Annotated in this window: 86 protein-coding genes, 10 tRNA genes, 2 rRNA genes, 1 CRISPR repeat array and 2 riboswitches (1 of these 101 only partly in view); of the genes, 81 read left to right on the forward strand and 17 right to left on the reverse strand. The window is 47.2% G+C overall.

Translation table 11 applies throughout. The features are described 5' to 3' along the window. The 12 genes from SK066_RS06075 to SK066_RS06130 all read left to right on the forward strand — a co-directional run. Positions 1 to 2,066, forward strand: a 23S ribosomal RNA gene (locus SK066_RS06075); it begins 857 nt to the left of the window's first position. A 66-nt stretch (positions 2,067 to 2,132) separates the two neighbouring features. Beyond that, positions 2,133 to 2,249 (forward strand): 5S ribosomal RNA (rrf, locus tag SK066_RS06080). A 38-nt stretch (positions 2,250 to 2,287) separates the two neighbouring features. Beyond that, positions 2,288 to 2,363, forward strand: a tRNA-Asn gene (locus SK066_RS06085). Between the two features lie 3 nt (positions 2,364 to 2,366). Next, positions 2,367 to 2,458 (forward strand) — tRNA-Ser (locus SK066_RS06090). 91 nt (positions 2,459 to 2,549) lie between these two features. Continuing rightward, positions 2,550 to 2,621, forward strand: a tRNA-Glu gene (locus tag SK066_RS06095). 6 nt (positions 2,622 to 2,627) lie between these two features. Beyond that, positions 2,628 to 2,703 (forward strand) — tRNA-Val (locus SK066_RS06100). Between the two features lie 19 nt (positions 2,704 to 2,722). Next, positions 2,723 to 2,796 (forward strand) — tRNA-Met (locus SK066_RS06105). Positions 2,797 to 2,803: 7 nt separating this feature from the next. Then, positions 2,804 to 2,879 (forward strand) — tRNA-Asp (locus SK066_RS06110). A gap of 56 nt (positions 2,880 to 2,935) precedes the next feature. Next, positions 2,936 to 3,010 (forward strand) — tRNA-Gly (locus tag SK066_RS06115). A gap of 3 nt (positions 3,011 to 3,013) precedes the next feature. After that, positions 3,014 to 3,090: transfer RNA gene (locus tag SK066_RS06120), tRNA-Arg, on the forward strand. 24 nt (positions 3,091 to 3,114) lie between these two features. Then, a tRNA-Leu gene (locus SK066_RS06125) sits at positions 3,115 to 3,194 on the forward strand. A 7-nt stretch (positions 3,195 to 3,201) separates the two neighbouring features. Then, positions 3,202 to 3,275: transfer RNA gene (locus tag SK066_RS06130), tRNA-Pro, on the forward strand. Positions 3,276 to 3,627: 352 nt separating this feature from the next. Here SK066_RS06130 and SK066_RS06135 read toward each other — a convergent pair. Further along, positions 3,628 to 4,866: a cellulase-like family protein gene (locus SK066_RS06135; RefSeq protein ID WP_320544818.1), complete on the reverse strand. Its 1,239-nt coding sequence runs from the start codon at positions 4,864 to 4,866 to the stop codon at positions 3,628 to 3,630. A 988-nt stretch (positions 4,867 to 5,854) separates the two neighbouring features. On the opposite strand from SK066_RS06135, the gene ruvC reads away from it, so the two are divergent. From ruvC to SK066_RS06220, 17 genes are all read left to right on the forward strand, one after another. Next, entirely contained in the window at positions 5,855 to 6,358 is a 504-nt protein-coding gene (gene ruvC, locus SK066_RS06140) for a crossover junction endodeoxyribonuclease RuvC (RefSeq protein ID WP_188776098.1), read from the forward strand. Continuing rightward, positions 6,355 to 6,975 (forward strand): Holliday junction branch migration protein RuvA, encoded by a 621-nt coding sequence (gene ruvA / locus SK066_RS06145; protein WP_320544024.1) that lies wholly within the window; start codon positions 6,355 to 6,357, stop codon positions 6,973 to 6,975. The genes ruvC and ruvA overlap by 4 nt, the downstream gene beginning before the upstream one ends. Positions 6,976 to 7,404: 429 nt before the next feature. Continuing rightward, the gene (gene ruvB / locus SK066_RS06150) at positions 7,405 to 8,421 is read left to right on the forward strand and encodes a Holliday junction branch migration DNA helicase RuvB (RefSeq protein WP_188776100.1); all 1,017 of its coding nucleotides are present in this window, start codon (positions 7,405 to 7,407) and stop codon (positions 8,419 to 8,421) included. A 483-nt stretch (positions 8,422 to 8,904) separates the two neighbouring features. Continuing rightward, positions 8,905 to 9,651: a SurA N-terminal domain-containing protein gene (locus tag SK066_RS06155; protein WP_320544025.1), complete on the forward strand. Its 747-nt coding sequence runs from the start codon at positions 8,905 to 8,907 to the stop codon at positions 9,649 to 9,651. 253 nt (positions 9,652 to 9,904) lie between these two features. Next, the gene (locus SK066_RS06160) at positions 9,905 to 11,974 is read left to right on the forward strand and encodes a SpoIID/LytB domain-containing protein (RefSeq protein ID WP_320544026.1); all 2,070 of its coding nucleotides are present in this window, start codon (positions 9,905 to 9,907) and stop codon (positions 11,972 to 11,974) included. 6 nt (positions 11,975 to 11,980) lie between these two features. After that, entirely contained in the window at positions 11,981 to 13,009 is a 1,029-nt protein-coding gene (queA, locus tag SK066_RS06165) for a tRNA preQ1(34) S-adenosylmethionine ribosyltransferase-isomerase QueA (RefSeq protein WP_320544027.1), read from the forward strand. 243 nt (positions 13,010 to 13,252) lie between these two features. Then, positions 13,253 to 14,392 (forward strand): tRNA guanosine(34) transglycosylase Tgt, encoded by a 1,140-nt coding sequence (gene tgt / locus SK066_RS06170; RefSeq protein WP_320544028.1) that lies wholly within the window; start codon positions 13,253 to 13,255, stop codon positions 14,390 to 14,392. A gap of 94 nt (positions 14,393 to 14,486) precedes the next feature. Beyond that, positions 14,487 to 14,804 carry a preprotein translocase subunit YajC gene (yajC, locus tag SK066_RS06175; protein WP_320544029.1) on the forward strand — a complete coding sequence of 106 codons (318 nt, stop codon included), beginning with the start codon at positions 14,487 to 14,489 and terminating at the stop codon, positions 14,802 to 14,804. 193 nt (positions 14,805 to 14,997) lie between these two features. After that, positions 14,998 to 16,338, forward strand: coding sequence for an ArsB/NhaD family transporter (locus SK066_RS06180; RefSeq protein WP_320544030.1), 1,341 nt, complete (start codon positions 14,998 to 15,000; stop codon positions 16,336 to 16,338). Positions 16,339 to 16,493: 155 nt separating this feature from the next. Next, a complete protein-coding gene (locus SK066_RS06185) occupies positions 16,494 to 16,745 on the forward strand; it encodes a post-transcriptional regulator (RefSeq protein ID WP_320544819.1) in 252 nt (83 codons plus the stop codon). Positions 16,746 to 16,982: 237 nt separating this feature from the next. Then, positions 16,983 to 18,476, forward strand: coding sequence for a protein translocase subunit SecD (secD, locus tag SK066_RS06190; protein WP_320544031.1), 1,494 nt, complete (start codon positions 16,983 to 16,985; stop codon positions 18,474 to 18,476). Beyond that, on the forward strand, positions 18,466 to 19,377 hold the full coding sequence (gene secF / locus SK066_RS06195) for a protein translocase subunit SecF (RefSeq protein ID WP_188776109.1): 912 nt from the start codon (positions 18,466 to 18,468) through the stop codon (positions 19,375 to 19,377). The genes secD and secF overlap by 11 nt, the downstream gene beginning before the upstream one ends. Before the next feature lie 72 nt (positions 19,378 to 19,449). Continuing rightward, on the forward strand, positions 19,450 to 20,427 hold the full coding sequence (locus SK066_RS06200) for a cation diffusion facilitator family transporter (protein ID WP_320544032.1): 978 nt from the start codon (positions 19,450 to 19,452) through the stop codon (positions 20,425 to 20,427). Positions 20,428 to 20,444: 17 nt separating this feature from the next. Continuing rightward, positions 20,445 to 22,853: a single-stranded-DNA-specific exonuclease RecJ gene (gene recJ / locus SK066_RS06205; RefSeq protein ID WP_320544033.1), complete on the forward strand. Its 2,409-nt coding sequence runs from the start codon at positions 20,445 to 20,447 to the stop codon at positions 22,851 to 22,853. Between the two features lie 26 nt (positions 22,854 to 22,879). Further along, entirely contained in the window at positions 22,880 to 23,398 is a 519-nt protein-coding gene (locus SK066_RS06210) for an adenine phosphoribosyltransferase (RefSeq protein WP_188776112.1), read from the forward strand. Positions 23,399 to 23,706: 308 nt separating this feature from the next. Further along, a complete protein-coding gene (locus SK066_RS06215; RefSeq protein ID WP_188776436.1) occupies positions 23,707 to 24,201 on the forward strand; it encodes a cation:proton antiporter regulatory subunit in 495 nt (164 codons plus the stop codon). Further along, complete coding sequence (locus SK066_RS06220; RefSeq protein WP_320544034.1) at positions 24,201 to 25,409, forward strand: cation:proton antiporter; 1,209 nt, start codon at positions 24,201 to 24,203, stop codon at positions 25,407 to 25,409. The genes SK066_RS06215 and SK066_RS06220 overlap by 1 nt, the downstream gene beginning before the upstream one ends. Positions 25,410 to 25,705: 296 nt before the next feature. On the opposite strand, the gene uraA is transcribed toward SK066_RS06220, so the two are convergent. Continuing rightward, complete coding sequence (uraA, locus tag SK066_RS06225; protein ID WP_320544035.1) at positions 25,706 to 27,025, reverse strand: uracil permease; 1,320 nt, start codon at positions 27,023 to 27,025, stop codon at positions 25,706 to 25,708. 355 nt (positions 27,026 to 27,380) lie between these two features. On the opposite strand from uraA, the gene SK066_RS06230 reads away from it, so the two are divergent. From SK066_RS06230 to SK066_RS06280, 11 genes are all read left to right on the forward strand, one after another. Then, positions 27,381 to 29,561 (forward strand): RelA/SpoT family protein, encoded by a 2,181-nt coding sequence (locus tag SK066_RS06230; RefSeq protein ID WP_188776115.1) that lies wholly within the window; start codon positions 27,381 to 27,383, stop codon positions 29,559 to 29,561. Between the two features lie 209 nt (positions 29,562 to 29,770). Beyond that, positions 29,771 to 30,238 (forward strand): D-aminoacyl-tRNA deacylase, encoded by a 468-nt coding sequence (gene dtd / locus SK066_RS06235; RefSeq protein ID WP_320544036.1) that lies wholly within the window; start codon positions 29,771 to 29,773, stop codon positions 30,236 to 30,238. Between the two features lie 136 nt (positions 30,239 to 30,374). Further along, a CRISPR array of direct repeats spans positions 30,375 to 31,080; the repeat unit is 32 nt; unit sequence GTCACTCCTTGTACAGGAGTGTGGATTGAAAT. A 581-nt stretch (positions 31,081 to 31,661) separates the two neighbouring features. Further along, on the forward strand, positions 31,662 to 32,168 hold the full coding sequence (locus SK066_RS06240) for a type 1 glutamine amidotransferase domain-containing protein (protein ID WP_320544037.1): 507 nt from the start codon (positions 31,662 to 31,664) through the stop codon (positions 32,166 to 32,168). 90 nt (positions 32,169 to 32,258) lie between these two features. Continuing rightward, positions 32,259 to 32,714 (forward strand): hypothetical protein, encoded by a 456-nt coding sequence (locus SK066_RS06245; RefSeq protein ID WP_188776118.1) that lies wholly within the window; start codon positions 32,259 to 32,261, stop codon positions 32,712 to 32,714. Positions 32,715 to 33,340: 626 nt separating this feature from the next. Continuing rightward, positions 33,341 to 34,000 (forward strand): SUKH-4 family immunity protein, encoded by a 660-nt coding sequence (locus tag SK066_RS06250; protein ID WP_320544038.1) that lies wholly within the window; start codon positions 33,341 to 33,343, stop codon positions 33,998 to 34,000. A 679-nt stretch (positions 34,001 to 34,679) separates the two neighbouring features. Further along, positions 34,680 to 35,924 carry a histidine--tRNA ligase gene (hisS, locus tag SK066_RS06255; protein WP_188776120.1) on the forward strand — a complete coding sequence of 415 codons (1,245 nt, stop codon included), beginning with the start codon at positions 34,680 to 34,682 and terminating at the stop codon, positions 35,922 to 35,924. A gap of 53 nt (positions 35,925 to 35,977) precedes the next feature. Next, positions 35,978 to 37,759, forward strand: coding sequence for an aspartate--tRNA ligase (gene aspS / locus SK066_RS06260; protein ID WP_188776121.1), 1,782 nt, complete (start codon positions 35,978 to 35,980; stop codon positions 37,757 to 37,759). Between the two features lie 297 nt (positions 37,760 to 38,056). Further along, positions 38,057 to 38,812: a tRNA threonylcarbamoyladenosine dehydratase gene (locus SK066_RS06265; RefSeq protein WP_188776122.1), complete on the forward strand. Its 756-nt coding sequence runs from the start codon at positions 38,057 to 38,059 to the stop codon at positions 38,810 to 38,812. Positions 38,813 to 39,074: 262 nt separating this feature from the next. Beyond that, positions 39,075 to 39,668 carry a hypothetical protein gene (locus SK066_RS06270; RefSeq protein ID WP_320544039.1) on the forward strand — a complete coding sequence of 198 codons (594 nt, stop codon included), beginning with the start codon at positions 39,075 to 39,077 and terminating at the stop codon, positions 39,666 to 39,668. A 363-nt stretch (positions 39,669 to 40,031) separates the two neighbouring features. Beyond that, positions 40,032 to 42,188 (forward strand): HelD family protein, encoded by a 2,157-nt coding sequence (locus tag SK066_RS06275; protein WP_320544040.1) that lies wholly within the window; start codon positions 40,032 to 40,034, stop codon positions 42,186 to 42,188. A gap of 420 nt (positions 42,189 to 42,608) precedes the next feature. Continuing rightward, entirely contained in the window at positions 42,609 to 43,928 is a 1,320-nt protein-coding gene (locus tag SK066_RS06280) for a replication-associated recombination protein A (protein ID WP_320544041.1), read from the forward strand. A gap of 311 nt (positions 43,929 to 44,239) precedes the next feature. Here SK066_RS06280 and SK066_RS06285 read toward each other — a convergent pair whose 3' ends face one another. Together SK066_RS06285 and SK066_RS06290 are read right to left on the reverse strand one after the other, a co-directional pair. After that, positions 44,240 to 45,151 carry a tetratricopeptide repeat protein gene (locus tag SK066_RS06285; RefSeq protein WP_320544042.1) on the reverse strand — a complete coding sequence of 304 codons (912 nt, stop codon included), beginning with the start codon at positions 45,149 to 45,151 and terminating at the stop codon, positions 44,240 to 44,242. A gap of 75 nt (positions 45,152 to 45,226) precedes the next feature. Next, complete coding sequence (locus SK066_RS06290; protein ID WP_250344664.1) at positions 45,227 to 46,174, reverse strand: ATP-binding protein; 948 nt, start codon at positions 46,172 to 46,174, stop codon at positions 45,227 to 45,229. A gap of 204 nt (positions 46,175 to 46,378) precedes the next feature. After that, positions 46,379 to 46,441, forward strand: a riboswitch (Fluoride riboswitch). A gap of 138 nt (positions 46,442 to 46,579) precedes the next feature. On the opposite strand from SK066_RS06290, the gene crcB (SK066_RS06295) reads away from it, so the two are divergent. Further along, complete coding sequence (gene crcB, locus SK066_RS06295) at positions 46,580 to 46,975, forward strand: fluoride efflux transporter CrcB (protein ID WP_320544043.1); 396 nt, start codon at positions 46,580 to 46,582, stop codon at positions 46,973 to 46,975. Then, positions 46,965 to 47,339 (forward strand): fluoride efflux transporter CrcB, encoded by a 375-nt coding sequence (gene crcB / locus SK066_RS06300; RefSeq protein ID WP_320544044.1) that lies wholly within the window; start codon positions 46,965 to 46,967, stop codon positions 47,337 to 47,339. Before crcB (SK066_RS06295) ends, crcB (SK066_RS06300) begins: the two co-directional genes overlap by 11 nt. Before the next feature lie 324 nt (positions 47,340 to 47,663). Here the strand turns inward: crcB (SK066_RS06300) and SK066_RS06305 are convergent, their stop codons facing one another. Both SK066_RS06305 and SK066_RS06310 read right to left on the reverse strand, forming a co-directional pair. Next, complete coding sequence (locus SK066_RS06305; protein ID WP_320544045.1) at positions 47,664 to 49,169, reverse strand: glycoside hydrolase family 32 protein; 1,506 nt, start codon at positions 49,167 to 49,169, stop codon at positions 47,664 to 47,666. 217 nt (positions 49,170 to 49,386) lie between these two features. Next, on the reverse strand, positions 49,387 to 50,631 hold the full coding sequence (locus tag SK066_RS06310; protein ID WP_320544046.1) for an MFS transporter: 1,245 nt from the start codon (positions 50,629 to 50,631) through the stop codon (positions 49,387 to 49,389). Between the two features lie 456 nt (positions 50,632 to 51,087). Between SK066_RS06310 and SK066_RS23145 the strand changes: the two genes are divergently transcribed. Further along, the gene (locus SK066_RS23145; protein WP_407673810.1) at positions 51,088 to 51,276 is read left to right on the forward strand and encodes a hypothetical protein; all 189 of its coding nucleotides are present in this window, start codon (positions 51,088 to 51,090) and stop codon (positions 51,274 to 51,276) included. A 142-nt stretch (positions 51,277 to 51,418) separates the two neighbouring features. On the opposite strand, the gene SK066_RS06320 is transcribed toward SK066_RS23145, so the two are convergent. Beyond that, a complete protein-coding gene (locus tag SK066_RS06320) occupies positions 51,419 to 52,402 on the reverse strand; it encodes a LacI family DNA-binding transcriptional regulator (protein ID WP_320544048.1) in 984 nt (327 codons plus the stop codon). A 365-nt stretch (positions 52,403 to 52,767) separates the two neighbouring features. Continuing rightward, on the reverse strand, positions 52,768 to 53,892 hold the full coding sequence (gene mnmA / locus SK066_RS06325) for a tRNA 2-thiouridine(34) synthase MnmA (RefSeq protein WP_320544049.1): 1,125 nt from the start codon (positions 53,890 to 53,892) through the stop codon (positions 52,768 to 52,770). A gap of 362 nt (positions 53,893 to 54,254) precedes the next feature. Here mnmA and cymR point away from each other — a divergent pair, with 362 nt between their 5' ends. The 13 genes from cymR to SK066_RS06390 all read left to right on the forward strand — a co-directional run bounded on the left by cymR (position 54,255) and on the right by SK066_RS06390 (position 68,907). After that, entirely contained in the window at positions 54,255 to 54,674 is a 420-nt protein-coding gene (gene cymR, locus SK066_RS06330; RefSeq protein ID WP_188776133.1) for a cysteine metabolism transcriptional regulator CymR, read from the forward strand. Positions 54,675 to 55,008: 334 nt separating this feature from the next. Beyond that, positions 55,009 to 56,154 (forward strand): cysteine desulfurase family protein, encoded by a 1,146-nt coding sequence (locus SK066_RS06335; protein WP_320544050.1) that lies wholly within the window; start codon positions 55,009 to 55,011, stop codon positions 56,152 to 56,154. 120 nt (positions 56,155 to 56,274) lie between these two features. Further along, positions 56,275 to 56,781 (forward strand): PRC-barrel domain-containing protein, encoded by a 507-nt coding sequence (locus SK066_RS06340; RefSeq protein ID WP_188776438.1) that lies wholly within the window; start codon positions 56,275 to 56,277, stop codon positions 56,779 to 56,781. 170 nt (positions 56,782 to 56,951) lie between these two features. Next, positions 56,952 to 57,155, forward strand: coding sequence for a hypothetical protein (locus SK066_RS06345; RefSeq protein WP_188776135.1), 204 nt, complete (start codon positions 56,952 to 56,954; stop codon positions 57,153 to 57,155). A gap of 802 nt (positions 57,156 to 57,957) precedes the next feature. After that, positions 57,958 to 60,585, forward strand: coding sequence for an alanine--tRNA ligase (alaS, locus tag SK066_RS06350; protein WP_320544051.1), 2,628 nt, complete (start codon positions 57,958 to 57,960; stop codon positions 60,583 to 60,585). A 275-nt stretch (positions 60,586 to 60,860) separates the two neighbouring features. Next, the gene (locus SK066_RS06355; RefSeq protein WP_188776137.1) at positions 60,861 to 61,121 is read left to right on the forward strand and encodes an IreB family regulatory phosphoprotein; all 261 of its coding nucleotides are present in this window, start codon (positions 60,861 to 60,863) and stop codon (positions 61,119 to 61,121) included. Between the two features lie 20 nt (positions 61,122 to 61,141). Then, complete coding sequence (gene ruvX / locus SK066_RS06360) at positions 61,142 to 61,558, forward strand: Holliday junction resolvase RuvX (protein WP_188776138.1); 417 nt, start codon at positions 61,142 to 61,144, stop codon at positions 61,556 to 61,558. Between the two features lie 11 nt (positions 61,559 to 61,569). Further along, a complete protein-coding gene (locus SK066_RS06365; protein WP_188776139.1) occupies positions 61,570 to 61,866 on the forward strand; it encodes a DUF1292 domain-containing protein in 297 nt (98 codons plus the stop codon). Between the two features lie 4 nt (positions 61,867 to 61,870). Beyond that, a complete protein-coding gene (locus SK066_RS06370) occupies positions 61,871 to 62,179 on the forward strand; it encodes a DUF1292 domain-containing protein (RefSeq protein ID WP_188776140.1) in 309 nt (102 codons plus the stop codon). Positions 62,180 to 62,320: 141 nt separating this feature from the next. Then, complete coding sequence (gene mltG, locus SK066_RS06375) at positions 62,321 to 63,373, forward strand: endolytic transglycosylase MltG (RefSeq protein ID WP_320544052.1); 1,053 nt, start codon at positions 62,321 to 62,323, stop codon at positions 63,371 to 63,373. 148 nt (positions 63,374 to 63,521) lie between these two features. Then, positions 63,522 to 64,451: a peptidase U32 family protein gene (locus SK066_RS06380; protein ID WP_320544053.1), complete on the forward strand. Its 930-nt coding sequence runs from the start codon at positions 63,522 to 63,524 to the stop codon at positions 64,449 to 64,451. Positions 64,452 to 64,487: 36 nt separating this feature from the next. Beyond that, complete coding sequence (locus SK066_RS06385; RefSeq protein WP_320544054.1) at positions 64,488 to 65,849, forward strand: peptidase U32 family protein; 1,362 nt, start codon at positions 64,488 to 64,490, stop codon at positions 65,847 to 65,849. 484 nt (positions 65,850 to 66,333) lie between these two features. Then, the gene (locus SK066_RS06390) at positions 66,334 to 68,907 is read left to right on the forward strand and encodes a methyl-accepting chemotaxis protein (RefSeq protein ID WP_320544055.1); all 2,574 of its coding nucleotides are present in this window, start codon (positions 66,334 to 66,336) and stop codon (positions 68,905 to 68,907) included. 435 nt (positions 68,908 to 69,342) lie between these two features. Here the strand turns inward: SK066_RS06390 and SK066_RS06395 are convergent, their stop codons facing one another. Then, on the reverse strand, positions 69,343 to 70,503 hold the full coding sequence (locus SK066_RS06395) for an AI-2E family transporter (protein WP_320544056.1): 1,161 nt from the start codon (positions 70,501 to 70,503) through the stop codon (positions 69,343 to 69,345). A 256-nt stretch (positions 70,504 to 70,759) separates the two neighbouring features. Here SK066_RS06395 and SK066_RS06400 point away from each other — a divergent pair, with 256 nt between their 5' ends. Next, entirely contained in the window at positions 70,760 to 72,241 is a 1,482-nt protein-coding gene (locus SK066_RS06400; RefSeq protein WP_456094091.1) for a polysaccharide deacetylase family protein, read from the forward strand. Positions 72,242 to 72,634: 393 nt separating this feature from the next. On the opposite strand, the gene ilvD is transcribed toward SK066_RS06400, so the two are convergent. The 3 genes from ilvD to SK066_RS06415 all read right to left on the reverse strand — a co-directional run bounded on the left by ilvD (position 72,635) and on the right by SK066_RS06415 (position 76,129). Continuing rightward, positions 72,635 to 74,308 (reverse strand): dihydroxy-acid dehydratase, encoded by a 1,674-nt coding sequence (gene ilvD, locus SK066_RS06405; protein WP_188776439.1) that lies wholly within the window; start codon positions 74,306 to 74,308, stop codon positions 72,635 to 72,637. 378 nt (positions 74,309 to 74,686) lie between these two features. Next, the gene (locus SK066_RS06410; RefSeq protein ID WP_188776147.1) at positions 74,687 to 74,935 is read right to left on the reverse strand and encodes a KGG domain-containing protein; all 249 of its coding nucleotides are present in this window, start codon (positions 74,933 to 74,935) and stop codon (positions 74,687 to 74,689) included. A gap of 123 nt (positions 74,936 to 75,058) precedes the next feature. Then, complete coding sequence (locus SK066_RS06415; protein ID WP_320544058.1) at positions 75,059 to 76,129, reverse strand: acyltransferase family protein; 1,071 nt, start codon at positions 76,127 to 76,129, stop codon at positions 75,059 to 75,061. A 219-nt stretch (positions 76,130 to 76,348) separates the two neighbouring features. Between SK066_RS06415 and SK066_RS06420 the strand changes: the two genes are divergently transcribed. The 6 genes from SK066_RS06420 to SK066_RS06445 all read left to right on the forward strand — a co-directional run bounded on the left by SK066_RS06420 (position 76,349) and on the right by SK066_RS06445 (position 82,871). Next, on the forward strand, positions 76,349 to 77,311 hold the full coding sequence (locus tag SK066_RS06420; RefSeq protein ID WP_320544059.1) for a sugar kinase: 963 nt from the start codon (positions 76,349 to 76,351) through the stop codon (positions 77,309 to 77,311). Between the two features lie 81 nt (positions 77,312 to 77,392). Next, positions 77,393 to 78,058, forward strand: a complete 666-nt coding sequence (locus SK066_RS06425) for a bifunctional 2-keto-4-hydroxyglutarate aldolase/2-keto-3-deoxy-6-phosphogluconate aldolase (RefSeq protein WP_188776150.1) — start codon at positions 77,393 to 77,395, stop codon at positions 78,056 to 78,058. Between the two features lie 438 nt (positions 78,059 to 78,496). Next, positions 78,497 to 79,315, forward strand: a complete 819-nt coding sequence (locus tag SK066_RS06430; RefSeq protein ID WP_320544060.1) for an alpha/beta fold hydrolase — start codon at positions 78,497 to 78,499, stop codon at positions 79,313 to 79,315. 168 nt (positions 79,316 to 79,483) lie between these two features. Further along, positions 79,484 to 80,227, forward strand: coding sequence for an NAD-dependent protein deacylase (locus tag SK066_RS06435; RefSeq protein ID WP_320544061.1), 744 nt, complete (start codon positions 79,484 to 79,486; stop codon positions 80,225 to 80,227). A 200-nt stretch (positions 80,228 to 80,427) separates the two neighbouring features. Further along, positions 80,428 to 81,435, forward strand: coding sequence for an L-glyceraldehyde 3-phosphate reductase (gene mgrA / locus SK066_RS06440; RefSeq protein ID WP_250344647.1), 1,008 nt, complete (start codon positions 80,428 to 80,430; stop codon positions 81,433 to 81,435). A 365-nt stretch (positions 81,436 to 81,800) separates the two neighbouring features. Next, positions 81,801 to 82,871, forward strand: coding sequence for an ankyrin repeat domain-containing protein (locus SK066_RS06445; RefSeq protein ID WP_320544062.1), 1,071 nt, complete (start codon positions 81,801 to 81,803; stop codon positions 82,869 to 82,871). A 121-nt stretch (positions 82,872 to 82,992) separates the two neighbouring features. Here the strand turns inward: SK066_RS06445 and SK066_RS06450 are convergent, their stop codons facing one another. Next, the gene (locus tag SK066_RS06450) at positions 82,993 to 83,859 is read right to left on the reverse strand and encodes an AraC family transcriptional regulator (protein WP_320544063.1); all 867 of its coding nucleotides are present in this window, start codon (positions 83,857 to 83,859) and stop codon (positions 82,993 to 82,995) included. Between the two features lie 223 nt (positions 83,860 to 84,082). Here SK066_RS06450 and SK066_RS06455 point away from each other — a divergent pair, with 223 nt between their 5' ends. From SK066_RS06455 to SK066_RS06505, 11 genes are all read left to right on the forward strand, one after another. Beyond that, positions 84,083 to 85,252, forward strand: coding sequence for a galactokinase (locus tag SK066_RS06455; RefSeq protein WP_320544064.1), 1,170 nt, complete (start codon positions 84,083 to 84,085; stop codon positions 85,250 to 85,252). 189 nt (positions 85,253 to 85,441) lie between these two features. Beyond that, complete coding sequence (galE, locus tag SK066_RS06460) at positions 85,442 to 86,434, forward strand: UDP-glucose 4-epimerase GalE (RefSeq protein ID WP_188776157.1); 993 nt, start codon at positions 85,442 to 85,444, stop codon at positions 86,432 to 86,434. Next, the gene (locus SK066_RS06465) at positions 86,427 to 88,037 is read left to right on the forward strand and encodes a UDP-glucose--hexose-1-phosphate uridylyltransferase (protein WP_320544065.1); all 1,611 of its coding nucleotides are present in this window, start codon (positions 86,427 to 86,429) and stop codon (positions 88,035 to 88,037) included. Before galE ends, SK066_RS06465 begins: the two co-directional genes overlap by 8 nt. A gap of 834 nt (positions 88,038 to 88,871) precedes the next feature. After that, positions 88,872 to 90,038, forward strand: coding sequence for an iron-containing alcohol dehydrogenase (locus SK066_RS06470; protein ID WP_320544066.1), 1,167 nt, complete (start codon positions 88,872 to 88,874; stop codon positions 90,036 to 90,038). Positions 90,039 to 90,494: 456 nt separating this feature from the next. Then, positions 90,495 to 91,049, forward strand: a complete 555-nt coding sequence (locus tag SK066_RS06475) for an NfeD family membrane protein (RefSeq protein WP_320544067.1) — start codon at positions 90,495 to 90,497, stop codon at positions 91,047 to 91,049. A 195-nt stretch (positions 91,050 to 91,244) separates the two neighbouring features. After that, positions 91,245 to 92,900 carry a flotillin lipid rafts scaffold protein FloT gene (locus SK066_RS06480; RefSeq protein ID WP_320544068.1) on the forward strand — a complete coding sequence of 552 codons (1,656 nt, stop codon included), beginning with the start codon at positions 91,245 to 91,247 and terminating at the stop codon, positions 92,898 to 92,900. A 357-nt stretch (positions 92,901 to 93,257) separates the two neighbouring features. Further along, the gene (gene glcT, locus SK066_RS06485) at positions 93,258 to 94,100 is read left to right on the forward strand and encodes a glucose PTS transporter transcription antiterminator GlcT (protein WP_188776162.1); all 843 of its coding nucleotides are present in this window, start codon (positions 93,258 to 93,260) and stop codon (positions 94,098 to 94,100) included. Positions 94,101 to 94,397: 297 nt separating this feature from the next. After that, positions 94,398 to 96,452: a glucose-specific PTS transporter subunit IIBC gene (gene ptsG / locus SK066_RS06490; protein ID WP_250344640.1), complete on the forward strand. Its 2,055-nt coding sequence runs from the start codon at positions 94,398 to 94,400 to the stop codon at positions 96,450 to 96,452. 413 nt (positions 96,453 to 96,865) lie between these two features. Further along, positions 96,866 to 97,141, forward strand: a complete 276-nt coding sequence (locus SK066_RS06495; RefSeq protein ID WP_188776164.1) for an HPr family phosphocarrier protein — start codon at positions 96,866 to 96,868, stop codon at positions 97,139 to 97,141. Continuing rightward, complete coding sequence (ptsP, locus tag SK066_RS06500) at positions 97,134 to 98,846, forward strand: phosphoenolpyruvate--protein phosphotransferase (protein WP_320544069.1); 1,713 nt, start codon at positions 97,134 to 97,136, stop codon at positions 98,844 to 98,846. The genes SK066_RS06495 and ptsP overlap by 8 nt, the downstream gene beginning before the upstream one ends. 506 nt (positions 98,847 to 99,352) lie before the next feature. Beyond that, positions 99,353 to 99,799 carry a GNAT family N-acetyltransferase gene (locus tag SK066_RS06505; RefSeq protein WP_188776166.1) on the forward strand — a complete coding sequence of 149 codons (447 nt, stop codon included), beginning with the start codon at positions 99,353 to 99,355 and terminating at the stop codon, positions 99,797 to 99,799. Positions 99,800 to 100,112: 313 nt separating this feature from the next. Here SK066_RS06505 and gcvPB read toward each other — a convergent pair whose 3' ends face one another. The 3 genes from gcvPB to gcvT all read right to left on the reverse strand — a co-directional run bounded on the left by gcvPB (position 100,113) and on the right by gcvT (position 104,245). Next, complete coding sequence (gcvPB, locus tag SK066_RS06510) at positions 100,113 to 101,639, reverse strand: aminomethyl-transferring glycine dehydrogenase subunit GcvPB (RefSeq protein ID WP_320544070.1); 1,527 nt, start codon at positions 101,637 to 101,639, stop codon at positions 100,113 to 100,115. Beyond that, positions 101,636 to 102,991, reverse strand: coding sequence for an aminomethyl-transferring glycine dehydrogenase subunit GcvPA (gcvPA, locus tag SK066_RS06515; protein WP_320544071.1), 1,356 nt, complete (start codon positions 102,989 to 102,991; stop codon positions 101,636 to 101,638). Before gcvPA ends, gcvPB begins: the two co-directional genes overlap by 4 nt. A 138-nt stretch (positions 102,992 to 103,129) precedes the next feature. Continuing rightward, positions 103,130 to 104,245, reverse strand: coding sequence for a glycine cleavage system aminomethyltransferase GcvT (gene gcvT, locus SK066_RS06520; protein WP_320544072.1), 1,116 nt, complete (start codon positions 104,243 to 104,245; stop codon positions 103,130 to 103,132). A gap of 386 nt (positions 104,246 to 104,631) precedes the next feature. After that, a riboswitch (glycine riboswitch) is annotated at positions 104,632 to 104,728 on the reverse strand. Positions 104,729 to 104,910: 182 nt separating this feature from the next. On the opposite strand from gcvT, the gene gcvH reads away from it, so the two are divergent. The 4 genes from gcvH (at position 104,911) to SK066_RS06540 (ending at position 108,355) form a co-directional block, all read left to right on the forward strand. Next, a complete protein-coding gene (gene gcvH, locus SK066_RS06525) occupies positions 104,911 to 105,303 on the forward strand; it encodes a glycine cleavage system protein GcvH (protein WP_188776169.1) in 393 nt (130 codons plus the stop codon). Positions 105,304 to 106,071: 768 nt separating this feature from the next. After that, a complete protein-coding gene (locus SK066_RS06530) occupies positions 106,072 to 106,935 on the forward strand; it encodes an SDR family oxidoreductase (RefSeq protein WP_320544073.1) in 864 nt (287 codons plus the stop codon). Positions 106,936 to 107,186: 251 nt separating this feature from the next. After that, the gene (locus SK066_RS06535) at positions 107,187 to 107,735 is read left to right on the forward strand and encodes a DUF2569 family protein (protein ID WP_320544074.1); all 549 of its coding nucleotides are present in this window, start codon (positions 107,187 to 107,189) and stop codon (positions 107,733 to 107,735) included. A 107-nt stretch (positions 107,736 to 107,842) separates the two neighbouring features. Beyond that, positions 107,843 to 108,355 carry a GNAT family N-acetyltransferase gene (locus SK066_RS06540; RefSeq protein WP_188776172.1) on the forward strand — a complete coding sequence of 171 codons (513 nt, stop codon included), beginning with the start codon at positions 107,843 to 107,845 and terminating at the stop codon, positions 108,353 to 108,355. Between the two features lie 413 nt (positions 108,356 to 108,768). On the opposite strand, the gene SK066_RS06545 is transcribed toward SK066_RS06540, so the two are convergent. Beyond that, positions 108,769 to 108,939: a hypothetical protein gene (locus SK066_RS06545; protein ID WP_188776173.1), complete on the reverse strand. Its 171-nt coding sequence runs from the start codon at positions 108,937 to 108,939 to the stop codon at positions 108,769 to 108,771. A 279-nt stretch (positions 108,940 to 109,218) separates the two neighbouring features. Between SK066_RS06545 and map the strand changes: the two genes are divergently transcribed. The 3 genes from map (at position 109,219) to SK066_RS06560 (ending at position 114,597) form a co-directional block, all read left to right on the forward strand. Continuing rightward, positions 109,219 to 109,965, forward strand: coding sequence for a type I methionyl aminopeptidase (gene map, locus SK066_RS06550; RefSeq protein ID WP_188776174.1), 747 nt, complete (start codon positions 109,219 to 109,221; stop codon positions 109,963 to 109,965). Positions 109,966 to 110,529: 564 nt separating this feature from the next. Next, the gene (gene pulA / locus SK066_RS06555; RefSeq protein WP_320544075.1) at positions 110,530 to 113,424 is read left to right on the forward strand and encodes a type I pullulanase; all 2,895 of its coding nucleotides are present in this window, start codon (positions 110,530 to 110,532) and stop codon (positions 113,422 to 113,424) included. Positions 113,425 to 113,628: 204 nt separating this feature from the next. Continuing rightward, positions 113,629 to 114,597, forward strand: a complete 969-nt coding sequence (locus tag SK066_RS06560) for a Ppx/GppA phosphatase family protein (protein ID WP_320544076.1) — start codon at positions 113,629 to 113,631, stop codon at positions 114,595 to 114,597. The last annotated feature ends 746 nt before the right edge of the window (positions 114,598 to 115,343 follow it).

The raw sequence follows: 115,343 nt of genomic DNA on the forward strand, positions 1-115,343 counted from the left end.
GTTCTCCCCGAAATAGCTTTAGGGCTAGCCTCGGAAGATGAGTCGCGGAGGTAGAGCACTGATTGGGTGCGGGGCCCGCAAGGGTTACCAAGCTCAGTCAAACTCCGAATGCCGCAGACTTTATTCCGGGAGTCAGACAGTGGGTGCTAAGGTCCATTGTCAAAAGGGAAACAGCCCAGACCATCAGCTAAGGTCCCCAAGTGTGTGTTAAGTGGGAAAGGATGTGAAGTTGCACAGACAACCAGGATGTTGGCTTAGAAGCAGCCACCATTTAAAGAGTGCGTAATAGCTCACTGGTCGAGTGACTTTGCGCCGAAAATGTAACGGGGCTAAACACACCACCGAAGCTATGGCTTGATGCTTGCATCAGGGGTAGGGGAGCGTTGAATTGAGGTTGAAGGTATACCGTAAGGAGTGCTGGACACAATTCAAGTGAGAATGCCGGTATGAGTAACGAAAAGATCAGTGAGAATCTGATCCGCCGAAAACCTAAGGGTTCCTGAGGAAGGCTCGTCCTCTCAGGGTAAGTCGGGACCTAAGGCGAGGCCGAAAGGCGTAGTCGACGGACAACAGGTTGAAATTCCTGTACCACCGAGAGCCGCTATGAGCAACGGGGTGACGCAGGAGGGTAGTGACGCAGGCTGATGGATGCCTGTCTAAGCAGTGAGACTTGTGTGTAGGTAAATCCGCACACTTTAAGGTCAGGCTGTGATGGGGAGCGAAAATTACAGTAGCGAAGGTCATGATCTCACACTGCCAAGAAAAGCCTCTAGCCAGGAAGCAGGTGCCCGTACCGTAAACCGACACAGGTAGGTGAGAAGAGAATTCTAAGGCGCGCGGAAGAACTCTCGTTAAGGAACTCGGCAAAATGACCCCGTAACTTCGGGAGAAGGGGTGCCCCGGTAGTGTGAATAGCACGAGGGGGCCGCAGTGAAAAGGCCCAAGCGACTGTTTAGCAAAAACACAGGTCTGTGCGAAGCCGCAAGGCGAAGTATACGGGCTGACGCCTGCCCGGTGCTGGAAGGTTAAGGGGAGTGGTTAGCGCAAGCGAAGCTATGAACCGAAGCCCCAGTAAACGGCGGCCGTAACTATAACGGTCCTAAGGTAGCGAAATTCCTTGTCAGGTAAATTCTGACCCGCACGAATGGCGTAACGATTTGGGCGCTGTCTCAACGAGAGATCCGGTGAAATTTTAATACCTGTGAAGATGCAGGTTACCCGCGACAAGACGGAAAGACCCCATGGAGCTTTACTGCAGCTTGATATTGAACTGGGGTGCGATTTGTACAGGATAGGTGGGAGCCTACGAAGAGGGAGCGCAAGCTTCCTTGGAGGCGCCGTTGGGATACCACCCTGATCGCATCTGAGTTCTAACCTAGTACCGTGATCCGGTACGGGGACCGTGTCAGGTGGGCAGTTTGACTGGGGCGGTCGCCTCCTAAAATGTAACGGAGGCGCCCTAAGGTTCCCTCAGAATGGTTGGAAATCATTCGAAGAGTGCAAAGGCAAAAGGGAGCTTGACTGCGAGACCTACAAGTCGAGCAGGGACGAAAGTCGGGCTTAGTGATCCGGTGGTACCGCATGGAAGGGCCATCGCTCAACGGATAAAAGCTACCCTGGGGATAACAGGCTTATCTCCCCCAAGAGTCCACATCGACGGGGAGGTTTGGCACCTCGATGTCGGCTCATCGCATCCTGGGGCTGAAGTAGGTCCCAAGGGTTGGGCTGTTCGCCCATTAAAGCGGTACGCGAGCTGGGTTCAGAACGTCGTGAGACAGTTCGGTCCCTATCTGTCGTGGGCGTAGGAAATTTGAGAGGAGCTGTCCTTAGTACGAGAGGACCGGGATGGACGCACCGCTGGTGTACCAGTTGTTCCGCCAGGAGCATCGCTGGGTAGCTACGTGCGGAAGGGATAAGCGCTGAAAGCATCTAAGCGTGAAGCCCCCCTCAAGATGAGATTTCCCAATTAGTAAGACCCCTTGAAGACGACGAGGTAGATAGGTTGGAGGTGGAAGTGCAGCAATGCATGGAGCTGACCAATACTAATCGGTCGAGGGCTTATCCTATCTTTCTAAATACGCGATGATTCGTTTCGGATTCAGTTTTCAGGTGATCAACCTGTAGCAAGAACGTTTGGTGATGATGGCGGAGGGGTTCCACACGTACCCATCCCGAACACGACCGTTAAGCCCTCCAGCGCCAATGGTACTTGGACCGCAGGGTCCTGGGAGAGTAGGACGTCGCCAAGCGAAGAGTAAGACCTTCCGCTCTGTAGAGCGGACAATATTCCCTGATAGCTCAGTTGGTAGAGCACTCGACTGTTAATCGAGTTGTCACAGGTTCGAGTCCTGTTCGGGGAGCCATATGGAGAGGTGTCCGAGTTGGCCGAAGGAGCACGATTGGAAATCGTGTAGGCGTCACAAGCGTCTCGAGGGTTCGAATCCCTCTCTCTCCGCCAGAAGCCCGTTAGTGATTAACTAATGAAATGTAAAATAAGGCTTGCAATTATGTAAGAATTGTGTTAAGATAATAAAGGTTGTTTTGAGTAAGGCCCGTTGGTCAAGGGGTTAAGACACCTCCCTTTCACGGAGGTAACAGGGGTTCGAATCCCCTACGGGTCATAATATGGAGACTTAGCTCAGCTGGGAGAGCATCTGCCTTACAAGCAGAGGGTCGGCGGTTCGATCCCGTCAGTCTCCACCATATAGACTTTATTTGACGACGCGGGGTGGAGCAGTCCGGTAGCTCGTCGGGCTCATAACCCGAAGGTCACAGGTTCAAATCCTGTCCCCGCAATTAAAGTGGAACCGTGGTGTAGGGGTTAACATGCCTGCCTGTCACGCAGGAGATCGCGGGTTCAAATCCCGTCGGTTCCGCCATTTATAATTTAGAAGTTTTAGTTATAATGAGGATTACAAAGAAACACATGCAGTATGCGGACGTGGCTCAGCGGTAGAGCATCGCCTTGCCAAGGCGAGGGTCGCGGGTTCGATTCCCGTCGTCCGCTCCATACGCGCCCTTAGCTCAGCTGGATAGAGCGTTTGACTACGAATCAAAAGGTCAGGAGTTCGAATCTCTTAGGGCGCGCCATTTATTTTTAAGTTTTTCACACTTGCCGGTGTGGCGGAATTGGCAGACGCGCGCGACTCAAAATCGTGAGGGAAACCGTGGGGGTTCGAGTCCCTTCACCGGCACTTATATCGGGATGTAGCTCAGCTTGGTAGAGCACCTGGTTTGGGACCAGGGGGTCGCATGTTCAAATCGTGTCATCCCGATACAGAAAAGCCATCATTCTTAATGAATGATGGCTTTTTATTTTATATAAGAGTTTATTTGTATATAAGAGAATGGGTTGGTTAGTTTTTGAATGTACATTGTTGAATATACACTATATAAAATGTATATGTATTTGATTGGTTTGTACGTATCATGGACATAGGTACTTCTTATATGAGAAAGATACGTATATAGGTAGAATACGTATACTGAGCGAATATACTTGATAATTATTGAGCGTACTTATATAAAAGCGAGCATGCTTATATAGAAGCCCATTTTGCATAGAAATTACATGAAAATTTTAAGTTGTGCATATGCATCGCTGCATATATACATCAAAGTATTGATTTAACTTGTTAAAATGTACTGGTTCCATTTTTGTTGCCAGTGGATGTCTTGCCAGAATGGGTGATGAGGTGCACAATTAGAGCATAGTGTCATGCCCCAGAAGTTCATTTTCATACCAAGCTGAATAGCATATTCGGCGATAAACTTTCCTACAGGACCTTCTTCAAAGCTTGCATATAGTGGTGTATAACCGATATAGCCTTCGCCTACAACGACAGGGATATGCTGCTCCTCTGCCCATGCGTGAATCTCCGTTAGACGTTCTTCTGCTTTGTTTAGCATCGCTTGTTTATGTTCTCCATAGTGATCGTATAAGTATACATCCCAGCGATCGGGATCAGCCCAATCATGTACGTATAGCATTTTGGCACCTACAGGATTACCGTCTAATCTCCACGCTTGCTCTGATGGTAGCTGCCATTGTTGAATCGAAGGAGCATTTTCACGTAATAGACTTTGTACGAATGGATTAGGAAAAGGAGCATGCTGTTCATCCAGATCCATGGCATCCATTAACTGTTGAAGCACACCTTTCAAATAGAGATGGAAATGAGCGACCTGAAAGTTACGAGGTAGAATCTTTTTATCATAGGGCTCATTGGCAGTATAGCAGCCTGTCATCAGTATATCTGGATGACGATCACGCAGTAACTGAACGGCTTCTTCTACATAAGGGGTAAGGTGACGAATCTGTTCACCGATTGGATGTGCAGGAATACCTGCTTCATCGGCAAGGGCAGTGAGTTGTCCAAATTCGATCTCGTTATGTAGCTCAGTGTAAGCGATCTGCTGCTGAAAGCCAGCTTGTTTTAGAAAGTCGAGCAAGCTGTTCATCGAATGTGCAATTGTGAGGAAACGCTCGGCTGGTGGTATCTGTCTTAGTTCTTGCCACAGCTCGGGCGATTCAAGAAAGCTGGGGCTTTGCTGATATTCCCAGGATGATAGGATAATGTAGCAATTATGAAGCCGGGCTTGCTGAAACAGCTCTAGTATATGCTGATGCCCGTCTAGCTCGGCGCCACCCGCACAATTGTACCAGCGACTCCGCTGACCAAGCTGTCCCAAATTACTGAATCGCAGCTTTCCTGAACGTGGCCCTTGCGATGTAAATAATAGAAAAGGCATTGCACAAATCCGAATCGTATTGTAGCCGCGCTCTACAGCTTCTGTAAAACGTGCCTGCAAGTCATGATAAGGCTCTCCGGGCATGGTCATTGTATACCAGGAAAAATCCCACATTGTAATAGTAAGACGCTGAGGTAGATGGTTCGGTATGATCAAGGGAATAGGCACTCCTTTGTGAATGAAATGAACTACATTTTGTTATATAGCTAGTGATGCTTTCTCTATAGATAACTGTGTCAGCGATAAGTGCGTAGTAGCAGGATAGGTATAGAGAAGATAGCGCATATGGTTAGAAAAAATAAAAGATAAAAATGGAGAATGAGAAATGAACAATGAAATAGAAAAGACAGAAATTTAGAAAAGATATAATCATCTTATGTGCGTATTCATAGCTATTTGAATTCGGTAGTCATGAAGTTGGTTCGATTGTTGAGTTTCGATTGCTAATTATATAAAAAGAATTATGACTGCGCTGGAATTGATTTAAACAGGTAGATGTAAGAATGAGAGAGGCTCTTGTGGATCAAGATTTCCTTACTATCAAGCTAACGTGAAATGGAATGGATGACAATGTAATAAACCGTGCGAAATGTTTGAATAATAGTGTTGATCAGATGTCTATTTAATAGAGAAGGGGGCTTATGGACGATAGCTTGGTTAATATAACAGATCCTTCAATTACTCATAGGAGAGATACTGCATCTTTATCCTTAGGCGATAGGAATGAAGCTAGATAGTATGCAGCAAAATTAAACGACGAAGAAAATGCAGGTATACATTAAGAGGTGCAACAAAGATATAGAAGACATCTATAAGATACATATAGAAGGCTAAGGTACATATGAAAGACTAAGATACCAATGGAGTAAATAAAGTTAGGACGTGTTTTAAACTAAATACGATAGAAAAACCTGGTTAAGCAGGTATATCAATTCACCAAGTATGCATAACAATTCGCCGCGGCCGCCATAGAAATTTTCTGGTATAATAAAAAAATGATACATATGTTCGCCTGTTTCGCTTATTATAGAGAGGAAGCCATTTTTCAACAAAGACGTTGGAGTATGGTCTGAACGGCGGGTTACGTAAGGGAGAGATGGATTTGCGTATTATGGGAATTGACCCCGGGATTGCGATTGTTGGTTTCGGGTTTATCGATAAAAATGGTAGTAAGCTGACGCCGGTGCAATATGGCTGTATTCAGACCGAGGCGCATACACCGGAGGAGGAACGTCTACTCCATGTGTATGAAGGTATGGTGCAGCTGATCGAAAAGTATGAGCCGCAGATGATTGCATTTGAGAAGCTGTTTTTTAATCGTAACGTAACTACGGCGATGTCGGTTAGTCAGGCGCGAGGTGTAGCTATTTTAGCAGCAGCGCAAAAGGGATTACCAATCGCTGAATATACACCAATGCAGGTGAAGCAGGCTATTGTCGGCTATGGTAAGGCAGAGAAGCGTCAGGTGCAGGAGATGGTACGGATGTTTTTGAATTTGCAAAAAGTGCCAAAACCAGATGATGTAGCGGATGCGCTCGCTGTAGCTGTCTGCCATGCTCACTCCTATGTATTAAATTCCAAGTTAAATGAGGTATTGAAAAAATGATCGATTTTTTGCGTGGGCCTGTAGTTCATCTGGAAAATGAATATGTAGTGATGGATGTGCATGGCGTAGGTTATCGTGTATTTTGCCCGAATCCATTTGCAATTGCAAAGGCAGAAGGGGAAACGATTGTGTATATTCATCATCATGTACGTGAGGATGCCATTCAGCTGTTTGGTTTTCCGACTCGGGATGAGCAGAAGCTATTTCGTAAGCTGATTGAAGTGTCGGGCATTGGGCCTCGGGTGGCGCTTGGAATTTTGAGTGGTGGTAGTCCAGAGGGTGTAATTACGGCGATCTATCAGGAGAATATTACGTTCCTGACCAAGCTTCCTGGTATTGGGAAGAAGACGGCACAGCGTATGATCCTCGATCTGAAGGATAAGCTGGATGGTATCGGTGACTCGATTATGGCGACTGGACTGTTTGCAGCGACGGCGACAGCACCGGCTGTAGCTGGTGGCGATGTATGGTCAGAAGTGCGTGAAGCTTTGAAAGCTCTTGGTTATACTGATACTGAACTGGATCGGGTATGGCAGACGCTCAAACATGAGGTATTTCCAGAGGATACGGTGGATTCTGTTATGAAACGGGCTTTGAAGATGCTGTATACTGGTTAAGCACAAGCAGCACAAGCAGCACAAGCAGCACAAGCAGCACAAGCAGCACAAGCAGCACAAGCAGCACAAGCAGCACAAGCGTGGTAAATAAGATAAGTGACAGGAGCAATTTTGTATTTGCACTTGTGTGCTTGTTAATAAGCAGTTGTAGCGCTGCTTACATCCGTAAATAACGACTGAGATACAACATGCTAATATCAAATTACACTCTTGTATTATAAAATCTTTTGTACTATATAAAATCGTATGATCAATATCAAACAATAATATAAAGCAATTATATCAACCAACTATAAAATAAGATAAAACAAGCAATATGAACGATGAATAGGAGTGTACATCGTATCCATATATTATCTTATCAACGTATGAATAACGTATCGATGATGAAACAAACTTGCCGCAGGCAAGAAGAGGGGAGCGATTAAGATGACGGATGACCGCATTATATCGGCAAATTTGATGATGGAAGACCAAGCGGTGGAACTCAGTCTGCGTCCCCGTTACCTTGCGGAATATATCGGACAGAGTCGTGTAAAGGAAAACCTGAAAATCTATATCGAGGCTGCCAAGATGCGCGGCGAAGCATTGGATCATGTATTACTATATGGCCCGCCAGGACTGGGTAAAACAACGCTGGCGAATATTATCGCCAATGAGCTAGGGGTAAACCTGCGTACGACATCAGGGCCAGCGATTGAGCGTCCAGGGGATCTGGCTGCATTGTTAACGAATCTACAGGACGGAGATGTGCTATTTATCGATGAAATTCACCGTTTGAATCGTTCGGTGGAGGAGGTACTGTATCCTGCGATGGAGGATTCGGCACTTGATATTATGATCGGTAAAGGACCAAGTGCACGCTCGGTACGTCTGGATTTGCCGCCATTCACCCTGATCGGAGCGACAACTAGAGCGGGGCTGTTATCGGCGCCATTACGCGATCGTTTTGGTGTAGTCAGCCGATTGGAGTTTTATACAGTGGATGAGCTGACGTTTATTGTAAGTCGTGGTGCAGATATTCTCGGTATTGAAATTCTGGGGGATGCTGCTGAGGAGATTGCGCTTCGTGGACGTGGTACACCGCGTATTGCGAATCGTTTGCTCAAGCGTGTGCGTGACTATGCGCAGGTTCGTGGTGACGGGATTATTACACCGGAGATTGCAAAGGAATCGCTCAACATGCTACAGGTCGACCCTTGTGGTCTGGATCAGATCGATCATAAGATGCTGGAGGCGATGATTCATAGCTTCCGCGGCGGTCCGGTAGGTCTGGACACGATCGCAGCGACGATCGGCGAGGAAGGGCAGACGATTGAGGATGTATACGAGCCTTATTTGCTTCAACTGGGCTTTTTGCAGCGTACGCCGCGTGGACGTGTGGTAACACCAAAGGCGTATAGTCATCTGGGCATTCCGATGCCGGAGGATTTGAAGGGGAAGTAAGGTTATAGCCTAGTATAGGAGAAAGCTACAGATACATGAAGGTATATATCTGTAGCTTTTTTTGTACGCTTATTTGGTTTTGATAGGCTCACACAGGAACGGGCACGAACGATTCCATTTTTAAGCACGATACATCATAAAATGCATCTAAGTACAAAGTAATACATTCCATAGGCTGTAGCTCACAATTTAACTGGAATCAGTTTACTTCGATACCGGGCTATGAAATAATTCAATAAAATACATTTTTCTGGAAATCGTAGCCTGCCAATAGTTAGATGGATGTAAGCTAGAGAAGTCGACCACATTAGAATTCACCTGTAAATAGTAATGGATGAATAGGGACTTATGAAAAGATGAATAGTCAGTAGTAAAAAGTTGCTGGGTAGTGAAAAGCTGTTGATTCGTTTTAATTGAGAGCAACGAACAAAATAAGCAACATCAATTACATACGATGTTCTGGCAAACAGGAGGTTGATTGGGATGAAGAAGAAAGTTATCGTGATGGCATTAGGTTTTGTAGTCGTAACTGCGGCTGGAGTAGCTGTTGGGAGGTATGGAGGAGCACAGCCGTCAAAGGAACAAGTGGCTGCACAGCGGCAGGCAGTTATGCAAACGACGTTTGATCAGTTGCAGTCGAAGGATGGTCAGAAGGGCTCTATATTTGGAGGATCTACAGATTCGCCAAACGATGCACTAATTGTGGAAGGCGACGGCATCCACATTTCCAAACAGGAATTTGATTTTTACAAAGCAAATGTAGAAATGGTGACAACGCTCAATCAGCTACAGCAGGGAACAGATAGCCCTGTAAATATTGGAACGGATGCTGAACTACTGAATCAATTATTGAAAAAAGAACTGGCTGTACAATATGCACAAAAAATAGGCATTACCGTCTCGGAGCAAGAAATGGCACAAATGGTGAAGGCTGAAAAGAATCGTTTATATGACCCTGCGCTGGCAAGTAAGAGTAACGATCAGCAGCTCATTCAGCAAATTATGAAGAGTAGAATCGCATTGACCGGACTTAGTGAACAGGAATTTTGGAATAGTGAGCAGATCAAGCAGCAATATGGAAAAACGATCTATATGAGTAAGCTGTATGATGAGCTATTGAAAAAGGGACAGATTGATGGGCCTGCTGCATTTGATGCATTTCAGGATCAGCTTGTACAGCAGCAACAGGGTCAATATACAGTAAATACACAATTGCTTAACAAAAGCTAAATTGAACTTAACTAAAAAAGCTATTCACGATGTCGCATAGACGTGGTGGATGGCTTTTTTCTATGAGGAAATCGTTTGTATGCTCTCGTTATAGCCAGCGTCAGCAAAAATCCTAAAAAAGTGTTATATTTATAACACGTATGTCTGGCAGCATTATCGTCAGGCATAAAGATGAAGTATAATTAAAGTAGATCGTCATGTCGTGAGTGTATCCTTTGGATGTTCAATCTATAATAAATCTTCTGAGGTGTGTATGCGTAAAACAAGTAGCTTTCTTTTGGCAGTGGTGATGAGCTGTAGTTTCTTCGGTCATTCTTCGGTATCTCATGCCAGTGAACCTTCGTTTGAAGAGGATGTGCGGGTGGGGCTATTTTTTAATGGCGGTAGTACATATACGTCTATCGTGCCAGTCGTTAATGTAAAATCTGCTGCTAGTTTGCAGGTTGGGGTGACACAGGGCGGCGTATTTGATTCGTGGCAGGATATCGGTCAGCAGGCGAGCTTTGGCATTGATGGATATCGGGTTAAAGTATTGGAAACGCCTAGCTTTGATACAGTGGCTGCTGGAATCAAATTACTTCAGCCAACTAGCGATAAGCCGATTGTATTCTCTACCTCAAAAGGTGGACAAACGGTGTATCAGCTGTATACAGGCATGTATGCTTCTGAAGCGAATGCACAAACGGCAGCCACTCGTGTTGCTTCCACTGCACGCTCATTACTGGGCGGACAAACGCCAACAGTGAAGGGTGGCATGCATCTGTCCGCAGGTAGCTTTGTAAGCTCAGCACAGGCGCAGGGCGTGCTCAATACGGCTCAAGTAGCAGGTCTGGATGCTTATATGGTCATGACTGGTAGTGGCTCTTACGAGGTCTGGATTGGTGAGGAAGCGAATGCTACGGCGCTTGCAGCGGTAAAAGCGACGGCAGCGGAAGCCTTACCTACAGCGCCATTAACAACAGTGAGCAGCTCCACGCCTGCCCTAATTATGCGTCAAAATGTGACGTCGAGCGTAACCAGTCCATCGCCGGTTAATCACTATATATTAAGCGGTACGAATGCCAAGCTGACGATTAAAGGGAATGCATCGGGTACGCAGGTGACGGAGCGTTCTGCACGTACGTATCGTGGTGATTTTGAGCTGAGTAACTATAATGGTCAGCTCGCATGGGTGAATGTGCTTCCGATGGAGCAATATCTGTATTCGGTCGTTGGTGGCGAGGTTTCGGCATCATGGCCTGCGGAGTCGCTCAAGGCGCAGGCGGTAGCTGCTCGTAGCTATGCTCGTTTTCAAGAGCAGGGCTCCAAGTTTAAAATTGCTGATGTGGTTGATACGACGCTCAGTCAAGCCTATAATGGCGTAGGTGCAGAGGATAAGCGGATCATTGCCGCAGTCGATGCTACAGCTGGCGAGGTCATTATGAAAAATGGCAAAGTGATCGAGTCGATCTTCTCTGCCAATGCGGGTGGCGCTAGCGCAGACACATCCGAGGTTTGGAATAGCGGCGGTGGAGATGTGTTTGTGACCGTTGATTCCAAAGGCGATGAAGCGGCGCAGGCTTCACTCAAAAAGTGGTATCATGTGCTGCTGGATAATGGAAGCTCTGGTTATATACGCGAGGATAATGTAAAGCTGACTGGCGATAAGACATCTGCTGGGCTGGATAAAATGACGGTGACGACTAAAAATACGAATGTGCGTAAGCTTCCAGTTGTACAAAACAGCGTGCAGTCGGTATCGCAGCTGAACCCGGGCGATGAGGCGGTTGTACTGGAGGTCGTTCCAGAATCGAACAGCTATCAATGGATTCGTGGCCCCTTCAAATCAGCGGAGCTACTCGCTGCATTAAAAGGAAAAACGACGTCTACCTTACCTTCTACGATCACATCGATTCAGGTAAGTCAGCGCGGCCCGTCCGGTCGTGTAACGGAGATTAAGATCAATGGGAGCGTCGTAAAGGTGAAGTATCCCGATATGTTCCGTTCGGCATTGAATAGTCTGCCAAGCACGCTATTTGATGTGGTGAGCACGGACAAATATACCGTGATCGGTTCTGGCAATGCACAGGATGAATTATCTGCTGGCGGTACGACATTGCTAGGCGCGTCTGGACAGGGGACAGGCAGTACGAGTACGGTAATCTTGAATGGAGATGGCAATGCACGTGTGACTGAGCCAGGCGGCTTCCTGTTTACCGGTCGCGGTAATGGGCATGGACTGGGGTTATCGCAATGGGGTGCCAAGGGTATGGCAGATCAAGGCGCAGATTATAAGGAAATATTAGAACATTACTATCATGACGTTGATATTGTGAAGGGATAAATGAACATGAAAGTTGATTTGTATGATTTTGAATTACCAGAGCATCTGATTGCACAGGTGCCACTCAAGGATCGAACAGCTTCTCGTTTGCTGGCATTGAACAAGCAAACCGGTGAAATTCGTCACCAGCATTTTGGTGATATTTTGGAATATTTTAATGAAGGCGACACGCTGATTTTGAATGACACACGCGTCATTCCAGCACGTCTGTTTGGAACGAAAAAAGATACAGGCGCCAAAGCAGAAGTATTGCTGCTCACTCAGCTGGAAGGCGATCGCTGGGAAGCGCTCGTTAAGCCAGGGAAAAAGATCAAAACGGGTGCAGTGATCCAGTTTGGCGATGAGCTGGAAGCGGTGATCGAGGAAGAAGGCGATATGGGCATGCGTGTGCTCACCTTCCGCTATGAAGGTATTTTCCAGGAGATTCTGGATCGTCTGGGTGAAATGCCACTTCCTCCTTACATTAAGGAAACACTGGATGATCGGGAACGCTATCAGACGGTATACGCGAAGCATGAAGGCTCAGCTGCCGCACCGACAGCAGGGCTTCATTTTACGACAGAGCTGTTAGAAGCGATTCGTGCTAAAGGGGTATCGATTGGTTTCGTTACACTGCATGTCGGTCTGGGTACATTCCGTCCGATGAGCGTGGACACGGTAGAGGATCATGTGATGCATGAGGAGTATTATTCGCTACCTGCGGAAACGGCAGAGCTGATCAACACGACCAAGGCTCGCGGTGGACGCATTGTGGCAGTGGGCACAACATCAGCGCGTACGCTGGAGACGGTAGCACGTGATTTTGCAGGTAAGCCATTGGAAGCAACAAGTGGCTGGACACAAATCTTCATTTATCCGGGACATCAATTTGGTCTGGTGGATGCAATGATCACGAATTTCCATTTGCCAAAGTCAACGCTGGTAATGCTAGTGAGCGCACTGGCTGGACGCGATCATATTATGGCGGCGTATGAGGAAGCGATTCGTGAGCAATACCGCTTCTTTAGCTTTGGCGATGCGATGTTCATTTATTAATATATTCATATAAACATATATTGTGCTAAGTAGGGTGGCTCCGGTATAATAAAATGTCGGTGCTGCCCTTTTTTTGGCTGTGATGCAAATGAAGGTAGCGATAGAGGGGTTACTGTTTACGTACAATAAAGAAGGGTGTCTGCGTCGAAGCAGACACAGTTGCCGATAGATGCTAAGCCAGGTGACGAGCGTCCAGCGGGACGTGAACGAATATTTTAATGCAGAAAGAAGAGAATACATGTGATGTCTGGACCAATTCGATACGAACATATTAAAACCTGTAAGCAATCCGGTGCGAGACTAGGTCGCGTGCACACACCGCATGGTGTCATCGAAACGCCAGCCTTTATGCCGGTCGGTACACAGGCGACGGTAAAAACAATGAGCCCAGAAGAGCTGAAAGAGATGGATGCGCATATTATTTTAAGTAATACGTATCATCTGTTCCTGCGTCCGGGTCATGACCTGATCAAGGAAGCAGGCGGCCTGCACAAATTCATGAACTGGGATCGTCCAATTTTGACGGATAGTGGCGGTTTTCAGGTATTTAGCTTGAGCGAAATGCGTAAAATCACTGAGGAAGGTGTACATTTTCGTTCTCATTTGAATGGAGACAAGCTGTTCCTGTCGCCGGAAGTAGCGATGGAGATTCAAAATGCGCTAGGCTCTGATATTATGATGGCATTTGACGAGTGCCCTCCATATCCAGCCGAGTATGAATATGTGAAAAAATCACTGGAGCGTACGACACGCTGGGCAGAGCGTTGCCTGGAAAGTCATGCACGTTCACATGATCAAGGATTGTTCGCGATCGTGCAGGGTGGTATGCATGAGGACCTGCGTAAGCAGAGTGCACTTGATTTGACTTCGATGGATTTCCCGGGGTATGCTATTGGTGGACTGAGCGTTGGCGAGCCTAAGCATTTGATGTATCAGGCGTTGGAGTATACGATGCCATTTTTGCCAACGAATAAGCCGCGTTATCTGATGGGTGTTGGTTCACCGGATGCGCTGATTGAAGGCTCTATTCGCGGTGTCGATATGTTCGACTGCGTATTGCCAACACGTATCGCGCGTAACGGTACAACGATGACCAGTCAGGGACGTGTGGTTGTGCGTAATGCACAATATGCACGCGATTTTAGCCCGCTGGATCCGAATTGCGATTGCTACACCTGCCGCAATTATTCCAAGGCGTATTTGCGTCACCTGATCAAGGCAGACGAGACATTTGGTCTGCGTTTGACGACGTATCATAACCTGCATTTCCTGCTGAATCTGATGCGCGGTGTACGTCAGGCAATTATGGAAGATCGTCTGCTTGATTTCCGTGATGAGTTCTTCACGCAATATGGACTGCACGGTAATGACAAGGGCTTTTGATCCAGCCCATTGATGAGCGCAAGACCAATGATAGAAACACAACGGAGCCCGGGCGACCGGCTTCCGGTTTATATTTTAATAAGGGGGAAACACCATGTTTAATGTAGCAGCTGCTGCAGGGGGTTCTGGCAACATGTGGATGTCCATTTTGCCGTTTGTACTGATGTTTGTTGTATTTTATTTTCTGCTGATTCGTCCGCAGCAAAAGAAGCAAAAGCAACGTAACCAGATGCTGAATGCACTGGGTAAAGGCGACAAGGTCGTAACGATTGGTGGTCTGCATGGTACAATCGTAGAAATGACAGACGATATCGTTGTACTGCGTGTAAATGATGTAACAAAGCTGACTTTTGATCGCTCGGCAATTAGCCATGCATCGGCAAAAGAAACAGCTCCAGCAGCTAAAGCCTAACCTGCTGTATCGCTATAGGGCGACAGGCAAGGTGGTATGATTCTAACAATGAATGTTGAACGGACTGCGCTTCTGCGTAGTCCGTTTGCTTTTTAACTATCGTTTATGTTGCACAGTGGAAGTACGTGCATAGGGAGTGAGTCTGCGGTAATATGAAGGTTGTACAAGGCAAGGATAGGGGGAATGAAGGCTAATGATAACGGAAATGATGAGCTGGCAGCCTACGGTTGCGCTCGTGATTTTTCTGGTGGCGTATGCGATCTGGATGACAGGGCAGTTGAATCGAGCACTGGTTGCGCTAATTGCCGCTGTGCTTTTTTTACTGCTTGGTATCGTGCAATGGCGTAGTGCGTTTCAGCTTCATATCCAGTGGGATACGCTTCTATTATGGGCAGGGCTTCTGGTAATGGCTGCTGTGATGGGTCGTAGTGGCTCGATACATCGGTTTGCGCTTGTGCTCATTCGTTATAGTGGAAGGCGCCCAGCATTATTATATCTATATATGATGTTGCTTGCAGGAGTCGGTGCAGCACTGCTTGAGCCTGTAACGATGATGCTGATCCTGGTGCCGATTATGATCGCGGTGGCGAAGGCATTTCGATTGTCGGCAGTGCCGTTTCTTATTGGTTCTGTACTCGCTACGAATATTGGAGGTACCGCAACATTAATCGGTCAGCCAGCGAATATATGGATTGGAACAAATAATACTGAGCTTGATTTTGTAGCCTTTGTTACAGCGCTGGGACCGATTGTGGGAGTATTGTTTGTGTTGAACATCGTGCTCGTATGGCTCTGTTATTGTAAAGTACTGCGTATCCAGCCATCTCTTCTACAGCCTGAGCAATCATCCATCGTACCCGAAATAGTGAATTCATCGCATTCTATCGTACGGCGCGCTGTCGTACCTGTATTATATATAGCAGTGATTATATTATTGGTATGGGCTTCGCAGCTTGGATGGGAGTCAGGCTGGATTGCAGCAGGTGGTGCAGTGGTATTACTCATTGCAGGTAAATGGACGAGTGGCATTCGTCCATCTAGTGTATTGAAGCAGTTAGAGTGGGATACGTTGCTGTTTTTTGCCGGGCTATTCATTCTAGCTGGTGGGCTGATCCAAACAGGCTGGATTATTGAAGGAGCTACCTATCTGATCGAGCTGACGAATGGTAATATGGGTCTGGTCGCAATGATTCTTTTATGGGTGACGGGTCTGCTGTCGATGACAATGGATCATATGCCATGGATCGCCGCCGCGATTCCGCTAATTCAGGAAACAGGTCAGCAGATGGAAGCAAGCTCAGCCGGGCTGCTGCATCCATTATGGTGGGCGCTTGCGCTTGGTGCAGGCATTGGAGGTAGTGGTACATTGCTAGGCTCAGCAGCTGGTCTTATCGCCGCCTCGATGGCAGAGCGAGAGGGACAGCGGCTACGCTATATTGAATTTTTACGAATTGCTTTGCCGCTGACCTTGCTATCACTTGTGCTGGCTTCACTCTATCTCATGTATGTGCTGATGCCTTCATCGGTAAGCTAATTCTACATTTTTATATGTAAAGTTTATGTAAAAAGCAGGAATTTGAGAAGGTAAGGGCGAAAGGTATAGAGTGTATTGTGTGCTGGACAGATCATCTGGCGGCGGTCATGTGAACAAGGCAGGATATGAAGTTAAAGGGAAGGTAGCTGGTGGATATGGATGAACTGAGCAATGCGGAGCTAACCGAGCTGATCGAATCGCTATGCCAGAGCAAGATTGAAGAATTTAAATTGCTTGGTTATGAGCAAATCACCTCGGAAGAGCTATGGGATTGCCTGAATAGTAAATATTCCAAGCAGGGAATGCCCAGACTGTATGAGCTGGTGAATGATATTTTATCAATGAAGCCGAATCAGTTAATGCACTACCTGACGATGTCCTCGTACAAAGAAGCAGATATACGGTAATTCCATTGCCGGGGGAACGTGATATGGATGCCGTTATCCACATATCCATGTACAAAATGCCTGCAATTGTCACATTTTGTTCGCAAAACGATCGACATTCATTGGACCAATGAGAAGCTGGGGCCGGTGTTTTACTGGCATCAGCTTGTTTGTTTTGTCGACCACCGGTAAATTGACTGTCATTTGTCGCATCGCTATAATAGGAATATTGAGAATGAAAGGGGAACCACACACGGGATGAAAAGACTCATCAGCTTCGTAGTCGTAATACTCGTCGTGGCCGGTGTGATCGGCTTAACGACACCGCTGTTTAAGGACATCCGTTTAGGCTTGGACCTTAAAGGCGGTTTTGAGATTTTGTATCAGGCTACGCCAACGACACAGGGGGAAGCAGTCACCAGGGAATCCCTGATTCAGACTGCAAAAAGTTTGGAGCAACGTGCGAATGCACTCGGTACAAGTGAGCCGGAAATCACTACAGAGGGAAGCGACCGAATTCGCCTTCGGATCGCAGGTGTAACGGACGAGGCTACTGTTCGTAAAACCATGAAAGAGCCAGCTGAGCTTACATTCCGCAGTATGTCGGGATGTCCAGTTGATTCTTCCCAATCGAGCTCTAAGGACCAAACATCGTCCACAGAGAAAAGCACTACAGACAAAGGTGCTGAAAAGAGCACAACAACTAGCAAATCCAGCGGAACGACCGAAACCAAATCCGGTTCCGACAGCAATGCCGTGTCTGCACAAACTGTAGGCTCTCCAGAAGGAGTAGAGGTAACGCCGTCAACAGGTGAGGAATCCGTTCCTTCCGATACGAATGCCGCTGCTGCAAGTCAAGATCCACTGAAAGTGTACTGTAAAGTGGAAATGACAGGTAATGACTTTAAGGAAAATGGGGCTTCAGTTGTATATAACTCGCTGAACCAGCCTGAAATCACAATTAAAGTTAAAGATGCTAAAAAGTTTGCTGAAATCACAAAACGTCTGATCAATCAGCCACTGGCGATCTTCCTGAATGATGATCTGCTGTCTGCACCAACAGTTCGTGCAGAGCTGACAGACGGTACAGCAAGCATCTCTGGTAACTACACCGTACAGGAAGCACAACAACTGAAAGATCAGATCAACCTTGGCGCATTGCCGCTGAAATTGACCGAGATCTATTCGCAAAGTGTTGGTGCATCGCTTGGACAACAGTCGTTGCAAGATACACTGCGTGCAGGGATTATAGCGTCCATCGTTATTTTACTGTTCATGATCTTCGTTTATCGTGTACCAGGTCTAATCTCTGGCTTCTGTATTATCGTATACATCTGGCTCACACTGATGATCTTTATTGCAGGTGACTTCACATTAACTCTGCCAGGTATCGCCGCTTTCATACTCGGGGTCGGGATGGCAGTCGATGCGAATATTATTACCTTTGAACGGATCAAGGATGAGATTCGTACAGGTAAAAGTATGTCGTCTGCATTCAAATCGGGTAGCCGTAGCTCATTCGGTACCGTTATCGATGCCAACTTGACTACAATCATTGCGGCAGCCGTGATGTTTGGTCTGGGTACAGGTGCAGTACGTGGTTTTGCACTGGTACTGATTTTCAACATTCTGGTTAGTATCGCAAGTAACCTGTTCTTCTCCCGCTATCTGTTGTCCCTGCTGATCAATGGGAAACTGATCGACAAACCGGAGTATTTCGGTGTAAAGGAGAGTGAACGCAGTGCGCTTTAAGTGGGACTATGATTTCGTTAAATTAAGCAAGTATTTCTACACATTCTCCATTGTAGTCACGATTGCTGGTATTATTTCACTGGCTGTGTTCGGATTGAACTATAGCGTTGACTTCCGTTCGGGCTCGAACGTGGATATTACGCTGACCAAGCCACTGACAGAGCAGCAGGTGAAGCCTGTGATCGATAAGCTGGACTTTGGTGAAGCCGCAGATATTAGTAACGGTAGTGCAGAGCGATTGTCCATCCGTTTTGAAAATGTACTGACGGATACACAGGAAAATCAACTCAAGCAAGCCTTCACAAAGGATCTGGATAGTGGCGCTTCGTTTGAAGTGAATACGGTAGATCCGACGATTGCGAAAGAGCTGGAGCGCAACGCGATCTATGCAGTTCTGCTTGCAAGTCTCGGGATTATCATTTATGTTACGATTCGCTTTGAATGGCGCTTTGCGGTGGCTTCGGTTGTCGCGTTGCTGCATGATGCGTTTCTCGTTATCTCGGTCTTCTCCATTTTCCGTCTGGAAGTGGATCTGACCTTTATTACAGCGGTGTTGACCATCATCGGTTACTCCTTGAACGATACGATCGTTATCTTTGACCGTATTCGTGAAAATATGCGGTTTGCCAAACAGAAAAACCGTGGCGATGTGGCAACAATCGTGAACAAAAGTATTTCTCAAACGATGACTCGTTCCCTGAATACGGTACTGACTGTGTTTATCGCGTGTCTGTTCCTGTTCATTCTGGGTAGTGAGTCGATCCGTATGTTCTCGCTGGCAATGATGATCGGTCTGGCATTCGGGGCATACTCCTCGATCTTTATCGCGAGTCCACTCTGGCTCGTACTGAAAAACAAACAAAAGCCAAAAGCAAAAACACCGTCGAAGACGACGGCATAATCTTGCAAGCTTTCAACGGTGAAGCCGCGTCCTGTTATTGGCGCGGCTTCCGTTTGTCTTAGGAGGAAATCAATGGATAACAAGCCGATCCGGCAACAGGAGCATGGATTATGGACATCGGTGCTGACAGGTTTCGTTTTGGCAATTGTAAAAGGTGTTGCTGGTTATATCGCGATGAATAAAGCGCTAATCGGTGATGCACTGTATACCGCTTCATCGGCGGCAAGCACGCTGGCAGAACGCTTGCTGCGTCGTAGCTGGAAAAGCCGTCGACGTGCGGCTTTGCGTTCAGAGCATCGTCCTGCCGAGGGTGTAGGCGCGTCCTTTGCACAGATGATCATTACTGTCGTTTTATTGCTCGGTGGGCTGGAAATTGCTATTGCTGCTGTACGTGATCTGATGGCACATGTGGAGCCAGAGCCTAAGCCATTTGCCATTGTGCTCGTCTTTTTGGCGATGGCGGTCAATGAAGCGGTATTTCGTTACCGTTATCGGTATATGTCCAAGCAAAAGAGCAATACGCTGGAGGAAATGATCGATACCCATCGCTATTCTCTGTATTCCTCGATTATTGTACTGGCAGGTATGCTCGGTACCATTGCTGCGCTGGAGCTAAATGAGGATCGACTGTATTATGTGCAGCCTGTGTCAGCATTGCTTGTAGCAATTATTTTGTGGCGTCAGGGCTATCGTTTAGCCAGACAGGCGATCTATGGACGGCTTGTGCAGACGATGGAGCAGCAGGATGCTAGCGATTATATGGAGACGGTACAGCGCGTACGCGGCGTGATCGCGGTCGAGCGATTGCAGGCTCAGGAGCATGATCGCGGTGTACATATCGAGCTGGTGCTTGCCGTTAATCCGAATATTACGGTACTGGCGGCGGCAGAGATTGCGGAGTATGCTCGTAATTTGCTGTTACACCGATTTGATCATGTGAGCCGGGTACAGGTATATACGATTCCATATACAGGCGGCTATCCGTATAAGTCCAATCATGATTGGGCCACTCATTCGGATCGTTCGTCTGGCGATGGAATGCTTCACTGAAGGAGGAACTAAGCACCATGATTCATTCACAATATCACTGGAATGTAAAACACCCCAATATAGCGGCTGCACAGCAGCTTAGCCGCGAGTTGAATATCGCTCCGCTAACTGCGACGCTGTTAAGCGGGCGAGGGTATACAACACCAGCAGCAGCAGAGACTTTTCTGGAGAGCAGCTCGGGAACGAGTCATGATCCATTTCTGCTGGCAGGTATGCCGGAGGCGGTTGAGCGTATTCGCCTGGCGCTGGAACGTAGCGAGAAAATCTGGATTTATGGTGATTACGATGCAGACGGTGTATCCAGCACCTCACTGATGATTCAATTGATGCGCGTATTAAAAGCGGATTTTGACATCTATATTCCACATCGTGCCAAGGAAGGCTATGGCCTGCACAATCATGCGCTCGATCTAGCACATGAGCAGGGTGTTACCCTGATCGTGACGGTGGATACAGGCATCAGTGCTGTCGAGCAGATTGCGTATGCAGGTGAGCTTGGCATAGACGTTGTAGTAACCGATCACCACGAACCGCCAGAGAAGCTACCCGCAGCAGTAGCACTCGTCAATCCGAAGCTACCGTATTGCCCGTATCCGTTTAAAGGGCTAGCCGGTGTAGGGGTCGCCTATAAGCTAGCCCAGGCGCTGCTGGGCGAGGTGCCGGATTCCTGGCTGGAGATCGTAGCGATCGGTACGGTAGCCGATCTGATGCCACTACAGGACGAGAATCGGCGTATGGTGAGCATCGGTGTGCAGCAAATGAAGCAAAGCGCTTTTCCAGGTATACATGCGTTACTTAATATTGCTGCCATCGACCCGGCACAGGTGAGTGCGACTCATATCGCATTTGCAATGGCACCACGTATTAATGCGAGTGGTCGAATGGAGCATGCTAAACGTGCTGTCGAGCTGTTAACGACAACGAATATGAGCTTAGCTGATCGAATTGCCTTTGAGCTGGATCAATTAAATAAAGAGCGTCAGGAGCTTGTCAACCGGATGGTGCAGGAAGCCATCGTCATGCTAGAATCGGAGCGTGATCAGCATCCACGCGGTGTGCCTGACGTTATTGTCGTTGCTGGTGAGGGCTGGAATCCAGGGGTAGTGGGTATCGTTGCCTCCAAGCTACTGGATCGTTATTATCGTCCAACGATTGTACTCGGGATCGATCCTGAGACTGGAATGGGTAAAGGCTCAGCACGTTCGATTCCCGGCTATGACATTTATCGTGCATTGCTCGATTGTGAGGATGTGCTGGATCATTTTGGTGGACACCCATCCGCAGCGGGTATGAGCTTGCATCGGGATCAATTGGATGCCTTCCGCAGTCGTCTGAATGAACGTGCAGCACAGCTACTCACTGAGGAAGATCTGGTTCCACAGACAGAAGCCGATTGTGAATGCAGTGTAGATCAGATCACACTGGAAGCGGTCGAGGAGCTGGAGCGGCTCGCTCCATTTGGGATGAATAATCCTTTACCTAAAATTGTCCTACGAGGCGTTACTCTATCTGAAGCACGTGCGATCGGTAAAACGTCAGATCATCTACGACTGGTCGTCGAGCAGGATGGAGCTGTGCTTGAAGGCGTCGCCTTTGGTAAAGGAGAGCTAGCATCGCTGCTACGTGCAGGCGATCACATCGATCTGCTGGCAGAGACCAGCATTAATGAGTGGCGCGGTGTACGTAAGCCGCAATTGATGGTGCAGGATATCGCTGTACCGGGCTTACAGGTCTGGGATCGCCGTGGTGCTGATGATTGGACAGGCGAGCTAACGACCATTCAGCACAAATGGTCGCGTTATATGGCAACCGAAATGGGACAATTCGGTGTACTGGGCGATGAAAAACGAATGGAAACTTTAAAAAGCCAATTGTCGGATGTATCCCTTTGGGGTTATGATAGACAAGTTGATATTGCGGCTTGCAATCATGTCTCCATACAGTATGGGGCAGAAGCCATACGCACATTATGTCTGTTATCATTACCAGCGCATATTGAACAATTGAACGTCATTTTTGAGCGCTTTACCGGCGTGGAAAATATCGTTCTGCTGCATGATCGTCCAGACCGTCAGGATCGCCTGCAAATTCCCGATCGGGAGCAATTCAAGCTGATCTACGGCTGGCTCGCCAAAAGCAGTGCTACCATTGCTGAAGAACAGAAGCTAATCCCGTATTTGAGTCAAAAAACATCCAGCTCGGTACGTATGGTGCAAATGATGCTGGACGTGTTTGAGGAGCTGGACTTCATCGTGCGTCAGGATGGACAGATTCGCATGAATACAGCGCCTGATAAGCGTCCGCTCGGTAGCTCACAGCTGTACCGGGAGCTTGGCGAACTGGCTGAAATGGAATATATGTTATGTGAAAGTGATCTGCCACAGTTGACTTCATGGATGATTGCCCGTATGCAAGGCGTATCATAAACGCTAACTTTTAGGAGGAGATTTTTTTGGATTTTAAAGAGCATATTCGTGTCATTCCGGACTTTCCGCAGGAAGGAATTAGCTTCAAGGATATTACAACCCTGCTGCAAAACGGCGAAGCGTACAAGCAATCGATCGATGAGCTGAGAAAGCTGCTCAAGGATTTGAAAATTGACGTAATCGCTGGACCGGAAGCACGTGGCTTTGTTGTCGGCGCACCGCTGGCGTATGCACTGGGCGTAGGCTTTGTGCCGATCCGTAAAACAGGCAAGCTGCCATACAAAACGATTCAAGCTGAATATGCGCTTGAATACGGTAAGGATGTACTGGCTATGCACGTCGATGCGATTCAGCCAGGACAAAATGTACTGATCGCTGACGATCTGCTGGCAACAGGTGGCACAATTGCAACCTGTGTTGACCTGATCCGTCAAGTGGGCGGTAATGTGATTGGCGCAGCATTCATGATCGAGCTGCAAGACCTGAACGGACGCGAAAAACTGCCAGATATCGAGGTATTCACACTTACTCAATATCCTTTCTAATATTTACCATTATCAGCCTTTTCTTTATTATAATAAAGCAGAGCTTAATGGACGAGTCTTTCGAGACTTTTAAGTGGAAATAAAAGCCAAAAACGCATTATAAATAAACCCGATTTTCATTGTCATGATGATGAAAATCGGGTTTTTTGGCGTTTTTTGAACAAAATTGCCTTAAAATCGACTTTTTGTTGAAACCTCATTAGGGGTAAGCCGTATACAGTAGAGAGGCATGCTGCTTATGAGCGCATGGATGTTCAAGTTGGATGTTCAATAAGTATGCCAATTTTATAGAAAAAGGAGGGGGAAGTATGGCGATCATTCGCGAGACGGACTTGCCCGGTATTGGAAGGAAATTTGTAGTGGAAACCGAGGAACAGGATCATGTAGCAATCATTGTGCATGAGGATGGAAAGCGTGAGCTGTATCATCAACCATCCGACAGCCCGGACGATCATGAGCTGGTCATGTCGCTGCACGATCATGAAGCAAGACAGCTTGCCAGCATTATTGGTGGGATGAGTTATCAGCCAAGCGCGTTGGAAAAAGCAGAATTGTCGATTTCCAAATTAACGATTGAGTGGCATAAGCTCAAGTCGGGTATGGGCTGTATTGGCAAAACGATCGGTGAGCTATCGATTCGTGAGCAAACAGGTACGGTGATCATCGCTGGAATTAGTGCAAAGCAGCAACAGATTATTCCAGGCCCGGACTATGTGCTACAAAGTGAAACCACACTCGTTATTGCCGGCGAGCGAAATGGAATTCAATTGCTCAAAGAGCTGCTCGAAAGGGGGAGCGGCTGATGGATTACATCGTATTTGAGATCGGTATTGCGGTATTGCTCGTTGCCCTTGCAGGTTTGCTGGCAAGTAAGCTCCGCTTCTCGGTCGTTCCCTTTTATATTCTGGCAGGTATGGCGGTAGGGCCTCATGCGCCGGTATTCGGAATTGTCGATTTTCGCTTTATTCAGAGCGCTGAGCTGATTGAATTTATGGGTAAAATCGGGGTTATTTTCCTGCTATTCTATCTTGGACTGGAATTTTCGGTAGGTCGATTAGTGAAGGCAGGGCGCTCGATTGCACTCGGGGGTACAATCTATATCGGTATTAACTTTACCCTCGGACTGTTATATGGCTTATTGACTGGCTTTGATCTCAAAGAAATTCTGGTGATTGCCGGAATCACAACGATCTCGTCCAGCGCGATTGTAGCCAAGGTACTGGTCGACTTGAAGCGTACAGCCAATCCAGAAACGGAAATGATTCTGGGTATCATTATGTTTGAGGATGTGTTCCTCGCCGTATATCTGTCCGTACTGTCTGGCTTGCTGCTCAGCGGAGCAACATCGGTTGGCGGTATTCTATTGTCGGCGGCGATTGCACTAGGGTATATGCTACTCATTCTCATCATTGGACGCAAGGCAGTTCCATTGCTTAACCGAGTGCTAAATATTCAATCCAATGAAATCTTTATGTGTGTGATCTTTGCAGCGTTGTTCCTGATCGCAGGCTTCTCGGAGACGATTCACGTAGCGGAAGCGATTGGCGCATTGCTCGTTGGTCTCGTGCTCGCAGAAACATCGCATATGCACCGGATTGAAAAGATTATTTTACCGTTTCGTGATTTCTTTGGAGCATTGTTCTTCTTTAGCTTCGGACTAACGATCGATCCGTTGTCACTGGGTGGAAATGCCGTATGGCTGGCGATCGGTGCAGTGATCATCACGATGATTGGTAACTATAGCGCAGGTATGCTGGCAGGGAAGACCGCGAATCTGTCTCCGCAGGCATCCTCGAATGTCGGCTTGACGATTATGTCGCGTGGTGAGTTTTCTATCATTGTGGCGAATCTAGGTGCAGCTGGTGCGTTATCTGGCATTTTACAGCCATTTGCCGCGATCTATGTATTAATTCTAGCGATACTGGGCCCACTGCTAACCAAGGAATCAAAGTTTATTTATAAAGGTGTCGCACGCGTATTCCGATGGAATAAACAAACGAAAAAATCCTGATGCTGCACGGCAAAGGGATGAAAAGACTGCATCTCATTAAAAGCGAATTATTTTCCTATAACACGTCTGGCCGACCTTGATAATGGTTCGGCGGCGCATCATGATTACGATACAGGCATGCAAGATCGTATTATAAGAAAATGACTTGCTGAGGATGGTTCTGATAACCGCAATATCCTGATCGCAGCTCAAATGAAAATAGCTCCTATCACCGAAAAGGATGATAGGAGCTATTTGTTTATTCTTCATTGTTATTGATGTAGCAGCACAGCATATAAAAGTAGCATCGATGCAGCTTAATCTGGAATTTTCGCTGGTGGTGCTTCATCGTTACGATCATTGGTCAATCCAGTCACCTGCAAAATGCGGAAGAAGAGACTGAGCAGAATGCCGACGATAGTAGCCAGGGCCATACCTTTGAGCTGTACCGTGCCTAATGTAACCGTCGCACCACTCAGACCGGTAATCAGGACAACCGTAGTCAGCAGCATATTTTGCGCTTTGGAGTAGTCGACCTTTTGCTCAACTAGAATACGCAGACCTGATGCGGCGATAACGCCAAACAACAGCAGGGATACGCCGCCCATAACCGGTGTTGGAATAGCGGACACGGCACCTGTGAATGTACCGGAGAACGAAAGGACGATCGCAATAATCGCTGCACCGCCGATCACATATACCGAATACACACGAGTAAGCGCCATAACGCCGATATTTTCACCATAGGTTGTATTGGGAGTCGAGCCTACAAAGCCAGACAGAATCGTCGACAGACCGTTACCCATCAGCGAGCGATGTAGCCCCGGATCTTTGGATAGGGTTTTACCTACGATATTACTTGTCACGAGCAGGTGACCGACATGCTCCACGATAACGACCAGCGCTACCGGAATAATAGTCAAAATAACCGACAGATTGAATGAAGGTGTAGTGATATGCGGTAATTGCAAAAAGCTAGCGTTGGTAATCGGGTCTGTATTGGCAAGACCGAGCGGGAAAGCAAGGGCATAGCCAACGACGATACCGATCAGAATGTGGATGATTTTCGGAAAACCGCGGAAGGTAACAGCACCGATCAGTGTGACACCGAGTGTAATGAGGGATAGAGCGATCACACGTCCATCTGGCGTCCATGTTGCTGCGTCAGCACCGGATGGAGCGATAAAGCCAGCCATCTGTGCAGCGACAGGAATGAGCTCCAGACCGATCAATGCGACGATGGCGCCCATAGCTGCTGGAGGAAAGACAACGTCAATCCAGCGGGTGCCTGCATATTTTACAAGCAGTGCAACCAGTATAAAAATAACACCTGTGACGATAAATGCGCCGAGTGCGAGCGAATAGCCGCTATCACCATAGCCATACTTGGTCAGTACAAGCGTAACCGGTGCGATAAAAGCGAAGCTGGAGCCGAGATAGGCAGGGATTTTGCCCCGACAGATCCATATGTAGATTAATGTACCAATACCGTTCATCAGTAGAATCATACCCGGGTCGACTTTAAATAAATTCGGCACGAGCACCGTACTGCCAAACATAGCGAACAGATGCTGTAAACTGAGCAGCAGTCCAGGGCCGAGTGGCAATCTTTCATTTACCTGAATTTCGCGTTGCAATGCATTCACTCCTTAATTATCGATTATGTTGTCCGTCCACGGGAACCCCGCAAATTTGCATCTTTACTAGAGTAATGACTTTACACACTTTTTTCAATATCGTTTTTCGCGTGAGGCATGTAAAATTTTCAATCACCGCCTTTCGACAATCTTTACAAACCCTTCATGTATAACGGTTGACGCGGCTATGTGCAAGAGGCATAATTAGAGGAAACCCCTTTTTGGTGCCTGTGGCTGTAAGGTAGCTTATCAGGCCTTGTATTGAACGTATTTTCAAGATTTATGAAATGAAAAGTATATATTCGTCGGTTTACAAACCGTTATTTATGAATAGAAAGGATACGACAACGATTCCATGGGCATAGAGCGATTACTTGAAAAGGCGTCCGCCTATATAAAACCAAAGGATCTCGAACGTATCCAGGAGGCCTATGAATTTGCCGATCAGGCTCACCATGGCCAGGTGCGTAAGTCGGGAGAACCTTATATTTTGCATCCACTGGCAGTTGCAGATATCGTGGTGGGCATGGAGATGGACACCATCTCGATCATCGCTGCACTGCTGCATGATGTTGTCGAAGACACGACTGTACCTCTGGAAGAAATTCGTACTCGGTTTGGTGATAGCTGCGCTATGCTGGTTGATGGACTGACCAAGCTGGAGCGCATCAAATTCCGTTCCAAAGAAGAGCAGCAAAACGAGAACTATCGTAAAATGTTTATCGCGATGGCACAGGATATTCGCGTTATCGTTATCAAGCTGGCTGACCGTCTGCACAATATGCGTACGCTGAAATATCAGTCCGAGGAAAGTCAGCGCCGAATCGCTTATGAAACATTAGAAATCTTCTGCCCGGTTGCTCACCGTCTCGGTATTTCCGCGATCAAGTGGGAGATGGAGGATATTGCGCTTCGCTACTTGAATCCGCAGCAGTACTATCGTATTGCGAACCTAATGCACAAAAAGCGTGCAGAGCGTGAGCAATATATCGATAATGTTATCGTGCGTATTCGTGAAAAATTGCAGGAAATGGGTATCGATGCGGATCTGTCCGGTCGACCAAAGCATATTTATAGCGTGTACCAGAAGATGACGAACAAAAACAAGCAATTTAACGAAATCTATGATCTGCTGGCGATTCGGATTATTGTGGACAATATTAAGGATTGTTACGCAACACTCGGTATTATCCATACGCTGTGGAAGCCGATGCCAGGACGATTCAAGGATTATATCGCTATGCCCAAGCCGAATATGTATCAGTCGCTGCATACGACCGTAGTAGGTCCGAATGGCGAGCCGACAGAGGTACAGATTCGTACATGGGATATGCACCGTACGGCTGAATTCGGTATCGCTGCACACTGGGCGTACAAGGAAGGCGGCTCTACAGGCGGCAATATGGAAAATAAAGTACCATTTTTCAAAGAAATTCTGGAGCTTCAGCATGAAGCACAGGATGCTTCTGAATTTGTAGAATCGCTGAAAATGGACTTTTTCTCTGATCTGGTGTTTGTCTTTACGCCAAAAGGCGAAGTCATCGAGCTGCCGAATGGCTCGGTGCCGCTCGACTTTGCATATCGCATTCATACCGAGGTCGGTAACCGAACGATCGGCGCCAAGGTCAACGGACGTATCGTGCCGCTCGATCATCGTCTCAAGACGGGCGATATCGTTGAGATTCTGACCTCCAAGCATTCGTATGGCCCAAGTCAGGACTGGCTGAAAATTGCACAATCTTCCCACGCGCGCAGTAAAATTAAGCAGTGGTACAAGAAGGAAAAACGCGAGGAGAACGTGCAAAAGGGACGCGAAGCGCTGGAGCGTGAGATTAAGCGTCTGAACCTGGAGCCTTCGGCATGGCTGAGTGATGATAAACTGCTGGAGGTTGGTAAAAAGTTCGCTTTTCACGATGTGGAGGATATGCTCGCTGCGATCGGATTTGGCGGCATTACCGCAGCTCAAATCTGCACACGACTGACAGAGAAGCTGCGTCGTGAGCAGGAAGAATCGAATATGATCGAGCTGTCTAATCAGGTGAAGGAAGTCAAAACAGCTGCACCGGAGCAAAAACGCCGTCCAACCCACGGAGTAAGCATCAAGGGTGTCGATAATCTGCTTGTACGCTTTGCACGCTGTTGTAACCCTGTACCTGGCGACGATATCGTCGGCTATGTTACACGCGGACGCGGTGTATCGATTCACCGTAGCGACTGCACAAATGTACCGAATGTCGATGATCCGAACGAATCCGCTCGTATTATCGAAGTCGAGTGGGAAGATGCAGTGGAAGCGAACTATAACGTCGATATCGAGATCACCGGTCACGATCGTCGTGGTTTGCTGAACGAAGTGCTGCAAACTGTTGCCGAGAGCAAGACTAACATCTCTGCGGTCTCCGGACGCTCCGATAAAAATAAAATGGCCATGATCCATATGACGATCATGATCCGCAACACCGATCATTTGCAATCGGTCGTTGATAAAATTAAACGCGTGCAGGATGTGTATACCGTGCACCGGATTATGCAGTAAGCATTCGTAATACCAGTAACTGCTATTAGTAATACGTAAAGCATAGTACAATGTGTTGCTATGTGAGTGAATAGCTGCTTATCCGCTCAACAAAACCGCTCTACGAAGAAGCCAATCTCGCTGTGATGAGCGGCGATTGGCTTCTTTTGTTATATCTATCAATACCACGAACTATACATCCTATTTCGTAAACGAAAGGAATCATTCCCATGAGAGTAGTAATCCAGCGCTGTAAACAGGCAGCGGTCACCGTAAACGGCGATACCGTCGGACAAATTGGAAAAGGCTTGATGGTGCTCGTCGGCGTTACTCACGGCGATACAGTAGAAGACGCACAATACCTTGCAGGCAAAGTCGCAGGTATTCGCATTTTCGAGGATGAAGCAGGTAAAATGAATCTCGGTATTAGCGATATCGGCGGCGAAGTGCTGTCTGTATCCCAATTCACCCTGTATGGCGATTCCCGTAAAGGCAAGCGCCCCAGCTTCATCGAAGCCGCTCGCCCGGACGAAGCGATCCCTGTCTACGAAGCCTTCAATGAGGCGCTGGAGCAGCACGGATTAACCGTAGCTACCGGCATCTTCGGTGCCGACATGGACGTCTCTCTAACTAACTGGGGCCCTGTTACGCTCATCATCGATAGCCCTACTAAAAATGCGAACCCCAAGCTAACATAAAATCCCCGCACCCCGCACCCAGCAAGGGCTGCGGGGATTTTTGTTGTTTTTTTGTATCGTTTGAAGTAGGCTAAAAGAGAGGTTCGCACTTTTAGCCACTTTTGGCGTTGATACATAAGGGCTGATCGGGTGTACAGTCACTCCTTGTACAGGAGTGTGGATTGAAATTGGATATGTAGATATAGTTCGGGAAAAGTCGCTCATGTCACTCCTTGTACAGGAGTGTGGATTGAAATTTATAGCCTATGCCCATTTCCAAATATTTAGCGAGTCACTCCTTGTACAGGAGTGTGGATTGAAATTGCGGATAAGCCTCGCCCTCGCGAGAAAAATTCTGTCACTCCTTGTACAGGAGTGTGGATTGAAATAGATGCTGTATCGTCGGAATCAGCATCGTCACCGCCGTCACTCCTTGTACAGGAGTGTGGATTGAAATAACATCCATCGGATTCAGGTAGCTGATCACCAGACGTCACTCCTTGTACAGGAGTGTGGATTGAAATTTGTAACCGCGTATTTACCGAGGATACCAGTAACAAGAGAAGGTCACTCCTTGTACAGGAGTGTGGATTGAAATTACCTAACGATTGAGAGGTATCAAGTCTAGTCTTGTCACTCCTTGTACAGGAGTGTGGATTGAAATTCAAACAGTCTATACCCGCGTGGTTGTACAATAAAAGTCACTCCTTGTACAGGAGTGTGGATTGAAATATGTGGATTTGCTTCCACTTCCGAACCATCCTCGTCACTCCTTGTACAGGAGTGTGGATTGAAATTTTTACAAATATTCGAATAGATCCGCTTGGCCTTGTCACTCCTTGTACAGGAGTGTGGATTGAAATCCTTAGGGGAACGTAAATGAATAGGTAACACACGGTCACTCCTTGCACGAAATTTCACATTAAAAAACTCACCTACTTTGATCAATAAATTACTAAAAACACCTACTCCCCAAAACAACGCAACCCACTTGCATGAACAAACGACACCATCCCCAACTCGCATAATCTCCCCCACCTGAACGAAGGAAAGGAAATAAGGGCAAAGGACGACTTTGGAGGGCGGGAATCTACATTTGCTTCATCATTCGTAGATTCCTGCGCTCCACCCGAGTCCGTGCCCTTATTCCTTTTCAGAGTGGGGTCGCCAACCATGCTCGAATACGAGCACTCCCACTACAGCAAGTACACTCCTTTCCCCAGCATGTTATATCCGCTCAACAACAGGGTAATAACATTAACGAAACCCAAGCCTACATCCCACTTGCACCCGGCAAAGCAATAACCTGTGCTTCCTATTCAATCGATCGAACTCCATACACACTAGCACAAGAGCCAGCCGAGCACATTGGACATTCGCCGCCCTGCAAGCACCGGGCACCCGAATCAATTACATTTCACGATCCAGGAGAGGAGATAACATCATGAGTAAAATAGCATTTCTACTGGCAAATGAATTTGAGGATTCCGAAATGCAGGTACCTTACGACGAGCTGACGAAGGCTGGTCATGAGGCTGATATTATCGGACTGGAAAAGGGTCAAAAGGTAACAGGCAAAAATGGCAAAGCGGAATACACAATTGAAAAAGCAATCACTGAGGTGCAAGCTTCCGATTATGATGCACTGGTCATTCCAGGTGGCTCTTCACCGGAGAATCTGCGCCTGAATGCGGATGTATTGAATTTTGTTACCGAGATTGATAATGCCAATAAAACGATTGGTGCGATCTGTCACGGGCCACAAATTCTGGCGAGTGCGGATCTGCTAAAAGGACGCACGATCACATCCTATCCACCGCTGAAAGTAGACATGATGAATGCAGGTGCAAACTTTAAGGACGGCGAAGCGATTGTCGATGGCAATCTGATCACATCCCGTATCCCCGATGATGAGCCAGCATTTGTACGTGAGCTGCTGAAAGTACTGTAAGTCTCTAGTTCACACGTTACTTGCTCCACACCAGACAGGCTGTAGGGAGGAGATCGCTACAGCCTGATCAATAGCGAGGAGGTCATGACGATGACACAACATATTCAGGCTTACTTTCGTACCGAGGATCAGGCAGAGAGCGCTCGTATTTCATTAGAGACATTGAACGTAAAAAATTTAGAGGTGGGACGCCTTGAAAGCCAGGTGAATCAAGGCGGACGTGTATTGGTGCCGTTGCTACCAGTCAATGCTGGTGGAGGAACAACTGGTGGCACAACGAGCGGCGTAGCCGGAGGTACAGGCCCGGGAACGATTATTCCACCGACAGCGATTATCGGTGATGATGGGAATCGTAACGAAGTACGTGATAATGATTCCGACCGTGACGCACGTGATGATCACGACGCATGGAGCGCAATGAATGCAACGGATAAAGACTATGACGATCTGAAATACGTCCTTTCCGTTACAGCGATGGAAGCAGACGTAGAAAGCGTCGTGCAAAAGCTGCGTACAAACAACGCATTTGTCGAGGTTCTTGAATAGAACTTCCTTCACTTTACGAGAGCATAACAATAAGCAACCATGCGATATTGTAAACGCTATCAAATAGTGTTTGGCGATAGCTACGTTTCATTATCCTTCAATCGTGAAGCCAGCATGTAGAACGTAGCTGAATCCCACACATTTGTACTCGATTAGAGCATGGTTGCCTGTAGTATAGATGAGATTACACACAGACGAAATCGATAAAAGTAGCTTTCCCTTCAAGGATAACGAAGGAAAAGCTACTTTTTATTTGGAATGGAAATATATAAGAAAAGGGCAACTTTTGAGCCCATTTCAGCTAAGTGATCGTATAAGTTATACCTATTGTAACGAAACTGTAATATAGGAAACATCTTCCCTTAACAATGTGCACCTATAATGAACACATGACCCCCTTTTAACATACTTGTTGACCTGCAGCCCGTTGCTGCAGGTATTTTTTTGTGCTTAGAGCATTGACTTTAGCGCGGTAGTTCATTACAATCGGTAAATATAACATGAAGCTATCTCTAGTGCCATCTTTGCCAGGGAACCAGCATGAGCCCCCAGCATCGTATAGTCTCGCGCTGTACATCTTGCCCTGCATGCTATGTCTAATTGTACTGAAGTGAGGAGTTGAGCATATGACTGATCACCATCCCTATCCGATGTTATATGCGTCTGGATCGATCAGGGTTGCAGATCATTTGCTTAATGAAGCTTCCTTGCCTTTGGAGGTACATGATTTTTTGATGCAGTATGGTTTGCCAATGCTACCGACTAAGAATGACAATACGATAGCTCCTGTGCAATTTTGCGAGCCATTTATGCATTCGATAGGTAAGCGGCAATGGTTCATTATTGCTAGAGAAGAGTGGAGTGAAGGGCTGCTAATTGGGCTTGATCTTGCCAGCTTTGAAGTATGTCGGCTGGAGGAGACAGGCAATGGTCGTCCTGCAATAGCTGTCCTGAATCGTTCGTTGCTTTGCTTTTTGGACTTTATGGAGCAACTGCTGGTCTTCGTAGCCAAGCATCCATTGCCAGAATATGAAGCTCAAACGTATACCGCTGAGGAAGCAGCAGAGAAGCTAGCAGCCTGGCGAGAACGTCAGCGAACCGGACAATCGATTCAGCGAACACCGGAGCAGGAAGAACGGATTCGTATGAATCGTCAGCTAGAGCAACAATTTCAAGTAGGCTTGCGCCAATTAAAGCAATCTTTTCGCCAAATGGACGCTATCGCCATGAAACGTAATTCCTGGTGGAAAGTAGTGCTTGAACAATTAGAAGATGGTATAATATAATTTATGAAATCAAGTGTGAGTGATCTCCTCACACGGGGTGAAATAAAAAAAGGATTTTTGCAGAGCAAAATATCCATACATTAGTGTGAGTGATTTCCTCACACGAGGTACAATGAAAAAGAGGATTTTTGCAAAGCAAAATATCTCACAACTGTATGAATGATTCATAGACGGGAAAAGTACCACCGAGACCGGACAGTTCCATTTTGGAAAAGAGAGGAATCCCCCTGGGCTGCAAGGGTTCCCTGTACGACGGTGCGAAAAGACCTCCCCGAGAACATGATGTGAAAGATAGAAAAGGATGCAGCGCGAATGGATATACGCTTTTCGCGAAATGGGCAAGCCGTTGGCTGTGCTTCATGCTACTTTTGGAATCCAAGTAACCTCATGCGTAGTCAGCGGGCGTTAACCGCTTAATGAAGCGAATGTATCTGGATGGGTTGTATCCGGGAGCTTTGGCAGATTTCATTCTGTGCGTTTTGCATGAATGATATCGATCAGCCAGACAATAGCCGTATACACGGCAGCATTCGAAATGTGGGTGGCACCACGGGTGAATGGTATATCCAGTCCCTCGTCCCTGTTTGTATGATCGAACAGTGACGTGGGGCTTTTTTGTGTTTTCTAATCTAAGTCGTCTAACCAGTCACTGGTTTTTAGTTAAGAAGGAGGAGCAATTATGGCGTTTCAAAAACCAACAGGCACGCAGGATTTCCTGCCAGGTACTGTGGAGAAATGGCAGTATGTTGAAGAAAAGGCAAGAGATCTGTGCAGACGTTTTAACTATCGGGAGATTCGTACACCGATGTTTGAGCAAACCGAGCTATTCCAGCGCGGTGTCGGCGAAACAACAGATGTCGTACAGAAGGAAATGTACACCTTCGAGGATAAAGGTCATCGCAGTATGACACTTCGCCCAGAAGGGACAGCAGGCGTTGTTCGTGCGTATGCGGAGAACAAGCTGTATGGTGAGCCAGATGTGAGCAAGCTGTATTATATGGGACCGATGTTCCGCTATGAGCGTCCGCAGGCAGGTCGTTATCGTCAATTTCACCAGTTTGGTGTTGAGGCGTTTGGGTCGGTCGATCCAGCGATCGATGTAGAGGTTATCGCACTGGGCTTGCAATTTTTCAAGGAGCTGGGTCTGAAGGATGTATCGGTTGAGATCAACTCGGTCGGTACTTCTGAGACACGTGCAGCTTACAATGAAGCGCTGCTCGGCTTCCTGCGTCCGATGAAGGATACACTGTGCAAGGATTGTCAGCATCGTATGGAGCGTAACCCGATGCGTGTGCTCGATTGCAAAGTCGATCAGGATAAATTTGTCGGTGCACCGTCCATTTTGGATAGTCTTGATGAAGAGAGTACAGCGTACTTCCAGCAGGTAAAGGATCATCTGACCGCGATGGAGGTTCCGTATCGTGTGAATGAGCGTCTCGTACGTGGATTGGATTATTACACGCATACAGCGTTTGAATACAAAGCGCAGGGCATCGGTGCAATCGATACGATCGGTGGCGGCGGACGTTACAACAAGCTCGTGGCTGAGGTTGGCGGCCCGGATCAGCCGGGAATTGGCTTTGGTATTGGAATGGAGCGTCTACAGCTCATTCTGGCCAGTCAGGAAGTCGAAGTGCCAGCAGTGAAGCCGATTGACGTGTATCTGGTAGCGATTGGCGAAGCGGCGGAAAAAGAAACCGTAAAGCAGCTATTCAAGCTACGTACACTCGGCTTCTCCGCAGAGCGTGATTATCTTGGACGCAAAATCAAAGCACAAATGAAATCCGCTGACCGTTTTCAGGCACGTTATACAGCGATTCTCGGTGACGATGAGCTGTCGCGTGGCGAAATTTCACTTAAAGCAATGGACACGGGTGAACAACAAAATGTAAAACTGGCTCAGCTTGCTGACCATTTGAAATAAGTTGAACTACATTCTCATCACAATCAAGCATTGGATAAAAAGGAGAGTATAACATGTTAAGGACTCACAACTGCGGACAATTGACCGCTGCCAGCATTGGCGAAACGGTAACACTGAACGGCTGGGTGCAAACTCGTCGTGACCTTGGAGGCGTATTGTTTATCGATCTGCGTGACCGTACAGGTATTGTACAGATCGTATTCAACCCATCGTTCTCCGGCGATGCATTGCAAATTGCAGACCGTGTACGTAGCGAATATGTACTGGCTGTCAAAGGTGAAGTCGTTCGTCGTGACGAGGAAACGATCAACCCGAACCTGCCAACAGGCGATATCGAAGTGCGTATTACAGAGATCGAAGTGATCAACGCGGCGAAAACACCTCCGTTCTTCATCGAAGATGGTGTAGAGGTAGACGAATCGCTGCGTATGAAATATCGTTACCTTGACCTGCGTCGTCCAGAAATGCAAAAAACACTGATGCTACGTTCAAAAGCAACAAAAATCTTCCGTGACTTCCTCGATGAGCAGGGCTTTATCGATGTCGAAACGCCGATTCTGACCAAAAGTACACCGGAAGGCGCGCGTGACTATCTCGTACCAAGTCGTGTGCATGAAGGCGAATTTTTTGCACTGCCACAATCACCACAAATTTACAAGCAGCTGCTGATGGTGAGTGGACTGGAGCGTTACTACCAGATCGCTCGTTGCTTCCGTGACGAAGACCTGCGTGCAGACCGTCAGCCAGAATTTACACAGGTCGACATCGAGACTTCGTTTATCGAGCGCGATGAGCTGCTCGGTATGATGGAGCAGCTGATGGTACGTCTGTTCAAGGAAACGATCAACGTGGATATCCCAACTCCGTTCCAGCGCATTACGCATGCAGAAGCGATGGACAAATACGGTTCTGATAAGCCTGACCTGCGCTTTGGTCTGGAGCTCGTTAACGTAAGCCATATCGTTGCAAACAGCGGTGCAAAAGTATTCGCATCCGTGATCGAAAACGGTGGCGAAGTCAAAGTGCTGAACGCTAAAGGCTGCGGCACATGGACGCGTAAAGAGATCGACAGCCTGGAGCCATATGCAAAACGTTACGGTGCAAAAGGTCTGGCATGGATTCAAGTCAAAGAAGGCGAATTCCGCGGCCCTATCGTGAAATTCCTGAGCGAAGACGAAATTCAGCAGCTGCGCGAAACGACAGGTGCTGAAGAAGGCGACCTGCTGTTATTCTCGGCAGATAAGAAGCAGGTTGTAGCCGATGTACTTGGCGCAATGCGTGTGAAAATCGGTCGTGACCTCGGTCTGATCGACGACAACAGCTATAAATTTGCATGGGTTGTAGACTTCCCACTGCTCGGCTACGATGAGAACTCCAAGCGTTATGTAGCTGAACACCATCCATTCACACGTCCTTACGAGGAAGACCTGGAGCTGTTCGATACAGACCCTGGCAAAATCCGTGCGCAAGCGTACGATATCGTATTGAACGGCTATGAAGTGGGTGGCGGTTCCCAGCGTATTTACAAACGTGATCTGCAAGAGAAAATGTTCGAAATGCTCGGCTTCACACCAGAAGCAGCACGCGAGCAATTTGGCTTCCTGATGGATGCGTTTGAATATGGTACGCCTCCACACGGTGGTATCGCGTTCGGTCTTGACCGTCTCGTTATGCTGCTGGCTGGTCGCACGAACCTGCGTGAAACGATCGCATTCCCGAAAACAGCGAATGCAACGGATCTGCTGATGGACGCTCCAGCTCCGGTAGAAGCGTCTCAATTGGAAGACCTGCACATCCGTCTGGCACCGAAAAAGCTCGTTGTCGACAAAAGCTAATTATTCTAGCTGATTTATCGGAATGATATATACATGCACTATCCACAACTGCTGCAATCGATCATTGGACGATTGCAGCAGTTGTTTTGTGGGTATGTGGTATCATGGATTATTGTGGATAGAGTCAATGTAAAACTAACTTGTCGCCTATAGTCGCTACAGTGTACGATTAGTTTGACGTGGGCTTGGATTAGAGTTCAATTGTAACTGACGTATGTACTAGCTAGCGACAGGTAGGTGTTAATACGCAGTGGTCATACGCAACAATAAATGTAGATGGAAAGGAGCTGAACTGAAATGCTGAATCAATTTTCCCGTACCGAGCTTGCCTTTGGTCCGGAAGGCATTGAAGTGATGAAAAATAGTACGGTTGCTGTGCTTGGTATTGGCGGTGTAGGTGGGATTGCCGTTGAAGCGCTGGCGCGTACTGGTGTAGGTCGCATCATCCTGATCGATAAGGATGTTGTCGATATTACGAATATTAACCGTCAGATTCATGCGCTCACATCAACCGTAGGTCAGAAAAAAGCAGACCTGATGGTCGAACGTGTGAAGCTGATCAACCCGGAATGTGAAGCGATCGCACTGAATATGTTTTATACCGAGGAAACGTATGAGGAGCTGTTCAAGTACGATCTCGATTATGTGGTCGATGCATCGGATACGATCATTTACAAAATCCATCTGATCAAGCAGTGTCTAGAGCGCGGTATCCCGATCATTTCCAGTATGGGTGCTGCCAACAAAATGGACCCGACTCGCTTCCAGGTTGCAGACATCTCCAAAACGCATATGGACCCGATCGCACGCGTCGTACGTACAAAGCTGCGTAAGGAAGGTATCCGTAAAGGGGTGAAGGTTGTATTTTCAACCGAGGAGCCAATGAAGCCCCGTGTGGATGTCACGCAAAAGATCGTTCCAGAGAATGCACCGGAAATCCGCAAAGCGAAGCAGCCGCCAGCAAGTAATGCCTTCGTGCCGCCAGTGGCAGGACTGATTATGGTGAGTGTCGTTGTGCGTGAGCTGCTGGAAAAGAACGGGATTGAGCTTTAAAAGCGGATTTACGCTGAATTAGGCGTTGATTGTTTTGAATAGCGCTTGCTGTATGGAAATACAGATTGTGCGACATCCATAGGAGCTGGCATATAAGTCTGCGAATACGGAAGCTGTAAACCACTGTAGACGTATCGACCAATTGCTCCAAAGCAGTATTGTAGTGGGTTAATGTTTCGAATAAGCTGGTTATATCTGTTGTTGACGCGTTATTACAATAATAGATGTAGCCAGCTTTATGTTTAGAAAAGAGGGGGAGAGCATGTTTAATATTCCAAGTTATCGGCCAGTCTGGCATACAACGGTAGAAGAAATTCAACAGAATCAGTCTTTAATGGAACGCCTACAGGCGCTCAAGCATGGGATTATCCGCGAAGGAATGATCATGTGGGATATATATTATGATGAGCATAATGCAGATGCGCCGTTTTTATTGCAAACGGAACAGGATCAATTGGAGATTTTTTGTTACAAATTTGATGATATGGCGATTAGCTTTAATGAAATTGATTGCAGTCAGGCGTTAGAAGTATTAGAGATAGAGGACTATGGAACATTTACATATGAGTGGAGAAGCTATGCAAGCTTCACAGAGCAGTTTAAAGGAGCGAGTATTCAATCATTAGCAATTGAAGAATATGGTTTTGAAACAATAGTCATCGATAATAAGGATTGTCCAGAACAAAATGGCATAAAGCATTCGGACTGGATATTAAGTGGTCTATATATCGCCACCGACAAGGGTGACTTTTCAGTCTACAATGCTCTGGATGAAACTAGAATTATGTTTGGCGAGCAGTTAGCAGCTGAAATGCTACAAAACGGTACAAAGCTTAGAAGAACACAAGTTTTTTAACGATATAGATCAAAAATCAATAAAATTTAGCGCGCAATTGCAGTCATTTTGCCAAAACAGCGATACACTTCATTCTAACAAACCATACACCTACCCATAACCAACGATACACTTATCTGCAATAATTCCCACTAGCGCTCCCCTGCAAACTATGCTACACTAAACATCCTTTGTTCCGAAATGCATCGAACCGATGATGCGCACGGATAACTTTATGGCTCAAACTATAAACAAAGCGCAAACATATGAAAAGTACATTCAACACTCCATCACCTTCATGGTCTTGGAGCGGACTGGGTGTGCTTTTTGCTCGTTATTTGAGGGACAGAGGACACATAACGATGTTCTTAGGAGGTAACTGAAATGGACAAGGATTTTCAAAGTGCCTATCAAGAAGAGCACAGCAAGCTGCTGCTCACGCTGGAAGAGGTAGACGCGCAGCTCAAGCGGCTGACGGACATTCCGGTCTATACCGGACATGATTTCACCGAGCAGGTGCTGGAGACAGGGCGCGAGCAGCAGCGGCAGACACTCACGAAGAGTGCAAGAGAGCCTTACTTTGGCAGACTCGACTTTGCGGAAGGCGAGCAGGGCGAACGTCGCCCGCTGTATATCGGCAAGGTGGGTGTGGGCAAAACCGAGATTGATGAAGAACCACTCGTCGTTGACTGGCGAGCACCCGTAGCGAGCTTATTTTACTCGTTCACCGGTGGGGAAGAGATCGCCGAGTACGAAGCACCGGAAGGGATCGTACAGGGGCTTGTATTCCTCAAGCGTAACTTGGTCATTCGACAACGAATGCTGGAACGACTTGCGGATACGTATGATCGTGAAAGTAGCGAGCCTGTCGTGACCGATGAATTTCTCGTATATCGATTAGGCGAAAATAAAGATAACAAACTGCGGGATATCGTATCCACGATTCAGGCAGAGCAGGATCGTATTATCCGTGCAGCCAAAAATACGGCGCTAATCATTCAGGGCGTTGCCGGTAGTGGTAAAACGACGGTAGCGCTTCATCGTCTTGCCTTCCTGCTGTATCAGTATCAGGAGCAGGTATCGGCAGAGCGTATGATTATTTTTGCACCGAACCATATGTTTTTAGATTATATTTCCGAAGTATTGCCAGAGCTTGGTGTGGGCGATATTCAGCAAAGCACCTTTGCTGATTGGGCGCAGCAGCTACTGGAAAGCGATATTCGTCTTGTACCTCAGTCAGAAACGTATGAGGAATGGTTCGAGACGACCACACGCCCGGACGTTAGCGATGCTACGCCATCGCGGTATAAAGGGTCGCTGGCATTTATGGAGCTATTACAGCAATATGTCGGCCTGCTGGAGCAGCATTCGGTGCCAGAGCAAGAATTTAGTCCATGGGATGGCAAGGTGCTGACGAGAGAGCAGATTCTGGAATGGTACAATGTCGAGTATCGTCCGTATCCGCTGGCACGGCGCAAGGAACGGGTGCTTGCAAGGCTGCATCGCTGGATTGAGATGGAGCTGAAGCAAGCACCATCCGAGGCGATTCGTAAGGAACGCCGCAAAAAGGCAGCACAGCGTGAAAAATCATATGCCGCCAAGTGGCCACGCTACGAACCAATCGCACTGTACAAGCAATTGTTCAAAGCAGGCAAAAGCGCTGTCACCGCAGAGCAGCTAGAAGAGATCTGGTCGCAATTGCCAGCAGGCATGCTCAAGGCAGTCTCGGCTGAGCTGAAAAAAGATCGTATTCGCGATGAAGACCTGCCTGCACTCGTATATATTCATACGCTTCTGCATGAGATGGACAGCAAGCATCGCTTTGACCATGTGGTGATTGACGAAGCGCAGGACTTTTCACCATTTCATGTTGCCTTGCTGAATCAGTATGTACGTGGAGGCTCATTTACGATTCTTGGCGATCTGTCGCAGGGCATTCACGCGTATCGTGGTGTGCATGACTGGCAGGAGATGAGCAGTCTGTTCAATAGCGAGCAGACGGATTATTTCCCACTGACACGAAGCTATCGTTCTACGATGGAGATTATTGAATTTGCGAATATTATTCTGGAGCATGGCGTACGCAATGGGATTACAGCGGTGCCTGTCTTCCGTAGTGGTGACCCGGTGCGTTTATTAGAATGCCCTGCTCCGCAGCGAGTAGAGATGATCGCCCAGCACTGGCAGGAGCTACAAGCGAAGGAGTTCCGTACAAGCGCAATTCTGACACGTACACTGCATGAAGCAAGGGAATTACATGAGCAGCTAACCGCCGTTGGACTTGATCTGCATCTGATCGACGGTGGTAAAGCAACGTATCAGGGTGGACATTCTATTTTACCAGTGTACCTGTCAAAAGGGCTGGAGTTCGATGCGGTGCTTCTGACGGATGTGGATCAAGCTCATTATCACAATGATCCGTGGGATGCGCGACTACTGTATGTTGGCTGCACGCGTGCGCTGCATGAGCTGTGGTTACTATGTGGAGAGACGTTACCGGATTATGTCCGTCAGCCGCAACTGGAATCAGTAGAGGCATAATGATGCGATAAATGAGTGGATGCAAATAGATGCTTCAAGCGTTGTGATGCTGGTATGCCACCACGTATAGCATGCGACATGATGGTAAATGTAATTTAAAAGCCATATATCTCATAACGATGACAACATAACGAATCAACCTACAGTACAAGATCGTACATGAGATCATATGACTAGCTCTGCAAAGAAGCTTTTCTGTCCTGTATACTCTAACAGCACGGTGCTTCGTCTGACCTTCCTATGGAAACAGATGAAGCCTATACGCTGATAACGGTATATAGACAGAAGGCTTCTTTCTTTTTCAATCGAAGCGTAGAGTGGTAAAATAGGAAAGGCAGATTGTAAAGCCTTCACGATTATGGAAGCAACATGATAATACACACCGTGCACTTGCCGGATATGATAAAAGGACGTGATTCCATGGACCTGTTCTCCTTTAACGAACAAAATAATACGGCTGCGGATGGTATGGGCGTGCTTGCCGATCGGATGCGTCCGCAGTCGCTGGATGAGTATATCGGGCAGGAGGATATCGTTGGTCCTGGTAAGCTGTTACGCCGAGCGATTGAGGCGGATCAAGTATCCTCGATTATTTTATATGGGCCACCTGGATGTGGGAAAACGACGCTCGCGCATATTATTTCCCGTCATACGAAGGGAGAGTTTGTACGTCTGAATGCGGTCGATGCGACAGTCAAGGATGTGCGTGAGGTCATTGAGCGTGCTGGAACGAACAAATCGTTATATGGTACGAAGACGATTTTATTTTTAGATGAGGTGCATCGCTTTAATAGCTCCAGGCAGGACGCATTGCTGCCAGCGGTGGAGAAGGGCACGATTATTTTTATCGGTGCAACAACAGAGAATCCATTTCATTATGTAAATGGTGCCTTGATGAGTCGTTCTACCTTATTCCAATTGCATTCGCTCGGTCGGGAGCATTCGTTAATTGCAATGCGTCGCGCACTGGATGATGCGGAGCGTGGACTAGGCTTTATGCAGCTACAGACCGACGATGCTGCGCTGGAGCATATCGCATCGATGGCAAATGGAGACGTTCGGCGTGCACTAAACGCGTTAGAGCTAGCTGCGCTTACGACACCACCGCAGGAGGATGGTACGATCCATATTACGCTGGAGGTGGCAGAGGAATCGATTCGCCGCCCAATTGTACGTGCGGATGAGTCAACTCAGTACGATGTGCTATCTGCTTTTCATAAAAGTATTCGCGGCTCCAGTGATGCTGCATTGTTCTGGTTCCTGTATGCGGTGGAGAAGCTGGGCATGGATCCGATGACATTCATTCGACGCTTAATCGCGGCGAGTAGTGAGGATATTGGACTAGCAAATCCACAGGCGATGGTACAGGCACTGGGCGCGCTCGATGCGTATCGTACGAATGGTTGGCCAGAAGCGAAGCTGAATATCGCGCAAGCGATTCTGTTTGCAGTCGAAAGTCCGAAGTCGAATGCGGTATATACCGCTATTTCAAGAGCGATGTCGGCGATGGATGACGTCAAGTCGGCAGAGGTGCCATTACATCTGCGCGATACGCATTATAAAGGCTCCGCGCAGCTTGGACATGAGGGCTACCAGTACCCGCATAATTTCCCGAACCATTATGTAGAGCAGGAATACTTACCCAAAAACCTATCAGGACGCGTCTTCTACAAAGCGACCGAGCAGGGCAATGAATCGAAGATCAAGCTCAATCAGGAGCGGAGACGTGGGAAGAATTAAGGGAATAGTGTGGGGTGCATGAGGCACAACAGACACAACAGTATCCATTTAATACAGTGTCCCGATATAAAAATATACAATAAACCAGATGCTTCTATAGAAACAAATGACAAATTCTATGTTTCTATAGGTGGCGGCAAAGCTTGGCATGAACCCGATATGGTGTACTAGCTAAGCATCTATATACAGAAATATCTAAAAACTCCACACATGCCGAAAAGCCCGACATCTTCTACGTGAATCCGATTCACATCGAAACGTCGGGCTTTTGCTTATACTACGCGCTGAATAATAAAGTACCTCGTTCTTAGCTACCTCTTTTTTATCGTCTTCTTTCTACTTTTCGGAGCGCGATGCCAGCCATACACCTGCAAGTGAACAAACGCTTTACTGAGCAAATGACTCACAATATACAGAATGATCATCACGATGAGCAGTGGACGGAATAGCAGCCATGAAACGAACCAGATCAGCAGCAATTGCCAGCGTTTTAGCTTGCGTAAAAATAACGGTAACGTGAAAATACGATAAAACCAGTAGTTCTTTTGCAGCGCCTCCATATATTCGGTACGAATCTGCTCATTGTTTGGCGCTAGCCGAATCGCTTGCTCCATCATCTGTTTGGCGGTTTTGGCATCGCCGCGTCGTTCTGCCGCCCAGCCCAGATACATAAAGGTTTGCGGCTGCTCCAGATCATATTGTAATGCTTCCATCGCGACTTCCTGCGAAGCTTGCTTCTGATTCATATTCGCTAACACATAGCTATACAACGCTAGATAGAGTCCGCTACTTGGCAATATGCGTAGCGCTTCCTTGACCTGCTCAGCTGCCTCTTGAAATTTACCCTTCGTATTGTACATATTGCCCATCAGATAATACATATGCGCGCGATAAGGATTAATACGCAGCACTTCTTCTACCGCAGGCTGCATCAGCTCCCAATTGTGCTGGTCATAATAAACGAAAGCACGAATCGACCACGCATCCTCATTATCCGGCTCCATACGCAGCGCCTGAGCTGTCATTTCCAGCGATTGGTCGAGCTCTTCCATACTCATATATATGGTTGCTAGCGCATTATAAGGTTCAGGCTCTTCTGGCGCCTCGCGCAGCCATTCGCCCGCTTCGCGCAACGCCTCGTCATAACGCTCCCATTGCAAAAGACGATCAATCCGTTCCGACCGAAGGCCAGACAGATCAGGCTCGTTCGTATAATTACTCATAAGCGGCTCCTCTGATCATAAAATAGCTACCGAATCATTGATCCTATACGTAGAACAACGATTCGGCAGCATCGACTAGCGGATTTTATGCTTTTTAATATAATCGAGCACGGCAGTGTATTCCCCGTTTGTATCGCTAAATGTTGCATAGTTACGCGCTGTAGCGAACCATTCGGTTGTAGACGGCTGACGCGTTTTGAGTGCACGATTGAAATCCAAATCTGTCAACGGCTGAATCTCTCCTGTTTCCATCGCTCGCTCCAGTGCAATTTCAATCGTATCGCGTACAAGCTGCTCCAGATCAGCTCCGGAAAAGAGCGCAGTATTCGCGGCGAGCTTTTTAAAATTGATCGAATCGGCAGGCTTATCGCGTAGCTTCAGATCGAGAATCGTGCTGCGCTCAGACTCCTCTGGTGGTGAGACGAACAGCAGATTGTTGAACCGTCCTGGTCGACGTAGCGCCGAGTCCAGATACCACGGCGTATTCGTAGCTCCAATAATAAATACATTTTCATTAAAGCTCGCTAATCCATCTAATTCCAGCAGCAGCTGGTTCACCAGCATTCGATCATGATGCTGACGCATATTGTGACGACTGCCGCCGAGCGCATCCAGCTCATCGATAAAGAGAACGCAAGGCGATTCTGCGCGAGCCTTTTCAAATACATCATGCAAATTATGCTCACTACCGCCTACATACATGGACAGGATCGCCTGTAATTCCAGATGCAAAAAGCTAGCATTAATCTCGCCTGCTACCGCGCGCGCAAGAAACGTTTTTCCGCAGCCCGGCGGCCCATAAAGTAGAATCGAGCCGCCTGCCTGCTTACCATAGGCAGCGAATAGCTCGGGCTGCTTGAGTGGCAAAATAAAGTTCATACGAATTTTCTTTTTAATGTCTTCCATACCGCCCACATCGTCAAATGTGATAACCGGCTTTTCCAGCTCAACTAGATCGTTGGAATCTTTATCAAATTGAATCACTTTTAGATTTTTGCGGCGTTGTTCATGATCATCGCTCATTGTACACCACTCCATATGTAGATTTGCCTTGCTGTACTTGCTAATGTAGTAACATCATAACTCATACGGAGTTATCTGCACCACTATCGATTTCCCTTTTCTACTATATAGATGAAGATAGCGAGATAGATCGTGAGTGTGAAGGAGTAGAGGGATTGATGTACACATATTTACACATCGAACCGGATAAAGTATGATAGGAATAACGTAATCGGCGATGGAGTTCGCCATAAACCGCTGACATCAGCTAATGACTCCTACCTGTAAGCATGGGCGATCCATGTTTTGTTCAGGTAGGAGTTTTTTGTGCGTTAGAGGTGAAGATAACGATCGGGATTTATAGTTGTACATTCCTGATCGATCCGTATCATTTGAGAACGAGAACGAAGAAGAGGAAGTGGACTTATGCTATATGTACTGGTAGCTCTGGCTGGTGTTGTAGGTGCTGTATGTCGTTATCTGATTGGAATGCTAATCCCCAGTCACGGATTTCCATTAGCAACATTGGTGCTCAATCTGACTGGATGCTTTCTACTGGCAATTGTGATGCGTTATCTCGCACGTCTGCCGCGTGTATCCTCTAATATGGTTACTGTGATCGGAACGGGCTTTGTCGGCTCATATACGACCTTTTCCACTTTCAGTCTGGAAAGTATTCAGCTCATCGAACGCCAAATGTATATCACAGCCTTGCTATACATCGGAGCAAGTCTGATCGGTGGTCTGCTCTTTACATGGCTCGGCTTTGTATGCAGTGAACGCCTGTTAGCTCGAAAGGAGGCACGTGCTAATGCTCGTTAATATTGGATTTGTTGCACTCGGCGCTGTATTTGGCGTGCTGGCGCGCTTTCTATTTTCTCGTTGGATGAAAAAGCGCTGGCCAATGGATTTCCCACTGGCAACGCTACTTATTAACCTGAGCGGATCATTCCTGCTCGGCATGCTTGTCGGCTCTGGAGCAGGTAGTCAGTGGCAGTTATTAATTGGGACAGGCTTTATGGGTAGCTATACGACTTTCTCTACCTTCAAGCTGGAAAATATAGAGCTACATTTAAAGCAGCAGCATAAGGTACTGATTGGCTATTTGTGCCTTTCTTATGCAGGTGGGATCGTGCTTGCAGGCGTGGGGCTCTGGCTGGGGCATGAGATGAGCGCGATACGTTAACACGTTCCAATATCAAATCGGATTTTGCTGAGGTTATGAAACCTGGATCTGCATCGAGTTCTCAGCTCATTAGTGCTGTGCCACATCAAATAATGTAACGAAAGTACGGGTAGTAACAAGAATCATTGCACGCACATTTAATGTATGGAAATGTAATCTATGGAAATTCATTATATCAAAATTTTATAAGAAGCTATTTTACTCATCACGTATGTAAGCCATGCCTGATAAAAATAAAACCAAAAGCTCTTCTATGTATACCCGTCTATCCCCCTATAAAAGATATAACGGATCATAAAAGAGCTTTTGGCTTATTAACCCTGATTAAGCAATAGTAGTATCGGTATGCGGAGTAGCAGTTTGCCAGATGTCACGTAGTGACCAGCATGTCCATTCCTGAACCCGCGCCTGTCCGCCCGTTGCAGTCAGTTCCATACTGGCGCAATTTCCCTGCGGGTAGATACGGCTCGTCAATGTTGCTTGTCCATCATTTGCAAATACTTCGATTGAAGAACGATCGACAAAAATACGTAATGTCAACAATGCATCCTTTGCCAATGACGCTGTTCGAATGCCATCCTGCGGTTTACCGGATTGCGAAGCATCCAGGATTAGCTTTTCATTTGCAATATCATACATAATGACCGTTTGATCACTGGCATCGCTATGCAGTGTCAAACTTACTTTATCCGCGTCACTGTTGTTCAAATCGAACACAGCGCGAATTTCCAGCAATGATTCGGTTATATTCGTGCTATAAGAATCAGTCACTGTAAAGGATTCACCCAGCGAAAATTGTTCCTGACGAAGAAGCTTCGTTTCTTCAACCGGATTCATCAGTAGTCGTCCACTGGAATCCAAGTTCAGCACACGCGGCAATGTTAATGCCCCTGCCCATCCATGCGCTTTGGTCGGCATATCCGATTCCCACATATCCATCCAGCCGATTGCAATACGGCGACCTTGATCATCCAGCAACGTTTGTACCGCATAAAAATCATGACCATGATCCAGTTCATGGAATTCGCCATGCTGAAAATCATTTGCGTCATAATTATAATCACCGATCAGGTAGCCCGTTTGGAACAGATTGAGATAGCGATCCTCCTTGCGCTCGATGCCTTGAGGAGAGATCAGCAGCACATGCCGACCGTCCAGCTCGAAGAAGTCCGGACATTCCCACATAAAGCCAAGCGTACCATCGCTTTCAGCAAGAATGCCATCATACGTCCATTGTCGTAAATCAGAAGAGTGATAGCGAATAACGCGTCCATGCCCATCCTTGGTCGCATTACCAAGCACCATATACCATGTATCGCCATGCTTCCATACTTTAGGATCACGGAAATGGTGGGCGCTATCTGCTGGCGGCTCTGCGATGACCGGATTGGCTTCGTATTTGTGGAAATGAATGCCGTCGTGGCTGAATGCAATATTTTGATTTTGCGTGAATAGGTCTTTTTCCCGATCGGTATAGTGATGACCCGTATAGACCAGCGTCAGCACGCCGTCATCGTCGACAGCACTACCGGAAAAGCAGCCGTCCCTGTCGCATTCATCACCCGGTGCAAGCGCGATCGGACAGTGCTCCCAATGAATCAAATCCTTACTTTTTACATGCCCCCAGTGCATCGGACCCCAATGCTCGTCATACGGATGGTGCTGATAAAAGACATGATATTCTCCGTTAAACTGAATCATCCCATTCGGATCGTTGATCCAGTTGGCAGGAGCAGCAATATGGTAACCAGGGCGATACTGCGGGTTAATTTTCTCTCCAGCAAGCTGAAGTGCCTGAGCGGCATGGTGTAGGGAATGTAAAGTAGACAATGAATTTCCTCCTTCAAAATATGCAATATAACTTCATGATGTGATCATCTCGCGAAAGGTTGACCGGACCCACTCATGATCGGAACAATTCACGATAGCATAACCGAACCACCTGACAACTCTGTCATAAAATCTTATTGTTGTACAATCTCAGACGATGACCCCGCGATATGCACGAATGCGAGATTGCTTTGCTGAACGCTCCAGACAATTGCGCTTACGTTAATGGCTGTGTCGTTTCAAGCGGTTGATTGAGTTTAGACGCTTTCTGCTTGTCATTAAACAAAGTGAAAATGGAGATAACCGTAAATAGCAGCACCAGTGCGCCCATAATCAAATACGTATGACGGAAGCCCATATCATCGTACAATGAACCGGCAATCGGTGATAATACCGCCTGCCCGACCTGAGAAGCGAATTGAAAGCCGACAAGGTATAGGATCGAGGATAGACGTGTATCAAAATGCGCTGCCAGGTATTTGAAAATAGCGATTAGCATAATTGGCAACTCCAGTGCATGGATCAGCTTGACAGCAGAAATGCCGATCGGCTCAAATACAAGTCCAGAACCGATAATGCGCAGCGCCATCAGCAGCCCGGCGAGAATAAGCGACTTTTTTGCCCCCAGCTTGTTCACGATAAATGGAGCCATAAACATCATGCCGGCTTCTAAAAACACCTGAAATGAATTCAAGTAACCATATACTTGATTGCCCAGCGCATGGGTAGGGAACAACGATGAATAATAGATTGGAAATTGCTGATCATACACACCATAGACGCAAGCGACACCGACTACATACAGAATGAAATACCAGAATGGACGAAGGGTGAACAGTGTGCCTATATCTTTGATTTTGACAGAAGCAGCTTTTTCTAACTCATTTTCTGTCACCTGAATGCGAAGCGATAGGATAATACCGACCAGCACAACCGCAGAGAGCGATGAAATCCAGAAATTGATGTTCGGATTCAGATTGAACAATTGTCCGGCAAAGAATGTAGCAGCAGCCCAGCCAAGCGAACCCCACATGCGGGAACGTCCGTATTCAAATCCGTACTTGCGACTTACTTTTTCTACATACGTCTCGATCGCTCCAACTCCGGCAAGAAAGCCCACGCTCAAAAACAATCCACCCACAATCGCGCCAAGCCATACATTCACCTGGAGCAACGGCCCATACACAAACACAAAGAACGGACCTGTAAATACAAGTAATAAGCTAATAAACAACAAAATATTGCGCTTTAACCCGATTTTGTCGGAAATGTAACCATAAAGCGGTTGCGCACATAATGCGAATATAGCGTTTACAGAAAAAATAAGCCCGGTTTGCGTCCCTGTCAGCTTCATCTCCTGACCAAGCCAGATCGAGAACAATGAATAGCTGGACGACCAGCATACGAAAAAGAAGAAAAAGTAAAGGCTGAGCTTCCAGTACAAACTTTTGGATACGCACATATTATTCGCTCCTTCATTCATGTAAGTGCTTTCTTTGAGTCGAATTATATGTCAACCGCTTTCATATGTCAACCGCTTGCATACAAGGGTCAGAAGAAAGATGATGTTTGAAGTTGTGCTTAGTAGACCTGAATACAAGCTCATGTATACGAAAATAGCTAATTGCATTAGGATGAGTACACAAGCCTGATATGGCTGTGTTATGGCATACACCACTCCGGGAAGGAATAAGGGGATGGACTCCGTCTCGCACAGGAATCTAAGGATTAGGAGAGAGTTGTAGATTCCCGTGCTCAAAAGTCGTCCATTCCCCTTATTTCGTTCCCTCCGTTCTGTGAGGTTCGCACCATACTCATTTGCATATATCTTCTAAGTTCATTTGTATAAGTTTGACTATATTTATTTTGGCAATGCAAATATCAAAAAGCACTTCCAAAAGCTCAGCCTGTCAGTACAATTGAGCAGACAGCAGACAGCAGACAGCAGACAGCAGACAGCAGACAGCAGACAGCAGACAGCAGACAGCAGACAGCAGACAGCAGACAGCAGACAGCAGACAGCAGACAGCAGACAGCAGACAGCAGACAGCAATCTGCACAGCAAAAAACGCCTTCTGCAATGAAGGCGTTCATGTATATGGATTGATGTTTATAATGCGATAGGAACATCGTTTTTAAGTGTATTGTTGTTCATAGCATGAATAGCAGAAACGATAACGGAATAGAATAGACACCTATTTCTGCCTACAGGCAACACATTTCCCCGCCTATCCAGTCACCTCAATAACTCAGGCAGTAGAACCATCGCGTATGTGTACCGGTAGTATCGTTTGATGCGCAATCTCATCAAATTCTCCTTCAATCTCCCGCAATAATACTTCAATAGCGGTACGCGCAATGTCTTCGATCGGCTGGCAGATTGTAGTTAATTGCGGCATCAGTGAAGAGACGATTGTCGTTCCATCATAGCCGATCACTTTCAGATCATCAGGAATCGACATATGGCGAACACCTGCCTCATAAATGACCGAAGCAGCAATCATATCATTACTCGCAAATACGCCATCCACCTCAGGATGTTCATCAAATGCGCGTCGGATGACCGACAGCTGGTGATCGCGATCTAAGGGCAGCTCCAGCTCATATGTATGATGGGGTAGTCCATGCGCTTGCATCAAGTCTTCAAAGGCTTTGCGACGCAATTGCGCAGGCGTTTCCAATTCAGCAGGCCCATTAAAATGCAAAATATGCTTACATCCGCGATCGATTAACCGCTGTGTAGCCAGCTTGCCACCCTCATAATTGTCAGAACTGACGACTGGAATGGTACCCGACAGATAGCGGTCAATCGCCACTACCGCTAGATTGGCTTTTTTATAATTAGAAATGCCGCGGTTATGCGTGCCGACAATAATGCCATCCACCTGATTGCGAATAAGCATTTCAGCATATTGCTCTTCTTTATCAATCTGGTTGAGGCTATTACATAGCAGCACTTTGAGTCCCTGTGCGGCACATAGATTTTCAATATGAAATGTTAGCTCAGCGAAAAAAGGATTCGCAGTCGTTGGCAAAATCAACCCGATCAGATGGGTACGCTTGCTAAACAATGAACGCGCCAGATCGTTTGGAAAATAATTCAGTTCTTCCATCGCGCTCTGCACCTTCATTCGGGTTGCTTCGCTCACATAACCTCGATTGTTCATCGTACGTGATACCGTAGTCGGAGAGACACCGGCGAGTCGGGCGACATCTTCAAGTTTGGCTTTCATGCGGCAATCTCCTTTTTTTGCTCTCATTATACCATTTGCCTATAGGCAACAAAAGGATCGTTCCATCGGTGGAAGAAGGAGAGGGCCATTATAAAAGCAACGAGCATGTGTATAATGAATGAACCTGATGCAACTAACGAATAACTGGCAACTATAACAACAAGCGTTAGCAGATGATTGCGGTTGGTTCATGATCAGTATACATAGGCGAAAAGCAGAATATAACTTAATCGAACCATGAATTGTGTTTTTAAAAGCTCTAATAAATCAACAAAGACAGCAAAGAAGTCTGCTTTCGCACCATCCATCGGACGGAATCGAAAGCAGACTTTTTAAGTTGCATCATTATATTTATACAAGCAAATTTACACAAGCGCCTCATACGGAACTTTCTCAGCAACTTCAATCGTACCGCCGCCCAGACAAACCTCACCATCATAAAATACAACAGCTTGTCCTGGTGTAATCGCCTTTTGCTGTACATCAAACTGCACATGTACATTGCCGTCCTCTTGCCATGTCAGCGTTACACCTTGATCTGGCTGACGATAGCGGAACTTCGCTGCGCATTGCAGCGTTGTTCCTGGTGCTGGTGTGCTGCCATCGATCCAGTTTACACCGGATGCAATCAGCCCAGTCGAGTACATACTTGGATGTGCATCACCCTGAACGACATACAGAATATTGCGTTCCAGATCCTTATCGGCAACAAACCACGGTTGTCCATTACCCGAACCACCAATACCCAGACCTTGACGTTGTCCAAGTGTGTAATACATCAATCCATCATGCTTGCCTTTCACTTCGCCAGTCGCGATATCGACCATATTACCGGAACGTGCTGGCAGGTAGTTGCTCAGGAATTCACGGAAATTACGCTCGCCGATAAAGCACACGCCTGTACTATCCTTTTTCTTCGCTGTATACAGATTCGCTTCTGCTGCAATACGGCGAACCTCCGGCTTCGGCAGATGTCCAATCGGGAACATCGCACGGGAAAGCTGCTGCTGATTCAGCGCATTCAGGAAATACGTTTGATCCTTATTGTTATCAATGCCGCGTAGCAGGGTGAATTGTCCGTCCTGCTCAACTACGCGTGCATAGTGACCGGTAGCTACATAGTCTGCACCTAGATCCAGTGCTTTGTTCAGGAACTCGCCAAATTTGATTTCGCGGTTACACATGACATCTGGATTGGGCGTGCGGCCACGCTTGTATTCGTCGAGGAAATACGCGAATACTTTATCGTAATATTCCTTCTCGAAATTGACCGTATAATAAGGAATGCCGATCTGTTCGCACACGCGGCGGACATCTTCTGCATCGTCCTCAGCGGTACAGTTACCGAACTCGTCGGTGTCATCCCAGTTTTTCATAAAAATACCGATTACATCATAGCCCTGCTGTTTGAGCAGGAGCGCGGTGACCGAAGAATCCACGCCGCCGGACATACCGACTACGACACGGGTTTCGGAGATTGCTTTTGCCATTTGCATATCACATCCTCGTTTAATCAATTTGGATATTTTGCTTCGCAAAAATCCTTTTTTCATTTCAACTCGTGTTAGAAGATCGCTAACACTAGAATTGAACCGGATTGAAGTGCCGGCGGTGCATTGGTTGGCTGCCTTGCACCATAGATGATTACAATTTTCACATATACAGCAAATCCATTTCCCAAACGGTATTCGTTTATGTTACGATAGAATAGAAAAATGATCGGAATACACTGAATTGATGAAAATGCATAGCATATGTGCAACTGCTAATTATAACTGTGATAGTGAAATAAAGCAACAGCAATAAGGCAACAATCGTTCATGATTTTGGTCAAATGAGACGAGGTGCGATAATGAAAATTTCAACTAAAGGCCGTTATGGTCTGACGATTATGATGGAACTGGCATCGCGCTTTGGCGAAGGCCCAACTTCGCTGAAAAGCATTGCCGAAAGAAATCAACTCTCCGAGCATTATCTGGAGCAATTGATTGCTCCGCTGCGTAATGCCGGTCTGGTCAAAAGTATTCGCGGTGCGTATGGCGGATATATTTTGTCCCGTGAACCGGAAGGCATCACAGCGGGTGAGATCATCCGTGTGCTGGAAGGGCCAATTTCCGTCGTAGACTTTACCGATGAGGATGTAGCTGCCAAGCGTCATCTGTGGCTGCAAATTCGCGATGCAATCGCCAGCGTGATCGATTCGACAACGCTGAAGGATCTGATCAGCTATCAGGACGAGGGTGCAGAAGACAATTATATGTTCTACATTTAATAAGTAGCTGTATCATAACAGTGAGTGAATCGTCATAATAGATGAATCTTTAGTGGAATGATGCAGACTGATGATGCTTGGTTGCGAACGCACTAAAGCGTGCTATTGCCCATAGTTGAGTGCTATAGGCATTTGAGCAGTAAGCATTCAAGCTGTATGTAACGGAAGGACCGTAGCCCAGGCGCGGAAACCTTCCGTTTTTTGTTGAATTTTGTGTGATAAATAGATAGGGATATAGAGCATTAGAAAACAGTGTAATGAAATGAATAGAACCGTTTATCTATAACGAATCCAGAATGAAACTATATTTTAATGAAAGACAGGGTGAACTGTAATGACTTCAATCTATCTTGACCATGCTGCCTCCACACCGGTGCATCCAGAGGTAGCACAGGAAATGTTAAATGTAATGACGGGCACGTATGGGAATGCGTCCAGTGTGCATGGCTTCGGTCGTGCGGCGAAGCGTATCGTTAGTGGTGCACGCGATCTAATGGCGGCAAAGCTGGGCTGTCATCCTAATGAGCTGGTGTTCACCGCAGGTGGTACAGAGAGCGACAATATGGCATTGTTCGGTGTGGCAGAAGCGATGAAGGAAAAAGGTCGCCATATCATCACATCCAGCATTGAGCATCATGCCGTATTGCACGCGTGTGAAGCACTGGAGAAGCGTGGCTACGAGGTGACCTATCTACCCGTCGATACACAGGGACTGGTAGGGCTGGATGAGCTGCGTGCCGCTATTCGCTCGGATACGATTCTGATTAGCATTATGTTTGGTAACAATGAAGTAGGAACACTACAGCCGATCAGAGAGATTGGCGAGCTGGCACGCCAGCAAGGTATCCTTTTTCATACCGATGCGGTACAGGCACTCGGTGGTGTGGAGATCAACTGTCATGAGCTGCCGATCGATCTGATGAGCTTTTCCGCTCATAAAATTAATGGGCCTCAAGGAATCGGTGCATTGTATGTACGTCAGGGAACAAGGCTGGAGCCACTGCTGCATGGAGGCTTGCAGGAGCGTAAGCGCCGTGCAGGCACCGAGAATCTGGCAGGTATCGCTGGCTTTGGCAAGGCGGTAGAGCTGGCAACAGATAAGCTGGAGGAGCGCACGACAAGCCTGCATCAGCTACGTGCTGCATTTATCGCGGCACTGACAGAGCAGGCGGGACGTGACGCTTTTGTAATTAATACACCGCTGGAGCAGTCGCTTCCACATATATTGAATATGAGCTTTCCGGGGATCGCGAGTGAGACGATGCTAATGAATCTGGATATGCAGCAGATTGCTGCTGCTAGCGGCTCCGCATGCACATCAGGTTCACTGGAGCTGTCCCATGTTTTACAGGCGATGAAATTACCAGAAAATGTACAACAATCGGCGATTCGTTTTAGCTTTGGACTGGGTAATACTACAGAGGAAATTGAACAAACCGCACAAAAAATTGCAACCATTTTAAAACGGCTGCGTAAATGATGGAAGGGCTCCCCTGTCTGGTGAATAAGGGAGGATAGATGTCGGCTACTGCCACCGGCCGGGCGTAAGGAACCATGCCTTACCCCGCGCAAAATGTGCGCCGAGGAGGTCCTGCAAATGTTGAAGATTCAGAGCATGATCGGACTTGCTGTATTTGACGTAGAAGACGGCAAGCAGCTAGGCAAAATCCACGATTTTATCGTGCATGAGGACTGGTCGGTATATGGCTTCGAGCTGGAAGGCAAAGGGCTATTTTCGCTACAGGTTCGCACGGTCAAATGGGAAGACGTGGTCAGCTTTGGCAGTGATGCCATTATGATTCGTAATCAACAGGCAGTGCGCCAAACGGCGGCTGACGATATCAAGCATACATTCCTTATCGGGAACCGCAAGCTCAAGGAGCTGCCGGTTCTTACCAGTGATGGAGCCATGCTCGGATATGTATCCGATGTTTACTTTAATCCTGAACTGGGTAAAAGCATTACCGGGATCGAAATCAGCGACGGTTTTATTTCCGATCTGATTGGCGGAAGAAAATGGCTTCCGATCAGCGACCAGATCGCCTTTGGTGAAAGCGCCATTATGACGCCGGTAGCAAGCGATCAACGACTGAAGGAATGCCTGTAAACTGTAGCTGGCATAGCGGAGAAACCTTACAGAATCGCTCTGCCTCAGATGCTTAGCAGCATGACGTAGGCTGACTGAATCGATTCTGTAGCTGGAGGAAGCGCCGGGAATGAGGCGCTGCGCCGCAAGGCTGGCTGCCCAAACTTGTAGACGGATAGGGTGAGTGCGGAATGAAATGTCCAAACTGTAGTTCCAAGGATATTGGAAAGATCGGCTCGCATCAATTTTATTGCTGGGGCTGTTTTATTGAATTGACCGTAAATAACGGTAAAATGTCGGTGTACCAGGTGGAAGAGGACGGTACACTTAGCTCGCTGGACGATTTGTTCGTGGAGCATCCAGCTGTAGCGGCTCAGCTTCCTTTGTCCTCCTAGATGAGACGTGGAGCAGAGGCAATTAGTATTCAGCAGGATCGGGGAATACGGCTGTGCAATCATCGCCTTATACATACCATGATAACAGCGGGCTATTGACCCGATTTAGACCTTGACGGTCGATGCGCGCGATTGCTGCGTATCGGCTGCTCCAGGTTTTTTTGCATTCTGAGGCTATACAGTTATTGCTGCCAGCTGCACGATGTAGATGGATCATATGAAGCCCACAGATAGACCGCTGGAGCGCAGTCAGAAAGCGCTTTTCATGCCCGGCTGTCTATGATGCGTGCGATTGACAGAGCCCGATACGCTGGATATACTGATATAGGTTGTTGAAAAATCGTGAACTTCCGCTAAAAGGCTGATTATTCTGGCGGAATTAGGTATCCGGGCATACCTCTTTTTTACCGTCCATTGTCTAATGAACTGCCTACGCTCGCAATGCATTCTCTGATCGTGCAGTATCATAATTAGGGTATCCTTTTGGTGCTATTTACAGACAGCTGGAAGCGGCATAACAAACGGCGACTGTGCTCTGTAGCAACAGATGACAGCAGCAGTGCCTGCTGTACACAGCCTCGGCATAACAAAAAAGGGTGCAGGGAGAAGCCGCTTCAGGAAATACAAGAATACCGTCCCTGATCTATCGACAGGGGCGTTTTTTAGATTCCGGGCCTTACAGGGTTCCCGTATGATGTGGCTGGCTCAGAGTCATGCTCTGGTGTCGCTACGAGAATCTGGTTATACACCGAACAACTGCGTTTGAATGGTCAAACGCTATACTTAAGGAGGCTCGCTATTTATGAAAGCAAGTGAAATTCGTTCCAAATGGCTCGCTTTTTTCGAAAGCAAAGGACATAAAGTAGAGCCGAGTGCACCGCTCGTGCCGATTAACGATCCATCTTTGCTATGGATTAATGCCGGTATGGCGCCGCTGAAGGCTTATTTTGATGGTCGTATCCAGCCGGATAACCCGCGTATTACGAACTCGCAAAAATGTATTCGTACCAATGATATCGAGAATGTCGGCAAAACGCGTCGTCACCATACATTTTTCGAAATGCTGGGCAACTTCTCTATCGGTGATTACTTCAAAGAAGAAGCGATCACATGGGCATGGGAGTTCCTCACAGGTAAGGAATGGATCGGCTTTGATCCAGAGCGTCTGTCGGTAACGGTCTATCCAGAGGATGAGGAAGCATTCAAGCTGTGGAACGAGAAGATCGGTCTGCCAGCGGAACGCATCATCAAGCTGGAAGATAACTTCTGGGATATCGGTGAAGGCCCTTGCGGTCCGTGTACTGAGATTTTCTACGATCGTGGCGATGCTTATGGCGCGCTTGATCCAAATGATCCAGAAATGTATCCAGGCGGTGAAAATGAGCGTTTCCTCGAAGTATGGAACCTTGTATTCTCCCAATTTAACCATAACAAAGATGGTAGCTACACACCGCTGCCTAACAAAAATATCGATACCGGTGCAGGTCTGGAGCGCTTCACTTCCATTTTGCAGGATGTGGATTCCAACTTTGACACCGATCTGTTCCAGCCGATGATTCAAGAAACAGCACGCATCGCAGGTGTAACGTACAAGCAAAACAACGATACCGATGTAGCGCTGAAGGTTATCGCTGACCATATTCGTACCGTAACATTCGCTGTAGGTGATGGCGTATTGCCTTCTAATGAAGGACGCGGCTATGTTATCCGCCGTCTGCTGCGTCGTGCGGTTCGTTACGGAAAAGTGATCGGTCTGGATAAGCCATTCCTGTTCAGCCTGGTGAAAACAGTAGGCGATGTGATGGGCATGTACTATCCAACGGTAGTAGAGCAACGTGATTATATTGAGAAAATTATTCGTACAGAGGAAGAACGCTTCCACGAAACACTGTCTGATGGTCTGAACATTCTGGCTGATCTGAGCCAGCAGGCGAAATCGAATGGACAAACAGCAATTAGCGGTGCTGATGCGTTCAAGCTGTATGACACTTATGGTTTCCCATTTGACCTGACAGAAGATTATGCTCTGGAAAATGGTCTGACGGTAGATCGCGAAGGCTTCGATGCAGCGATGCAAGAGCAGCGTGATCGTGCGCGTGCTGCACGTCAGGATAGCGGTAGTATGAAAGTACAGGGCGGCGTGCTGTCCGAGCTGGAAGCGAAGAGTGAATTCGTTGGCTATGAGCAGCTGACTGTACAATCGACAGTAGCAGCTATCGTTGCAGATGACGCTTTTGTACAGAGTGCTGGCGAAGGTCAGACTGTACAGGTGATTCTTGATGTGACTCCATTCTATGCAGAGAGCGGCGGTCAGGTGAGCGATCTCGGTCTGCTGACTAGCGACAAAGTGGAAGCATCCGTAGAAACACTGTTCAAAGCACCACGTGGTCAATCCGTGCATATCGTAACGATTCGCTCGGGCGAGCTGCATGTTGGTGATACTGTAACGGCACAGGTGGATGCACCTAACCGCAACGATATTATCAAAAATCACACCGCTACTCACTTGATGCACAAAGCGCTCAAGGAAGTGCTGGGTAACCATGCGAACCAAGCAGGTTCACTCGTTGAAGCAGAGCGTCTGCGCTTTGACTTCTCTCACTTTAGCAGTGTAACTCCAGAGGAACTGGCAGACATCGAGCGTCGCGTTAACCAGGAGATCTGGAAAGGTCTTGACGTGGAAATTAGCTATGCTGCTATTGATGAAGCGAAAGCGATGGGTGCAATGGCACTGTTCGGTGAAAAATATGGTGATATCGTACGCGTCGTGAAAATCGGCGATTACAGCATCGAGCTGTGTGGCGGCTGTCATGTGGACAACACCTCACGTATCGGTCTGTTCAAAATCGTTTCCGAGAGTGGTATCGGCTCCGGTGTACGCCGCATCGAAGCGGTAACAGGTCGTCTGGCTTATATGTTCCTCGATAGCCAGCTTGATATCCTGAAACAGGCAGCAGTACAGCTCAAATCGAACGTACATGATGTGCCAAAACGTATCGAAGCGCTGAACCAGCAGGTTCGCGATCTGGGTCGTGAAAACGAATCGCTGCAAAGCAAGCTGAGCCTGATCGAAGCTGGACAATTGACGGATCAAGTCGAGACCGTTGGTAGCACACCACTACTTGCAGCAGAAGTACAGGCACCAAGCATGGATGCACTCCGTGGTCTGGCAGACGAGCTGAAGGTGAAGCTACCAGAAGCGGTACTCGTACTCGGCGCAGCGATTGAAGACAAAGTAAACTTTGTTGTCGTTGTACCAAAGTCCGGCATTGAACGCGGACTGCATGCAGGTAAGCTTGTAAAAGAAGTCGCTGCAATCTGCGGCGGCGGTGGTGGTGGACGTCCGGATATGGCGCAAGCTGGCGGTAAAGACGCATCAAAACTGCGCGAAGCACTTGAAGCAGCGAAGAAGCATGTTGCTTCCGTTTAAGCTATACCAATTGAGTTAAATAGAGGCAACAGGTGAGCGGGCTATATAGCTATAGGAGCATCAAACGCAATATAGCGGCAATCGCCTGCAAAATATTTGGCATTTATGTGATAATACTTTAAAATTCTGTAACTTTTCGATTAGTTTGAACGTAAATATTCCTTGTACATCCCTTGATGTGTTATGATGATAAAGAATCAACATGAACATCAGGGGATTCCATTTTGAGGAAGTGTGTGTTCATACACTATTCCGAAAAAGCGAGGTGTCAGCGAGTGGACTCCATGGACAAAACGGTCAAGTTTAATGTCAAGGGTGATGAGCATGAAAGCTCGTCACAGGAAATACTGCTCACCGTGTATGATGCACTGGTGGAAAAAGAATACAATCCGATTAATCAGATTGTAGGTTACCTCATTTCCGGGGACCCCGCTTATATTCCCCGGCATAATAATGCACGCAGCCTAATCGGCAAAAAAGAGCGGGATGAATTAATTGAAGAGCTGGTCCGTTCCTACCTGGCCAGTCATCGGTAGAGACGGAGCGTAGACACATCATGAAAATATTAGGTCTGGATTACGGAGATCGCCGGATCGGTGTCGCGGTTAGCGATGCGTTTGGCTGGACTGCTCAGGGCGTTGAGGTCATTGATCGCCAGCGTAATACAGCAGTAGACGAACGGATTGCTGAACTCATTCAGGAACACGAGATTAGCGAGATCGTGGTGGGGCTTCCTAAGAACATGAATGGAAGTATCGGTCCCCGTGGTCAAATATGTATCGAATTTGCAGAACATCTTCGGGAATCTGTGCATCTGCCTGTTCACCTATGGGATGAAAGGCTTACAACGATGTCAGCTGAGCGAACTTTGATTGAGGCTGACGTAAGCCGCAAGAAACGCAAGCAGGTCGTTGATAAAATGGCCGCAAGCTTGATTTTGCAAAATTACTTGGATTCTAAAAGTAAAGGGTGAGGGTGGTTAATATGGCGAAGGATCAAAATTTGCTTGAGGACGAACCAGAAATTATTTACATTCCAGATGATGATGGAAATGAAGAGGAATTTGAAGTCATCATGAAATTCGAAGTTGATGGTTCGGACGCCAAATATATGATGGTCGTGCCTATGGAAGCCACAGAGGACGATACTGATGAAGTATATGCGTTCCGGTACGAGGAAGACGAAGATGATCTGAAGCTCTACATCATTGAAGACGAAGACGAGTGGCAGATCGTTGAAGAGACCTTCAATACATTAGTGGCTGAATTGGATGGTGAATAAACCCATGAGTGATCTTTCTGCGAGTAATGTCAAATTATCGTCCAAGTTGCTTGAGGCTTACGGGGTACTGATCGAGTTAACCGATGAGAGCGGCGAGAATGTCGTTTATCGTTTGATCAGCGAATTTGAGACAGAATCAGGTGCCTATGCTGTCCTGCAAAAGGATACAGCATTGCCTGATACCGAAGTCGAAATTTTGAAAATTGTAGACGGTGCGGATGGACATCCGGAGCTGATTACGATTGACGACGACGATGAATGGGAAGACGTAGCTGAATTGTACGACGAGCTGACCTTACCGTTTGAAGATTAATCACGGATTTGTATACGGCAGTTCCATACTGCTACAGTTATGTCTTGAGAAGAGCGGAGCCTATTCCGCTCTTTTTGACTGTCAAAGGAGTTGTTATGTCCATTGCGTAAAAAGGTCAGGACCCTTTTAGGAGTTATTGTTTTGCTGATTATTATCATTGCAGGCGTAGCGATATACGGATGGAATGCGATGCAGCCGACTGCGGCTTCATCTGAGCCTGTTGCTTATACGCTTGCGGAGGGCACGTCAACAGCTAAGCTTGCGGGCGATCTGGAAAGTAAAGGCATCATTCGCAATGACTTCGCGTTTCGAATGTATCTGCGCTGGAACAATGAAGGCAAAGCGTTCAAGGCAGGTGACTATGAATTCACACCTGGCATGACGTATGAGCAGATTGTGACCAAGCTGAACAATGCGGAGGTTGTCGTACCGAAAACGATGAAGTTTACGATTCCGGAGGGATACACCGTTACACAGATTGCCGACAAGCTCAGCAGTGCGGGCTATGTGGATCGGGATGAATTTTTGAAGCTGGTAGATGATCCGTCTCAGTTCAAGCAAGCACGTGATTGGAAGGTACCGACAGGTAATGGCATTTTACATCCGTTAGAAGGCTATCTGTTCCCGGCTACATACGATTTGCCACTGGATAGCACACCGCAGGATGTGATTGCGAATATGCTGGCAGGTACGCGTTCGAATCTGGCGACGATCGATAATTTTGATCAAAAGCTGAAAGCACGAGGTATGACATTGCATCAGCTATTAACCGAAGCATCGCTGATCGAGCGAGAAGTTGTCGTTCCAGATGAGCGTGCAGAGGTGTCAGGTGTTATTAACAACCGGATTAAGCAAGGGATGCGTTTGCAAATTGATGCGACTGTGCAATACGCACTGGGCAAGCAAAAGCAGCGTCTGCTGTACTCCGATCTCAAAATTGACAGTCCATATAATACGTATCTGCACGATGGACTGCCGCCAGGACCGATTGCTAATCCTGGTATTGAAGCGATTAAGGCAGCATTAGAGCCGAAGACATCCGATTATCTATACTATGTAACGAAAAAGGATGGCTCCGGTGGACATCTATTTGCTAAAACCTATGCAGAGCATCAGAAAAATATCGCTGCGAGTAAAGAAACCAGTGCAGCAGGCCAGGCGGAGAGCAGTAATACTTCCGATGAAGCCAATTGATGCGTTAACGAATACACATCCACAGGCAGCGAGCCATTCGCTGCCTTGTGATGCGTGGAGCGTCAGATAATAGAAGATGTGTATCGACCCATACTTAGCAATACGTACAATGATGAAATAACAGCCGTAAGGCTGGGAGGTGCTTGATATGAGTAATAAACCTGAGCTGTTAAGCACAGCTTCTTCGTTGGAGGAGCTACGTGTACTAGCGGAAGCGGGAGCAGACGCTTTTCTAATTGGCGAAGAGCGCTTTGGAATGCGCTTGCCAGGAGACTTTACTTTAGCAGAGATCGCTGAGGCGGTAGCATACAGTCATGATAAAGGCAAGCGTGTGTATGTTGCGGTGAACAATCTGATGACCAATGATATACTGGCTGAACTGCCTGCTTATATCGAAGGTCTGCGCGATGCAGGGGTACATGGTATTGAATTTGGCGATCCGGCAGTGTTGACTACTGTACGCGAGCTGGCTCCAGACCTGCGTCTACACTGGAATGCGGAGATGACCTCAACCAACTCGTCTACTGCAAATTACTGGGGACGCAAGGGAGCGACACGTGTCGTACTGGCACGTGAGCTGAATATGGATGAGATTACTGGTATGACGGACAAGCTGGAAGTGGAAGCACAGGTACAGGTGCATGGTATGACAAATATTTACCATTCCAAGCGTCGCCTTGTGCAGAGCTATATGGCGCATCAGGGACGCCAGGTAGAGGGCGAGCTGGGGCTAACACGTGGACTGTTTCTAATCGAGGCGGAGCGTCGTGATGAAAAGTTCCCGATCTATGAGGACAGTAACGGTACTCATATTATGAGCTCGGAAGATATTTGTATTCTGGAAGACCTGCATCTACTAATGGAAGCAGGCATCCATAGCTTCAAAATCGAAGGGATGCTCAAGCCGATTGCTTACAATGTCGCTGTCGTTCGCGCCTATCGTACCGCGATCGATGCGTATGCTGCTCATGCAGAGGAATACGAGTTCGACGAATCGTGGCTGGAAGAAGTTCGTGAGCTGCAAGACCCTGAGCGTGAGCTGTCGTTTGGTTTCTTTTATAAAGAGCAAGTCTATTAAGATATCATCGTAACAAGATCGAGGGGGAGATCTCCAATGGGAACTACATCCAAACCAATTCATTTTGGCAAAAGATACCGTCTGGATAAGCCGGAGTTGCTTGCACCAGCAGGGAATCTGGAAAAGCTGAAATTTGCTATTCATTATGGCGCTGATGCTGTATACATCGGTGGACAAAAATACGGCCTTCGGTCCAACGCAGATAACTTCAGCTTTGAAGAAATGCGGGAAGGCGTAGAATTCGCGAATCAATACGGTGCTAAAGTATTTGTCGCGACTAACATTTATGCGCATGATGAGGATGTTGATGGCATCGAGGAATATCTGCGCAATCTGGAGGAAGCTGGCATCTCGGCGATTATTGTAGCCGATCCAACGATTATCGAAATTGCTCTGCGCTGTGCACCGAAGCTAGAGGTGCATTTGAGTACTCAGCAATCGACATTGAACTGGCAAGCGGTAAAGTTCTGGAAAGAAGAAGGCTTGCCGCGTGTCGTACTGGGGCGCGAAACTAGCCTGGAAGAAATTGCGGAGATTAAGAAGAATGTGGATGTAGAGATTGAGGCATTTATTCACGGTGCGATGTGTTCTTCCTTCTCGGGACGCTGTGTGCTGTCCAACCATTTTACCGACCGTGATTCTAACCGTGGTGGCTGCTGTCAGTCGTGCCGGTGGAAATACGATCTGTTTGAGGATGCGCGTCCACAGACAGAATGGATCTCGGAAGAAGAAGCGGCAGAGCAGCGTGTACTGGAGCAATTCCAGCTGGGTGTGAATCAGCTTCCATTGTATGAGGAAGGCGATAATCCGTTCTCGATGGGCTCCAAGGATCTGTGTATGCTGGAGGCGATTCCTGATCTGATCGAGGTCGGCATCGATAGCTTTAAGATCGAGGGTCGGATGAAATCGATCCACTATGTGGCGACAGTGGTGAATGCGTATCGTCAGGCGATCGATTCCTACATGGCTGATCCTGACAATTATGAACTCAAGCCAGAATGGCTGGAAGAGCTAAACAAAGCAGCCAATCGTCCGCTGAATACAGGCTTCTTCTACGATACACCGGATCAGGAAGATCATATTTATGAGCCAGAAGATAAGGCGGTTCCTTATGATTTTGCCGGGTTGGTGCTAGATTATGATGAAGCGACAGGTATTGCAACTGTGCAGCAGCGTAATCACTTCAAGCCAGGTCAGGATATTGAGTTCTTCGGTCCGAATGGTACATTTTTCAAGCAGCAGGTCGGCACGATCTGGGATGAAGAGGGCAATGAGCTGGATGCCGCTCGCCACCCCTTGCAAAAGATCCGCTTGAAGGTGGATCAGCCGGTTCGTTATTTTGATATGATGCGTAAAAAGAATGTAAAAGCTGCTCCAAAGACAACGGTAACCGTCTAATGGACAAGCTTGCTGTACGAGAAGGTTTACGTGCATAGTAATCATAAAATATAGATGTAACAGGATTGGGTAGGCACACGTATCCTTCTACATTGTAAAGGCAGAAAACAGTCTTTTTGATAAGCTAAAGCGTAATTTCGCTTAGCCCAAAAGACCTGTTTCCTGCCTTTTTTGTATCATTTACATAACATATAATGATATATTCATGTATTTTCTGAAAAATAATATCGCTTACAAAAGAGATAATAGCCTAAATTATGGTATTATTTAAATCGCAATGTTAGGTTTTTTATAAATAATAGTATAAAAGACCTTACTTTTTCAAAAAAAGAGTTCATTTTTACTGGATAATCGCCGATAATGGAAGCAGAACTATAGCTCTAGGACTCCAGAAGGAGCTCTGACTGAATAAAATAGGGAACAGGTAAGCCGGGAGAGAAAGGTATATTGCAGGTCCTGAATTTTGAGATGGTGGGTGAATCGTATGGGTTTATGGCAAAAACCGGGGAAATCGGAAGGCAAGCCAGCAAAGTTATCCAAAAAGTTACTCAAGCAACCAGGCGAGACCAAGCAACTAAAGAATCAAACTCCAAAGCCGAAGCAACAGAAAGTCAACAACGGGAAAAATCCTTCTCAACGGGCGCTACATAAGTGGTTTAAAGAGCGCGGCAGGGGAGCGAAGCAGATGCCTGTTCAGGGTGTAGACGCTGTAGCAGCGTCATCAACAGCCGAACCAGGTAAGCCAGGCAATAGTAAGTTTAACTTGAAAGCGCCACGCATTTCGCGTGAGCAGCTCAAGCATGCTGGGCGTTCCTCGCTGTCTGCTGCTAAAAATTGGCGTAGCTTTAATCCTTCCAAATCAGTTGGAGTAAAGCTATTCTTAATGTTTTTCATTGCTATTATGCTATGTGTTGTTTTGCTAGGCTCATTTTCTTATCTACGCGCGAAAAGTGTAATTAAGGAAAATGCAGCGATTAGTAATGAACAGACGATCATTCAGACCGGGGAAAAGCTGGATGTGATGCTCAGTCAGATCGTGAACTCTTCTGTACAGGTGTTTTTTGATCCAACTATGCAGAATGATCTGACGAAGCTTACTAGCCCGAATCTGTCGGAATATGATAAATACCAAACGATCAATTCGATTAGCCAGAATTTACAAAATCAAATGAACTCTACCGATTCGATCGAGGCGATCTATCTGATCCCTGTCGACACAAAGCTGAATGTTATCGGTGCAGGTACAGGTATTCCTGATCCGACTGCGGTTCGTCAAAAGGATTGGTATAAAACATTGACGGATGATAAAGGGGTCATGCAGTGGATTCCAACGGAGTCTGCCGCTGGCACGAACAAAAACTTTACGTATGCACGTGCAATGCGTTTGTCGAGTAGTCCGGAATCCTTCGTCTTCGTTATGAGCATTAATAGCAAATGGCTGAATGATCAGATCGATAACCTTAATCTGGGTGACGGCGGCAAAGTGGATCTGGTAGGTGGGCCGAATAATACAGTGATTGCTTCCACACAGCCAGAAACCGTATCGGAAGCATCAGCTTACAAATTCCTGGATCAAATCAAGGGCGGTAGCGGACGCTTCCAAAATGATGAAGGCCCGCAGCCCATTCTAGTTGCTTACTCTGTACTTGATACAGCGGATACATGGAAGCTGATCGGAACTGTACCAGTACAAGCACTTGTATCGAGTGCAAGTCCGATTCTGATGCTGACATGGATTATGGCGATTGTGTGTGCGGTTGTAGCGATCCTGATCGGTCTGGTTATTATTCGCACCATCGGTACGCCACTGCGTAAGCTACAGCGTCTGATGAATCTAGGTTCACAGGGAATTCTGAGCGTACGTACCAATCACAAATCCTCGGACGAGATTGGACAGCTTGGAGTAGCTTTTAATACGATGATGGAAAATATTACAGGTCTGGTGAAGCAGACGAATGAATCTGCCCAGCACGTACTGGACACTGCAACTACGCTTAGCTCGGCTTCTCGTCAAACGGCTACTTCAGCACGCGAGATCGCTGTAGCTACCGAGGAAATTGCGAACGGGGCAGGTAGTCTGGCACTGGAGGCTGAACGCGGTACAGAGCTGACCGAGACGATGAATGATCGAATGGGTCGCGTTGTTGAGGCGAACAAGCAGATGGAGCTATCAGCTGAAAAAGTAGAAGAAGCAGGTAAAACAGGGGTTCATCATATGGATGAGCTGATGGGCAAAACGAAAGTGACCGAGGATATGATCCGTTCGCTGAGCGTACGGATCGATTCACTCAAGGAAAGCACATCGTCTGTACAGCAGGTACTCGATGCCATGCAAAATATTACGAAGCAGACGAACATTCTGTCCCTGAATGCAACGATCGAGGCAGCACGTGCAGGCGCTGCGGGTAAAGGCTTTATGGTCGTTGCCGATGAGGTTCGTAATCTGGCAGAGCAATCCCGTCAATCGATCCTGATGGTTGGCGAGATTACCGCTAATATCCAGAAGGAAATGGATGAGACGGTGCGTGTGCTGACCGAAGCCTTCCCGCTGTTCCGTCAACAAACCGAAGCGGTACAGGCAACAACAGGTATTTTTGAAACGGTACAGCAGCAAATGACCGAGTTCGTGCACAAGCTTGGCTCTGCTACACAATCGATTAATGAGCTGAATCGCGTGCAGCAATCAATGAGTGAGGCGATGAGCAATGTGAGTGCGGTAGCCGAGGAATCCTCTGCCACTTCGCAGGAGGTTGCTTCCCTGAGTAGCGAGCAGCAAAATGTAAGCACACAGCTCGTGACGCTGTCCGGTCAACTGGAAACGGTATCGATTGGCTTGAAGGATACGATTGCACGCTTCACGATCGACGATGTAGAGGTGCCTGAGGACGCTATAGCTGAGGCTGACGCGACTGATGCAGCTACTACAGCAGGTGAAAACGAATCAACATCGGAGACGGCTGACGTCGTTCCTTTACAGTCTGTTGATGCGGTTCATGCAGAAGAAAATGCGGATTCACCAGAAACGAAGGATGTATCGCATTTGGAAAAAGAAGCGTAGAAAATAACGCTTAGCAGCATAGGAAGATCTGAGAGTATTAGGGCATCCTTCTGGCTACTGCGCAATAGAAGGGTATTGCATAATAAAGTGATGAATGAAAGCTCTTGAATACAGCAATACCAAACGATACTAAAAAGCTGCAATCTTCATAATCGAAGATTGCAGCTTTTTGCATTTTTTGTATACGCGGCTTGATGAAGGTAGATCACGCCAAACTGGATACCGCCGCTAATTTTCGTTAAAATTACTTATACGTAACATACACAGCCTTTATATTCAAACGGTATCATAAGCTAAGCCCTGCATAATGAATGTCATGATACAGTGTAGTAGCGAATGGTAAGCTATGAGTTTATTCATCCTATAGGAATAGTAGCATGGCTATCCAGTATCGACGATTTGCATTTGCTTATTTCGATCTAGATCTCGTCGGAATTACAGCTGGTCGGTCGAAGGCTCTGAGTCCGTTGCAGCAGCTGGAGCAGGAGGATCATTTGCACGATCCATCGGCTCAAATTCTTCCTTGGGTAGACGAATCCAGCGTTGTAGATAGCCCTGCACAAACAATTCTTTGAGCAGAATAATGAGAATAGGCGACAGCACCAGACCTGCCACGCCGAAAATAGACAGCGAGATGATCATCGCAGAGAGCATCAGATAGGCAGACGTAATACCGATCGAATTACCGGTGATTTTGGGCTCCAATAGCTGGCGAGTCAGCATAACGACCACAAGCAGTACCGTCAGCCCAATCGCGAGCCCGGTCTGTCCGACAATGAACAGATACACAATCCACGGTATGAAAATAACCGGTATGCCGAGTAAAGGCAAAATGTCGAATACCGCACTCAGAATCGCTAGTGAAAAAGCATGATCGACCTGTAAGATCAGTAATCCTATGTACACAAGCACAAATGTGAGCGACACCATCATCAGCTGCGCTTTAATATACGCACCGATGGCAAACAATACATGCTCCTTTAAAAAGTAAAAGGATTTTTTGATCGTGTTGGGTGTCTTCTCCGTTGCAATTCTGCGCCAAAGATTAATCTCAGCACTCAGGAAGAAGGCGAGCACAATCCCAACGGCAAAGCTACCGATAAAGGACGAGAAGGTGCCAAGCCAGCCAAGCGCTGCATTAAACAATGACTTGCCCCATACCGCCAGTCCAGCAGTGAAGGTGGCAAAGTATTCATTAATCTGTTCGGCTACACCAGGAGGCAATGCCTTGAGCTGATCCTGTAAAAAGCCAGTGAACTGCGAGAAATGATGCTGCACGATAGAAGCATAGCCCGGCAAGGCATCCGTCACCTGGCTGATCTGAGCGACAAACACAAGCCCTGCACCAAACAGTGCTCCCAGAATAATAAGTACGAATACCAGCACAGCAATCGCGGAGGAAGCCATTTTCGGTAAGCCACGTCGATTCAAAAACATTGCAAATGGCTCGATCATTGCGAAGATAAGCAATGATAAAAATACAGGTGCAGCAATCCGGTATAACCAGCTGGATAACAGCAATACCAGATAGACGGTCAGAACGACGACACCGATGTCAAAGGCGGTGCGCCAATACTTTTTGTACAGTGGCAGCATGAAACGTAAAACTCCTTTTCCGTCAAATCGTTAAAATTCCCTCTTACTCTAGCAGCAGGAGGGTATGATAAAATAGTATAGATGCAATACCCCGAAAAGCCAATATAGCAGATTAAGCTAAAATTCATCTCCGTGCATCGTTCTGCACTGCGACAGTAAGATCACAATAATTGCAATTTGCTTGCTCCAACCCTGCAATGAACTAGAGACATGTTACACATCATTATCGCTGGATAGGGAGCTGAAAGGAGCAATGATGGAACATCTGTTTTTATGGCTGCTTTACATATGTTCATTTTATGCCTTTATTCCGGGGCTGGTTAGTCGACTGTTTGGCTATCGTGTATTTCGACGTGGAGACAGCAAGACATCGTTCGCACTGACCTTTGATGATGGCCCCGATCCGATCTATACACCGTTGTTATTAGACTTGCTCAAGCAGTATGAGGCAAAGGCAACCTTTTTTGTTGTAGGACTTCATGCAGAGCAGAATCCAGACATCATCCGCCGCATTCATGAGGAAGGACATCAGATTGGTATCCATAATTATATTCATCGCGCTAACTGGTTAATGTCGCCAGCCTCAGTACGCCGGCAAATCTATTTGACTCAAAAAATCATTCACGATCTTACAGGCAAGCGGCCCCAATATTATCGCCCACCGTGGGGAATCGTAAACCAGTCTGATCTTTCGCGTAACAGTCATTACGATATTGTGCTCTGGTCGTCTCTGTTTGGTGATTGGCGTAAACGGGTAGGTAGAGATAAACTCGCTGCTCGTATGCTGCGTAAGCTACGAGGTGGCGAGATTATGCTGCTGCACGATTGCGGCAACACCTGGGGAGCGAATCGTGATGCTCCTGCCGAAATGCTTGCTGCGCTAGAGCTTGTGCTACAGGAGGCGCAGCAGCGTGGTCTGGAAGCAGTGACGATCGGCTCTCTGATGGAAGGGAGCAAATATATGTCCAAGCAGAGAAAAGATCATGCCACTCGTGAGTCAGAGGATGGAACATACGCCCGCCGTGCACCACTCGGCACGCTCCTGTCTCCATTTAAGAAGCTGCTCGTTCATCTATGGCTGGGCTGGGAAAAGCTATTCCACTGGATGTTCCATTTGCAAAAGACAGGCCCGGACGGACTATTTCATTACAGACTACGCTCGTATCAAGGTAGACCGCTACAATTAGAAACCGGAGAATGGTTGGAACGTGGAGACTCGATTATCGAGCTTCATTTTGATAACCGCCGTTTATTCGACCTGACCTCAGGCTCACGCTCGATGATGCAGCTTGCAATCCTGTTCATTAAAGCCGCCAGACAGGACTTTCCGAAGCTGGCGCTGCAAATGAAGGAGCAGCCAGAGCTTATGCAAGCGCGCGCGCTGTATGGTGTAAGCATGGTCAACCGTGGCCCGGAAAAATTCGGTTTTGCCATACGAGAACTGCCAAAGGGCCTATTCGCTGTCCTCACACGCTGGTATCTCAAGCTGTTACTCACTATGATCCATCCATCCGGTAGCATGCGCCTAAAAGAACAATCCGAGCATCTGATTCCGCGTGCGATGGTACTATCCACACCTGCTTTTATGCAACGTTATGGTGTCGACACATCATCCATTGTCGATCCTTCTACACAACACACCGAACGCGGCGTAGCGCTAACTGCCGTACCATCAGAACCATCCACATCCGTAGAAGATACATTGGCAACGACTGACATACAAACTCAGCCTTCGTAATCATGTAGCAATGAATATAGTATTCGATTCTTCCGTTTATGTCCCAGATACTATGTTATACCTTACAGCCCGAAACAAGCCGTCTGTAGTGCTATTGTACATACATTTGTTTCGGGCTGTTTTTAATATATGTATAGAAGGTTGATATTAATGACTTTGAGAAACGGGCGGTATTAAAGTGTGTCATACAGATGCACGATTGGAATATACATATGACGTGTAGATAGTATACTTGCAACAGCAACAGCAACAGCAACAGCAACAGCAACAGCAACAGCAACAGGACCAATTTAGGGTTGTCCAGCTAGCAGAGATTATCCTGACAGCAAAAAAAGACGCTCCAGATCGCAGCTCACACGATCCAGAACGTCTCTATTAAACCCAATACACCGATTAGATTTTCATAATACCGCCCATACTAGCATTGGTAACAAGCTTGGAATAACGAGCCAGATAACCGGTTTTTACCTTCGGCTCGAATTCTTTCCACTCGTTTTTACGGCGTTCTTCCAGCTCTTCGTCGCTCACATGCAGCGTGATATGACGCTCGTTCAGATCCAGCTCAATGATATCGCCATCATGAACGAATGCGATCGGGCCGCCTTCTGCTGCTTCTGGTGAGATGTGACCGATGCTGATACCGCGAGATGCGCCAGAGAAGCGTCCGTCTGTGATCAGACCAACCTTCGCGCCCAGACCCATACCAACGATCTGAGATGTTGGAGCGAGCATTTCCGGCATACCTGGGCCGCCTTTCGGGCCTTCGTAACGGATAACGACAACATGACCTTCCTTGACGTGACCGTTAGCGATGCCGTACAGGGCATCATCTTGAGAATCGAAGCAGATCGCAGGGCCTTTGTGGTAGCCGCCAACCGACGGATCAACCGCACCGACCTTAATGATCGAGCCTTCCGGTGCCAGATTACCGAACAGAACTGCCAGACCGCCGCGTTCGGAGTGCGGGTTATCAATCGCATGAATAACTTCATGGTTTTGAATTTCCTGACCCTCTACATTTTCACGAATCGTTTTACCTGTAACTGTAATGCAATCCTCATGCAGGGCGCCTGGCTTTTTCAGCAGCTCATTCAGTACGGCGCTTACGCCACCTGCCAGATGCACATCCTCGATATGCCAGTCCGATGCAGGAGCAAGCTTCGCCAGGTGAGGTACACGGTTGGCTACTTCATTAATGCGTTCGATTGGATATTGGAAGCCAGCTTCGTGTGCCAGTGCCAGTGTGTGCAATACCGTATTGGTAGAACCACCCATTGCCATATCCAGTGCAAATGCATTATCGATCGCTTTTTCCGTTACGATGTCGCGTGGCTTCAGATCAAGCTTGATCAGTTCCATCAGCTGTGTAGCCGATTTGCGAACAAAGTCACGACGTTCTGGAGCAACAGCCAGAATCGTACCGTTACCTGGTAGAGCTAGACCGAGTGCTTCTGCCAGACAGTTCATGGAGTTCGCTGTGAACATACCCGAACAAGAACCACAGGTTGGACAACCGAATTGTTCCAGCTCCAGCAGTGTTTTGTCATCAATTTTGCCAGCCTGGTATGCACCAACGCCTTCAAATACCGATGTCAGAGAGATGGAGCGTCCTGTGCTGTCTTTACCAGCCTTCATTGGGCCGCCGCTGACAAACAGAGTTGGGATATTCACACGCAGTGCGCCCATGAGCATACCTGGTGTGATTTTGTCACAGTTTGGAATACAAACCATGCCGTCAAACCAGTGAGCGGATACGACTGTTTCCAGAGAATCAGCGATGATCTCACGGCTTGGCAGGGAATAGCGCATGCCGATATGGCCCATTGCGATACCGTCATCGACGCCGATTGTGTTGAACTCGAACGGTACACCGCCCGCTTCACGGATCGCTTCTTTGACGATTTTACCGAACTCTTGCAGATGCACATGCCCCGGAACGATATCAATGTAGGAGTTACATACAGCGATAAACGGCTTGTCGAAATCTTCTTCCTTAACGCCAGCTGCACGCAGCAGGCTGCGGTGCGGTGCACGATCGAAACCTTTTTTGATCATGTCCGAGCGCATTTTGTTTTTTGTGTTGGCTGCCATGGTGTCGGTTTCCCCCCAAATATATGATAGTAGCTTTGTGACTTTAGCGCGGTTGAATAGCAAAGTCCAAGGCTGGAAAAGGATTGCATAATACAGCAAACTAGCAGATGAACATAAGGCAAATAGCGTTCTGGCATACGGACCAATATGTGTCAACATAGGCTTACAGGCTGATATTACACAAAAGTTTTTAATAGAGTCTATCATATGTGTTAGCTTTTTGCCAGCTTATATTATGTAATTTACAGAGAAAAAGACAACAAAAAAGCAGACTCTTTTTGTGCATAGTTAAAAGAGTCTACTTTCGATGATTAGGCTATCGTATACGTTTCTCCTATTTAATAGGAAGAATGGTTAACGACTCCCACCTTTGCGACCGATTTCTTTGTAAAAGTCACGATCATGCGTTTCCGAAGTGGCTTCGCCACCCTTACGTCCAATCTCTTGATAGAAATCCTTATCATGGTTGCGGGAGGTCGCCTGTCCGCCTTTTTTGCCAATCTGCTGATAGAATTCTTTGCTATGTTTACGGGAAGTGGCTTGACCGCCCATGCGACCGGCTTCTTGGCGGGTCATTTTGCCATTGCTCTTGGTGTTTGCCATAACAATTTCACTCCTGTCAGTATAAAGGTAAAAAACCTTATTATTGTGATACAACTAGTTGCTCATTAATTACCCTGTCTAAATTGCCTGAAACGAAAATTCCCTAATTTATCCACCTGCCATTTATTTTGTAACTGAAGAACTATGCTGAATATAGTGCCAGAAAACCGTGATTGGACGCGGAACGCAAGGTTCGATCCAGGGTTTCGTCCATTTTTGTACGATCGGCTGAGCGAGTGCGACTGCCATTAATATGGAAAATAATATTAGAAATATTACACTTGCTGGGCTGTAGCCAAGTGCATGAACAAAGCCCGCTGCAACAAGCGTACGCACAACAAGTCCGTGTAAAAGAAACACATATAATGTGCGCCGACCCCATCCGGTGAGATAACCTACCCGCCGCGGCACCCAGGCGAGAAAGGCAAGAGAAGCAACTAGCTGTAAGCTGTACATGCCGATTCGTATAAGTAGTCCATTCTCTAGGGAGACGCCGAGCTGCATAAAGGTCTGATTTCCATAAAACCAGCCATGCGGTAACTCCCAATGCAGCATAATAAAGGAAAGCATTAGCAGCACAGAACCGATCGTTCCAAGCCGTCGACGCTTCTGCATGATCATCGCATACAGCTTGGACACATTCAGACTATAACCAATCATGAAAAAGGGAAAATAAATCAATGTACGTGAAATAGCCAGCCACACGCCATCCAGCGGCAAGCAGCCTGCCAATAGACCGAGCAAAATTGCAATCGTCAGCTGAAACGGTAAGCTCAAGCGATGCAGCGCAATAGCGAGCAAGCGCCAGAAAGCATGCCCTGCCAAAAACCATAGCAGCAAATAAGGCGCAAAAAACGAATGTACAACTCCATCGACACGGAAAAAGGTCATATCTAGTAATGAATATAGCGATTGAAATACAATATATTGTAGCAGGATCGTACGCAGCACCCGTTGCCCTGTGCGACCATGCAAATTAGAACGTGCAAAAAATCCAGTCACCAGCACAAATAGCGGCATATGAAACGAGAAAATCCATAAAAAGATACCTTCTGCCATCGCAGAATGGCGAACAAGCGGCTCCAGCATATTGCCTGCCACTACACATACAATAAGCAAAAAGCGCAAATTAATAAAATACGTTTCGATCGCCTCTGTATGATGAGCAGTCAGCTGCTTATGTGCGGTATTCATGAATTCCAGACTCCTTTGGCAAGTTGATAGTTTAAAAATAAAGCAAACGGAATTTTAATATTGTGAATTTAATCACAAATAGTTCATTATTGTTGAACAAAAATGTACAAATATTGATGGAGCGGAATCATTGACAAGCAAGAAAGCGGTTGCGAAAATGGAGAGTGTACGCGGTTACATATCCTGTATCACAAATCGCTTGAATCAGGGGGATGAAACATGAACAATCAGACAGGCTCGCCGGAAGTCGTGACCTTTGGGGAATCGATGGGACTGCTGACGGCGGAGGACTCTCGTGGTCTGGAATACGCAGCACAGCTGCGCAAGTCGTTCGGTGGTGCAGAGAGTAATCTGGCAATCGGTATTGCCCGGCTCGGTCATTCGGTTGGATGGTGTGGCAGACTTGGCAATGATCCGCTTGGTCATATGATTCAAAAGGCGATCCGTGGAGAAGGCGTGGATGTGTCACGCTCGATTCTGGCGGATGGCGAACCGACTGGACTCATGCTACGTGAAAATGTGTCTGGCAAAGCATCGGTACACTATTACCGCCGTTTTTCGGCAGCAAGCCATATGCAGCCGGAAGATCTGGAAGCTGACTATATCGCGGGCGCACGTATTTTGCATGTGACCGGGATTACAGCAGCGATCAGCTCCTCTGGATTGGCTACCGTGAAGCGTGCGATGGAGATTGCAACTGAAGCCGGTGTAACAGTATCATTTGATCCGAATCTGCGCTTGAAGCTGTGGACGCTGGAGGAAGCACGACCTGTGCTGCTTGATCTCGCGGAGCGCTGCGATTATTTCCTGCCCGGACTGGATGAGCTGGCTTTGCTGTATGAGACGTCCAGTGATTCAGAGATTTTCGATCGTTTGCGTCAGCTGAAGGCGATTAGTATCGTCAAGGGCGGCCCGGATCTGACTTATGTGGTCGAGAAGGATCGTACATTAGAAGTACCGTATTTTAAAGCAGAGCAGGTGCTGGATACCGTCGGTGCTGGAGATGGCTTCTGTGCAGGCTTTTTGACAGGCTTGCTGCGTGGCTATTCCAATGAAGAAGCGGTGCGACTGGGGAATCTGAATGGCTCCATGGTAATCCAGGCGGTAGGCGATTGGGAAGCATTACCGACCCATAGCCAGGTTGAAGCAAAGCTAGGTAACAAAGTACACATCGAACGTTAAATGTGAAGCAGACAACATAGAACAGTCACCGTATTCATGCAAAGGTAAGGCAAGTATTCTCAAGTCTAAAGGAGAACTGACATGAAAAAACTGCAAATCCTGCAAAAAATGATGGACTACGGTGTCGTTGCCGTTCTGCGTGGTGAATCCGCGGATCAGGTATTCGCGATGGCTGAGCAAGCGATCGCTGGCGGCATTAAAGTTATTGAGGTTACACTAACTGTTCCAGGTGCACTCCATGCGATTGAGAAACTAAGCCGGATGTATAGCTGGAAATCCGATAAATCAGACAATTTTGCAATTATCGGTGCAGGTACCGTATTGGAGCCACAAACTGCACGTGCAGCAATGATGGCGGGTGCTGAATTCGTGGTGAGTCCTTCGCTCAATCCAGAAACAGTTAAAATCTGCAATCTATACCGTGTACCGGTCTTACCAGGTGTGACCACGTTGGAGGGTGTACAGCACGCATTGGAGCTCGGTGTAGATATTGTGAAGCTGTTCCCGGGCAATCTATATCAGCCATCCATTATCAAAACGCTCAAAGGTCCAATGCCGCAGGCGAACTTTATGCCCACTGGTGGCGTGTCACTCGATAATCTGGGCGAATGGATCAAGGGCGGTGCAGTCGCTGTCGGCATCGGCTCCGATCTAACCACCGATGCGATCAAAACAGGCGATCTCAGTCTGGTGCGCCAGAAGTCCGAGCAATATATGAAGGCATATCATGAAGCCAAGCAAGGCTAAATTCTGTTTTAAGTATTCTTCTTGTAAGACAGGCACTATCCTGTAAAATGGCAGAAATGATAATGTAGAGCATGAACAAAATTCATTTTGCAAACGTCTGCAAAACTTGTATAGCTTGTCTTAAAGTGGATTATACCGCTGGATTGGCATGCAAGGTTTCTTCTGACATAGCGGAAATGTTATACTAGACATACCAGCGGCCTGTTGTCCTGCGAGGGAGACAGGCTGCTTTGCATCCATGTTGGTCTGCTTGGGCACTGGTTGATCAAATAAGCGTAAACCAATGATTACCGCAGCAACATGAAGTATAGACGGGAAGCGTCAGGCTTTGTGCTTGGTCTGTCAGTTGAGGCAATCACTGATCAGATCAGGTGCAGCACGTGGACAATGTGATCCTATACGGACATCATGCCTGATTGCTGATGGAAGGAGATAAGGATGTTTAGACGTAAAACAAGTGGTTTTGGAAGCTATGGAGGTACACGGCGTAAGAGTCGTGCGCGTACCATCGGCAAAATATTGCTAGTTATTTTAATTCTACTCGTGATTGCTACGGGTGTAGCAGCATGGTACGTACTTACGCCATATGGCCCAACACCACAAGCAGAGCAGGCGATAACGACGCCAGCTGAAGGTGTAACTGTAAAGAATACCGATCAATGGATCGAATTTGCTCCAGCGAAGTCGTCCAAGGTGGGGATTATCTTTTATCAGGGTGCACGGGTGAAGCCAGAGGCGTATAGCTTGCTGGCGCAAAGTCTAGCCAAAGCCGGTCATCCCGTATATATTGTGAAAATGCCATTTAACTTCGCTTTCTTCAAGCCCGATGCGGCACAGGCGATACTGGATAATCATCCTGATCAGAAGTTTATTATCGGTGGTCATTCACTGGGCGGCGTGTTTGCTGCACGTTATGCGGCAGAGCATATTGATCGTATGGCAGGGGTATTTTTCCTGGCTTCCTATCCAGATTCTAAAGGAAGTCTTGGTAATAGCGGACTGCCTGTAATGTCGATTAGTGCATCCAATGATGGTGTGTTGCAGCGCGATAAATATGAAGCTGCACGCACAATGCTGCCAGCCGATACGGTTTACTATAGTATCAAGGGCGGCGATCATGCCCAATTTGGTAGCTATGGTGAGCAGAAGGGCGACAAGCCTGCTCAGATTACCGAGCAGGAGCAGCGCAATCAGACGGTCAATGCACTCGTAAGCTGGATGAAGGACATTCCAGCAACTTCGCAAAAGTCCAAGTAAGATTCAAGTAACAATGATATGCCTGTAGAATAAGTATTGGATAGAAGCAGCGTTTCGTGCCATTTCAGGCGCACAGGGAACGCTGCTTTTTATCGATAAAAGGGTAATAATAACCAGGATAGATGCCAATTGTGCATCTTTAGAATAAAGCTATAGGAGGCGAAGCTAATGGACAAGGTAGATCAACTGGCTGGATGGATCGAGCAGTCACAGCGCATCGTATTTTTTGGCGGTGCAGGCACATCGACGGAGAGCGGAATTCCTGATTTTCGTTCAGCACAGGGGCTGTATAGTGAGAGCGGGCAGCGTGGCTATTCGCCAGAAGAGATGCTAAGTCATCGTTTTTTCCAGCGTGAGCCAGAGCTGTTTTATGAATTTTATCGTACACGTCTGCTTCATCCGGATGCGCAGCCGAATTCGGTGCATCACCTGCTTGCCGAGCTGGAGCAGGAGGGCAAGCTAAGTGCGATTATCACTCAAAATATCGATGGTCTTCATCAGAAGGCAGGCAGTCGGCATGTGTTAGAGTTACATGGCTCGGTGCATCGTAATTATTGCATTAGCTGTGGGCGCACCTATTCTCTGGACGATGTACTCGCTCAGGAAGGGATTCCGCGCTGCCCGGTTGATCATGGCATCATTCGACCGGATGTAGTGTTATATGGAGAATCGCTCGATTCCGATGTGATCGGCAATACGGTTGCTGCATTGGGTGAAGCGGATCTGCTTATTATTGGTGGAACCTCGCTGACCGTCTATCCAGCAGCCAGCTTTATTCAATATTTCCGGGGAAATTATACGGTGCTAATGAATGCTTCAGCAACCGCGCATGATCGTCATGCTGATCTGATTATTACAGAGCCGATGGGACAGATCATGGAGCAGATCCGCCAGCGTAGATATTCCAGATAGAAGAATATGGATAAAGATTGTTGCAGTGGATAGGGAGATTATTACATTGGATAAAGTATGCTTCCATCAATACGGCAAACAATAGTTATACACCAACAGCTGCAAATTCATTTGCATAATGATAACGCTTCCGTTATGATTTGTGTGGAAATGGGTATTGGTTCTATTCGATTTTATTTACCAGAAGGGTTGGGATCATTGTGGTCTATGTAGCTTCAGAACAACGCTATGACAATATGAAGTATAACCGTACCGGACGCTCGGGCTTAAAGCTACCAGCGATTTCACTCGGTTTATGGCATAATTTTGGCGGTGTACATACGCTTGAGAACTCTCGTGATATGCTGACACGCGCTTTTGATCTTGGTATTACGCATTTCGATCTGGCGAATAATTACGGCCCACCAGCAGGCTCAGCTGAGGAGACATTTGGACAAGTGCTGCGTCAGGATCTTGCACCTTATCGCGATGAGATGGTCATCTCTACGAAAGCCGGTTATTATATGTGGCCAGGCCCGTATGGTGAATGGGGCTCCCGCAAATATCTCGTATCCAGCCTTGATCAAAGTCTGAAGCGTATGGGTCTGGATTATGTGGACATTTTCTATTCTCACCGCTTCGATCCAGATACACCGCTGGAGGAAACGATGATGGCGCTGGATCATATCGTGCGCTCCGGTAAAGCGCTATATGTGGGTATTTCCAGTTATTCCGCTGAACAGACACGCGAAGCGGCTCGTATTCTAAAAGAGCTCGGCACGCCGCTGACGATTCACCAGCCACGTTATTCCATGCTGGATCGCTGGATCGAAAATGGCTTACAGGATGAGCTGGACGTAGTTGGTGCAGGTAGTATCGCATTTTGTCCGTTGGAGCAGGGCGTGCTGACAAGCAAATACCTGAATGGCGTACCCGAAGATTCCCGTGCTGCGAGCGGATCGCAATTTCTCGGTAAGGATCAGATCACACCGGAGACGGTACGTAAAGTGCGTGCACTGAATCAGGTTGCTGCTACTCGTGGTCAAAGTCTGGCGCAAATGGCGCTGGCATGGGTACTGCGTCATGGCAAAGTCACTTCTGCGCTTATCGGTGCCAGCCGTGTATCTCAGATCGAGGAAAATATCGCTGCACTGGATAATCTGGAATTCTCTGCAGAGGAATTACAGCGCATTGAGACGATTTTGAAGTCAGCTCCAGAGCAAGCGTAACTAGCAGACAGGTAAATAATGAGTGCTAGCTGCTTGATAAGAACAGGCTTGGCTAGCATTAAACATTCAACGTTCTAAATAAATACAGGCAGTCATGTTGAATGGCTGGTTTGATGCCTGTGGCATGTGCACATTCAGCAGAAATACATTCCGGGATGAAGCTTCAAGAGGAATACTCTGCTTCTATTCTAACGAATACCGTCGGTATCTATACACGCTTTAATAGCGATCCAATAGCCATAGTTGTAGTGACGCCAGATCAGGCGCACAGCAACTATGGCTATTTTGCATATAGATTGTATTTTTCGCTAAAAACAAAGACAATAAAAAGAAGCCAAAGCGTAAACGAGAAGGAGGGAACGGATATGTATACGATCAAAGATAAAGGCAAATTCCATACTTTGCCTGAGCTAGCATTATGGATCTATGAGGGACAGGTACAAAAGCTGCGGGAGGCATGGGCAGCAGGCAGGTATACCGAACTGAATCAACCATTGTCCTTGAGCAAAAATATCAAGCTCACTCCACTGCAACTTGCATTGATCATGGGGAAAAGCTCCATTGTGGAAGCCCTGCTGGAGCGAGAAGTTGAACTGAATGATCCGCAATATCCGGCTATGCTCACGGCTGTGCGTTATGCTAACGAAACCGATATACGCAAACTGTATGCAGCAGGAGCTAAGCTGGAATTAATGAGTCGTTTGAACAATAATGCTTATGATGAAGCCTATTACGGGAACAAAAAGAATATTCCGCTTCTGCATGAGCTTGGTCTGGATATTCGTCAGCATGCCGGGGCGATCCTGCGCAAAGCGGTGAGCCAGCATGATCTGCGAATGATCGAATATTTAGTAGAGCAAGGGGTGGACATTAACTATAATAAGCCGGACTCCATTTTCCCCTATCGCGCCACTCCATTAACGGTAGCCGTACGGAATGGCTACGATAAGATCGCACGCTACCTGATTGAACAGGGCGCCGATATCACAATCTGTGAAGATAATGGAGATCGTGCGTATACGATTGCGGTTAGTGAGAAGCATACCGAACTGGCTGCTTATATCCAGAGTCTGGAGCCGCCAGCCTTTCATGATCGTAGTAATAAGTTGCATGCGTTACGCGCGTACAAGCTTCCAGCAGCGCTTTTAGAGAGACTTAGCGGTGATCCATTGACGTTAACGCTACCAGAAAATGAGCTGGGCATCGGTTACATTGAATTTTTCACGCTAACCGATACGATCGAAATGAGGCTCGGGCGTACACGTTTGTTACGTTTATCCGCTACAATAGACAACTACAGTGGGCTACATATCGTCTGGCATCCAGCCTCACGCAAGATCGGCTGCTATGATGAGGAGCATAAAGAGTATCATTCGCTGGTAAGCTGGAATGACTTTATCGCCCATCCATTAGCATCGCTTGACCGTGTATTTTAAGCTTACGTTCTGGCTATACTTGAGCAGAAACCGTTCAGTTACTAGTAAGACGATCTCCTCTAGTTTTACTATCTAGCTTTACTGCCTAGCTTTACTATCGTGCGAACGATCGACTTTGCAACTAGCCCGGGCGCTGAATCGATGCTCGATACTGACTCGGTGACACACTATAAAAACGTCGAAACTGCTTGGAAAAGTACAGGGCATCCGTTAATCCCACCGAAGCAGCGATCTGCTGTGTGGATAGCTCTGGACGCTCACGCAGTAGCTGACGCGCTTTGTCGATACGTAGCTTGAGCAAATATGTTACTGGCGTCATCCCTGTTTCTTTTTTGAAAATGCGCGACATATACGCACGGTTATATCCGATGCTACTGCACATATCCTCGATGGAGACAGGATGGGCATACTGGCTCGACATGTAATGGATCATCTGCTTGACGGTTCGACGCGTAATCGATTCTGCACCTGGTAACGCTTCTTGCTGAGTCAATTGCTCGCTCGCCTCTGCCATAATTAGATGCAGATAACCGAGTGCACCCAGATCAGAGCTATCCTTTTGTGTGTAAAAGGCTTGCAGCATCGCGCTCAGATGGTCGCCGATCTGGTTAGTAACGCCAGCCTGCTGACTGGAGCGTGCTACAGGAGCATCTGCACGAAACCCTGTCTGACGTACCAGCTTGGCTGCCTGCTCACCAGCAAAAGCAACCCAGTGATAATGCCACGGCTGCTGCTGATCCGATACATAGCTAACCAGCTGCCCCGGATGAATGAGGAAGGAGTCTCCACTACTGAGCTTGTACGTGCGATTCTCTGTGATGAACTGCCCACGTCCTTCTGTTACATAATGATACAGATAGTAGTCATAGATTTTGGGACCGAGTCGGTGAGCTGGTGCTGTCTGACTTTCGCCAGTGAACAGCACGTAGAGAGAGCCGGAATCATGAAAAACAGGATTCGGTGCGACCTGATAAAATTTGTCCTGCATTATGGAAGTCTCCTTTTTCATGATTTTACATAGACGCTTAGCTCTGTTCATACGCTCGTCATATAGACCTGTTATCATTATACAATTCCAAAGTCACATTTATCCATATAAATAGCACATCTGTTCATTACGCGAGGTAGCGGTTTCAGGCTATACTGATATCAGAAACAAGCACAGCTAGAGTGCAATCGATGAATTTGGATAGATAAGGTGGAATTGACTCATGAATCAGGAACAGATGAAACAGGCATTTACAGATAAATATGGTGCAGGTAGCGCGATCCGCGTATTCCATGCTCCGGGGCGCGTTAATCTGATTGGCGAGCATATTGATTATAATGGTGGCTACGTGCTGCCTGCCGCTTTAGAATTCGGTACAGCGCTGGCAGTTCGTGCCAATACGGACGGCATGATCCGACTCGCCTCGGTCAATTTTCCAGAGCTGGAAGGCGAATTCGCAGTCGATTCCATCGGCAGTGATCACACTGGAGAATGGATGGATTATCCACTCGGCGTAATGACCGTATTGAAGCAAAAGGGCACGCTGCTCAGCGGTGGCTATGACTTGCTGTTCTTCGGTAACATCCCGAATGGCTCTGGTCTTTCCTCCTCGGCTTCCATCGAGGTAGTTACGGGCTACGCGATGCTGAGCATGGAGCAAGGTCACATTGATACTGTTGAAATCGCTGTTCTTTCCCAAAAAGCGGAAAATGAATTTGTCGGTGTCAATTGCGGAATTATGGATCAATTTGCAGTGGCTAACGGCTTGAAGGATCATGCGATTCTGCTTATGTGCGATACGCTTGAATACAAGCATGTGCCTTTTCGTACCGGACAATATCGCATCGTGATCGGTAACACGAACAAGCGTCGCGGCCTTGTAGATTCCAAGTACAATGAGCGTCGTTCCCAGTGTGAAGCCGCATTAAGCGCACTACAGCCACATGTCGAGAATCTGAATTATCTGGCACAATTAACACCTCAGCAGTTCGATCTGCTGCAAGTACAGATTGAAGATGCGATTGTACGTGATCGTGCTCGCCACGTTGTGGAGGAAAATGCACGTGTGCTGGCGTCTACAAAGGCATTGCAGGAGGATGATCTACAGCGCTTCGGCGAGCTTATGAATGCTTCACATGAATCGCTACGCGACCTGTACGAAGTGAGCTGCGAGGAGCTGGATGTGATGGTTGAGGAAGCACGCCGCATTTCCGGTACGATCGGCTCGCGTATGACAGGCGCAGGCTTTGGTGGCTGTACCGTATCACTTGTACATGAGGATTCGGTAGAGACATTCCTGCAAGAAGTGGGAGCGGCATATGAAGAACGGACTGGCTTGAAGGCAGATTTCTACGTCTGCTCGGCTGGGGATGGCGTTACAGAGTGGAAGTAATGCTTCCTCTATAGAGCGGTATAGACTGGGTTACACATAGGAGCGCATCGGCTGGATTACCGATGTGAGGAGAGAACAGAGCGGATTACAGGTATACTGAATATACGGTATGCCTGAACATATACAGATACAATACAGAGAATGGTACAACGCGATTTCACACTACACATTGATCAGGAGGAATAAACAATGGCTATTTTGGTAACTGGTGGAGCAGGGTATATCGGATCACATACGGTAGCAGAGCTACTGGATCGTGGTGAAGAGGTTGTCGTTATTGATAACCTGCTGACAGGGCACCGTGAAGCTGTACTGGGCGGTACTTTTTATGAAGGCGATCTGCGCGATAAGGCGCTACTGGAACGTATTTTCACAGAAAATAAAATTACAGCGGTGATCCACTTTGCAGCAAGCTCGCTTGTAGGCGAGAGCATGCAGAACCCTGCCAAATATTATGATAACAACGTGTATGGAGCGATGTGTCTGCTTGAGGAAATGCACAAAGCTGGCGTGAAAAACATCGTATTCTCCTCCACAGCAGCAACCTATGGCGAACCGGACAAGGTACCAATTGAAGAAACGGATCGTACGGAGCCAGCTAACGTTTATGGCGAAACAAAGCTTGTGATGGAGCGCATGATGTCCTGGTTTGATAAAGCACACGGTATCCGTTATGTGGCTCTGCGCTATTTCAACGCAGCAGGCGCACATGCAAGCGGCAAAATCGGTGAAGATCATCGTCCAGAATCCCATCTGGTACCGCTCGTCTTGCAAACGGCACTTGGGCAGCGTGCTCATATCTCCGTCTTCGGTGATGACTATCCAACTGAAGATGGCACCTGCGTACGCGACTACATTCATGTTAGCGATCTGGCAGATGCTCACCTGAAAGCAGTAGAGTACCTTGCTGGTGGCGGCGAGAGCAGCGCCTTTAACCTCGGTAACGGACAGGGCTTCTCGGTTAAACAGGTAATCGAAACTGCGAAAAAAGTAACCGGACGCGAAATTCCTACCGTATTCGAGCCACGTCGTAGCGGCGACCCGGCTGTACTGATCGCTTCCTCTGCAAAAGCACGCTCTGTACTGGGCTGGACACCAAAGCATGATAGTCTTGAAAATATTATCGCCAGCGCATGGCAATGGCACGAATCCAAACCACAAGGATATGGTAACCATGAATAATACAGAACGTACGAACGAACAAAATCAGACACTGCTAGCGATTGATGAACTTGTCAAATTCGCTTTTGATAAGCAGATGATCAAGGTTGCAGACCTCGATTATGCGCGCAATATGCTACTAAGCAAATTCCGCTTTGATGAGCCATACGACGCTAACGTACCGCTTCTGGCGAGTGTGGATCAGGGCGAGCCTGCTGACTCCCCGCAGCCGATGATCGACACTATTCTCGATTATGCGTACAGCATCGGCATGCTGCCCGAAAATACCGATACGTACCGCGACCTGATGGATGCTGAGATTATGGGTCTACTGATGGCACGTCCATCCGAAGTGACCGCAGATTTCTTCGATACATTGGATCGTGAAGGTATCGAATCGGCAACCGATCAATTTTATCAGCTGTCGATCAATTCCAATTACATCCGTATGGATCGTATCGCGAAAAATGTATACTGGAAGCAACCAAGCAGCTACGGCGATCTGGAAATGACGATTAACCTGTCCAAGCCAGAGAAAACGTCAGCTGAAATCGCCCAGGCGAAGCTGTTGCCACCACCATCGTATCCGAAGTGTCTGTTATGCCGCGAAAATGTAGGCTATGCTGGTCGTATCAATCACCCAGCGCGTCAAAATCTTCGCGTGGTGCCACTTATGCTGAGTGGAGAAGCGTGGTTCCTGCAATATTCGCCGTATGTGTACTATAACGAGCACTGCATCGTGTTCCATCATGACCACGTGCCGATGCAGCTCACCAAGCAGACACTGCGTCGTTTACTTGATTTTGTCGGCGAATTCCCGCATTACTTCTTGGGTTCGAATGCCGATCTGCCTATCGTAGGTGGCTCGATCCTGACACATGATCATTTCCAGGGTGGACGTCATACATTCCCGATTGAAAAAGCAGCGGTAGAGCAGACGTATCGTCACGAGACACGCGAAGGTATTACGCTGGAGCTGGTCAATTGGCCAATGTCCGTAATTCGTCTGCGTGCCTTCAACGATACTTTACTGCTGGAAGCAGCTAACGATATCTACGAGGCATGGAAAGTGTATAGCGATGCCGAAGTGGACATTCTAGCGTCTACACCAGATGCAGACGGCAACCCGGTGCGACACAATACCGTAACCCCAATCGTACGCCGTCGTGGTGAGCAATACGAGATGGATCTGGTATTGCGCAACAATCGTACCAATGAGCAGCACCCGGATGGTATTTTCCACCCACACCGCGAAATGCATCATATTAAGCGCGAAAATATCGGTCTGATCGAAGTCATGGGTCTAGCTATCCTTCCAGGACGCTTAAAAGACGAGCTGGATCAGATCGGTTCGATTCTGACAGGCAATACCGCGTTGCTGGACGAGCTGCGCAACACAGCTGACCACAAGCTAGCACATCATCTGGAATGGGCAGAGCACATGGTCACCCAGTACGGTACAGAGCTGGAGCAGGAAGCAGCTACCCTGACCATACAAGACGAAGTTGGCCGCAAATTCGCCGAAATTCTGGAACACGCTGGCGTCTACAAAAAAGACGAAACAGGCCGCGCCGCTTTCCAACGCTTCTTAGAAAGCACTGGCTACCAGCTCAACCATAAATAAGTTCTACCCAAGCCATTCAACAAAGCAAAACCATTAAACAAAATCAATGAACACATTCAACTAATCGCACAACCAACGAACCAAACAACCAAACAAATGAACCAACCCAAGCAACAAACACAAAAAGCCAAACTACGGTCCCCCAACATAACCGCAGCCTGGCTTTTTGTGCTATTCATCCCCACCCAAATCATCAAATCACACCAACCCGATTTGAAATCTGAATATAAGTTTATTAAAATATAATTGCCTAAAATTATTTTATTGTAACCCAACCCATTTTCAAAATCATAATATATGTTGGTTCCAGGTGATAAGCATCTACAATAGCTACAGGTATAAGGATACGGACAAGATAGAAGTAATAAAGCAACTAATTTCACTATTTTTACTAATCTCTGTTCTTACTAATCGCTCTTCCTACTGCTCTCTCCTTATACCGCTGCATCTTTTCCTGATTGCTACAATTATCGTGTATGTTGCAAACATCACGGAACGAAGGAAAGGAAATAAGGGAAAAGGACGGCTTACCGTGTTAGTGCTTTACTAACACGAGGTCCAATGAAGAGTGATTTTTGCGAAAGCAAAATATCTTACCCTTTCCGAGGGGCGGGAATCTTCATTCTATCCAAATTCAAAAGATTCCCGCGGCTCCACCCGAGTCCGTTCCCTTATTCCTTTCCGAAGTGGTATACGCACAATCACCTAATCTTTCCAGCACACCCCCGATAGATGCAGCCCCCCAACACATTTTGATTTTACCAGCTTACAGTATATAATTGTAAAGGGCTAAGAAACAGTAACTAACTTATCGCTCAAGGAGGCTTTTTCAAGATGAAATCTTTTGAATTCTATAACCCAACTCGCCTGATCTTTGGTAAAGGCCAATTGGAAACATTAAAACGTGAAGTACCTAAATACGGCAAAAACGTACTGCTCGTATACGGCGGCGGAAGCATCAAGCGTTCCGGTCTGTATGATGAAGTGATTGCCAAGCTGAATGAAGCGGGCGCAACAGTAACCGAGCTGGCAGGCGTAGAGCCTAACCCTCGTTTGACTACTGTGCACAAGGGGGTTGAGCTGTGCAAAACCAACAATATCGACCTCGTACTTGCTGTAGGTGGCGGTAGTGTTATTGACTGCGCTAAAGCGATCATCGTCGGTGCAAAATATGATGGAGACGTATGGGAGATCATTGAGCGCAAAGCAGCTGCAACTGGCGCATTGCCACTGGGTGTAGTGCTGACCATGGCAGCAACTGGCTCTGAAATGAACTCCGGTTCCGTTATTACCAACATGGACACACAGGAAAAATTGGGCTGGGGCAGCGCATACTCATTCCCATCGTTCTCCATTTTGGACCCAGAATTCACATATTCCCTGCCAAAAGACCAGACGGTATACGGCATCGTAGATATGATGTCTCACGTACTGGAAACTTATTTCCATCCAGAAGAAAATACACCGGTTCAGGATGGTTCCTGTGAGTCCGTGCTGCGCGCTGTCATCGAAGCGGCTCCAGGTCTGATCAATGATCTGGAAAACTTTGAGCTGCGTTCTACGATCATGTACTCCGGTACAATGGCGCTGAACGGCGTATTGAGCATGGGCGTAACGGGTGACTGGGCGACACACAATATCGAGCATGCGGTATCCGCTGTTTATGATATTCCGCACGGCGGCGGTCTGGCGATCCTGTTCCCGAACTGGATGCAATACAATCTGAAAGTAAATCCTGCACGTTTTGCGAAGCTGGCGGTAAACGTATTCCACGTTGACCCAGCAGGCAAATCCGATGAGCAGGTAGGCGAAGAAGGTATTCAGGCATTGCGCGATTTCTGGACATCGATCGGCGCGCCGAGCCGCCTTGCAGATTACGAAATCGACGATAGCCAGATCGACCTGATGGTCGAAAAAACACTCAAATTCGGCCCATCCTTTGGTAACTTTGCGAAGCTGAAAGCGGACGATGTACGCGAAATCTACCGTATGTCTCTGTAAGTTATCGATTCAATATCGATTGAATCGTAGTAGCTTTTGCAATAGAGCATGAGCCGTTGAACAGGCTTAACTTATACAATGGAAACAATAAGATAGAATGAGAAGCGATCTGTCCTTTGATTAATATGGGGCAGATCGCTTTTTTGTGTCATGTATTTTAAAAATATGTTTATTTTCAATATCCAATCTTAAAATTCGTTCATCAATATAATGATTCATTTCTTGTAAAGTAACTCCCCTGATTAAACAGATCCTAACCCTCTATTTTCTCCAATGATCGTCCTTATTTTATATAAATTTGGATAAATTTATATAAATATGAAACCAATATCCTTTGCATACGTAATTATAGGTATATCGCCATTTTCTATGTCTGTGGTCGATATGAAGAAGCGCCACTTGCTACTTATTCATTTCTCCACAGCGTTAGAAATCGAGAGAAAGGAGTACACCGTTATGGAAACGCTATATTGGACGTGTCTGATTATTGGAGCGGTCTATGCGTTATTCAGTCTTGTCTTTGGTGACTGGCTAGGAGACGTGCTGGGTGGCTTGGAGCTACCGGGTGTAGATTTTCTCAAGCCGATTGTGTTAGCCGGGACAGTGACGGTTTTTGGCGGGGCAGGCATTATTTTGGACAAATACACGACATTGTCCACATCGCTTGTGCTGGTCTTATCGCTTGCAGCGGGAATACTGGGTGCGTTGCTCGTATTTTTTGCTTATATCAAGCCGATGGAGCACAGCGAAGTATCGACAGGCTATTCAATCCGTGAGCTGGTTGGCAAAATTGGAGAAATCACCATTCCCGTTCCAGAGACTGGTTATGGAGAAGTGATGGTTCGTTTATCTGGAGGCAATGTCGTGCATATTGCTTCTAGCTTTGATCATTGCTCCATTGCTGCGGGTTCACGCGTGGTCATTATCGAGGAACAGGAAGGAATACTGGCAGTAGCAGAATTTGAAAAGCAGGATGCATTGTCCTCCTTATCCCATTCTTCGCTACGCTAATATGACCAGCCGATTGAAAGGTTGTAGTCACTACGTAAGGTAGCGGCGCTACTAGAACGGCTTTAACGTTAAACTAGAAAGATGATATACATAGCCGTTCATAATCCCTGTCTGTCTTTGTCCCAAAAAAGTAAGCGGTATGGCGATATCCGGCAGGCATGCCGAACTACAAATAAGCCAAAAGGGGAGAATGCGATGCCATTTGTAAATGAAGTTGTACTGATCGTAGCAGTCGTTGTTATTGTACTGGTGGTGCTCGGGATTACGTTCTGGGCGCGCTACAAAACGGTGAGCACAGATGAAGCAATGGTCGTTACCGGTTCATTTTTAGGAAGTAAAAACATTTCTGACGATGGTTCTGGACGCAAGATTAAGATTGTACGTGGTGGCGGTGCATTTATATGGCCGATCTTTCAAAAGGCAGAGTTCCTGTCCTTACTGTCGCACAAGCTCGATGTGACCACACCTGAGGTGTATACCGAGCAGGGTGTGCCTGTTATGGCAGACGGGGTAGCGATTATCAAAATCGGTAGCTCGGTTGAAGATGTAGCTACAGCTGCTGAGCAGTTTATGGGTAAACCGATCCAAGCGCTGCAAAGTGAAGCACAGGAAGTGCTGGAGGGTCATCTGCGTTCGATTATGGGATCGATGACGGTAGAGGAAGTGTATCGTAATCGGGATCGTTTTGCACAGGAGGTACAGAGTGTCGCAGCGCGTGACCTCAAAAAAATGGGCTTACAAATTGTCTCCTTTACGATCAAGGATGTACGTGATAAGCATGGATATCTGGAAGCGCTCGGTAAACCGCGTATTGCAATGGTAAAGCGAGATGCCGAGATTGCCGAAGCGGAAGCGGTACGTGACTCTCGTATTCAAAAAGCACAGGCAGAGCAGGAAGGACAGAAGGCAGAGCTTCTACGCGATACGAATATCGCGGAGGCGGAAAAGGAAAAAGAACTCAAAATTGCTGCCTTCAAAAAAGACCAGGATACCGCTCGTGCCGAAGCGGATCAGGCTTATCATATTCAAGAAGCTAAAGCCAAGCAGATTATGATGGAAGAGCAAATGAAGATCGAGCTTGTTCGCAAAGAACGTGAGATCGATCTGAAAGAACGCGAAATTACCGTAAGCGAGAAGCAGTACGACGCACAGGTAAAAAAGAAAGCCGAAGCGGATCGCTTTGCAGTCGAGCAAGCCGCCGAAGCCGAAAAGTCGCGTAAAATGCGTGAAGCTGAAGCGCGCAAATATTCGATCGAAACCGAAGCAAAGGCATCTGCCGAGCAGCAGCGTCTTGCTGGTCTGGCGGTTGCCGAGGTCGAGCGTGCACAGGGTACAGCTGAAGCGGATGTGATCCGTCTGCGCGGTCTTGCCGAAGCCGAAGCGAAGCAAAAGCTGGCTGAAGCATTTGAAAACTACGGTCAGGCAGCGATTCTCGATATTATCTCCAAGATGCTCCCAGAGCTGGCAGGCAAAATCGCAAGCCCACTGAGCAGCATTGATAAGCTAACCGTTGTCGATACGGGTAAAGGTGAAGGCGGCGGTGCTGCACGAGTGAGCAGCTACGTGACCGAGCTGATGGCAACTGCTCCTGAAATGCTAAAAAGTGTCTCCGGTCTGGATCTGGAATCAATGATCAAAAATTTCACCGGACAACCAACCGAGCCGAGCACACCAGCTGCCAGTCGCAATAAAAGTAAAGTAGACGCTCGCCCGGCTACAGCAGCGGATGTGCTGGACGCTTTGACCATTGAGCCTGTTGCGGTGGTAACGCCATCCGAAGCTCCGCGCAACGTGCAGCAACCTGTGGCTCAGCAAGATATGATAGAAGAACGTGAAGAAAGTAAGGCTTAATGCTGGGAAAAGTCATGCACAATAAGAAATTGAAGCTTCAATCGATGCATGACATGCATGCATCCAATTCATACGTTACATGCATGAAATCGATAGGTTCAGTATAAGAAAACCAAACGCAATCAGTAGCTGGATCGATATCGAATTTCTTCCCATTATAAAATAGAGATGGCACTAGCTTTCGTTGAATGGACGAAATTGCAAAGCTTCACGTATCCTAAAAGGGCGGTAAAGTCGCATGAAAAAAGGCTTTGCCGCCTCTTTGCGTTGCCGCACTACCGGGCGTTTCGTATTGACGTAGCAGTGATTTTTTGATAACTTATTCGGGATAAGGCGATAGTAAAAAGGGGTGCAACTGTGAGCAGCCTACAGGTAGCTAAAGTGCTGAATAATAACGTAATTATTGCAGATCATCCCCAGTATGAAGAAGTCGTGGTGATCGGTAAGGGAATCGGTTTTAATCGCAAGGCGAGCGATCAGATTCCGCTGGATGTCGTCGAGAAAATGTTTATTTTGACCAATCAACAGGAGCAAGAGCAGTATAAGCAGCTGGCGACACAGATTGACGAGCGAATCATCGAAGTGATCAATGAGATCATTCATTATATTAATAAAGAAAGCAAGACACCGCTGAACGAGCATATTCACATCGCACTAACCGATCATATTGCATTTGCGATCAAGCGTGCTGAGCAGGGGATGACCGTGCAAAATCCATTTCTGTATGAGACACGTGAAATGTATCCAGCAGAATATAGACTGGCTGAGCATGCGCTGGACATTATTAATAAGCGTCTGGGGATCAGTCTGGAAGAGGATGAGATCGGCTTTGTTGCTCTGCATATTTATAGTGCGCTGACAGATCAGCATATTACGGAGATCAAGTCACATTCGCGGCTTATTGCCGATATGATCAAGGTGGTCGAGGATTCGCTGCATCTGAAAATCGCCGGAGACAGTCTGGACTATTCACGTTTGCTGACGCATCTTCGCTTTGCGATCGAGCGTATTCGGCGCGGAGAGAAGGTTGCAGCTACTCACCGACTGGAGGAAATGCTCAAGTCGGAATATCCGGAAGTGTATTCGCTCGCATGGAAGCTGACCAAAATGATGGAGAAGCGTCTACGGCGCCCGGTCTATGCGGCGGAAGTTAGCTATCTTACGATGCATTTACAGCGTTTCGTCGAAAAAAACGAATAGTTCTTGTAACTTTTTTAATGAAAAGGCTTGCAAGTTGGAAATGTCAATGTTATAATTCAGAACGTAATCAACAAATGAATAACGGATATAACGTGTTACTGATTCGATCAGGCATGAGTTTACAAAGTATCTGAAATGCAAGACTGCATATGCAAGGACAGGTCTATCCTGAATCCCAACATACAGTTTGAATTTACAGGTGCATTGTTTGCTCATGCCTTTTTTGCGTGGTCTCCCTTATTCGTGTTGTTGAGCGTCGCATACTATATTTTACTATCAAGAGGGGAAGTGGCTGTATTGTTTAAACGTCTGTTTGGCGTTTTGCAAAAAGTAGGTAGAGCACTGATGTTGCCAGTCGCAATTCTGCCTGCAGCAGGTTTGCTGCTCGGTATCGGTAACATGCTCGTTAACCCGGACTTTTTGCAGTATATACCTGCATTGAACGCACACTGGGTTCAAATTACTGCACAAGTAATGATGAACTCCGGTCAAATCGTATTTAGTAACCTGTCCTTATTGTTTGCTGTCGGCGTTGCCGTCGGTCTTGCTGGCGGGGAAGGCGTTGCCGGTCTGGCAGCGATCATCGGTTACCTGATCATGAACGTAACGATGGGTACTGCAATGGGCGTGACTGCGGACCAAGTAGGCAAGCAAGATTTCTCCGTTGCTTCCGTACTCGGTATCCCAACGCTGCAAACTGGTGTATTCGGCGGTATCATCGTCGGTATTCTGGCGGCATCCATGTACAAGCGTTTCTTCAAAATCGAATTGCCTTCATACCTCGGCTTCTTTGCCGGTAAACGTTTTGTACCGATTATGACAGCAGTTGGATCTCTCGTACTGGGTCTGATTATGATTATTGTATGGCCTCCAGTTCAGACATTCCTGAACACTGTTTCTCACAACATGGTTGATGCGAACCCAACACTGTCCGCCTTTATCTTCGGTGTGATTGAGCGCTCGCTGATTCCATTCGGTCTGCATCACATCTTCTACTCTCCATTCTGGTTTGAGTTCGGTGAGTATGTGAACAAAGCAGGTCAACTGGTACGTGGTGACCAGAACATCTTTATGGCTCAGCTTCGCGATGGTGTACCATTCACAGCAGGTACATTCATGGTTGGTAAATTCCCGTTCATGATGTTCGGTCTGCCTGCTGCGGCACTGGCGATCTATCATGAAGCAAAACCAGAACACAAAAAATACGTTGCTGGTATTATGGGTTCTGCGGCACTGACTTCGTTCCTGACAGGTATTACAGAGCCACTGGAATTCTCATTCCTGTTCGTAGCTCCAGTTCTGTTCGGTATTCACGCTATCTTTGCCGGTCTGTCTTTCATGACTATGCAATTGCTGGGCGTTAAAATTGGTATGACATTCTCCGGTGGTCTGATCGACTTTATCCTGTTCGGTGTAATTCCGAACCGTACACCTTGGTGGGACGTTATCATCGTCGGTCTGATTCTGGCTGTTATTTACTACTTCGGTTTCCGTTTCGCGATCCGTACCTTCAACCTGAAGACACCGGGCCGTGAGGACGTAACTGCAAATGATACACAAGAGGGCGGCGGTTCCGCTTCTCAAGACGAGCTGCCAGGTAAAATTCTGGACGCATTCGGCGGTCAGCAAAACATTTCCAGTCTGGATGCTTGTATTACGCGTCTGCGTATTCAAGTAAAAGAACCAAAAGAAGTAGATAAAGCACAATTGAAAGCACTGGGCGCTTCCGGTGTACTGGAAGTGGGTAATAATATCCAGGCGATCTTCGGAACACGTTCCGATACAATTAAATCGCAGATGCAGGATATCATTGCAGGACGTACACCACGACCTACACCTCCAAGTGTGGACAATGAGCCTGTGAAGGCGACTGCTGAGGGACAGGTAAACGTACTGGCAGAAGAAATGATCGTAGCTCCAGCTGAAGGCGAGCTGCTGAACATTTCCGAAGTTCCAGACCCTGTATTCTCGCAAAAGATGACAGGTGACGGCTTCGCCATCCTGCCATCGAACGGTACGATCGCTTCTCCAGTTAACGGTAAAGTATTCAACGTATTCCCAAGTAAGCATGCGATCGGTATTATGTCCGAAGCAGGCAAAGAAATTCTGGTACACGTTGGTGTGAATACCGTTAAGCTGAAAGGACAGGGCTTCAACGTACTCGTTGCCGAAGGTGACGATGTTATGGCTGGACAGCCAATCCTTGAAGTGGATCTGGAGTATGTAAAAGCAAATGCTCCATCGATCATCACACCGATCATCTTCTCCAACCTGCCAGAAGGCGCAGCGGTAACGCTGAAAAAATCCGGCACTGTAAAAGCTGGAGAAGGCGACATTATCTCCATCAAGTAATGATCGATATCGAATCAGGCAACAGAGCCTGACACCGTTCCTTGAGCGGTGCACAACAGAGCAATCGATCCCATTTTACAAATGCATAATGACATCATTGTTAGCCTTCTCGGTCGATATGACCGACATCAGGCAATTCCCGCAGACTATAGGCGACCCTTTACCGGGTTCGTCTATAGTTTGCTATCATTATGGAATGAAAGCATTTTGCGGTGAATGTGAGTATTTATCTGATTCGTTCATGAATTTGCCTAAAAATTACCGTAAAATGTTGGGTATTGCTGAAAAAAGTCGATTTTTTTTCTGACAGAAGGTGCATCCGGCGTTATTATGCTGTACAATGGAATGGATGGCTTGATGATTTACATCTATCTAACAAAACCCCAAATTATAAGAAAGCGAGTGACTCTATAATGGAAAAAACATTCAAAATCGTTGACGAAGATGGTATCCACGCACGCCCAGCAACAGCTCTTGTAACTGCTGCTAACAAATTTGCTTCTACTGAATCTTTTGCTGAAGCTAAAGGTAAAAAAGTAACACTGAAATCCATCCTGGGCGTTCTGTCCCTTGGTCTGGAGCAAGGTGACACTATCGTTCTGTCCACTACTGGTGCTGAAGAAGCAGCTGCTCTGCAAGCTCTGACAGACGTAATGGTGAAAGAAGGGCTAGGCGAAATCAATGGCTAATATTTTGGGAATCGCGGCGTCTTCGGGCATCGCTATTGCCAAAGCATTCCGTCTGGAGCACCCTGAATACGAAATCAGCAAGCGCTCCGTAAGCGACGCCGATGCAGAATTGGCTAAACTGCAAGCTGCTTTGGAAACTTCCAAAGGTGAGCTTGAAGCGATCAAAGAACGTACGTTGCAAGAAATGGGGGAAAAGAAGGCGGAGATTTTCCAATCTCACCTACTGATCCTGAGCGACCCTGAGCTGATCGATCCAGTCAAAGACAAGATCACCAGCGATATGGTTAACGCTGAATTTGCACTCAATGAAGTCGCTTCGCAATTCGTAGCGATGTTTGAAAATATGAAAAGTGCTTACCTTCAAGAGCGTGCAGCTGACATGCGTGACGTTACAAAACGCGTGATCAACCATCTAATGGGTGTGAATTTCCAGAGCCCAGCAGAAATTCGTGAAGAAGTGGTCATCATTGCAGAAGACCTGACTCCTTCCGATACAGCGCAGCTTGATCGTAACTACGTAAAAGGCTTCACGACTAACATCGGTGGTCGTACTTCCCACTCCGCAATCATGGCACGCTCCCTGGAGATTCCAGCGGTTGTTGGTACGAAGGAAGTTATGGAAGTCGTACAAAACGGTGATGTAGTTATCGTTGACGGTCTCGAAGGTAACGTTATCGTGAACCCGGACGATGCTACACTGGCTGATTACCGTGCAAAACGTGAGGCATACGAGGCTCAAGTAGCAGAATGGCGCAAGCTACGCGACGAAGCTACAGTATCCAAAGATGGCGTTCACGTTGAGCTGGCAGCCAATATCGGTACACCAAACGATGTTGCTGGCGTTATCGATAACGGCGGCGAAGCAGTAGGTCTGTACCGCACCGAGTTCCTGTACATGGGTCGTGACGAATTGCCATCGGAAGATGTACAATTCAACGCGTACAAAACGGTACTGGAGCGCATGGAAGGCAAGCCAGTTGTTGTTCGTACACTCGATATCGGTGGCGACAAAGAACTGCCTTACCTGACATTACCAAAAGAAATGAACCCGTTCCTGGGCTTCCGTGCAATCCGTCTTTGTCTGGATCGTCAGGACATTTTCCGTACTCAACTGCGTGCGCTGCTGAGAGCAAGCGTATTCGGTGAACTGCGCGTGATGTTCCCAATGATCGCAACACTGGGCGAATTCCGTCAAGCAAAAGCGGTTCTGCTGGAAGAGAAAGACAAGCTGGTATCCGAAGGTGTTGCGGTATCCGACAACATTCAACTCGGTATCATGGTTGAAATTCCTTCGACAGCGGTACTGGCTGACCAGTTTGCCAAAGAAGTGGACTTCTTCAGTATCGGTACAAACGATCTGATTCAGTACACGATGGCAGCTGACCGTATGAACGAGCGTGTTTCCTATCTGTATCAACCATATAACCCGTCCATTCTGCGTCTGGTTAAAATGGTTATCGATGCAGCACACAAAGAAGGCAAATGGGCTGGTATGTGTGGCGAGATGGCAGGGGATGCAACAGCAATTCCACTGCTGCTCGGTCTGGGACTCGATGAGTTCAGCATGAGCGCAAGCTCGATCCTGCCTGCACGTAGCCAGATCGCGAAGCTGTCCAAAGCTGAAATGCAAGAGCTTGCTGCTAAAGCACTCGATATGCAAACAGCAGAAGAAGTGGTTGAGCTGGTTAACGCGATTCAGGCGTAATACGGAAGAATGTTTCGCTTTATCGTAATAACCAATGGAGTACACTGCCTGCGATTTTAGGGCAAACTCGATTGAATTGTTTTCCAACAATCCCATTAAGCTGATTTCCTGAATGTTTCGGGAAATCAGCTTTTTTTCATTTAAAATGCTGGGAGGAGCATTAGAGAGCGCTCCGTAAAAGGATTGTCCAACGGCCTCCGGTTAAGCCTGCAAATGTTGTGATTGGAGATGGTTCATTTGCAGGCTTAAAGGTCGGCCTTTTGGACAATTCCTTTTGCTCCACTTGGTGCGTGTATATTCTGTTTTTGCACATATGAAAGCAGTTTTAAAAGAGTGTGATAGGGGCATTGACGGATAAGAGAAAAATAAAAGGTTAGAGTGATTTTTCTATAATGGATCTGTAGATAGAAGATCGAAGGAGTGTTTTTATTTTATGATAATCTTTAGCGTTAAAATATATAACTAGAGATTGGATACTTCTCATTATAGAAAGTGGGTAGAGTACAATGGAAGCTTTTACAATTAGAACTGTACAGATCGAAGATGCTGAACAGATTTACGTGTTAAATCAGGAATTTAATCCGAAGTTTTATCAATTTACAGCAGAGCAGGTACAGCAACGAATTCGTTCTTTGCTGATTAATGAACGAGACATTGTACTTATTGCAGAAAAGAATCAGCAAGTTATAGGATTTATTCATGGTAGCTTGTATGAATTATTGTTTTCAGAGCTGATGGTGCATGTGGTATGTCTTATTGTTAGCGAATCTAATCGACAGCAGGGAGTTGGTAGCCAATTATTAGCTGAGCTTGAACAATGGGCAACACAGCAAGGAGCTAAAGCAATGAAACTATTATCCCATCCAAGTCGTACCAATGCTCATCGACTGTATGAAAAGCGAGGCTACACGTATACAAAAGATCAAAAGAATTTCGTAAAGCAACTACTTTAAAAAAGTCTCATCCAATACCATGTATAATAACTAGGTTCGTGTATGAATGATTAGGTATCCAGCACAATAAGATAATTACAGTTAAGGAATGTAGAGAGAAGGCTTGGAATTTACAGCTTATTCTCAATCAGTAGATTTCTGAGCTTCATTTCAGGATGTTCCCTTCTTCCTTCCGATATTCGTTTGTTCTAACCAGACATTCTTATCAAAGGCTTACAGGCTCGAAAATTAAAAAGGCTCCCAGAAGTATGCAATGTGCATATCTCTGGGAGCTTTTCTTTATAAGGTTTGTAATCAGATTCTAAATCATCAATCAACTACAAGCGCAGTTCAACACTGGCTTACGCGCAGCAGTCGCTTCATCCAAACGACTCACATACGTTGTATATGGCGCATTCAGCACCAGCTCTGGATTTTCCTTCGCTTCATTAGCGATGCGAATCATGGTATCGATAAAGCCATCGAGTGTTTCTTTGCTCTCGGTTTCGGTTGGCTCGATCATGATACATTCTTCCACGTTCAGTGGGAAGTATACGGTTGGTGGGTGGTAACCAAAATCGAGCAATCGTTTGGCAACATCCAGTGTGCGTACGCCGTATTGCTTTAAGCCTTTACCGGACATAACGAATTCGTGCTTGCACACATTGTCATAAGGCATCACATAATGATCCTTCAGGCGGTGCATCATATAGTTGGCGTTCAGTACGGCACATTCGGATACGCGGCGCAGACCTTCTGGGCCATAGCTGCGGATATACGTATAGGCGCGAACGAGAATGCCGAAGTTACCGTAGTAAGCTTTGACACGACCGATCGAATCCGGTGAACCGGAACGAAGGGTGTAGGTGCCGTCTGTTTGTTTTTCTACAACGGGCTCAGGCAGGAATGGCAGCAGCTTGCTTTTCACACCGACTGGGCCAGCACCTGGGCCGCCGCCGCCGTGCGGGGTACTCATCGTTTTATGCAGATTCAAGTGAACGACGTCGAAGCCCATGTCGCCTGGACGGGCAATACCCATAATCGCATTGGAGTTAGCACCATCGTAATAGAGCAGACCGCCTGCTTCGTGTACAACCTGAGCAATCTCAGTAATTTGTTCCTCGAACAAGCCTAGTGTGTTCGGGTTGGTCAGCATAAGGGCCGCAGTATCCGGGCCGACCGCAGCACGCAGTGCATCCAGATCAACCAGTCCGCGTTCATTGGAAGGAATCGTTACCGTTTGGAAACCGGCTACGGTTGCACTCGCCGGGTTTGTGCCGTGCGAGGAATCCGGTACGATGACCTTTGTACGATGCTCGCCGCGTTTTTCATGGTAGGCACGGATCATCATAAGACCTGTCCACTCGCCGTGTGCACCAGCAGCAGGTTGCAGGGTAACAGCATCCATACCAGTTAGCACAGCCAGATCGTTTTGTAACGTATGCAGCAGCTCCAGCGCACCTTGAATGCTTTGCTCTGGCTGGTACGGATGGATTTTGGCAAATCCAGCGTAGCGAGCTACGTCTTCATTTACTTTTGGATTATATTTCATCGTACAGGAGCCGAGGGGATAGAAGCCATTGTCGACCCCAAAGTTCATACGGGACAGCTCGGTATAGTGACGGATTACATCCACCTCATAAACTTCCGGCAATGCCGCCGCTTCGCTACGCAGCATATCCTGCGGAATCAGGCTGCTCAGATCGGCTTCGGGTACATCACATTCCGGTAAGGAGTAACCGACACGACCAGGCTGACTCAGCTCGAAAATTAATGCCTTTTCCTTTGCGACCACAGCTTGTTGCAATGGATTCGTGTCGACAGCTTGCGTTTCGCTTGCAGTTAACGTTTCGTTTGTCATAGCGATGCCTCCAATTCGATTGCCAGTTGATCGATTTCCGCTTTGGTGCGTTTTTCCGTTACGGCGAACAGCATATGACCGGACAATTCTGGATACGATAGACCGAGATCATAACCACCGATGATGCCTTTTTCGAGCAGCTTGCTATTAACTGCTGCTGCGGAAGTACCCTCCGGCAGACGAACGACAAATTCATTGAAGAATGGAGCGGCAAATGCCAGTGTGCAGCCTTTGACAGCACCGATCGTGGTAGCAGCGTAATGTGCTTTTTGCACGTTTAATCCAGCGACATCAGCCATGCCCTGCTTGCCCATAACGGACAGGTAGACGGAAGCTGATAGTGCCAGCAATGCCTGATTGGAGCAAATATTCGATGTGGCTTTATCACGACGGATATGCTGCTCACGGGTTTGCAAAGTCAGCACGAAGCCGCGTTTACCGTTACGGTCTGTCGTTTGACCGACGATACGACCTGGCATACGGCGCATCTGTGCTTGAGAAACGGCGAAGAATCCGCACGTTGGACCGCCGAGCGACATGGAGATACCGAGCGGCTGTGCATCACCGACTACGATATCGGCTCCGAGCTTGCCTGGCGCTTCCAGCAGACCAAGCGAGATCGGATTCGTGCTCACGACGAGCAGTGCGCCATGCTCATGCGCCAGATCGGCAGCGGCACGGATGCCTTCAATGCCGCCGAAGAAGTTAGGCGATTGAACAAGCACGGCTGCGGTATCGTTATCCAGCACTTCGGCAAGTGCGCTAATATCGGTCACGCCATCACCATAAGCAACCTCAACGACATCCAGATTCAAGCCGCGTGCATAGCTGCGTACAACTGCGCGTGATTCCGGGTGAATGGTAGAGAAAGCGACGATCTTGCTACGACGAGTAGCCGATGCCGCAAGGGAGGCAGCTTCGGCAAGCGCGGTTGCACCATCGTACATACTCGCATTAGCAACCGCCATGCCTGTTAATTCACAAATATAGGATTGAAACTCGAAAATCGCCTGTAGCTCGCCCTGGCTAATTTCCGGCTGGTACGGTGTATAGGCTGTATAAAATTCGGAGCGTGAGATCACATGATTAATAACGGAAGGTACATGGTGATCGTAGATGCCTGCACCGAGAAAGCTTGTATAGCGATCGGTATCTGCATTACGTCCAGCAAGAGTAGCTAGATGGCGAGTCAGTGCATATTCGTCCAGCATGCCAGACATCGGCATCGTTCCCTCGTAACGAACGGAAGCAGGGATGTCCTTGAACAATTCCTCAACAGAGGAAGCACCGATGACAGCCAGCATGTCGGCTTCATTTTGTGGGGTCATCGGAATGTAGCGATGGGATTTCATAAATTATGCTCCTTTCGGTAGCGTGCTACCGGAATATTATCAATCGAATCGTTCTTAGCCATATATTTTGATTGACGATAAATCTATACAACAGTGAATGTACATATATGCAACAATCGATTAAATAAGATGAAAAGCTTACGATTTTACCGGCTGACGCTTGTAAAATGGAGCTTTCACGACTTCAGCCTTCAACTGCTTGCCTCGAATTTCAACTTCCAGCGGTGTACCCAGCTCAGCGCTGCTTGCCTCGATCAAAGCGAGACCAAGATTACGCTTCAATGTTGGCGACTGTGTCCCTGTCGTTACCTCACCAATCTGACGACCCTCGCGGAATACCGTATAGTGCGAGCGTGGAATACCGCGATCCAGCAGCTCGATACCGACCAGCTTGCGTGGAACCCCATTTTGCTTTTGCTCTGCGAGAATATCACGCCCGATGAAGTCACCTTTATCCAGCTTGACGAAAAAGCCGAGCCCTGCTTCCAGCGGCGTAATATCAGCAGATAGCTCCTGACCATACAGCGGCAGCTTCGCTTCAAAACGGAGCGTATCACGTGCACCCAGACCGCAGGCGATCAGACCATCATCTTCACCTGCTGCCAGCAGACCCTTCCAGATTGCTCCAGCCTGCTCTGCTGGACAATAGATTTCAAAGCCATCTTCGCCGGTATAGCCTGTACGGGAGATAATCACCTCCGCACCATATAGCTTCACATCTGTAACAAATGTAAAGCTGGATAGCTCAGTCAATACATCCGTACCCGCTGCTTTACTCATGATCGATGCAGCCAGTGGACCTTGCAGCGCGATCAATGCCGTTTGCTCGGAGATATTATTAAGTAGTACATCATCTGGCAGATGCTGCTTGAGCCAATCGATGTCTTTATCGATATTGGAGGCATTCAGAACGAGCATGTACAGATTCTCGTGAATGCGATAGACGAGCAGATCGTCCACGACACCGCCATTCGGATAGCACATCAAGGTGTACTGGGCTTGCCCATCCTGTAGACGAGTCACATCGTTCGTCAGCATCTTTTGTAAAAAGGCTTCGGTGCCTTTGCCACTGAACATGACTTCGCCCATATGGGATACATCAAACAATCCAGCACGTTCGCGCACAGCTTCATGTTCTTTTTGAATGCCATAAAATTGTACTGGCAAATCCCAGCCTCCAAAATCGATACAGCGTGGGTTACCCGTTTCGGCGTATAGCGGATAAAGCGGTGTTCTTTTCAGCTCTGTTGTCATTTTGGCTCACCTCTAATTCATAATATGAACGGTCAAGCGATCTACAGACTGGGTTACTATGCCGCCCAGCCTAAGATTATCATCAGGAGCAGGGCTTATTTATTTTGCGATAGCATCTTCTCAAGGTGAGGATGAAGGAGCATTGATCCTTACCAAAGAGCAATCGTTCTGCAACAGAACACAAAAAAACAGGGAGGACAGGGAAGAAACGGGTACATAACCCGCTCATTCCCTTGTCCTCCCTGTCCTTGATACCTGAGAGTTACCTTGCTGCCTGTCAGCATATCGCTGATGGAGCCGAAATGAACATTTCAGCCAGATCAAGCAAGTTTCCCCTTTGGTGATCCGCTGCGTAGATGTTCTACGCCGGATGCTCTCCAGAGCCGCGTCCCGTACAGGTCCCTTTTACCTGAGAGATTCACCGTTTCCGGCTTACTCCTTCGGCGCTGCCATCCAGTGGTCAGTCTCTCCCTGCACATTCATCCGCTTCCATATGATGTTATGTATTTCCGAACATTAAATCACTAAACGGTCAAAAATGTATGTTTATTATATTAATACTTGATTGAGTAAACGATGTCAAGCCTCTTGACAGCGCAAACTCGCTTACTATACTCTTGTGGCATTAGGATACTAACATGACAAGAATCGGAGGAGCATAAACGATGAGCGAGATTAAGGATCAATTGCTGTACAGTAAAGAGCACGAGTGGGTGGAGCGCATTAGTGAGGATACTGTACGTATCGGTATTACCGATTTTGCCCAGCATCAACTGGGAGATATCGTGTTTGTAGAGCTGCCTGAAGATGGACGCGCTGTAAGTGAGGATGAAGAAGTAGGTACAATCGAATCGGTTAAAACCGTTTCTCAATTGTTTTGCCCGGTAGCCGGAACGGTAAGCAAGCTCAATCCTGATCTCGAAACCGAACCAGAGCTCGTCAACTCCGACCCATACGGCCGCGGCTGGATGATCGAACTCAAAGTAGACGGTGATCTGGACACAGCCCTGTCTACACTGCTTGATGCCGCTGCTTATGCGGAGCACGCACAGGATTAATCTGTTAGCTCCAGCACCATATCGTTGCCCGGCATGATCAAATTATCAAAATACTTAAAAACGTAATATTAGAAATGTTTAACTTATCATCCTCGAGCGCCTGGCGTTCGGGGATTTTGTTATGGAGAAATATAAACGCTAGCTTTAAAAGAAAGTAGGGTAGGCATAAAAAGACTGTATCAATCAAAAGAGAACATCAATTCAAAGATGAAACCCATTCAAAGAACATACACATCGAAGCGACCCAACGTCAAAAGGAGCAAACTTTACAATAAGAGACACAGAAAAGTTGATATAGAGGAAGTGAATGAAAAGTAGATACGGTGCAACAAACAACGAGAGAAATCGATATATTGAAGCCAAACTTCAACAGTAAGCTTAAAGCGCTTTCCTGCTTCCAGTATATCATACTACCTCGCAATAATGCGCGATCCGATGCGTATGAAATAAATCCTATTTTCTAAAAATGTATGCATATTAACCTCAGACCACTTCATGCGTAGATTCCCTAATATACGTTTACAATTCTAGTAAAGTCTCTGCTAAAGCCGAACGAAGTATTCAATGAGAGCCTTTATTAGCATCGCAGAAAAAAGTATCGCAGAAAAAGTATCGCAGAAAAAGTATCACTAAAAAGTATGATCAAAAAATTTGCTACAAAAAATAATTACAAATCAACGAATATATGAACTTCTTCCTTTTCCTTACTGAAGTCATATCCATCTATACCAGCATAATCTAAATCCATGATGAAAGGAGCCACCCACATTGAACACCCGACGCATACTTATCACAGGCGCCAACTCCGGCATGGGACTTGCCTCCAGCATTGCGCTTGCCAAGCAAGGACACGAAGTGATCATGGCATGCCGCAACGAGGAACGCGGACAGCAAGCATTGCAGCAGGCTCGTGAGCAAAGTGGATCTGATCGACTAAAGCTTATGCAATGTGATCTCGGTTCACTCGACGGCATCCATCAGTTTGCCGAGCAATTTTATCAAAACTACGATCGGCTCGATGTGTTATTGAACAACGCTGGTGTGGTCAACCTCAAGCGTAAGGAGACAAAAGATGGCTTTGAGATGTCATTAGGTGTCAATCATCTTGGACACTTTTTACTAACCCGTCTGCTGCTGGATGCGGTTCGACAGTCGCGATCTGGACGCATCGTCACGGTAGCCTCTGGCGCGTATAAAATTGGCAAAATTCACTGGGACGATCCGAATCTGAAGCATGGCTACACGGTGATCAAATCCTATGCTCAGTCCAAGCTGGCGAATCTGTATTTTAATCAGATTCTAGCGGAGCAGCTTCAGGGCACAAATATAACGGCTAACTGTCTGCACCCTGGCGCGGTAGCGACAAGCATCGGTGTCGATCGAGACACCGGCTTTGGCAAACGATTACTAGCAGCACTGGCGCATACGCCCTTTTTTCAAACACCTGAACAGGGCGCAGAAACCGCGGTATTTCTCGCAACCGATCCATCTGTAGAAGGACAATCCGGTCACTATTATTATCGTAAAAAAGTGCATTCTCTACGGCCACGGGCGATGAACCGTGAAGAGGCGCTGCGGCTATGGGAATGGAGTGAGCAGCAAACGGGAATCGAATCCTCCCTTCATGTATAAACGAATTGAAAGTAAAGGGAAGTAGCCTGTTTAGCAGGAAGCGACATCTTTTGCATGATTGAAATAGGATTCTGGCAATGGCTGTGATAGACTGGAGAAAGCGGGCAACTACACGAATAAGGCGTTGTACCGATCGGTCTGATCATTTGTGAGATTGCCTTTTTCTAGTGTCATACCGACATTCGTACAGGCTGCTCATATGGGATCGCATAGATCGCAAATAGATTTAGAAACAGAAAGGAACGGAAACAATGAACAATAATTATCCGCCAAATCCGAATGGTCAGGAGCAGCCACCTCAGCCACCATTTGGTCAACCACAACCACCACAGGGGCGTCCGCCACTCGTTGGGCTTGGAGGCTGGTTGGTCGTGTTTCAGATTTACATGTATTGGAGCCTACTCGTCGCTCTCCTTGCGATTCCAACCTACATATTCATGATGTTCCTGGTTGCCAATCCAGACGTCTTTCCAGCGGAAGTGAGAGGGGATATTGATCGGATTCTAGCGCTATACAATGGGAATCTACAGGCTCTCTCCGTATATGAAATGATCGTAGCGGTTATTCAGATTGTGCTACTTGTAATCATGCTCGTACAGTTGTACACGCGCAAGCGTTCTTTCCCACGTACAGCACGTGCGTATTTACTGATTAATCTGGCGTTGACTGTCATTGCCTTTTTCATCGTCCCACCAACTTCAGGTATGGTTACAGGCATGATTATCTCGGCAATTATGACGCTACTATGGAACCTGTATTTTTCTCGTTCCGTACGAATCAAAAATACATTCGTTCGCTAAACGCATAGATTTTACGCACGGTAAGGCTACAGGAAGTAGATAGACAGCTTCCCCTATAGCTATTACAATAAGTAGAAAAATCTATGCTGTATGTGGGGGAATAGACGATGCAAGAAACCGAAAAGTACGAGATTCAGATTGCTCGTCAGCAGGATCTGGACGAGATTGTCAGCATTTATAATTCATCAATTCCCGGTAGACTCGCTACCGCGGATACTGAGCCCGTAACCGTAGCAAGTCGCCAGACCTGGTTTGACGAGCATGATCCAGCCCGTCGACCATTATGGGTACTCTGGCAAGGTGATCGCATCGCTGGCTGGGCAAGCCTGCAAACCTTTTACGGTCGTCCGGCATACAATGGTACCGTCGAGCTGAGCGTCTACGTGCATCCCGACTTTCAGGGTAAAGGAATCGGCAGCAAGCTCGTAAGCTATGCTATTGAGCAAGCACCTGCACTTCATATTCACACCCTGCTCGGCTTTGTATTTGCTCATAATGATCCAAGCCGCACGCTGTTAAGTAAGTTTGGCTTTGAGGAGTGGGGACATCTGCCACGGGTCGCTGTACTTGATGGTGTTGAACGCCATCTTGCTATTCTCGGTAAACGCATTGGTGAATGATCCAATCTGAACGATGATCGTTCGCTTGCTCGTTATTTTTTGGATGATGATATACATAAAAACCTGTCCTTACACGACCTTACCTCCTATATAGGTGGCTCGGTTAAGTAAAGACAGGTTTTTTAGTGTGGTGGTTGGCGGGTGAGGATAGCAGAATGAATTGGCAAATGTACAGGATATCGATAAAGTCTCATTTCTTTGTTACTCGATAAGTGAATGGACTTCGATATGCTTTATGCAAATGCTAAGGTACATCGTTTATTTATACAAGACGTGACAGGCGACAATTTGAATCTGGGTAGTGGTATATAAGGGACTACGTATATTGCTTTAAGGCTAAGAATTAGATGTACAGATTAAGTAAAGTGTAACAGCTACAATGAGGATTGCGGTCTAGCTATAGGCACAGGTGGTTAGCTACGTATGCCCTCGATACGAGCGAGCATTTCGTCGCCTTCATGCTGACGATCGCGCCGCATATCCTTGAATAGTAGCACCATGTCTTCTAGCTGTAGACAGCCTGCCAGTAAAATAATAGGCGTGAATACGATCCATTTGACGATCTTGATTACAGTGGTTTTCATTGATACCGTCTCCTTATTACTGCTTCGTATAGTTTAAGCATCATGACATATTCACCCGCCGATTATGTCATTTTATCAATATACGTAGCCAGATAAACATGCGTTTCAAGTAAAATACGAGAAGTTAATAAAGAAGGTAGCAAGGTTGCTGAAATGGTAGACAGGCGTTACTATAATATAACGATAGTCGGACAGTGCTTGCAGAATGATCCCGTACGCTGATTGCGTTTGCGGTGTTAGATTCTGCTCGCAGCTGGTATGGAAAGGAAGTTATGAGCGATGATTATTTTAAAAACACCCGCAGAGATTGAGCAGATGAAGACAGCAAGCCAGATTGTGGCAGATTGTCATCGTCATCTAGCACAGATGATCGCTCCAGGCATTACGACCATGGAAATTAATGAATTTGTGAAAAAGCATATTACTCGCCTGGGCGGCAAGCAATTTACGAATGGCTACAATGGCTTTCAATATGAAACCTGTGCCTCGGTCAACGATGTGATTGCACACGGTTTTCCTAGCCGTCAGCCGCTGCAAGAGGGCGATGTGCTCAAGATTGATATTGTAGCTGAATATGGTGGCTGGCTGGGCGACTCGGCATGGTGCTATGCGGTGGGTCAGGTATCGCCAGCAGCAGAGCAACTGATGCGTGTCACGCGCGAATGTCTGTACAAGGGTATTGAGCAGGCGGTAGTCGGCAATCGTCTGGGCGATGTGACCTCAGTCATTCAGAAGCATGCAGAGAGTCATGGCTACGGTGTTGTACGCGATCTGCTTGGTCACGGAATTGGGCGCGATCTGCATGAGCAGCCAAGCTTTGCACACATCGGTCTACCAGGTAAAGGGCAACGCCTGAAGGAAGGTATGGTATTTACCATTGAGCCGATGATTAATGAAGGCACGTATCGAATGACGATTGATGAGGATGGCTGGACAGCACGCACAGCAGATGGCAGACTGTCTGCACAGTATGAGCATACGATTGCGATTACCGCAGATGGCCCACTCATTTTAACAGAGCAGTAATACCCACCAGGAGCAGCCGACCGATAGTACAGCCGGCTGCTTTTGTGCTTACTTAGCCCCGTTTGCAATAGTAGAAGTCGGTTAACAGCATGGCACCGTGACACTGGATTATGCCTTCATAAAAGAGACAGCTTAGACCGATAATAGAAGTACATAATAGCGTATTCAAACAAAGAATTTTGAGGTAATAGTCAATAAATCGGGATGCTTTTATCCGGATATTTCCATATTCGTATGACTATTCATACAATCATTTACACGTATATGGTAACGATTGCACAACCATATCACAGCCTTTTTTCCAGAATTTACTCGAAAATACACAAAAATATATTACAAAACCTACAAAATTTCGACAAAATATCCGATATTTCTAGTACAACACATGAAATGTTATGCAAGTGCTGATACACTATATAGCGGAACAAATGGATAATGAATAATGGACGATGATAAATGAGAACTTATAAAAGAGGTTAAATCGCAAGGCTGCTCTTCCAATCTACTGCCTAGATACAAATAAGCGACGATCGGACAGCCTAAGCTAAAATGGTGGTGAAGAGAATGCTGGATAAAATGAATCATTCCCTGACGCGAACGCTTGATGCGGCGACTGATTATTTTTACGATATAGATGATCTTGGATTACAGTACACACGTGAGCACAGCATATTCAAGCTGTGGACACCCGATGCCGTGCGTGTTGATCTGATGCTATATGACAATCCAGGTACGTATGATCAAGATGGACGAGTGAAAGACCATACGAACGGTACAGCAATTCCGATGTATTTGGAGGAAGGTGGCGTATGGCAGGTGCGCCAGGAGGGCGATCTGGCTGGACAATACTATATGTATCGTGCCCAGTTCAAGGACGGCAGTGTGGAGTATGCGGTTGATCCGTATGCACATGCTGTGTCGGCGAATGGTCAACGAACAGCGATTGTTGATCTCCGTACAACCGATCCAGAGGGCTGGGAAAATGATATTCGTCCGCCAATGTCGAGTCTAACGGATGCAATCATCTATGAACTGCATGTACGCGACTTCTCTATCGATCCTGAGACATCCATTCAGCACAAAGGTAAATTTCTTGCTTTTACCGAAACCGGCTTAAAGGATGAGTATGGTAACAGTATCGGTATTGACCATCTGCGTGAGCTGGGTGTGACCCATGTGCATTTGCTGCCAATTGCTGACTTTCAGACCGTAAATGAGTTGAAAGTCGATGATCCAGACAGTGAGCAAGTCAAGTTTAACTGGGGCTATGATCCACAGCATTATAATGTGCCAGAGGGCTCATATGCTACCGATCCGGCTGATCCAGGCTCACGTATTCGTGAATTCAAAAAGCTAGTGCAGGCGCTGCATGGTGAAGGAATGCGCGTCATCATGGACGTCGTGTACAATCATACATTTTCGGTAGATGATGGCCCATTTGATCGCCTGATTCCGGGTTACTTTTACCGGACAGATGAGCGTGGGCAGCTGACCAATGGCTCTGGTGTAGGCAACGAGATTGCTACCGAGCGCCCAATGGTACGCAAATACATCAAGGACTCTCTGCGCTACTGGGCGACAGAATATCATCTGGATGGCTTCCGTTTTGACCTGATGGGTCTGATCGATACCGAAACCGTGACCCAATTAACACAGGAGCTGCGTCGTGAGGTCGATCCGTACATTCTGATCTACGGTGAGCCGTGGACAGGTGGTTGGTCACCGTTGCCACAGCAGACGCTGAAAGGCTCGCAGCGTGGCAAAGGCTTTTCCGTTTTTAACGATAACTTCCGCAGTGCGATCAAGGGTGGAAGTGATGATGATACAAAGGGCTTTGCTACTGGAGAATTTGGCAAGGAAGGCGAGCTGGTTAAAGGGATTTACGGCTCAATTGGTGATTTTGCCGATAATCCAACCGAGAGCGTGAACTATGTTACCGCACACGATAACTTAAATCTGTGGGATAAAATCGTTCGTATTAGCGGAGCAGAGCAGCAATTATCCTTCTTGCATATGGAGAACGGTAAGCTGGTGAATGGCGGCGATCTGGAAGCTGCTGTTGCGAAGGCTGATCCGTACGGCACGATTGATGCCAGTAAGCTGATGGAGCATGAATGGGTACGTCGCTCCCTGCTTGCGAATGGGATCGTGCTGACCAGTCAGGGTATTCCATTTATCCATGCAGGCGATGAGCTGTTGCGGAGCAAAATGGGCGATCATAACAGCTATCGCAGCCCGGACGAGATCAATATGATCCGTTGGATTAACAAGCAGCGCTTCCGGGATGTATTTGATTACTATAGCGGTCTGATTCACCTGCGTCTGGCGCATCCAGCATTCCGTATGAGTGAGCGCAAGGATGTAGAAAAGCAGCTGAAAATGCTGCGCAGTGATCATCAGGTGGTCGCATTCCAGCTGGGTGAATACGCGAATGGAGATAAATGGCGCCATATTATTGTCATTTACAATGCGGCAACCACCGAGCAAAGTGTGACCTTGCCACAATTCAGCCGCCAGTGGCAGATCGTTGTTAACGAACGCACTGCAGGTACGAAGCCACTCGCTTCTGTGCTTGGTGGCAAGGTAAAAGTTGCTCCACTGTCGATGATGGTATTGTTCGATGAAGAGGATCAATACAAGCCTGTTCCTGCAAGTCTGGAATGGGAATATACGCCAAGTATTGTAGAGCCAGGAGAGAAGCTGCATCTGCGTGTGACACCTCGCGATCAGCGTGGACGCGTTTATACAGCTGAGCGTGTTCGTTTCCAATCGTCCAATGAAGAAGCGGTACAGGTTCGTGCAGATGGACGCATTACTGCACTGCGTGAAGGCAATAGCACGATCTGTGTATCCTGTGGCAATGTAGAAAGCTGCCTGTTGCTCCATGTGGAGACACTCGTGCCGCATATGGTGAATCTGCAAGGCGAGCATCAGGTGTACACAGGCAAGCGCATGAGATTAAAAGCGGATGTGCTTGACCAGTATGGACGTCCAATTGCACGTCCGAAGCTGAGCTGGAGCTCCAGTGATAAAGGCGTAGCGCGCGTTAATCGTGATGGCGTTGTGCGTGGGATTCATCCAGGAAAAACGAAAATCACCGTAACCTGCGGCAAAGCGACGGCACAGTGGTTTATCGAGGTAATGCCGTATGTACCACGCTGTATTGAGGTCGAATACGAGCGTCCGAATCAAGATTATCGCGGCTGGAACCTGTGGGTATGGGGATCCGTACTGGGTCACCGTCAGGTCGACTTCGATCGCATCGAGAATGGTCGCGCGGTCGCTCGTATCCAGATTGCGCCGGATGAGACGAATATCGGTTTTATTATTCGTTTGAAAGACTGGCAGGCGAAGGATATTGATACCGATCGGTACATTTTTGTTGATACAAAGCAGGATTCGATGAAAGTGCTGATTAAAAGCGGAGATCCAGAAATTGATATCGAACCAACCGGTTGAGTATACTCAGCCGGTTTTTGGTATCTTTATCCATACATTTCCATAAAAGATTGCGAAAAATACATTCACGGTGGAAATCCCCGTCTGTTCCTGATAAAATCATAAACAAATTAGCGTTTGGCTTCACCGGAATATGATTTGATGAAGGAGGAACTCGTTAATGGCGATGTTTGAATCACAGGATGCGTTCATGGCGAGGATACAATGAGCGATCATCGTAACCGGCTTGGAGTCATTGACATCGGCTCAAATTCGATCCGACTCATTATTTATGAGGCAGGTAGTGATCGAGCATGCCGTATGGTGCACAAGGCAAAGGAAACCGTGCGCCTCGGTGTGAATAGGGATGAGCAGGGGAATCTGAGCGAAGAGGATATCCAGACCGTTATTCCCATTTTGCAAAAATTCAAAAGTATCTGTGCGGCTAACCGAGCGGATGATATTCGCGCTGTCGCGACAGCGGCAGTCCGCCAATCTGCCAATACCGAGCAGATTACCGCAACCTGGAAGCAGGAAACAGGTATATATGTACAAATTCTGTCCGGTGAGGAAGAAGCGTATTATGGCTTCCTTGGTGTAACCCGCTCGATGCCTGCCCATGTGCAGGAGGGCTTTATCGTTGATATCGGCGGAGGAAGTACAGAAATCTCTTATTTTAAAGGCGATCAGCTGCTACACAGCACGTCATTGCCGTGCGGAGCAGTGAACATGACCATACAAAACGGCGGCCGAGACCGCTGGTCAGATACATCGTGCAATCAGCTCGAACGCAAGCTGCTCACGATGCTGGAGCAATACCCGTGGACTGGCGAGCACAAAGGCTTACCACTGATCGGATTAGGCGGAGGAATTCGCGCACTGGCTCGAATGGAACGCGAACGCCGCCACCAATCCAAGCCCGCAGGCGATCCATACACCATCGAACCGGATACGATCCGTTTCTACGCGGATGCGCTCGCTAACCTGAGCGTCGAAGAACGAATCAACCAATTCGACCTCGCCGCCGACCGAGCCGACATTATCGTAGCCGGAACGATGATCCTGCGTACCGTCTTTGATCACATGGATTGCAATCTTTTACTAGCAAGCTGGCGTGGCTTAAGCGATGGACTCGCTCATCATACGATGAACATGACTCCACAAGCCGACGAACGCCCGGTCAACGGACGCTAAGACTGTTGTAGTTCTCGTTCGAGCAGGAAATGTTAGGCGAAGAATTAGCATGGAGCTACCGATCTCATCTACACTTATCCATGCAATGCCTATCAGGCTGTCCGCTTGCCTGATCTACTGCTGGGGTTGTTCATTTAGTAGTGCGGATCCGAACCATCCCATCATTGCACAATGAATGCATGATTGTTGTCATTAAGTAAGCTTAAAAGCTTTTCAAGGTCTATTCAGACTTTGGAAAGCTTTTTTTGTGCTATTTTGCTATTGATCATCTTTCCATTAAGAAAGATAGAGGTACGCTCATTAACAAGTAGTTACAAACAGCGAGATAGCGGGTTCAAGAACAGATTAGGTTGTTTTTTAATACGTAGATACTTATCTATTTAGGTATCTAAGGATTTCAGAATTTAGTTGTAAGGATTTCAAGTTCAATTATTTGATTTTGTAAATATTTGTGTAATTTCTTTCAGGCCAGATTCTGAAGTTATGTGCATGGATGTGGACTCAGCACAGAACGAAGGGAAGGAAATAAGGGGTAAGGACGACTTTGGAGGTGCGGGAATCTTCAATCACTCCTAATCTAAAAGATTCCCGCGGCTCCACCCGAGTCCGTCCCCTTATTCCTTCCCGGAGTGGTGCCTCTCCACTCCACCTCAAAACTTCGAATCTACAAATCCCTCACCATAAGCACTTTGCAAGCGCTATCCCACTCCTACCCCATACATCTTCTGCTGACAAGCCGTTTAAAC

Source organism: Paenibacillus hunanensis, from assembly GCF_034055775.1.
In the GTDB taxonomy this organism is placed as follows: domain Bacteria; phylum Bacillota; class Bacilli; order Paenibacillales; family Paenibacillaceae; genus Saccharibacillus; species Saccharibacillus hunanensis.

Coding starts and splice junctions, on each gene's coding strand:
- SK066_RS06135 (WP_320544818.1), bottom strand. CDS start 4,866: ATGTGGGATTTTTCCTGGTATACAATGACCATGCCCGGAGAGCCTTAT.
- ruvA (WP_320544024.1), top strand. CDS start 6,355: ATGATCGATTTTTTGCGTGGGCCTGTAGTTCATCTGGAAAATGAATAT.
- ruvB (WP_188776100.1), top strand. CDS start 7,405: ATGACGGATGACCGCATTATATCGGCAAATTTGATGATGGAAGACCAA.
- SK066_RS06155 (WP_320544025.1), top strand. CDS start 8,905: ATGAAGAAGAAAGTTATCGTGATGGCATTAGGTTTTGTAGTCGTAACT.
- SK066_RS06160 (WP_320544026.1), top strand. CDS start 9,905: ATGCGTAAAACAAGTAGCTTTCTTTTGGCAGTGGTGATGAGCTGTAGT.
- queA (WP_320544027.1), top strand. CDS start 11,981: ATGAAAGTTGATTTGTATGATTTTGAATTACCAGAGCATCTGATTGCA.
- tgt (WP_320544028.1), top strand. CDS start 13,253: ATGTCTGGACCAATTCGATACGAACATATTAAAACCTGTAAGCAATCC.
- yajC (WP_320544029.1), top strand. CDS start 14,487: ATGTTTAATGTAGCAGCTGCTGCAGGGGGTTCTGGCAACATGTGGATG.
- SK066_RS06180 (WP_320544030.1), top strand. CDS start 14,998: ATGATAACGGAAATGATGAGCTGGCAGCCTACGGTTGCGCTCGTGATT.
- SK066_RS06185 (WP_320544819.1), top strand. CDS start 16,494: ATGGATGAACTGAGCAATGCGGAGCTAACCGAGCTGATCGAATCGCTA.
- secD (WP_320544031.1), top strand. CDS start 16,983: ATGAAAAGACTCATCAGCTTCGTAGTCGTAATACTCGTCGTGGCCGGT.
- SK066_RS06200 (WP_320544032.1), top strand. CDS start 19,450: ATGGATAACAAGCCGATCCGGCAACAGGAGCATGGATTATGGACATCG.
- recJ (WP_320544033.1), top strand. CDS start 20,445: ATGATTCATTCACAATATCACTGGAATGTAAAACACCCCAATATAGCG.
- SK066_RS06215 (WP_188776436.1), top strand. CDS start 23,707: ATGGCGATCATTCGCGAGACGGACTTGCCCGGTATTGGAAGGAAATTT.
- SK066_RS06220 (WP_320544034.1), top strand. CDS start 24,201: ATGGATTACATCGTATTTGAGATCGGTATTGCGGTATTGCTCGTTGCC.
- SK066_RS06230 (WP_188776115.1), top strand. CDS start 27,381: ATGGGCATAGAGCGATTACTTGAAAAGGCGTCCGCCTATATAAAACCA.
- dtd (WP_320544036.1), top strand. CDS start 29,771: ATGAGAGTAGTAATCCAGCGCTGTAAACAGGCAGCGGTCACCGTAAAC.
- SK066_RS06240 (WP_320544037.1), top strand. CDS start 31,662: ATGAGTAAAATAGCATTTCTACTGGCAAATGAATTTGAGGATTCCGAA.
- SK066_RS06245 (WP_188776118.1), top strand. CDS start 32,259: ATGACACAACATATTCAGGCTTACTTTCGTACCGAGGATCAGGCAGAG.
- SK066_RS06250 (WP_320544038.1), top strand. CDS start 33,341: ATGACTGATCACCATCCCTATCCGATGTTATATGCGTCTGGATCGATC.
- hisS (WP_188776120.1), top strand. CDS start 34,680: ATGGCGTTTCAAAAACCAACAGGCACGCAGGATTTCCTGCCAGGTACT.
- aspS (WP_188776121.1), top strand. CDS start 35,978: ATGTTAAGGACTCACAACTGCGGACAATTGACCGCTGCCAGCATTGGC.
- SK066_RS06265 (WP_188776122.1), top strand. CDS start 38,057: ATGCTGAATCAATTTTCCCGTACCGAGCTTGCCTTTGGTCCGGAAGGC.
- SK066_RS06270 (WP_320544039.1), top strand. CDS start 39,075: ATGTTTAATATTCCAAGTTATCGGCCAGTCTGGCATACAACGGTAGAA.
- SK066_RS06275 (WP_320544040.1), top strand. CDS start 40,032: ATGGACAAGGATTTTCAAAGTGCCTATCAAGAAGAGCACAGCAAGCTG.
- SK066_RS06280 (WP_320544041.1), top strand. CDS start 42,609: ATGGACCTGTTCTCCTTTAACGAACAAAATAATACGGCTGCGGATGGT.
- SK066_RS06285 (WP_320544042.1), bottom strand. CDS start 45,151: ATGAGTAATTATACGAACGAGCCTGATCTGTCTGGCCTTCGGTCGGAA.
- SK066_RS06290 (WP_250344664.1), bottom strand. CDS start 46,174: ATGAGCGATGATCATGAACAACGCCGCAAAAATCTAAAAGTGATTCAA.
- crcB (WP_320544043.1), top strand. CDS start 46,580: ATGCTATATGTACTGGTAGCTCTGGCTGGTGTTGTAGGTGCTGTATGT.
- crcB (WP_320544044.1), top strand. CDS start 46,965: ATGCTCGTTAATATTGGATTTGTTGCACTCGGCGCTGTATTTGGCGTG.
- SK066_RS06310 (WP_320544046.1), bottom strand. CDS start 50,631: ATGTGCGTATCCAAAAGTTTGTACTGGAAGCTCAGCCTTTACTTTTTC.
- SK066_RS06320 (WP_320544048.1), bottom strand. CDS start 52,402: ATGAAAGCCAAACTTGAAGATGTCGCCCGACTCGCCGGTGTCTCTCCG.
- mnmA (WP_320544049.1), bottom strand. CDS start 53,892: ATGGCAAAAGCAATCTCCGAAACCCGTGTCGTAGTCGGTATGTCCGGC.
- cymR (WP_188776133.1), top strand. CDS start 54,255: ATGAAAATTTCAACTAAAGGCCGTTATGGTCTGACGATTATGATGGAA.
- SK066_RS06335 (WP_320544050.1), top strand. CDS start 55,009: ATGACTTCAATCTATCTTGACCATGCTGCCTCCACACCGGTGCATCCA.
- SK066_RS06345 (WP_188776135.1), top strand. CDS start 56,952: ATGAAATGTCCAAACTGTAGTTCCAAGGATATTGGAAAGATCGGCTCG.
- alaS (WP_320544051.1), top strand. CDS start 57,958: ATGAAAGCAAGTGAAATTCGTTCCAAATGGCTCGCTTTTTTCGAAAGC.
- ruvX (WP_188776138.1), top strand. CDS start 61,142: ATGAAAATATTAGGTCTGGATTACGGAGATCGCCGGATCGGTGTCGCG.
- SK066_RS06365 (WP_188776139.1), top strand. CDS start 61,570: ATGGCGAAGGATCAAAATTTGCTTGAGGACGAACCAGAAATTATTTAC.
- SK066_RS06370 (WP_188776140.1), top strand. CDS start 61,871: ATGAGTGATCTTTCTGCGAGTAATGTCAAATTATCGTCCAAGTTGCTT.
- SK066_RS06380 (WP_320544053.1), top strand. CDS start 63,522: ATGAGTAATAAACCTGAGCTGTTAAGCACAGCTTCTTCGTTGGAGGAG.
- SK066_RS06385 (WP_320544054.1), top strand. CDS start 64,488: ATGGGAACTACATCCAAACCAATTCATTTTGGCAAAAGATACCGTCTG.
- SK066_RS06390 (WP_320544055.1), top strand. CDS start 66,334: ATGGGTTTATGGCAAAAACCGGGGAAATCGGAAGGCAAGCCAGCAAAG.
- SK066_RS06395 (WP_320544056.1), bottom strand. CDS start 70,503: ATGCTGCCACTGTACAAAAAGTATTGGCGCACCGCCTTTGACATCGGT.
- SK066_RS06400 (WP_456094091.1), top strand. CDS start 70,760: ATGGAACATCTGTTTTTATGGCTGCTTTACATATGTTCATTTTATGCC.
- ilvD (WP_188776439.1), bottom strand. CDS start 74,308: ATGCGCTCGGACATGATCAAAAAAGGTTTCGATCGTGCACCGCACCGC.
- SK066_RS06410 (WP_188776147.1), bottom strand. CDS start 74,935: ATGGCAAACACCAAGAGCAATGGCAAAATGACCCGCCAAGAAGCCGGT.
- SK066_RS06415 (WP_320544058.1), bottom strand. CDS start 76,129: ATGAATACCGCACATAAGCAGCTGACTGCTCATCATACAGAGGCGATC.
- SK066_RS06420 (WP_320544059.1), top strand. CDS start 76,349: ATGAACAATCAGACAGGCTCGCCGGAAGTCGTGACCTTTGGGGAATCG.
- SK066_RS06425 (WP_188776150.1), top strand. CDS start 77,393: ATGAAAAAACTGCAAATCCTGCAAAAAATGATGGACTACGGTGTCGTT.
- SK066_RS06430 (WP_320544060.1), top strand. CDS start 78,497: ATGTTTAGACGTAAAACAAGTGGTTTTGGAAGCTATGGAGGTACACGG.
- SK066_RS06435 (WP_320544061.1), top strand. CDS start 79,484: ATGGACAAGGTAGATCAACTGGCTGGATGGATCGAGCAGTCACAGCGC.
- SK066_RS06445 (WP_320544062.1), top strand. CDS start 81,801: ATGTATACGATCAAAGATAAAGGCAAATTCCATACTTTGCCTGAGCTA.
- SK066_RS06450 (WP_320544063.1), bottom strand. CDS start 83,859: ATGCAGGACAAATTTTATCAGGTCGCACCGAATCCTGTTTTTCATGAT.
- SK066_RS06455 (WP_320544064.1), top strand. CDS start 84,083: ATGAATCAGGAACAGATGAAACAGGCATTTACAGATAAATATGGTGCA.
- galE (WP_188776157.1), top strand. CDS start 85,442: ATGGCTATTTTGGTAACTGGTGGAGCAGGGTATATCGGATCACATACG.
- SK066_RS06465 (WP_320544065.1), top strand. CDS start 86,427: ATGAATAATACAGAACGTACGAACGAACAAAATCAGACACTGCTAGCG.
- SK066_RS06470 (WP_320544066.1), top strand. CDS start 88,872: ATGAAATCTTTTGAATTCTATAACCCAACTCGCCTGATCTTTGGTAAA.
- SK066_RS06475 (WP_320544067.1), top strand. CDS start 90,495: ATGGAAACGCTATATTGGACGTGTCTGATTATTGGAGCGGTCTATGCG.
- SK066_RS06480 (WP_320544068.1), top strand. CDS start 91,245: ATGCCATTTGTAAATGAAGTTGTACTGATCGTAGCAGTCGTTGTTATT.
- SK066_RS06495 (WP_188776164.1), top strand. CDS start 96,866: ATGGAAAAAACATTCAAAATCGTTGACGAAGATGGTATCCACGCACGC.
- ptsP (WP_320544069.1), top strand. CDS start 97,134: ATGGCTAATATTTTGGGAATCGCGGCGTCTTCGGGCATCGCTATTGCC.
- SK066_RS06505 (WP_188776166.1), top strand. CDS start 99,353: ATGGAAGCTTTTACAATTAGAACTGTACAGATCGAAGATGCTGAACAG.
- gcvPB (WP_320544070.1), bottom strand. CDS start 101,639: ATGACAAACGAAACGTTAACTGCAAGCGAAACGCAAGCTGTCGACACG.
- gcvPA (WP_320544071.1), bottom strand. CDS start 102,991: ATGAAATCCCATCGCTACATTCCGATGACCCCACAAAATGAAGCCGAC.
- gcvT (WP_320544072.1), bottom strand. CDS start 104,245: ATGACAACAGAGCTGAAAAGAACACCGCTTTATCCGCTATACGCCGAA.
- gcvH (WP_188776169.1), top strand. CDS start 104,911: ATGAGCGAGATTAAGGATCAATTGCTGTACAGTAAAGAGCACGAGTGG.
- SK066_RS06535 (WP_320544074.1), top strand. CDS start 107,187: ATGAACAATAATTATCCGCCAAATCCGAATGGTCAGGAGCAGCCACCT.
- SK066_RS06540 (WP_188776172.1), top strand. CDS start 107,843: ATGCAAGAAACCGAAAAGTACGAGATTCAGATTGCTCGTCAGCAGGAT.
- SK066_RS06545 (WP_188776173.1), bottom strand. CDS start 108,939: ATGAAAACCACTGTAATCAAGATCGTCAAATGGATCGTATTCACGCCT.
- map (WP_188776174.1), top strand. CDS start 109,219: ATGATTATTTTAAAAACACCCGCAGAGATTGAGCAGATGAAGACAGCA.
- pulA (WP_320544075.1), top strand. CDS start 110,530: ATGCTGGATAAAATGAATCATTCCCTGACGCGAACGCTTGATGCGGCG.
- SK066_RS06560 (WP_320544076.1), top strand. CDS start 113,629: ATGAGCGATCATCGTAACCGGCTTGGAGTCATTGACATCGGCTCAAAT.